Genomic DNA, 114,427 nt, shown 5'->3' with positions numbered 1-114,427 from the left:
CCAAATGCGGTTCCGAAAATAAAAACTATCGTTAAAAAGATCCGCAGATAATTTGCGGCTACTTCCCCTTGGCGTTCTAGTTCCAAATTTCTATTCATTATTCCTCGGTTAGGCGGTTTCGTTTTTGGCCTAAAATCTCTTCGAATCGACCGAGTGTCAAGCAGGGATATTATGTGGATGTAATTTAGAAGAATTAAAAGTTGATTGGGATCATTAATGCCAACTCGAGGGTGCTCATGTGGATGGTATATCCGGAATCCTTGAACAACGGTCCATGCCAACTCAGCCTAGCTTTTACGAACCCGAATTTAGGCGTTTCTACATAGATCATGTATGCAAAAACTTGTTTATCCTTAGCGTTGATGCTGGTTCTGGACAGTGCGCTCAAAGCTAATAATTCCAAAGGATTGTAATCATCCTTCAAAGATGTATAAACTAAAAGTGATAGAATATCCGTAGAAAAATTGGTGCCTTGGCTGGCAAGATACGCCCCCATTAATTCCAAATTATTACCTTGGCTTAAGTTTAATAAAAGATAATTGAATAGCGGATCTCCGCTTCTCAGATCCACTAAGCCGGAGCTCAATTGTATAAAACTTAATGTATTCAAAAAAGTATTTCTGTCACCCATTGCTCCATACAATTTTCCGATCATTTCTCCGGGATCCCTAAAGTCCACATTCCCTCTCATTCTGATGTCGGCTAATCCGAAACCGACCCCCATACGAAATCCGTCTACGTCCGGATTTCCCCAATAGAATGTAGGTATTATATAATTATAATCTACTTTGACGTTAGTTCCGAGATCCGCAGTAACCGAATTTTTATCATTCTGTCCGGAACTACTGCTACTAGACGAAGAGGAACTTGAATCGGAAGAAGAACTTGTATCCGGAGCAGGTACTGAATAGGATTGTTTGTCGAACTCTTTTCGGGCGGAATGGAACAGAAGTTGAACTCCAAAAGCCTCGTTGATCTTAAAGTCCTTACTTCTGATATCAAAAAAGAAATTAGACCTTTGAGACGTTGTAGTCATCGCAGCGGACCTTCCTCTTCCGCTGATATCCAGGTCGGAAATAAAATCGTAACTTCCGCCCGGTTGTATGGAAAAAAACCTAGCCTTAGGGACTTTAGGAATGCCTAAGTCTCTATCGAACTTGTTTGCCTTCTGTCCCGAGTCATAATGATCTCGGATCTCTTTTAAGACATCGTCATCCAAATCCGTTTTTGGGGGAGAAGCGAAATTATAGATTGGAGTTAAAAAGAAGATCAAAAATAAAAAAAATAATTTTGCCCGGATATTTCGCTTCATGTAGTATAAGAGTTTTTCCAAAAAGTCGAGGCTCACAAAGGCCGACACTTAGTTTTTATTGATAGTTTATTTTGGGACGGACTATAAAGAACATTATTTATTTATTCGATCCAATTCGAGTCAACTAACAAAACGGATTGAATAAGTAATGGTACACTTTAAGATGGAAACAATGGATTGGAGATTTAGGTCCTTACTTTTTCTAAACTTAACCGTATTCAGCATGGGTTGTATAAAAACCTTTCCTGTGCTGGAAGATCCTGTCCCTGGGGAAGAAGGTTTAGTTGCGTTTGGTCTGATCGTTGCCCAGGGAGGTATCTCGAATGGGATATTTAGAGGTTTAGAAGATTCGATTCCAAAAGAAACACATATATCTTCTCTCTCGGACAATACTTTAAGAATTAATCTAGAAGATCCAGGGCAGGAAATGGAGGGAGACGAAAATTACAGATTTTTATGGGTCAAAAAATTACAGCTAGGAAAATCGGATGGAAGTGCTCCTAAATATTTCGCAGTCACTAGACTCCCGCAAAACCAATCTTTAATATTGGACAGTGCCTCTTATTCTTATACCACAACTCATACCTACACTACCGTAAACAAATATGGGCATGTGCAAACACATACCTACACTGTTCTTCATACCGACTCCATCCGAATAGAATATGATCCATTAGAAAAATCTAAATTTTCTTTCACAAATCCGGGTGGATTAGAGATCCGATTTATAGGAAATTTTATCGCCTATCCAAAAGATACAGATCCGACTTATGGCAGGCCTTATTTGGGCACCTACGTTCTGGAAAATCTGGATACTTATCTACAGGGAAATCCGAATTTTTCTTCTAATATTAAAAGTAAATATTACGGAAAGGAAGAAATAAGTCCAAAAGGTGCAGAGATCCATTTCCTAAAAAGATTTATTAAAGAAAATCGATCTCGCTATTGGCAGGATATCGCAATTAAAAAACTTCTCCAATTAGATCCGAAGATTAGAGAAGCGGCGATCAAGGCAAAGATCCCAATCCCGACTCAAGATTTACGTGTTGAAAATTCCACCCAGGAGAACTAAGGTTTTGAGATCAGAGTATTAATCGTACCGCTAAACCCGGTATTCAAAATAGTCCAAGAAGAAGGATCCAATCCTGTTTCGGAATAAATTACGTTTCCTGCTCTTCCCGCTCCTAAAAATAATTTCACGTACGGATTATAGGCTAAGCTTAAAAAGTCCGGCTGACCGTTATCGTAGGAACAGTTGCCGATCGATTCATAACCGGTCCAATTGGCACCCGCATCGGAGGAATTCATCCAAGTACAATTGTCTCCGAGTGCAACAATCATATTTCCCTTAAAGGCCATGGAATTCAGAAGAATGTCGTAGGTCCCCAATAATTCATTCGTAACTACTTCTTCCCAATCCCCTCCTGAAAGCTTTCGATTCACGTAATTCGCACCGTCTCCTTCTCCAAAAGAAAAACGGGATTGGTTCGGCCCTTTGGAAAACCAAAACGTATTCGGATTATAGTTAGGTGGAGAAGTAGGCATATTAGAATATCCTAAATATCCGGGTTGATCTGAATCGGAAACCCAAGTAGAACTTGCAAAACTATATTTTAGGATCGCACTGGATGAAGCATAGGATCCTGTTTCTCCCAGACAATGAATTCCTGCCGAATCCGCAGAAAGATAACAGGTAGAATTTAATCCTCCGTCTACAATCGGAGTCGGTCCTAACTTTTTAAAATTCCAGCTCATCCCATCGGAACTAACCAACCCATAATAGTCCTCGTTGGCTCCAGTTCCCATCTTATGGCCGGAAGCAAAAAACATCCCATTCCCATAAACCACTGACCTAAGAGGAGTATTAGAATAACTTAATATGTTTGGACTTGGACAGGCATGTTTTACCCACTCGACACCGTCGACGCTGCTCCAAATACCGCAATTATTCGAGTTCGTTTGATATGAGGTGCTGACTGTACCGACAGCCACCCACCTTCCGTTACCTTGCGCTAGTCCATAGATCACTCCGCCGGAACAACCCGTAAAAGGAGTAGAGCCGCCTTGTCGAATGCTCCAAACAATTCCATCATTGGAAGTAAAAAGGGAACAATTATCCCCTGCAGCCATAAACTCCGGGCCTGCATCTCTACCGTTAAGTACCTCGGAAAGGGTAATATCCATGAGTAGACCAATGGGAGATTTGGCAGAGTCTATATCGATGGATTTGGCTTGGTTACAAGCCGAAATAGAAAGTAAAAATACAAAAAAACAAATCCGCTTCATGACAGGTACTCCGGACCTTTAAACCACAAATCAAAGTCAAAAAAATTGCAAAACTTTCGTTAAAATATGGGATAGAACAAGCTCTAAAATTTTTTTTCTCTACCCAAAAGTTCGGCTAATAACACACCTGTGAGCACGAAACTGCATCCGATCAAACCGGTTGCGTCCATCCGTTCATCCAAAGTAAAATAGGCAAGAATTGCGGAGAATACAGGCTCCAAAGAAAAGATCAATCCCGCTCTCGTCGGAGAGATCCCTTGCTGGTATTTTGTCTGCAAGAATGTAGTTCCCACAGAAGAGATCAAACCGTTATAGAATAAGGCAGGCATAACTCTGGAATCCATTTTGATAAACAATGGTTCGAATTCCGTCCAATGTAAGAGAAATGCTAGAAAAAAAGCGAATACACTGGTCACTAATGTTTGAGACAAAAGGAGAATATCCAAAGGGCAGGACTTACTCGCCTTATCCACATAAATAATATATAAAGAAAAGAAAAACGCGCCACCCAAAGTAAGTATATCGCCCAGGTGATAAGATATTATAAATTTATGATCTTCTCCCGTTGATTCTGCGGAAAGAAAGAATAGTCCCAACATTACCACGATCACGCCCAGTAAGTTTCCGGAACTTGGCAAACGTTTCAAAAACAAAGTCTGCAAAATAGGAGTGATAACCACCAAGGTCCCTGTCAAAAACCCGGACTTAGTAGCGGTTGTGTATTTTAAGCCGACTGTCTCGAATGCGAATCCAAGAAACATCCAAAAGCCCAATAAAAAGGCCAAGAAGTAAAGAGATTTGTTTGCCTTCCAAGTCGGATAAGATACGGGATCCTTTCGGTTCTTCAGAAGAATATAAATAATAAAAACGAACGTTGCGATCGCAAATCGGATACCGATAAATAAACAGGAAGAAATAGAGGCCAAACTCAGTTTTGTAGCGGAGAATGTCCCGCCCCAAATCAAGGTGCAAAAGATCAGCGCGGCCTCGTTTTTATATCTGTTCATTCCGATATTATTGTGCCGGGGTTTTCTTCTTTAGAACGATTTCCACTGCCTTCCAAGATTTCCAAGTGGTGCCCTGCCAGTTGACTGTCTCATATCCTTCCTTTTCCACTTTCAAATTAATACCTCTAATTCCGGGAAAGGATTGGAAAAACATTCCATCTTCTTTTCGAGAAGTCCTAACTTCCCCATGATAAAAAACGACCTTTTCATATTTGATATTTGCCGCTAAAGGATTTCCGTGTTCGTCTTTGATCTTGAAGTAAAGTTTACTTCCATCGGCAATTTCTTCCAAAAGGATCATCCATGCCGGTCTCAAAGATTCCATAATTTTCGGTACGTCCGAATATGGAGGATTCAAGTGAGAAGATTCAACTAAGTATGCGAGAGTCCCGTACTTAAAGAAATAGTAATCTTGATCCACCCCGTCCACTGCGTAGATATTTTTTTTAGCGCCGAAATTATGGTTTGGGTTTTTACTTTCTACGGCGGAAGCGATCCTCTTCGCTAAATTCCAAGTAAAGTCCGGTTCCGGATTAGAGGTTCCATCATTGGTATAAGGAACTAAGATACAATTCGCAAAAGCATGATAACTGATAGAAGCTACAAACCTTTCCTTTTCGGCTAAATTCATCATCGCTTGTGTCTCAGGCTCGGAACCGGGATACGGTCCTCTGAAAAATACGCTATTCGACATGGAAGAAGTTCGGTTCGATTTTGTTTTTCCCCAGAAGAATGGATAATTCCGATTGATATCTACTCCTGGATTTTCCTTTTCGGAGACTTGTCCCCAACCGGGATATCCGTTCTTTCTTCCCATCGACATATTCTCATGCCAGAAAACTCTGGAGCCGTCCGGATTTACGATTGGAACCACCCAGATCTTGAGTTTTGCAAACATATCCGCATACTTCTTCTTATGAGCCAAAAGTTCATAGATCACATCATAACAATGTTCCACGGAAATTACTTCGTTTGAATGATGAGCACAATTAAATAAGACGGATACTTTATTTTCATCCGGCACGGCAACGTCAGTGAGCAGAATTGCAGGAATCTCCCTACCCCTACTTGATTTTCCGATTACCTTGTGCTGCGTATGTCTCGGAAAAAGTCGATGTACCCAATATAGATAATGAGAATTTAATATATTATCCTTATAACCTTTCCTGATATCTGCTAATGCAAAAATGGATTCTGATAGGGAATTCTGGTAATTTCCGGAATAATATTTGAAAGGCATACCCTTTGCGATATTGATCCCTTCTTTAGGAAAACCGTATGTTTTTAATTTTTCCTTATGGATCACTGCATAACTATAATCTTTCTCTATAAACGTATAAGGAACTTCCCAAGAAGTTACTCTTTCGAATTCTTCCCTGGCGTTTTTATCTATTTTCAAAAGAATCGAGACGGAGCCGTCGTTTAATGGTCGAGAAGGAATAGTTTCCCTTAAAATGGAACAGGAAACTAAATAGGTACAAAAATAAAATTTGAGTAGAAAGACGCGAAGAAAGCCCGCCACAGTCGTAGTTTTTTGAAAGGGAATGGGGAAGAAAAGAAAGAATTGAGCGGAACGGTAAAATGCGAGATTATTTCCAGGGTAGAGGATCCATCTTCCCTACCCCGGAAAAAAGAAAGATGTCTACTTTTTAAGCCAGACTTGGGTTCTTCCTAATAATGAAAACCCAACGTAACCGCGGACTTCCAATTTTTTCCCACCGTCTACCGCTTTTAAAAAGCATTTGTACCAAGTCCCGTTGTTAGGATCTAAAATTTTACCACCGGACCATTTGTCTCCATCGGGAGCTAAACCACGAATGATTACCAGTCCTAAAACAGGTTTGTCTTTGTCCGTTCCGTCACATTCTGTACAAGTATGAGGTTTTCCGTTTTTATCAAGTGGATCGGTTAACTTTGCGATCTTACCGAAAATTTTACCACCCTGCTCGTAGATCTCTACGATCGACTCTTCTTTTCCTTCCTCGCTAACGGTTCTCCAACTACCAACCACCGGTGCCGGATCGGCAAACAATTCCCCTACGGAGAAAAAAATAAGGAGAGTGAGCGTACCTATAATCGTCTTCTTCATATTACTTCCTGAAATTCTAAAATTCGTTTTCAATTTCGCCTTTGCAGGCAAGATCCGCAAAGGCGATTTATTCGGCTTATCGAAACTGAAACTTAAGGTGTAAATCTAGAAGGTCCAGTCGGTAATTCATTTGCTGCATCTCCTAAAAGATACAAGGAAATTTCCGGTACAAAAGTGACGATTGCAAGACCCACTAAAAAAATCAGCAAGGTCGGCAACACCGCTTTAATAACGTTACCCAAAGGTTCTTTAAAAATCCCGGAGGCTACAAACAAGTTGATACCGACAGGAGGAGTTAAATAACCTATCTCCAAATTCACGATCATAATAATCCCGAAATGGATCGGATGGATTCCATACGTTATCGCCATTGGGGCTAATAAAGGTGCTAAGACCAAAATAGCGCTCATCACATCCATAAAACATCCTACGATCAGAAGAAGAATATTCACCCCGATCAGGAATGTTACAGGATCGGAAATCATTCCGGACATCGTCTCGACCATCGCCTGAGGGATCTGTTCGAGGGTCATAAACTTATTCAAGGCGACTGCGAATAACAGGATCAAAAATAAAGAACCCAACATTTGCGCACTTTCCACCAAAGAAGAAGGTAATGTCGACCAGGACATTTCTCTATAGATGAAAGCTTCGACTATAATCGCGTATAATACCGCAATTGCTGCCGATTCCGTCGCAGTAAACAATCCTGAGTAAATTCCACCTAGGATCACTACTGGCATAAATAAGGCTAAGATTCCCGCCTTGAATGTACGACCGATCTCCTTTGCATCCCATTTGCTAGTAGGAGTCTTCCATCCTCTAACTAAAGAATAAAAGACCAATAGTAGCATCAAAAGTAATCCAGGCCCTACTCCTGCTAAGAATAGATCGGTCACGGAAACTCCAACCATGATCGCGTAAATGATCATAGGAATACTAGGAGGAATAATGATCCCTAAGGTCCCGCCGGAGGATAATAACCCCATACTGAAACTTTTGGAATACCCGGCCTTAACGAGAGCAGGATAAACAATTCCTCCGATCGCTATCAATGTAACAGGAGAAGAACCCGAGATCGCGGCAAAAATACCGCAGGCAAATACTCCCGCAATTGCAAGTCCGGCAGGGATCGGAGCTGTCAAAGCCTTACTCAAGTCGATCAATCGACGAGCGATCGAACCATGGGTCATCAAATTTCCCGCGAGTATGAAAAGTGGGATCGCAAGCAATACCTCTTTATCCGCGGCATAATACATATCCTCTACTATACCTATAAAACTTCCTTCTCCGAGGAAATAGATACAATAAGAAGTCACCAATCCCATTATAACGAACAAAGGCTGACCGAGAAGGATAAGAACAACGATTAATGCAAGAAGTCCGACGCCTACCATTAAGCCTTTCCTCCGTTTTGAATTTCAGCTAACGCATCAGTTGCCTCGTTCTTAGTTGCAGGCCTGAGACTTGGGATAAACGAGTAAATCAAATGGCGAAATGCCATCGCCATAAAAGTATACGGAAAAATCGTTTTTACCACCCAAAGAGGTAGAAGTTCGATTACCGGATGGATATCTCCGAAATTTTTAGCCTCGGAAACGTGAACGTAAGACAGATACAGAAAAAACAAACAGAACATTCCGATCAAAAAATGTTCTAAACCCTTTTGAAAATTATGCGCTGACTTTGGCCAAAGTTTATCGGCAATCTCAGGACGCAAATGTCCTCCTTCTCCGGAAGTAAGAGCAGCTCCAAGAAATCCCCCCCAGATCATAAGAAGAATTGCAGCTTTTTGGGCCCATTCGATCCCGGAATTGAAGATCTCCCTTCCTCCCACATCGAGTCCCATTAAAATTGTAAGGCCTCCGAAACAAAGCCCAGCCAATACCTTTTCGAAATATTTCAAAAAGGTAAGAATCTTTCCCAGTACGTAAATCATTCTTATTTTTTCCCCGATTTATAGGCCTGTTTACCTTTTAAGATCAAATCGTAGATCCTTTTAGATTCTCCCCCCAACTTTCCAACCAACAATTTATCCAAACCTGCAGCGGAGTTTTTCCATTGTTGTAGCTCGGAAGCGCTTGGGGTGTAAACTTCCACACCTGTTTTTTTCAAGGTATTAAGAAGTTTAGAATCCAATGCTCTCACTCCCGCTCTGGATTCTTTTGCGATCCCATTTCCTTCTCCCATGAGGATCTTTTGTATGTCAGGACTTAATGTATCGAAGAAACTTTTAGAAATTACGACCATACCCGGCTGGTAAATATGCTGAGTATAGGTGAAGTATTTAATAGTAGTCTGCCATTCTGCAGCAAGAGTGAATAAAGGAGTATTATCGAAGGAATCAACCACACCGGTTTGTAAGGCGGGAAGAACTTCCGGAACCGCAATCGGAACAGCAGAGGCTCCTACCTTCTTCCAAAACTCCAAATGTACTTTGGATTCCTGAGATCTGATTTTTACACCCTTCAGATCTTCCGGCACTCTGATCGGTTTGGTCTTCGATCCGATATTCCTGTATCCATTTTCCGCCCAACTTACGAGTATAAATCCTTTCTTGGCTAGGATCTCCTTAACAGGTTCGTATAGAAAATTGTCCAAAATAAAATCCGCTTCCGCTAGACTATCGAATAGATAAGGTAATTCCAATACGTTAAGTTCAGGAACAGTATTCGCAAGAGCTCCGGCGGTAATACCTGCCACTTGTATCCTTCCCTTACGTACACCTGCGAGAATTTCATTTTCTCCTCCTAACTGTCCGCCAGGATATAATTTTACTTTTACCTGACCGCCGGAGTCCGCTTCGATCTTTTTCTTGATGCTCACCATAGTGTCCATCCAAGGAGTTCCGCTCGGAGCTACGGAAGCAACCTTCACCGTAACGGGGTCCGCAGAAACGGAGCCGACGACGGCAGATAGAAATGTCACCGCAATTAGAATAGGGGTTAATAACTGGTTCATTTTAATTTCCTAAATTTTCTCCTAACTTGACGGTCCCCGATAAGATCGAGGACCGCGGGCCGAATTCAAAAACATTCGGCTTTTGTTTGGGTTGATATTCTATTCGAACTCTTTAATCAGCTTTTTAGCTTTTAATTGTTCGATGATATTTTCGGATTCCACATCCGGGATCGCTTTCGCGTTTCCTTTGATCACATAGTTCAGCTGTTTAATGGCAGCTTCCTCGTTCCCTCTCAAACGGAAATCGGCGTATAGAACCCGAGTACCGAAATAATCGGGAGCGACCTTAATACATTCTTCGAAGTATTGATCCGCCAATTTTTTATTTCCGGTCGGGCTTAACGCCTCCGCGCCGGCTTTATATCGAAGGACAGCTCCGTAAAAGTAGGTTTTATTCAGTTGTTCTACTCGTAACATGGTCTTGGTAAGTTTGGATTTGTTTTCCAACAATGTCATCAAACCTTCCAGCCTGGACCATTTAGCAAGATTAGCATAACGCCAATACAACGCGTCTATGTCCGCCAAAGTGATAGTGTCCAACGAATCCTCGAACTTTGCTCCACCCTTTATTACTTTTTCGTAAAATGCTTGGTTATGGGCCAAACCGCGCTCACACCACTTGATACCTTTATCGAAATATTCGTTTTGCTGCTTTTTGATCGCTGCTTCATTCTCATCGTTCATTTCAACGTAAAGATGACCGTCAGCCAAAAGATAGTAAGCTCTACATAAAAGGACTTTGGATTCGTAGTTGCTCGGATTTTCGGAAGCCCAAGCTTCAGTTTTCTCGATGAACTTTTGTAAATCTTCCTTTACGTGTCTGCTCTTCCACAGTTTTTCCAAATCAGCGGGGATCTTGGTTGGTTTGATCTCCCTAGCTGAGTATTGGTTATCCCAAGCAGCCGTTCTAGTGGTTGCACATCCCACCGACAGTACTGTACTAAATATCGCAATCGCACCTATTAGGACTCTAATTGTGTACATTAGCGTCTCCTTATTTATCTGAAATTTGAATCGGCCTGCATTTGGAGGCCGACTTCTTTGTAAGCGGGAAAACTTTAAAAGGACCGCATCGTGTGAGAAGTATTTTTTATTTTTTCAAAACACGTGTTATAAAAAGACAAACGCGACCCAAAGAAAATCCGCTATGTTTTGCAAGTTAAGGCGTCTTAAATCTACTTTTTCAGCCAGATTTGGGTCCTACCTAACAGAGAAATCCCGATAAAACCCCTGACTTTCAGCTTAGCTCCATTCTCTATTGCCTCGATTTTGCATCGATACACCCTGCCTGACTCAGGATCCATGATGGTTCCACCCACATATTCATCCTCGCCTTTTGTTAATCCTTTCAGGAAAACTAAACCGATCACTGGTTTATCTTTATCTTCTCCCTCGCATTTTTTACAAACATGAGGCTTACCGGCTTTGTTAAGAGGATCTTTTAAGCTGACAATCTTACCGAAAATTTTCCCGTTTTCTTCGAAAATTTCCACTACAGACTTTTCCGACCCGTCAATATCGTCTACGGTCTTCCATCTTCCAATAACCGGAAGAGGTTCGGCAATTACAGACTCACCGACTAAAAACGCCGCCAAAACGACAAACAAACCGAGTGATTTTTTCATTTTTTAGGTACCCTTTAAACGTTTCTGATTGAAATCCGTTATATTTCGCCTTGTTTAGAGACGAGCAAGCAAACTATTCTTTCCATCGGTTTTTTTGCTCGAAAACCGGGATTCTGCGGGAAAGAAATCTTGTTTTACGCAAAAACACGTTGTCGTATAGGTTAAATATAAGAGGAACTTGGTTTTTTATCCGTTTTCTCAGAGTATATTTTATGTTTCCAAATCGTTTTCTCCCACGTTTACGAGTATTTCTATCCGCCCTGATTTCTATATTTTTCCTATTTTACTGTTCACAGAATGACAAAAATTCCAAAACGAACGATTTGATCGCGTTATCGTTACTCACAAATAGAGACCAAATTGCCGAGGCTTTAACCTCCGCTATGGATCCCGTATCGGGTTCTATGGAAGGTTTAAGTGGAGAAGGTACTTCGGTTGCGATTCGCGGAAATCGTATCGGTTGGCCGGAAAGGATCAGTTCATTAGGTCATAGGATTTGGAACAAAGGACCGAACTTCGGAGAATTAGAAGCTTATAATTTTTCGTTCAACTGTTGGGGAGGAGGAAATTATTCCCGCCAAGTATTCTCAACCGAAACAAACGCGTACGACTTCTTGGATTACATTCTGGATGGGAACGATCCTTCTACTTCTTTCTTAGCCTCTAAAGAATTCGGGAATTGTAGATTTTTACCATTCAGCAATTGGGTAATTGATGGTCTGACTGAAAATATTTGGACGAACCTTTCATCTTCTTCTCCTTTCGTACAAGACGGTTCAAATTTGAAAATTGGAGTGAATCGTACGATCCACAATTCTTTCCAAAATATTTCCGTAAAAGTGACCGGAACCGGCGCCCCTCTTTCTTATGCTACCGGAAGCCCAACTACCAATCAGGCATATTCTTTAACTTGGAATAATATTCTCACAGGCGCTTCTCCCGGAATTTCTTCTTATTCCCAAGATGTTTCCGTTCTAAGAGAAGGTTACTCCGGAGGGGATTTGCTCTTTTCCCATCAGGTTTCTTCCTTGAGCTCCTTGCAGTACGGTGCGGATAGAAGCGACTCTAATCCTTTATCTTGGTACCGTCTCTGGAGTGCGGGTACCCTACAAGTAGTTCATGTGGAGAAAAATTTCACGTTAACGGTTTCCGTAGTGGAACCTGTGAAATGGAAATATGTCGATTGTCTTCCTAGATCAGGACAAGTATCCTTTACATTGAGCGGAGATCTGACAGGTACCGGTTCCATCTCCTTCTCGGACGGATCCGGGTATTATATTTACACTGTGACAGACTCCGAGGGAAATAATTCGACGGAGCAAGGAAATATAGATTTTTCCTCTTGCAGCGTCCCTCTTTTTATTCTCTAATAATTTCCGGAAGATAGGTCCTCTTTTCTCGGTCAATTTTTCTCTTGCATAAGAATGCGCCGGGGCGAATCCTCTTGGGAAAGGACTCTTCCCGGTTTGATGAACTCGCTCTCCTTTCGTCCGATCCATTTTATCATTCTATTTTTATCCTTAATTTTTCTGATCGCTCCTCATGTACTCGGCTCTCCGGACCCGAGTAAACCCTGCTACGGAAAAAAGATCAAAGGAATGCAATGTATTCCGGAAGGTTATTTTATTCGGGGAAGTAATACCCACGATCCCGACGAGGCTCCTGAACAAAAAATTTATCTCAGCGACTTCTATATAGATCTCTATGAAGTTACAAATGAGGATTTCAGCAAATGTATAGAAGAAGGTTCCTGCAAGGATTGTCTTTATAACGGCAACTGCGATTATATAGGTCCTGCTTACGGTGATCTATATCTTAAGCCCAAACAACCTGTGTTAGGAGTGAGCTGGTATACGGCGAAAGAATATTGCGAGTGGGTAGGCAAAAGACTTCCGACGGAAGCGGAATGGGAGAAGGCAGCGAGAGGTCCCAAAGGAAATCTATTTCCATGGGGAAACAAACCTGCGAACTGTAAGTTAGCCGTCATTGAAGAAGACGAACGAAAAGGTTGTGTATACAAAAAGATCAATCCTCCGAATTTAATGCCGACTGCACCTGTCGGAAGTAGGCCCGCAGGAGTGTACGGACTATTTGATATGGCCGGAAATTCCTGGGAATGGGTCCATGACTGGTATTCCGAAAATTACAAAGTATGCGGGGAAGCCTGCAGTGGAAAAGATCCGAAAGGCCCTTGTGAGGGAGAAGATAACTGTCCCGGTTATAATAAAAAAACCTTAAAAGGAGGGTCCTGGTGGTGGCCCGCAAGTTACGCAAGAGGTTCCAAAAGAAGAGCTCACTTCCCTCAAAACTATCCTGAATACCATCATTTCGGGTTTCGTTGCGCAAAAGACGCAGGTTAAAAAGCTATACAACGGACAACACTTTTATAAACAAATACGTAAGAAGCCAAAAATGGTTATGCGAAATGAAAACAAAAAATACAAAGAAACCGATCGTTTCTCTCTTGTTGGTCCTCCTACTGGGACAATGCGGACCGACAGAGCCTTCTCCAATCGTGGGAATGGGGATCCCATTTACCATTTGGGAGCAGGATAAAAGTCCTTATATAATTTCTAACTGGGCTTTTTCCGAAGTATCTCCGGGAAATTTTTTCCACGGACATTTCCCGGTTCTACCGGGACAAGATTCAGAAAATCCTTCCGGCCAAGGCAACATATCCGAGACCCGGGACCTGGATGGATCTTTTTTAGCCGCACCTTCCAATATTTCTAACTACGATCCGAAACGAAAAGATTCCTCGTTCATATTCTTTCATTCCGTAAAAAGAAGCAAAAACGATCTGGATATATTACTTTCCGCTTATATACCTTTTTGTCCATCGGGCTGTTATCTAGGAGTAATATCGGAAGGAAAAGGACAGATAATCGTGCCGGGCGAATCGGAAGATTCCTCCAAACCCAGGATCGTAGTCATTCCTTTCCAAAATGAAGAAGTCACCTTAGCATTACAATTGTTTCCTTTTAACGGGCCAAGGAACATGATGGAAAATCCGGTAGTGGGTAGTTTTTCAGAGGTACAAACGGTTTATCTGGTCAAAGCCCTCAGAGTATTATTATTCAGCTCCTTGGAATTTTTCTCTTTCTTCTTTTTTGCGTTCATTTATATCAGAAGACCCCAAGACAAATTTAATCTCTCTTTTTCTCTTTTAAATCTTTCATTGGCGATCTGGTATCCCGCTTATGAAGGTTGGTTTCAATACATTGTGGATTCCCCCTGGACCTGGGTCATCTTCGGATATTCTTTGGGTGCATTTCTTCCTATCTTATTTTACGAATTTACGATAGGGATCTTCCAAGCTCCCAGAAACCTTCCCGGTAGAATATTACAATTTCTTTTTATTCTACTGACCATCTGGCCTTCTTTAGAATACGGACTCACAGGAGGCCACAAGTATTTCGGTAAGGTAGCCTTCCAAATATTCCTATTCATATTAGTATTCTTTTATATGAATACTCTGTATATTTTTTTCAAATATAGAAGGAGTAGCATTCTATCCTTTCGCTGGGTGGTCACGGGTCTTATACTTGTTGCGGTATCCTCTTTCTACACTGTGATGAGTTTCGCAGGTTTCGGTCCGGCTCAACCTTGGGTGAACGAAAGTTTTTTGGTCCTTACATTACTCTTCAGTTTAGCCCTTGCCAAAAGATACGCGGAAGTTTTTAGGGCCTTGGAGAAATCGGAAGGTAAACTGAAATCCCTAAACGAATCCTTGGAAAGTAAGGTAGAAGAAAGGACAAAAATTATCGAACTCCAAAAGGCGGAGCTAGTTCAAAAAGGAAGGATTTTGGCAAAAGACCTCTCAATCGCAGGAAAGATCCAAAATGCCCTGCTTCCAAGGGAACTGCCGGTTATTCCGAATGCCAAGATCTCTTATAGATACAAACCGATGATGGAGATTGGAGGCGATTTATTGGATGTGATTTACGATCCTTCCACAAGTTCCTTGGGAATGTTCATCGGAGACGTAACCGGCCATGGAGTTTCCGCGGCACTTTTGGCGTCCATGTTAAAAATGACTTTGGGCGATTGGTCTATTCTGCTTCAGGACCCATCATCCCTTCTATTACATATCCGTAATCAATTCGAAGGAAAGTTGGACGGTCATTTTATTACCGCCACCTTAGTAACCGTAGATCTGAGATCGGGTAAAACATTGATCGCGAATGCAGGGCATCCGGAATGCCTTGTTTTAAGAAAAGACGGAATTGTTGAATTTTACAGACCCAAAGGAGTAGCGATCTACGAGGCGATCCCAACAACTTACCAAACGGAATCGGTGGACTTATTACCGGGGGACAAAGTGGTATTGTATACGGATGGCATTCCGGATTCCAGAAATACAGAAGGGGAATTTTTCGGAGAAGACCGTTTGTCCGACCTGCTAAGGAAAAATTCTTTTAGACCTCCCGAAGAACTTTGCGATTCGGTTATACATGGAGTTCAGGCTTTCCAAGGAGAATTCCAACACCAAGACGACATGGCCTTACTAGTCGTAGAATATTTAGGCTAATTTATTGCACGACTAGGTTCCGTAAGTTTTAAAGAGAGTAAAGAATTTGCATATTTAGGCAAGTGAAGGTCTTCTGCGAGTTTTGCCGCTTCGTTCAAATACGAATTAATCAGATCGGCAATTTGTCTTTCTAATCGAATCTCTCCTAAAAGACCTAATATTTCTCCCTTTTTATTCCTTTTCCAGTCCGGTCTTTTTTCTTCCGGAAGGAAATAGATCATAGAAGAAATATCCTCATTTTCCAGATCTTCATTCAGATCCTGATAATCATCCAAAAGCCTCCAAGCCACACCGAAGAACTCGTACATTTTACGCACAAGTTCCGCTTGGTCCTTGGAAAAAAAAGATCTGGAAAGCAAATACGGCTGCAAGGACCAAATCCCCATTTGAGAACGAAATCTAGAGAGATGAGCCTCTAAACTTTCGGAAATTCCGATGTCTACGATCGATTTAAAATATCGATCGATAAATTCGTCAATGATCAGAACACCGTCATGCACTTCTCTCCCGAATAATTTAGTGGATTGAGCATATCTAGTCCATGCCTCCGTCCGAAGCTGAAGGATGATATGATTCGCTTTTAAGGACCCGTCCGTCAGATGATCGTCTAACGAATGAAGCAGTAACGCGGAAGAATGAGACTCAAGAAGTAACGTAAGCCATGGATTTTCCCAAGGTAAACCATGTGCTGATTCGTTGATCCAATATAGGATAGAATAACTGGGACTATAATATTTCCGTAAAAAATTAAAACCTCCCGTTATGCTGTTTTGGGAGTATTTATATAGGAATAAGACCGCTTCAGTCCTGAGAGAAATTGGCAATCCATAACAAATACTTAAAGCGGAACGATTCAGCAACTTGCAGAATTCTTCCGCCTCTCCGGGGTTATCCGAAAGACCGAAATCAAGCCTTTGCATGGTCACATTTTGAAGAATTTTCTTTTTTTTACCATTTATTTACTTCCATCTGGGAAATTTTTGTGATATTTAAGGTTTTTTATAAGTTCTTTCCGGAAAAAATATTCCATTTTAGCATTTTAGAATTTGATAACTTTTCCCCGAGGAAGGCAGTTCTTTTTAGAAAAAATAAATCGATTATTAGATTATGTCTCTTAATATGAAGAGAAAAATCCTAAAAACCCTGCGTTATACGCGCTGTTAAACGAATCCTTACAATCAAAAGATTACAAAATCGGAATACAGATTCCGCACTTCTTCCAATATTTTTCTTGCAGATTTAAATGATGAGAACATCTTCCTGAGATCGGAAGGAATAAGGTTGAGAACTTTTTTAGACTTCGTTCATACGGAAACAGTAAACCATCCTCAATTTATACTGAGTATACAAAAAGAAGATCCAAATTTTTTACAAAATTGGTTCCACACAATTGGTTATGATGTTTCTACTTGGGAATGTTCTAAATTGATCGAAACTTTTAAGACTACTTCAGGCCATAAAAAAAAGGATTAGGGTCCTCCGGCATACATTAAAATTTAATTATATATTACCCTAAGGCCGCACAGGCTTACGACCAAATTTTAGATCGCTATTCCGAATAGGACCTGCAATTGAGCGCCGTACGGATTCTGATGGCTTCTTGCCTCCTTTTCCGGTTCTTGCCAATCTTTTTGTAATTGTCGATAATCCCAATCGGTATTCGTGCCGTAAGCTCCTCTTTGTTCATGGGTAGTTCTCTCCGGATAGAGTAGTATATTTCCCCCTACATGTATAAAAAATCCGGAAGTGAAAATATATCTAAAGCCTGCCCCTGCAGAAACAAAAAGTTTTTGTTGGGAAATGTTCCAAGCATAGTCCCTATAATTCCCGCTAGGAACATAGGTCTCCGTTTTCCGTTGTTTTTCCGAGTATGTTTCCAGTCCTCCACCCGCGGCAAAATAATAAGGGCCCGAAAAAGGAAACCATTCTAGCTGGAGGGATAATTGTCTTTGGATCTTTTCAGAATTGGTAAGGGTGAATACTCCGGATAGATCGGATTGTACACCGTTCACATCCAAATCAAATCTTTGGATTACCCTTTGTTCCTGCCATTGGAGAGAAGCAGCCAACTTGGAAGAAAAATGGAATCCTGAACCGAACCAACTCAGACCGTTTGCCGTAAAACCTCCTATGAAAAATTTTCTGGAACTTCTTCTTTCAGCCTGCTCCAGTTCCCCCGGAACGGGAGCAAGACCGTTGCCGCCTTGCGCAAAAGCCGCCGGTGCAATCAATAAAATGAATAAGAAAAATAGAGCCTTTCCGCTCTTGAAGTCCAGAGAGCGGACTAAAAATTTTTGAACGAGGTTTTTTTTCATACGGGTCCGTCCAGCCGATCCAGAATTCCAAATTTATTTGGAAAGGTCAAGCTACTCGGAGGAGACGTAGACGGATCCGCCTTTCTTTAAAAATTCTTCCGATTTTTCTTTAAATCCCTCTTCCATTGCCTTCTCATCCGAAATCCCTTTCTCTTCCGCATATTTTCTCAGCTCCTGAGTCAAATGCATGGAACAGAAATGAGGCCCGCACATGGAACAAAAATGTGCGGTTTTCATTCTGTCTTGTGGAAGTGTTTCGTCATGAAAGGACTGTGCAGTATCCGGATCCAAAGAGAGAGCAAATTGGTCTTCCCATCTGAATTCGAATCTGGCCTTACTCAATAGGTTATCCCTTTCTTTGGCACCAGGATGTCCTTTGGCAAGATCGGCCGCATGAGCAGCAATCTTATAAGCGATCACTCCTTGTTTTACATCTTCTTTATCCGGAAGTCCCAAATGTTCTTTTGGAGTCACATAACATAACATTGCAGTACCGTGCCATCCGATCATTGCAGCACCGATCGCAGAAGTGATATGATCGTATCCGGGCGCTATATCGGTTACTAGAGGTCCTAATGTATAAAATGGAGCTTCTTTACAAATTTCCATCTGCAAGTCTACATTCTCCTTGATCTTATCCATAGGGACATGACCTGGACCTTCTATCATTACTTGGATATCTTCTTTCCAAGCAATCTGAGTTAGTTCTCCTAAAGTCCTTAATTCGGAAAATTGTGCCTCGTCGTTTGCATCGGCGATACTTCCTGGACGTAAACCGTCACCCAAAGAGAAGGACACTCCGTATTTTTTCATTACCTTACAAATCTCTTCGAAACCTGTGTAGAGGAAATTTTCCTGATGATGGGCCAAACACCATTTTGCGATAATAGAACCGCCTCGGGAAACGATGCCGGTCACCCTTTTGGAAGTCATCGGAATATATCGCAGAAGGACTCCCGAATGGATGGTGAAATAATCCACTCCTTGTTCCGCCTGCTCTTCCAAAGTTTCCAAAAATACGGAAAGACTTAAATTCTCCGCCTTACCTTTTACTTTTTCCAAAGCTTGGTAGATCGGTACTGTTCCGATCGGAACAGGAGAATTGCGTATGATCCATTCCCTGGTTTCATGGATATTTTTTCCGGTGGAAAGATCCATCACAGTATCGGCCCCCCATTTGATGGACCAGCGGAGTTTCTCCACTTCTTCTTCAATGGAAGAAGAAAGAGCTGAATTACCGATATTCGCGTTTATTTTTACCAGGAAGTTTTTGCCGATGATCATCGGCTCTAATTCAGGATGGTTCCTATTGGAAGGAATGATTGCTCTTCCCCTGGCGATCTCACTTCTCACAAATTCAGGATCCATCCCCTCACGTAAGGCAACGTATTGCATCTCTTCGGTTATCATTCCTTGTTTTGCGAAATACATTTGGGAATGATTTTGAACGATAGAAGGACCCGATGTTCTTTTACGGATCCATTCTTCCCTAAGTTTAGGGATCCCTACCTTCCAATCGGAAGGATTCCATCCGTCTTTCCAAGGACCTTCTGTAGTGTAAGCGTTATAAACGGTTCCGTCGGTTAAGCGTATCTCTTTTCGAGGCATCTCGAATGGAGGTATAGTTTGGTTGGATTCCATAAAGTTTCTCCCATGTTGGGGAAAATTCCGGAATCTGAAAGTGAGGAAAAGAAAAAGGATCCGGAAAGAAGTCCATGCGAAATTTATAATCTTTCGCGGATATAGATCTCGGATGTTCGTTTTTTTCCGTTTCCCTTCGCAGGCATTATCCTGATCAGGTTCCGGGGACTCTCTCAGAGACTCTTGGTCCCACCCCCAACGGTTCTCTCCATTGGATTCCTAAATTCTAGTCTTGCAAGGAGTTTTTCCGAAACTTCCCTCCGGAATTCGCGAGGAAAAATTCACTGATTTTTCTCAAAGTGCTAAAAATCAAAATAGGCGAACAAACGTAAAGATCCATGCAAAAGAGGAAGCACAAGATTATTTTTTACAACAAATGTTCAAAATAAAATCCTTTATAAAGGACTTTTTTATTTTATCCAGAATATCTGTTTGACACCCAAGTCCGCGTCGATATTGTCCTGTCCAATGCTTAGGCCCCACTATAGACATAAATGGCCTAAGTGAAAACCACTCTACTATACGAAAAGTTTAAGGAGCTATTTAAATGGTTCGTAACATCACGAAAGCTTTGCTAGTTTTCGCCGTACTTTGTTCTTCATTCGGCTTAAGCGCAAAGACTTACATCACTGGGGGCCTCGGCCTCCAATTTGACCTGGGATCATTGGGCGATACAATTGCAACTGACGGTTTGGATGCATCTGGAAGCTATGCAACTACCGATTCAACCGGGACTCAGAGCGGAGTTCTTCCTCGAAAAGCGATTATTGCTGAAAATCGTTTGCTAAGTTTGCAACATACCACAAACGGATTGATCAGCGCAAAAACTAACGGTGCAATGACCGGTCTTGTTCTTTCCTTAGGATATGAGCAGGATTTTGGAAAAGCTTTCTTCTGGAGAGCAAATGCACACTACACTCGTAAAGTTATGGGTGGAGAGACTACTGCTAAATTTGCAGGACAAACTTTTTACGATATTACTTGGGACTACCATGCACTTCAAGTTCCTGTAAACGTAGGAATCAAACTTTCCGTTACAGAAGACACTGCTTTCTATATCGGAGCAGGGGTTCACTATTTCAATGGTGGATGGAGCCTCGCAGGAAGTAACCGTTTGAACGACGTTCATACAGCTCTTGTTGGAGCAGGTGTTACAAATACTACCATCTTAGGACTAGTGGCTGACGGAACAGATCCTGTTGCAAACTGGGAAAAGACAACCTTCCAGGTTTCCGGAATTGCCCCAAACTGGTTACTCGGAGCTCAATCTAGAATTTCCGATAAAGGCCACGTTTATATGGAAGTGGAGACACTGTTTTCCTTCAAATATGGAGTTGCTTACCCAAGATCACAAGGTGGTATGGAAGGTTTAGCACCTTCCGTTGCTTATCCTCAAGTTCTTGGTGGAAACCAATACAGATTCGGATACAAACACGAAATCTAATTCTAAGATTTTTGTTTGGATTATGCAAAGGCTCTCCGTTCCGGAGGGCCTTTTTTATTCCCAATTCACCCTCTTAAGTCTTCGCCCATTCGTCTCCGTGCGAATTAACAAAAATTAATAAGTAAAATATAAGTCCCTCGCTACTAAAGAGATCCAGCCTTTTCCTCCTCTTTATCGAATGATAAATATAAATAAAGTCTGATCCAAAAAATACTCGCAGCGTTTCCTAACAATTCATTCCAATGTGATTGTTTACAAATAGTTAATGGAGACATTATAATGATACAAACCGCCAAAAGAATGCTTGTTACGTTTCTTCTCCTCCTTCTTCCGGGAGTCTTTTTAGAAGCAAAAACTTACGTAATGGGTAGCGCCGGATTACAGTTCGATCTAGGAAGCCTAGGGAGTACGATCTCTACGGATGGATTGGATTCTTCCAGTAATTATGCAACTACCGATAGTACGGGAAACACGAACGGAGTTCTTCCCCGTCTAGCCGTCATCCCGGAAAATCGTTTGCTTACATTGCAACATTCCTCCAACGGTCTGATCAGTGCGAAAACAAGCGGCGCTATGACCGGTCTCACATTGTCCATTGGATATGAACAAGATTTCGGGAAGGTCTTTTTCTGGAGAGCAAACGCCCATTATACTCGCAAGATTATGGGGGGAGATACGGAAGGAAAATTTGCAGGTCAGTCATTTTACCATATGACCTGGGATTATAATGCGATCCAAATCCCGTTAAATATCGGTATTAAACTTTCAGTTTCGGAAGATGCAGCTATATATCTAGGCGCCGGGATCCATTACTTCAAAGGTGGTTGGAGTTTAGCGGGCCATAATCGTTTGAACGATGTACATGAACTCTTAACCGCAGCAAATATTGATGATCCTACAGTTTTAGGCCTGGTTTCGAACGGAACGGATCCTTCTGCCAATTGGGAAAATACAAAATTTAACGTCTCCGGAATTGCTCCCAACTGGCTCATTGGAGCCCAAGCCAGAATAGCCGATAAGGGTCATATCTATATGGAAATGGAAACGTTATTTTCCTTTCAGTATGGAATCGCCCACCCTAGATCGGAAGGAGGAATTGTCGGCTTAGCCCCGAGTGTCGCGTATCCGCAAGTTCTCGGTGGAAACCAGTATAGATTCGGTTATAAACACGAGATCTAGGCTAGGTCCGTTCTCCCAAGAAGAGGTACAAATTTCACAGACAATCGATTCGTTTCTTCGAATCGATTTTGTCTTTTTCTTAATGTTAGAAGTAACTGAATATCTTCTTTCCATTCCACCGGAAGCACTGCAATCCCTTCTTCCGAGAGAGATTCGAAAAGGAAACTTCCGGGTCCAGGGATTTTTGGAAAACATGCGGAGGATACAAATTTGGAGAATTTTTCTTTAGACTGTGTAAAGAGTAACGCGTCTCCAAACAGGATTCGATTCCTTTTCGTAAATCCTGTAGACCAACTTTCTAAAACTTTTACGGTCCTTTCATAGAGTGCAGGTACAATTTCCAAAGAAAGAAGTTTTGCTCCTAACTGATCCAAAATAGCGGCTAAGTATCCGGAACCTGTGCCGATTTCTAAAATTGTATCTCCTGCTTTTACCCTAAGTTGATCCGCGATGTAAGCTACTATGTATGGCTGTGAAATCGTTTGCTCTTCCCCGATCGGAACTGCCTTGTCTTCATAAGAATGTTCTCTATATTTTTCGGGAAGGAAGATATGTCTGGGAACTTTTAGAAATGCGGAAAGTAGATTTGGGTCTTTGATCCCTCTATCCGAAATTTGTGTTCGAACCATTCTCTCTCTTGCAAGAACGGTCCCTGCATCGTCAAATTTGGAGACGAAGCCTAAATCAGGATTTTCCATTGACGTATAGACCCGACTCAGTATTTTGGTTTTGGGTTCGGCTCTGTAGCTCAGTCGGTAGAGCAGAGGACTGAAAATCCTTGTGTCGGCAGTTCGATTCTGCCCGGAGCCAAAACCCGATTATCCCTTCTTTCTTTCCTCTCCCAGTTTCCATAATTCGGTAAATACCAGATCTTCCACTTGTTTGCAAAGTTCGGGCTTATATAATTTTTTTACCGGCGGTTTGGGATACACATGGATCTCATCCGTGTCCGGTATATAAGTAAGCATCCGTAAAATCTGATCCTCCCCTTCAATTTCATACATCGTATAGGACATCCCTTTGGAAGGGATTATCTGAGAAGTTTCTAAGTATTTCATGATTCTACTGCTCTATCAAGTCTAGATCTTTTGGAAAGAGATTTATTCTAGGTTTTTGTTTGGGGTACTTTACTTCCATGAGTAAGTCTTAAAAAGCTTGTACTAAAAGGCCTTTCCGTATAATCTTTCCCAATGACTCGGTCCTCTCTTAGAACTGACGGAGCTTTTCTTGTCGGGATCACCGGGATGATCGGTGGTGGTAAATCCACTGCAACAAAAATCTTGGAAGAGTTGGGTGGAGTCAGGATCAGCGCCGACGAGATCGCCCGTAAATATACGGATCCGGAAAGCCCTATTTCGAAGGAATTAATAGATTCCTTAGGACAGGAAATTTTGGATGAGTCCGGTAAGGTAGATCGAAAAAGGATCGCTAAGTTGGTATTCGGAAACCCCGAAAAGCTGAAGATCCTAAACTCTTTGACCCATCCCAGGATACGTAAGGAGTTTTTAGAAGTATTAGGCGGATTAGAAGAAGGTAGCCTGGTCCTGTGGGAGGTCCCACTACTCTTCGAAACGGACTCTTATACTCTTTGTGATGCAACCGTTTGTGTGATCTCGGATCCGGAAGTTTCCTTGGAAAGGACCGTAAAAAGGGACGGGATCAGCAGAGAAGAAGCGGAAGCCAGAGCAAAAAGCCAGCTTTCTCTTCAGGAAAAAGCAAAGAAGGCCGACTATTCCATTAAGAACACAGGGGATTTACAAGACCTTCGTAAAGAATGCGAACATTTGTACGTTGAATTAAAAGGAAGAATGAAATGAAGGAAAAAATTTTCTACGTCATCAATCTGGACAATAAAAGGATCACTCTGCTTTCCCTGTTTTTAGTGGGACTTCTTTTTTCATTCTTCTTTTTAGGAGTTTCCGTCGGTAGAAAGAGAGGCCAAGTTCAAGACGACCTGGCCCTCAACTCCAACAGAGACGTACAATCCTTGTCTTCTTCCACTGTAAACCAAGCGATGGATGAATCTTCTACCGTCAAAAGGGAAGAAGAAGTTAAATTCAGAAATCTTCCTCCCGGTGCGGAAGTTGTGGATCTAAGATCCGAAGTTTCTCCCGCAAAAAAAGAAGAACCTTCCAAGATAGAAGTGGAAGCTCCGTCTTCTTCTCATCCTGAAAAAAGATTAGTTCGGAAAGAAAAGGAATCCAAAAAATTAATTCACACCTCCCCTCGGAAGGCGGCGGTCCACAAGTCTGATAATGATTTTTTCGTTCAAGTCGCGGCTTTCAAAACTAAAGAGAAAGCGGATGAACTCAGGTCGTCTTTAGGTGGAAAGTCTTACGTAAAAAAAACCAAAAACGGTTATTTTACGGTCCGGATGGGAAATTTTCCGTCCAAAGAAGACGCGGAAAGGTCCATGAAAAAACTTCCAGGCAACTTGAAAGAAAACGCTTTGGTCTCTAAGGAATAATCTTTTTTTTTAGATATTCTTCCGGCCGATCTTCCATATTTTTTCAATTGACCCAGGAACCGTGAAACCCCAAGTTCGTTGTTAACAGAAATGGATCTGAAAGAACTCGAACCAGTTCGTCTTGCCGTTGTCAGATCCACAATCGAAAGATTGCGTCACACATATTCGGATCTTTTAACATCGATTAAGGGATACGATGGAATCCCCTCTTTTTTCGAAAACAATCTCTACGCCCCCACCAACAAGGAGGAAAGAGATCATGCATTGGAAAGTTTGTACGAAAAATTAAAAACGGTCGCAGGCAAGGCAATGACCGATAATATCCATCAGATTATTCTACTGAACAAACTCACCGATTCTTTGGATTTTGATACTGCAAAGGTAGTGATCGAAAATAATCTGATGGAGGACGGAGAGATCCCTCAGGAAAATCTTTATGCCGCTTTGGGAGCCGTAGGCAGATTCGATGACCGAAGGGCCCAGATCGGGATGGTGGGGGAAACTCTGAAATTTTTCTTTTCCCTTTCCAAACTTCCTATGGTAAAACTGATCATGGCTCCGATCAAAGTTGCAGCATCCATGGTAGGAGCTACTTCTTTAGTGGATACTATGGAAGCCGGATACAATCTATCCACTAAGATCAAAGACTTGCAGCCGTTTATCGAATCGTTCGTAGATAGAGAGAATAGACTCTTAGGAAAGCTGATCAACGGCGAAAAACACGAACCGATCCAATTTTAATTTTCCGAAAGAACTTCACTCAGATTCCCTCTTGCCTTTTTTCAGATTTCCTAGATCCTTTGCTCCGGCCGAAGTTTCGGCCTTGAGGCAGACTGATGTTTATAGGTCATTACGGCGTTTCTTTCGCTTTTAAAAAAGCGGAACCCAAAACTCCTCTTTGGGCAAGTTTTGTGGGAGTTCAATTCGTAGATATTTTGTTTATGATCTTTATCTTGTTCGGGATCGAGGGTATCAGATTTGTTCCGGGATTTACGGAAATGAATAATTTCGATCTTTATTATATGCCGATCACCCACAGTTTAGTTGGAGGGATTTGTTGGTCTATTTTATGTTTTCTGATCTTTAAATTCGTCTTCTTAAGATCCAAACCATATTCGGATTCTTTAAAGAACAAGATTTCCGGGCTGATCGGTCTGACTGTTCTTTCTCATTACTTTTTGGATCTTCCTATGCACACTCAGGATTTGCCTATCTTATTCGATTCCGGTCCTAAAATAGGTTTCGGTCTTTGGCATAATAAAATTCTTTCCATCACGATTGAAGTGACTCTTACATTAATCGGTCTTATACTTTATTTCAGAGCGACGAAACCGGGCACTACTTTCGGTGGAAAATACGGAATGCAGATTTTCGGTGGAATACTTTTGGTCTTAGCGATCGCCACTCCATACTTTCCAACTCCACTGACTATTCCTGAATTTTCTATCCAGGCGTTGGTAGGTTATTTGGCTCTTGCTTTAGTTGCAGGTTGGCTGGACAACAAAAGGTTACCTGTAGAGTCTTGATCTTTAGTTCGCAAAAAGACTTCATCGGAAGTAAAAAAAGTTCATTACCTCTTTTCACGGATAAGAAACCGTTTTTACTTCTCTTGAAGGACTATTGAATTATTGTTATTTAAGTCCGTTTGGAAACTGAGAGCGTAAATCCTGAATAAACTCTTTATAACAATATTTCAACATATCCGAATGTTTAAAGTCGTTTGGAAAATGATAAAATCCAATACCCAATCCAGTTTCAGTCGGGGCCGAATATTTTTTAGAGAATACCGCCTTATTTGTCTTAGTATCTAATAAAGACAGTTCTACTTGCATTTCGCTGGATATATAAACGGAAGGAACGGGTAGTATCCAAAGATATATGTAAAAGATGGAAAGGCCGTAGGAAAAAATTTTCGCGTGTAACTCCGTGTTTAGGATCGACCCTTGGATCACATATCTGAAATTCCCTTTGCGTGACTCAAAGCTACTTTCCTTGAACAACCCCGCATTTTCCAATTCTGAGGCTAAAGCTTTACCAAAATCATCCACCGGTTTATAATTAACCCAAAGTCCGGATGTAATATGATTCTGTTGCCCATCTGGAATTTGATACGTTATCCAGCCGAAAGGCATGAGCGGTAGAAAAGCAAAACCGCCTCGATTTACATTTTCATTCGGTCTAGCGTCATCAAACGGTAGAACGGCGATAGATTCGTTTGTTAATTTATTGGCTGAAAAGTTTTTCGCTTCCGGGCGATAAACCCAAGATTGAGAAGTGGCGCATGCAGCAAAATAGAATATGGCAAATAAAAGTAAAATTCCTTTCCTTTTCTTCATTCAAATCTCTCTTTCATAAAATTATTCGTGAAGAATACCATTCCTTCCTCGAAGATTCGTCCCGACTCATGAATTGAGACCTTTGAAAGCAGGAAAAAAAAACTTGATAGATTGGTGTATTTCTACTGATCATTTCTGAATGAATTCCGCAACAAAGCTAGGTAAGCGGAAAATATTTCTCTTTTCCTCGATACTCTTGCTTTTGGGCATTCTATCCTGCCAAACTCGTTTACAATCGGAGTTACTTTCCGACCATGCAGAATTAAATCCCGATTTCGGTAGAATAGAACTCTCACCATACGCAAAAGTATTAATCGATCCTAGTGGTTCCCTTACCTTTTCGGAAATTAAAGAAGGACCGATTAATAACCTACATCCGAGTAGAAAAGACCAAATATCTTTCGGTCCGGAAGACGAAACTATATGGCTCTCGATCCAATTTACGACAAATTCTAAAGATTGGGTTTTCTTAATGGATTATCCTTGGATTGATGAGATAGACTTTACGATCATCGATTCTAAGGGAGCTTTGATAATCAGCGAAAAAACCGGAGACAAAAGATCGTTTTCCGCCCGAAGTTTGAAATATCGTCTTCCTGGAATTTACCCAAACCTAAAAGTCGGCGAAAAATATACCCTTTTTATCAGAGTAGCTTCGGAATCAGTTAAACCGGTCCGTATCTTTACCGAACCTTTGGAAATGTTCTTAGGGAGAGATCATTTTCTTGGGAGTATGTTTCCGATATTCGCCGTATGTTGTTTTCTATCGTTACTTTTAAACCTTTTCTTGGCTTACAGATGGAGATCTTTATTACCTGTTTATTATAGTTTTTTCCTTATTAGCACTCTATCCTACCAAGCCCTTTGCGAAGGATATGGTAGTGTTTATCTATATCCCGAAGGAGGATTTTGGGAAAATCGCGCCATTTTCCTTTTTGGATTCGTTGGCGCTTGTTCGGTGGCATATTTTTGGCAACGTTTGCTGATCTTGCCTACACTCGCTCCATTTTGGAGTCGGATCATCTGGCTTACTTCGACGGGATATGTGATAATTGGAGTTTTTTTAATATTAGGAATTATTAATTTTATTTTTTTAGAATATGTTATTAGAATAAATTTTTTAATATTTTCATTTTCACTCCTATGCTCCGGGATCATTGCTTATAAAGAAGGTTTTTCTCCCGCAGTATATTCCGTGACGGGTCAGTTGGGTGTTATTTTTCTTATAAATATTTTTCTTTTCGCCACGTTGGGACTAGTCCCGAGCACATCCTTTACTCGAAATGCTGTCTACATAGGATATATTTGGGAATTCATTTTCTTTTTCTTTACTCTTTCTTCTAGGATAAAATTTCTCGAAGAATTTAAAGTAGGAGAACGTGTGGATGAACGAGCTGCTGAAAAGTATAAAGTTTGGAAAAAGAGCAGATTAAAGGAGTCGGAAGGACAAGATGCAGCAGATCGAATTGAAAAGGCTCTTACTGTCCACAAATTATATACTGAGCAAGGTTTACAGTTGCAGGATTTTGCTGATTTCGTCCAACTACGACCTGACCAACTTTCAGAAATTTTGAACGTCCGCTACGGTAAAAGATTCAATCAACTAGTGAATGAATACAGAGTCGCTCACGCAATCGTACTACTACAATCCCAAAAAGAAGTAAACATCATCGATATCGCTTTCGAAAGCGGTTTTAATTCAAAAAACACGTTTAACAGGGAATTTAAGAAAATCGTTCGAATGTCCCCAAAGGAATTTCGTTCCGCAAAAAGGTGATATTCAGGTTCTTCAAACTTTCCGACTAGACCTTTTGGGTTTACTGACTACCTGTTTCGGTTTATCTTTTACGTTCTTTTTACTTAGAAGTCGGAACAAAAAAACATAAGCTAACAATCCGAAGGTCCATTTTTTCTATTCGGATCAAGACTGTGTAGTTTTTTCGTTTTTAGAAGTCGAAGAGTATTGGCCGAACCACCTCGGCCATTCGTATATTCGGATCACTCCGTAGAATTAGAAAAAGGCAAATAATAATGGCTGCAAACTCCATACAAACTACAAATTTTTCCGAAAAAGGAGCGATCAGTATAAATCGGATCCGAATCGGATTCTCCATAGTGATGCTTTTAGTAAACATTCTGGCTTTATTTTCCCAAGGTTCCAGCTCCCAAACCAGCACATTCATAAACTTTTTGATAGAACTCACGATTTTCGGCTACGGGATAGCTCAGATCATTTTGCTCAAAAAGGGAAAGCTCAAAAGTTCCTTCGTAACGCTTTGTGTATTCTTAGATATCTTAATGTATTCACTCATATTCATCACCGTAACCGTTTACGCGGCCAATACGGAAGCGATGGTCGGAACATTAAAGATGCCGTTTTTCATCATGTTGTATTTTTTCGTGATGATCTATTCCGGACTTCTGCTTTCCCCCAAAACCACTTTATTGGTAGGGTATCTGGCTCTGATCGGAACATTCTCCATGGATTATTTCGCATGGTTAAACGGAGTGGAATTCAAATACACTACGGAAAAGTCCACAGAGATCTCCGTATTTTTCGAGATTATAAGATTCGTATTTTTTGTTTTAGGAATTCACATCTTAACTTCCGTCGTAAAATTTTTGGTTTCCGTCTCGGATGTAGCGATAAAGTCCACAGTCGAAGCGGAAGCTAAAAGTGAAGAAGCGGAGAAAACTAAAAACAGAATTAAAGACGAGGCTACTGTCTTAAACAAAAACACATCCGAAATGAAAAACGAAATGGATACTTTGAATTCAGAGATCCAAAGCCAAGTCTCTAGTATGGAGCAGATCAGTGCCTCCCTAGAAGAATTAGCAGCCTCCACAGACAGCGCAGCCGAATTCGTAAAAGCACAGTTCGGCAAAATAGAAGAATTGAACAAAGAGAGTGATACATTAAACTCGATCTTAAAGGAAGTCCGTATTTCAACCGACTCACTATCAAGAACAACGGAAGAATCCAAAGTTTATAGCAAAGACGTATCCGGAGCCATGGAAGTTTTAGGAAATAATTTCGGAGAAGTAAGTAAATCCTTCCAGAAGGTCCAAGACGTAAACGATATCATGAGGGAGATCGCCGACAGGACCAACTTACTTGCGTTAAATGCTTCTATCGAGGCGGCAAGAGCCGGAGAACATGGAAAAGGATTCGCAGTAGTAGCGCAAGAAGTAGCAAAACTTGCCGACAGCGCTTCCGAAAACGCGGCCACAATTTCCAAAATTATAGGTGAGGCTGCAAAGTTGATCACAAACGGAAACACTGCTGCAGAGGAAACAAAACGTAAAGTTTCCGTCCAAGAAGCTGGATTTACTTCCATAGTGGATAACCTGAATCAATTGAGATCTAGAGTGGAGAACCAAGGACGAATCCACGAATCGTTCCTGAAATCTTTCCGAGAATTATTCGATCTATCTAGGCAGATAGAATCGATCGCAAGCGAGCAGAAGAATGGGACCAAAGAAGTAGTCCAGGCGCTTTCTTCCATCGAACAATCTTCGAATATTATTTCGGAAGGCTCCACCAGAATGAGAGCAAGCCTAGAAGAACTTTCGGAGCAGTCTAAAAGATTAGTGGTTCAGTAAACTCTGAGTCCCTTACATTTCTTTATCAGATTACCGGATTGTTAGTTAATTGAAGGTTTTACGAGTGGAGGGACTCGCCGTTTCGCAGTTTTGCTTCCTGCAAAACTCGGCTCCACGGCGTCTTTTTCGAGCCCTTTGCCATCCATGGCTCGGGACGAGTTTGTTTACGCTCCCTATGGGTCGCTACAAACTCTTTCGCTCAAAAGCTTCGAGTCCCTCGAAATATACTTAATAGAATGTTTGATTGTTCTAAAAGGAAAGTTTTTGCGAGTGGAGGGACTCGAACCCCCACACATTACTGCACCAGAACCTAAATCTGGCGTGTCTACCAATTTCACCACACTCGCGACGGGTTACGAAAGTCAGTTTTTCAACAGAAGACGTGACGTCAAGGAGATTTGGTAGGCCACCTTTCTGGATAGGCTCCGTTTAGACCTTCTCTATATTCCAACTTTGGAATAACGGCAAAATTGCCTCCGCTAAGGCTAAGTCGAACTTTTCCGTGATTTTCAGATTGTACGGATTGGATTCCACCAGTTTGGAACCGATGCCCTGTCCTTGTACCCAAGTGCATAGGTCGGTCGGTTCTGTTTCATACGGTTTTTCTAGGATCTTTTTTAGGAGATCTCCCCGTATTCCTTGGGGAGTTTTCATAAACCAGATCTTCTCCCGGTTTAAAAATTTAAAGCGGTCTTTTTCTTCTTCCAAAACGGTTTCGTGATTTTTAGAAGCGAGTGTGGCAACCCCGAACTCTTCCGTCGCTTTAGACAATCGGTCCAGATCATCTGCGGCAACGAACGGTCTTGCTGCATCATGAATGAGGATGATATCATTTGCCGAGAATTGGAGACTTGAAAGACCGGCTAACGTGGATCCGTGCCTGGTTTCTCCGCCTTCTACGATACGATCTCTTTCTCTAAGCAAGGAAGAACAAAGTGTCTCCGATCTTAAGATATAGTCTTTATGAGATACAAGAACGATACTTTTTGTTTTTCCCCAATCCAGAAAGATTTCCAGGCTATGGAGTAAGATGGATTTTCCGTTTAATTCTAAAAATTGTTTTGGAATATCGGACTTCATTCGGGAGCCTGTTCCTCCCGAAAGAAGTAGTACGTAAATATTACCCGAGGGAAACCAGGACTTCATTCTGAAGGACTTGTTCCAAGGTTTGTTTCTTGCGGACGAGTTTAACAGATCCGTCCAGATCGATCAGGACCTCCGGGGTTTCCGGATAAGAATTATAATTTTTTACGGACATGGAAGAACAATAAGCTCCAGCTCCTTCCATCACCACCAAATCACCGATCTCAGGAATTTCCGTGGTCCTAAGTTGAGGTCCGCCCCCTTCCTCTTGTGTGATCAAGTCCCCACTTTCGCAACAGTGTCCTACATATACAAAGTCGCCTGTCTTGCGTTCCGATTTTTCTTTCGTGGGGATCACTACCAACGGATGTTTTGCGGCATACAACGCCGGTCTTGTGTTCACATCCATCCCCATATCCAGTTTTACGAAAGTAACCCCCCCCACCCCTGTGTTGACGATATCGTCTACCTGAGCGAGGATGGCTCCATTATTCACCATTAAGAAAGAACCGGGTTCTATTTCCATTTTGAGCTGAATCCCTTTTTCTTTGGCATAATTTTCAAAGAGCTCTTTGACGGGTTTCCCGATGACCTGAGGATCGGTCGTTTTTTCACCGATCATTCTTCCAACTTTGAAACCTCCGCCCAGATTCACTGTTCTACAATCGGGGAATTGTGCCGCGATCTCTAAGGTATAATGTGCTACAGCCTTCCAAACTTCAGGATCGGAACCGGAACCTATATGTGTGTGGACTCGAACCAGTTTAAGTCCGTATTTAGAAACGATCTCTTTTACTTTTTCGATCTCTTCATGCCAGATACCGAAGGAGGATGTATTACCCCCCACATCCGTTTTTTTCGTTGCTCCGGAACCTAAACCGGGATTAAAACGAACGCTTACTTCTTTCCCAGGAAAGTTTTTTCCAAATTCTTCCAATTGCCGCAGAGAACACGCGTTGAATTGGACTCCTTGAGAAACCAAATCTTTCAAGGATCTCGCTAATTGTTGGGACGTGAGTAGAATGTCGGAAGGTTTAAATCCTGCGAGTATCGCACGTTGCACTTCGTGTTCAGAAGATGCGTCTATATGAATGCCCTTCTTCCTTAATATTTCCAGGATCGTGCGCCCCGGATTCGCTTTCATTGCAAAGCGTACGGTCAGACCGAAGGCGTTAGGGAATGCGAGTGCGTCGTCGCAACTTCTTTCGATTCCTGTACGAGAGTACACAAAAACCGGAGTCCCGTAATTTGTTGCGATTTTTCTAGCTTCTTCTGGAGTCAAAAATTTAAGATTTTCTATTGATTGCATAGGGTTAGAGGGTTTTCTAGATCCTTCTAGGCCATCTTTTAGAGCGGTCCGGGTTTTTTCAAAGGCAAAATTCCGATATGGCAGGCAAAATCACTCATCTCGAAGCTCTTTCTCAAGTCTGCAAACATTTGGATCACGGGACGGCGGAACAAAGAAAGATTGCAAAACTTTTAAGAGAAGAAGGCACCCGTAAGTTTGCCAATATAGGTGCAATCGCTCCCGATATTTTCTATTTTTATCATGTTCTTTCCCCTGTTCGGACCAAAAAGGCCCTTCCTTGGGGCGACCTAAGCCATCACGAAAACGTTTTGGAATTGGTGCTGAATTTTTTGGACGGAGTCCTCACTGTCGAAGAAGGAATCTATAGAGACCGTTTTCTCGCATTCACCCTTGGTTATATCATCCACTGCGCAGTGGACATTGTCACTCATCCTTATATCTTTTTTATCTCCGGTGATTATTATAGTCCGGATAAACAGATCAGTTCAAAAGCACAATACAATCATATGAGAGTGGAATTCGCTTTGGATTCTTGGCTCCTGGATTTCAGATGGGGAATGACCCCGAAAGCGTACGATTTCGTACAACATGTGGATGTGATCTTCAAAGGAAAAGATGGGAAGAAAAAAATGGACCCTATGCTTTGGAACTTTTGGCTGAAAGGTTTAAAAGCCACTTTCCCAAAAGATTTCAAAGAAAAGTATATAGGCTCCGAAGAAAAGATCATCCCGGGAGATATCCTTAACGAATCCTTCTTAGGTTATTTGTATTTTCATAGATACTTGGATTCCAGAAGCAAAATAATTAGGGCCGCACTTAGATTTTTAGACAATATCACTTTACATAAAGTAAATTCCTCCGTGCTGATGCTCCCTCTAAAGGAACATATAGACAAAAGGATCATGAACGAAGAAAAAAGAGAATGGTCTTATCCTGCGGACCCCAACCTGATCCGAAACGATTCTTTTGTAGAGTTGATCAATAAGGCATGCGAGTCCGCAAAGGATGCGGTGACAAATGCCTGGGGTTATGTTCACGACAAAACTTCTCGTTCTTCTTTGATCAAGGAATACCAAGGATACAATCTAGACACCGGACTTAGGTTCCACGGTATCGATAAGATGCGCCAATTTTCGCCTTTATAAAAAGCAGAAATTAAAACAAATGAAACACGAACCCGTAGATTTTTTCACAAGATATTTCGTAGTACTCTTTAGGGACAGGGTCCAATCCCGTCTAAATTCTTCCGATCCTGTGCGTAAACTGATCTATCTTGTTTTGGGACTGATCTTCTTAAACGGATTTTTATTCGTATTCTCCATCAAAGATATTTGGCAGGTCCCGAAAGCGGACCGTTACGAAAAACCTTCCCTTCTATTCGGGATCAACTCCGAAGGAAAGTACGAACCGATCGCGGAGTTTTATAGATTCTCCCGAGTAGTGATCTCGGATCAAGATCTTCCCGGCGGTTGGGAAGATAATAAAGTGATTCGCTGTTTTGTTTCCACAGAGGATAATAATTTCAGATCCCACAAAGGTCTGGATTTACGCGGAATTTTTAGAGCTACCATGGTCAACCTTCTTGCAGGAAGAGTAAAAGAGGGCGCCTCTACGATCACTCAGCAGGTCGCTAGATTAAAATTCTTAAACACGGAAAGGTCCTTCTTACGAAAGGCAAGAGAAGCTTGGCTGGCACTTCTTTTAGAATTGGTATTCGATAAGAAAACCTTAATGGAAATCTATCTAAACGAGATCCCTCTCGGACACGGTACCATAGGAGCGGGAGCGGCGGCCAAATTTTATTTCAGAAAAGATATCAAGGACTTAAGCTGGGGAGAAGCGGCACTTCTTGCAAGTTTGACCACAAGACCCAAGGAATTTTCTCCATTAGTGAATCCGAATACATCAGCCTCCAAGGTCAGAGTTGTATTCAAAAAACTTGTGGAAAACGGGATCCTGGACGTGGAAACCGCCGAGAGAGAATTCGAAACATTCTCCGAATATTATATAACCTTAAATCGTTCTCCTAATGATTCCGCATTTTCGGACCGTCTGAACAAATTCCCTTATTTTACGGAATATGTCCGTAAAAACCTAGCCCGCTATATACCTTCTCAACAGATCTACGAGGGCGGTCTGAAGATCTATACCACCTTAAATATACAGCATCAATCCCAGGCCGAAAAAGCGTTGGCTGCAGGTTTAAAACAACAGACCCAACTATCCAACCAAAGGGCTTTTACTAAGATCGATTCCTTCGAGGATACCTACGGTTCTACATTCAAACTTTTAGCGGAACTCCATGATCTTCCCGAATTCAAATTTAAGATCTCCAGGTCATACAGGACATTCAATAGAGCCTGGCAGGAAGAATTCAGAGACGATTTAGCCGTTTTAAATTTGATTTCCGGGACTGAGATGTTAGGAGAAGCAATCGACTGGAATTATAGGACTCAGGCTACAGAAGACCATTTACTTCCTGTAGAAGGTGCATTAATTTCCATTCGTCCGGACACAGGTTATATCACCGCAATGGTAGGAGGTTCGGGATTCCGCTCGGACAACCAACAGATCCGCGCATTTCAAGCGTACAGACAACCAGGTTCCGCATTCAAACCGTTAGTATACGCTTCCGCGATGGAATATTATCATGAACATCCGGACGATAAGAAAAATGTTACTGCCGCTTCTTTATTCGACGATTCTCCGTTGCAGTACGTGTTGGAAGACGGAGACGAATGGAACCCAAGCAATTATTCGGGAGAATATTCCGGATTTATCCGCTTGAGAGAAGCGCTCGAACTTTCCAGAAATAGTGTTGCCGTCCGATTATTGGAACATACCGGTCTAAATAATCTTCTGCCAAAACTGGAAAAACTCTTACAAGTGGAGAATAGAAATCTTCCTAAAGACTTTTCGATCGCATTAGGAAGTTTTGAAGTTTCTCCGTACGAACTCGCAAGGTCTTATGCCGTATTTGCTTCCGGAGGAAAACAAGTTTTTCCTCTCAGTGTTCTGTATGTAGAAGATGAACAAGGAAATCTGATCAAAGATTTCCGAAAAGAATTCGAATCCAAAGAACGAAAAAGATTACTCTCTCCTGAAACAAGCTATGTGATCACTTCGATGATGGAAGATGTGATCAAAAAAGGAACCGGAACGGGGGCCAGGTCATACGGACTCACTCGCCCTGCCGCTGGAAAAACGGGAACCACAAATAATTTTAGGGATGCTTGGTTCGCAGGTTATACTCCGGAACTTGTTGCAGTTGTTTGGGTGGGTTATGATACCGGAACACTTTCTCTCGGCAGAGGAATGTCGGGCGCAGTTGTGGCCGCTCCTATCTGGGGAAGATTTATGGCAAACGCACTAGCCAAAGAAAAATCAAGACCGTTCGATTTCGGAGACGCAAAAATTGTACGCAGGACCATCTGTTCCATCTCCGGAAAACTTCCCGGTTCCCATTGTTACCAAACGGAAGAAGAAGTTTTCGACAAAGACACAGTTCCGAAAGAAGTCTGCGAAGACCATAGAGGAATGACTGAGCCGGATCCGACCCCCACCCATACCACGGACCCAGGAACGACTAAAAAGAAAAAACCGAATCTCTTTGAAGGAGACGAGGACGTTATTCGTTAGGGATTGAGTGCAGTGTTCGCGATGCTAAGGTTGCGACGAATTTAAAATTTGACTTCGCTGCGCTTCAGTCACCGGCTCAAGCAAGCTTGGTCGTTTTCTCGCTCCCTACGGGTCGCTGCGAAAGGTGACGAGGATGTTATTCGTTAGGGACTGAGTGCAGTGTTCGCGATGCTAAGGTTGCGACGAATTTAAAATTTGACTTCGCTTCGCTTCAGTCACCGACTCAAGCAAGCTTGGTCGTTTTCTCGCTCCCTACGGGTCGCTGCGAAAGGTGACGAGGACCTAATAAGATAAATTTCGCATAGAGGACACGGAGATCACGGAGGGTTTTTAGATTTCCCCCAACTCAGTGTCCTCTGTGCGAAACCTTTCCCGATTATCTTCCGCAAAAAGAGTTGTCGATTTCGGAACCGCCCACCAAATAGATGAATCAGCAGTCAGGAGTAACAGATGGCCATCGGTAAGGATAATAATAACAGCGTAATCGGCCCGGGTTCCATTTTTGAGGGCAAATTCTATATCGCTGGTTCCCTACGTATCGACGGAAAATTCGAAGGGGAAATTAAAACCGACGACGCATTATTTATTGGAGAAACCGGTAAGGTCCGCACTAACATTTCGGCAAGAGAAGTGATCGTTGCCGGAACCTTGATCGGAAACATTAAGGCGGAAACAGAAGTCCGCTTGGAAGAAACCGGACGTCTCTTAGGGGATATTATCGCTCCCGCTCTTTCCCTGGCAAAAGGTGTGGTAGCAAAAGGAAATATCACTGTAACAGGCGGACAAAAGAAAGACGTTAAAAAGATCGTGGAAGAATCTTTTGGCGGCACAAGGACTCTGGACAACGGTAAGGAAGAATAACTCTAAGGCCTCGAGTTCTTTTTCCCACCTCTTAGATTTGTTCGAATCAAAAACTCGGGTGGTTCTCCACCCGACCGACCGATACTCATAGTATGATCTTCAAGAAGCCCAGGCAATTGACCGCAGGAAAAGAGATCCTCCGGACAGATAATTTCACCCTGATCTACCTGGGCGCATTCCATTTCCATTATTCCTTTTATTTCAGAGGGAACCTATATCACGGAAACCTGGATTTCAGAAGGCGTAAATTCCGCGTTATTCCTCTTATAGCGTCAGTCGTCTTTATGGTCTTGTTTTTAGGGATCTGGATGAGTCCTTCCAATGCCTCGATGGAATCCGCATCCACAGAAGTGACTGAAAACGATCAGGAAGATTTAAAAGCCAAAAAAGGCGACGAAAAATTCTTAGAAGAGTCCGAAAAAGCAAAGCTGACCATTTTGATGGCGAACGAGATCAAAAGCGCTTCCGACAAAAAGAAACAATTTAAAGTAGTTACCTACAAAGTTAAAAGGAACGAAACTCTTTCCGAGATTGCAACCCGTTACAAGGTTTCAATGGAATCCATAGCAGGCTCCTCCAATATCAATTTGGAAGAAACACTTTACCCGGGACAAATATTACAGATCCCGAATAAACAAGGTCTATTATATAAATTTAAAGCGGGAGACACCGTTGCAAAGGTAGCGTCTCTTTACAAAGTGAACCTGGATGAAATTTTAGAAGAGAATAAGCTGGATGATCTGGATATTCTTCGTCCCGGCCAAAAAGTTTTCCTGCCAGGCGCCGTGATCCCGGACCCTGCACCCAAATGGGTGGTTCCTGTTAGTTCGCATGTAGTCACTTCCAACTACGGATGGAGAACCTTTCCACAGCATAAATTCCACGAAGCATTAGACCTAAAAGCCAACTACGAAGCGGTGATGGCTGCTCGTAACGGTAAGGTTGTATTTTCCGGATGGATGGGCGGTTACGGTAACGCGATCGTAATCGAACATAACGACGATTTTAAGACATTATACGCTCATAACTCTAGGCTGAACGTAAAACGAGGAGATTATGTGGTAGCGGGTAAGAAGATCGCAACCTCCGGATGTACAGGTTACTGTTTCGGCCCTCACTTACATTTCGAAGTAATTCACAAAGGGAAATCGGTAAATCCCGGAAAATATCTAAAAGGCCTCAGTTATAAAAGAGGCTCTAAACCGAACCATTAAGATTTTATGATGTTTCGATCTTTCTTTTTTATTCTTTTTAGTTTTGTTCTCAGCTTAGGTTGTGGTCCGTCCGCATCCGAGTATCTGGCAAAAAGGACAAATCCGCAGTATTCTTCCACTCATGGGATCGAGGTGTTTTTTAATACTTCCAGAGCGGTCAATCCAGGTACACAGGTCGCTTGTTCTAATTCTTATTTTCTGAATTTCGGTAATATGGGAACCCAATCAGGTTCCTGTTTGGTAAACGTTCCGGCTGACAGAGAGATAGGTTCACTCCCCTTCGGTCTGGGGAATAAAGAGAAATCATTCCAGTTCTTAGAACATAGAGTTGCCATCCAAGGAAAAAGCAAGGAAGAGCAGGAAAAACTTTGGTGGAACGGAATAGAAGAAGATCCTTTCGAAGAAGTGATCGTATTCGTCCACGGATTTAATGTAAACTTTGAAGAAGCTATTTTAAGGGCGGCCCAACTCAAATACGATCTGAAATTTCCCGGTAAGGTGGCGCTCTATACTTGGCCTGCAGGAGGAGACGGTTCCATGCTTGGGACCTTCTTCCTCAAAAACACATACGAAAAAAATTTAATCTCCGCAAGAAGTAGCAGAGATTCGTTTAAAAACTTCCTGAAAAGAATGATCTCTACTAAAAAGAAGATCCATCTATTGGTACATTCTATGGGACATCAGGTGGTCTTAAATTCGGTTTCAGAACTCTCCAAAGAATGGGGAGACAAACCTTTTTTAAAAGAATTAGTATTGAATGCTCCGGACTACGATACGGGCGAATTTATTTTAATCCTAGACAGTTTGCTAAAATCTTCGGAAAGGATCACATTATATTGTTCTCCCGGTGACTCCGCATTGTTTGCCTCCGCCCAGATACACCAGACAGGAAGACTAGGCGCCTGTTCCAGATTTCCCGGTGTGGATGTGGTCAATGTAAATCCGATCGACGCTTCTTTATTGTCATTAGGTCACGGATATTATTCTTCCCGTCCTATCTTGACCGATCTGTACCAACTCTTTTTGGGTTTAGGGGCGGAAAAGAGACTGTTCATTCGAAAGTCCTACGGAAACGAAAACTACATTCTCCGAAATTAAATCATTCTAAATTGTCGACCGATCCATCCGTCCCAGGGATGGAAAAATCCTTTTCCCGCTTCACGTTAGACGATATGTCAAAAAATTTTAAATTTTAGTCCGAAAGGATTAGGGAAATTTTTATATACTTATAGTTGTTTCAAAAAAAATTACAAGATAGTAGTCGATCCTAACAAAAATCATCCTTATATTCGATTTTACTTGCAAAGATGGCTTTCGAATTCTTTTGCACATTTCCGCAGATATTTTCACCTATCAATTTACATTTATGTGGTTGAAACAATCGGTTTTATTCGTAGATTAGAAGTATGCTCACAAAACCTAAGATCCTAGTTGTCGAAGATGAGATCATAGTCGCAGTCAACTTGGGCCAAAAACTTAAAAAATTAGGTTATGATCTTGTAGGCATTACATCCTCCGGAGAGGAAGCCATCCAAAAGGCGGAGGAAAACCATCCTGACCTAGTCCTAATGGACATTAATATCGAGGGAAATTTGGACGGGATCCAAACTGCGGAACTCCTACGGAACAGATTTCAAACGCCCGTTATTTATCTCACGGCTTATGCGGATGAAAACACTCTCAACAGAGCTAAAAGGACCCAGCCCCTAGGTTATATAGTCAAACCGTTCGAGTCGGACCAACTCCGTTCTTCTATCGAAGTTGCTTTGTATAAAAACGAGCTCGAAAATAGAAACCGCAAAAACGAAGAATCCTTAAAATCCACTTTGAACCAAATGGAGTCCGGGATCATCACTACGGATGAGAACGGTTTGGTTTTATTCTGCAATCCAGTAGCAGAAAAGATCGCGGGCTTAAGTTACGCGGAGTCCATCGGACTTTCTTTAACGAAGATCTTAAAATTAGAAGATACAAACTCTTCCGCTTATATTCTTCCTGTTTCTGATGTATTAACTTCTCATCAAACAATTGAGAAAAGTGGAATATTCGCGATCGATGGGATCGGAAATAAGACAGCTGTGTCGGTCCAGATCTCCCCCATTCTAAACACTGAAGGAAAATCCAGCGGGTCGATCACCGTTCTTCGTTTGGGAGAAACCGACAATACGAATCAGTCTTACTTAAAAGAGATCCATCATAGGATCAAAAACAATCTCACCGTCATTTCTTCCTTACTCAGCATGAATGCCTCCAATCTGAAGGATCAAGAAACCTTGGATATTTTCAAGGACAGCCAGCATAGGATCCAAGCTGTAGCCCTTCTGCACGAAGTGCTTTATGAAAATCATGACCTGTCTTCCATCAGCTTCGATCTCTATGTTCGTAAACTTACGGACCTTCTATTCGAAGTATACAAGGTGGATCGTTCCAAATTCAAACTTATACTGGATATCCAAGCCCCTAAGATACCGAGCGAAATGGGAATGAACTGCGCGTTGATTATCAATGAACTTCTGACCAATTCGTTTAAACATGGATTCAAAGGTAGAGAGAGCGGTTCTATATTGATCCGTTTTAGTTTGAATGACGAACGATATTTCTTAGAGGTTAAAGACGATGGCGTGGGTCTTTCGGACACAACTCCTCAAATTCGCAATTCCGCCTCTTTGGGACTTTCCTTGGTGGATTCTTTTGTAAAACTCCTAAGGGGAAAACTTTCATTAGAGAACGAGAACGGCTGCAAAGCTACTCTAAGTTTTCCCACAAGACACGAGACCTAAAAAACGTTTTACTCGTCGGCTGAATCGGATAACTCTGATCCCGATGAAGACAAACTTTGAATTCTTTGAAATCGTCGAAAGAGAAGACGGAGTAGCCATCGTCTTCTTGAATCGCCCCGACAAAAGAAACGCGATGAACTGGAGTTTCTGGAGAGACCTTCCCGACGTAGTTCATGAAATTAATTCCAATCAAAAGATCCGTTCCTTCGTAGTTGCCGCAAGAGGTAAATCTTTCTCCACAGGTTTAGATCTGGACTCATTCTTCCAAGAATTCGGATCCGTAGTACAAGGGACTTATGGGGACGATCGTAAAAAATTCTACGAATTGATCCTCCGCATGCAGAAAGGGATCAACGCAGTTTATGATTCTCCTAAACCTTCCATCGCGGCAGTCCAAAAACATTGTATCGGAGGAGGACTTGATCTGATCTCCGCCTGCGATATCCGTTATGCGACGTACGATGCAAGTATATCCCTCAGGGAAGCAAAGGTAGCGATCGTAGCAGACATGGGTTCCATCAACAGGCTTCCTTCTATCATCGGACAAGGAAACACAAGAGAACTTGCCTATACGGGTAAGGACATAGACGGAGAAGAAGCTCTGAGAATCGGACTTGTATCCAAATTGTTCAAGGACCAGGACCAACTTTTGGATGGTGCAATCGCAACAGCTTCCGAGATCGCTGCCAATCCACGGATAGTGGTAGAAGGTACTAAAGAAGTAATGAACTACTCCGAAGGAAAACCGTTAGCTGTCGGTTTGAACTATGTCGCGGTATGGAATTCCAGTTTTATGGATTCCAGAGACTTCAGGGAAGCGATGAAGGCCTTTAAAGAAAGAAAAAGGCCGGAATATAATAAAAATTAGAATCTCACCGAGTGCGGATGTAGGAACTCCTACAAACGAACCACCGCGTTTTGTGGAATTCCGACATCCGAATCAAACGTACAGATCCAAAAGCCTGGATCTTCCCTCGGAAGCCTGGGCTTGTAATTGAGCTTCTACGTTGAGTTTCAAAAGTTTAGAATTCATATCCGACTGAGCTTGGAAGATTTCTCTAGGCAGATTTGCAATTCTTTCGATCATGAGAGATTGGCTGGTTTGGCTACCGATTTCCATTTTCTTTACCTCGATTGAAGTGGGGATTTTTCTTTCCTTTGCCCCCGTTTCAATCATCGGTTGATCTGTGGAAAACTTGATTATTTTAGGAATTTTTTTAGCCTGTCCCAGTCGTGGGTTTTAGGGAACTAATCGTAAGCGCCATCCATAGGGAAAGGCAGAGAGAATTTACTAAGGCGTTCAATCTATACAAGGAATCCCTGAATTTCACCAAAAACCCGAAAACTATCCTGAAGGTGAAAAACCGCCAGGCCTGGTGCCAATACTATATTGGAAATACCAGGGAAACCTTGAATCTTTTCCAGGAATTGCAGGATCGTTTTTCCGCTCATCCGGAAAGTAGACTGTATTATGCAAATTACTTAATCAAGGTTCACAATTACAAGTCCGCCAAAAAAATACTCACCTCCGCAATCGAACTCTTTCCGGACCAATTGGAATTATACCTTACTCTTGCAAGTTTATTGAAAGATACCGATAGGTCCAATGAGGCGATCCAAGTCTTAAAACAAGCACTGTCTCAGGAAAAACTTTCCAGAGGAAGAGGGATTAAACGAAAAGATATCTGGTCCGAACTTGGATATTTGTACTACCAAAGGGGAGATTATAATTCAGCTTTAGCTTCTTTAAAAACAGCCATGAGAATGGACGAAGAAGAAACTTTCCTACATTACGATATGATCGCTCAATGTTATCTGAAAGTCTCCGATCATAAGAATGCTCTTAAGTTTATAGATCTGTATATCAAATATTTCGGAGAATCCGACGCGGATATTCTCGTGGTAAAAGCAAGGGCTCATGCCCAATTACAGGAAAGTCACTTGGCCTGCGCTTCTTTGTTACAAGCATACTCCTTAGAAAATGGGCTTAAACTTTCCGCAGAAGATATGGTCGACTTCGGTCCGCTATTACAGACCGGTTTTTTTGACACATTAGAGAATGTTGAAATAGACGAAGCTTGATCATTTCCCCGCTAATTTTTTCTTAGCAAGATCTTGGATCTTTAGGAAATCTTCCAACTTCATATTTGTTTTCGCTCCCACAGGAGAATTGTTTACTTCGCTATGATCGTGTACGTAAGGGATCCCGATCTTTGATAGATCGTCTTTATCGATCACAATCGTTTTTGTTCCTTTCGTAACCGTAAGATAATCTGATTCAGGGATCAGCCTAGAATGGTCCACACTATTTTCAAGTTCCACCTTACCTTGGCAATGGCAGATAAAAGTCATATCCTCTACTACGGAAGTATAAAATTTAGTTCCTCTAACACCCGCAGTCGTCGTCGGAGTTCCTAAACTTACGCCTTCACCTTTCACAAGTTTATTGGAGAGGAGCCAAGATCTTCCTTTCTCTTGGAAAAACTTTTTGTCCGATTTGATATCGTCGAAGCGAAATTTAGAACCGGACTGGATCTCTAGTAAGGAAACATTTTCTCCAAAGGCGATCATTGCTGTAGCGCCTTCGTCCGTAACCAATACGTCGCCGTTTTGGATCTCTTTGTTTACTTCTGCTTTGGATTTTTCGGAACCTCTTTCCAAGGTTACGTTCCCAACAATGAATGTGATCACTCCTCTGTTTGTATCCGCCTCCTTTTTAACGCAAGAAAACAAAACACTTATTAAACCTAAAAGAAATAGAACTGAGAATATTTTCATAGCGGTCTATCTTGGAGGTTCCGTTAAGGGAAGTAAATCGATTTTTAGGATAGAAGATATCGTTATTCTTCTTTATTTTATATGATAAAGAAAAAATTTCTTAAACGTATAAAAAGAAGGTGAAATTTAGTCCTTAGATCTTAGAGTAAATTCTTTTCAAACTTTATTACAACCGAACTTATTTGGAAATTTTTTTCATAGTACCGATGGTGGCATCGCTTGCCAACCTAAGCTGTTTGATCGAGAATATCGGAAGAGACCATCCATTCCATAGGCTCATGACCGTATTTTATCTTGCTGTGGGAGTCCAAAATGGAGCTACCGCCGCAATGTGCCTATCCTCTTCCGACGAACTAGGTTTGGCATGGTGGATCTTCCAATGTCATTCTTTTTTCAGTTTGGCTCCTATTCTTGCGGGTATGGCAGGTTTTTGTACGGGTCGAAAAATCTTAAATCCGCTTACAGTTCTTGTATTAGTCGCGGCGGTCCTCGCAGATTTTTTATGTTCTTCTATACCGCATTACTTCGTGGTCGGATTTAATCCCTTCCCTTTCGGTTATGGCCCTCTTCTTTCTTTATCTGGCGGTTTGATCGGAGCCGGAGTTCATGTGCTTGGAATGTGCATTTGTATTTACTTCTTCTTAAACCCTGTAAAATGGAATGTCTTCTTTGAGAAAAAATTCTTTATTACGATTTTCTTACTCTGGTGGATGGCGTTATTTTCTAACTTTTTGCCTCTTTACGGTATAGATCTTCCTCCTCTTCATCCGGTAGCGGACGCTGCGCTTTCAGTTACACTCTCCGTTTATTTGAACCGATACAACCAAGGAAGTCCCGGATTATTCAGGATAGCGGCGAATATATTGATCTCTATTGCAGTAGGCATTTTGGTAGGAATGTTATTCTGGCCGATTTTTAAATCTTTACAATTTAAAGAGATCTACATCACCGCGATCTCCGCTTTGGCAGCTTGTAGCTTCTTATCCTTCTTAGTGTTTCATTTATATAAAACCGCAAATGTAATACCTAAAACCGAATTCAACTTAGAAGAATACGGATTGTCCAAACAGGAACTCCGTATCTGCGAATTATTGAACGAAGGACATAGCAGATCCTTTATACAACTCGTATTGAATGTTTCTAATGGGACTCTTAGAAATCATTTGAAAAATATATATGCAAAGGTACTTCCGGGATCTAAATCAAGCTCTAAAGACCAACTCCAAAGACTTACGGTATTTTTGGCTAAAAGAAAGATTGAGAAGAATTAACCTTCGCCCGTGTTATACGAACGAAGGTTATTTTTTTATGATTTTGTACAGCGTGCTCGAAAGGACATCATCTTCTTATTCGGGCCGCCTCCGAATTGGTCCGCGATTTGACAATTTAATACCTGAAGATCGTAGATCGTAAGTGTATTTTCCATCACGAAGGCAGGACAATCGTTTACCACTCCATACGTGTTTCCGTCGTTATGATCTAAATCCATATGAGATCCGGTTGAGAGAGCCCCAGCTTCCAAAAATATTCCCGAGTTCTTGGACATATCGATCATGTGGATATTCAAGATAGGCAGTGTAGGTCCAGTATCCTTACTAATAATGACTCCTATATTTCCATCCTGGCATTCTTCCTGGTTTAATAAATTGAAACTATCCGAATCCAACACCAAAGTCGCAGTACCTAAAGCCGGTTCTGCAAGTCCGCCGATTAAACCACCAGGCCCTGCTTGCAGGGCTGCAATTGCGAATAAGGATTGATCATTCTTCTTTTCTTCCGAGCAGTTTACCAAAACAAAAGTAAAGATAAACAAAATCGAAAAGTGAATCTTATATATTCTAAACATATTTTCTCCGTAAGATATATAGGAGAAAGATTACACTTTTTGGAATGAGTTGGTCAATTTCCCAGATGTAATGGATCCGTATCTGCTCTATTACATATGTAATGTTTTTAGATCTTTATGGACTTATCAATCCGGAACGCTGGCAAGCTGGTTGACATCCTCTCCCGGAACGAGAATAAATTCTCCATTGGAGCCTTTTAGCCTACTTTCCAGAAACGGTTTGTATTCTTCGGAATGATAGAAATTTTGGACCGCTTCTTTGGACGGCCATTCAATTATTAAGAAGAGCTGAGGCAGTTTTCGATCGCCTTCCATCTTCTCCATATTTGTGGTCCGAGAAAGATATCTACCCCCGAATTTTTCCACCATCTTGGTTACATTACGAACATAAGCTGGGATCCAACGAGGGCTGGTGATATTCAATTCTGCTACGGAATAATACTTCATGACCTTCTCCCATCTTAGATCTTGAAACGGTTGCAAGCGTTTTCGGAATTGATTTGAAATGTAAACTAGTAATACCGGTAGGAATCCGAACGCCGTTTTATTCCCGAAAAATTAATAAATCCGGTGTATTCTTATCATCCCGAACGAATTTTTGAGAGCGATATTATAAGATCAGTCGAATCCTGCTCGGTTTTGGTGCAAAATCTTTTCCGAAACAGCGGGAGATAATCGGCCTTTTCCATAAGACCGATAGAATGAATCCGCCGAGGAAAAAATGAACAAAGAACATTTCGACGTGATCACCGTAGGTGCGGGTCTATCAGGGATTAGCGCAGGTTATCATCTGCAAAAACTTTGCCCGGGCAAAAAATACACCATCTTAGAAAGTAGACCCGATATAGGCGGGACTTGGAGTCTCTTTCGTTATCCGGGAATTCGTTCGGATTCGGACATGTTTACCTTGGGATATTCTTTCCGACCTTGGAAAGAAGCGAAAGCGATCGCCGACGGACCTTCTATCCTAAATTACGTGAGAGAGACAGCATCCGAATTCGGAATAGATCGTAATATCAGATTCGAACATAGAGTAACGTCCACTTCCTGGTCCAGTAAAGAAAACCTCTGGACTGTAGAAGTAGAAGTGGGACCTAAAAAAGATAAACGCACATATACTACGGACTTTCTTTATATCTGTAGCGGTTATTATAATTACGAAAAAGGATTTACTCCGAACTTTCCAGGAGTAAAAAACTTTAAAGGTCAGATCATCCATCCGCAACATTGGCCCGAAAATTTAAACTATACTGGTAAAAAAGTCGTAGTGATCGGAAGTGGAGCAACCGCCGTCACCTTGGTCCCATCCATGGCGGACAATGCTTCTCATGTGACAATGTTGCAAAGGTCACCGACTTATATCACAAGTCTTCCATCCAAGGATATAATTGCCGATTTTTTAAGGTTTCTTTTGCCTGCAAAGTTGGCTCATCATATCACTCGTATCAAAAACATTCTCATCCAGATTTGGTTCTATCAGGTTTGTAAAAGATCTCCTAACTTTGCGAAGTGGCTAATCAGGGCAAGATTAAAGGTTTCGCTTCCGAAAGGTTATGATATAGATACTCATTTCAAACCGAACTATCAACCTTGGGACCAAAGAGTTTGTTTGGTTCCCGATTCGGATCTATTCAAGGCGATCTCTAAAGGAAAGGCCTCCATAGTTACGGACTATATCGAAACTTTTACTTCGAATGGAATCAAACTAAGATCCGGAAAAGAATTGGAAGCGGATATTATAGTCACCGCGACCGGATTGGAATTACTAGCGATCGGCGGGATCCGACTCAAGGTAGACGGTTCGGAAGTGGATATTTCTAAACTATTCACATTCAAAGGATTAATGTTAAGCGGAGTCCCGAATTTTGCGTTCTGTGTCGGGTATACGAACGCATCTTGGACATTAAGAGCGGATCTAACATCTACCTATGTCGCAAGATTACTAAATCATATGCAATCGAAAGGTTACAAACAATGTATGCCTATTTGCGATCCGGAAAAAATGGAGAAGGAGCCGATACTCGATCTAAATTCTGGATATATCCAGAGAGCAATAGATCAATTCCCTCAAAGAGGGGCAAACCGCCCTTGGAGATTCCATCAAAATTATCTAATGGATCTATTCGATATCAATTTTGCCAATGTGAACGATTCTAATTTATCCTTCGGATAAACGACAAAAATAGGAAGAAGAAAAACCAAATGAAAAGTTTTAAAAATAAAGTAGCAGCCATCACCGGGGCCGGATCAGGAATGGGAAGAGAACTTGCGATCCAGCTTGCAGAACAGGATTGTAACCTTGCGTTGTCGGACGTAAACGAGGCGGGACTTGCGGAAACGGTCCAATTGGTAAACAAGAAGAATCCGAATGTTTCCGTTACAAGTCAAAAGCTGGACGTTTCCGACCGATCTGCGGTCTTTAATTGGGCCTCTAAAGTAGCCAAAGATCATCATAAGGTAAATCTAATATTCAATAATGCAGGGATCGCATTCGGCTCCACAATCGAAGGATTCGAATCCAATGATTTTCAAAGAGTAATGGATATCAATTTCGGCGGAGTGGTAAACGGTACTCAGGCGTTTTTACCTTACTTAAAAGAAAGTGGAGAAGGTCATATTATCAATACTTCCAGCGTGTTCGGGATCATCGCCGTTCCGGGGACTTCCGCATACAACGCTTCCAAATTCGCGGTCAGAGGATTTACGGAAACCTTAAGACAAGAATTGGATTTTACCAAAGCGGGAGTTTCCGCCACAAGCGTTCATCCAGGCGGCATCAAAACTGCGATCGCAAAAAGTTCTAAGACCAACGACAGTGTAAAGGCACTTGGCTTGGATCCGAATACTGCAGGTGAAAAAATGTCCGCTCAATTTATCACGAGCGCAGAGAAGGCGGCAAGGGTAATCTTAAAAGCAGTAAAGAAAAATTCCCCAAGAGTCCTGATCGGACCGGATGCCGTGTTCTTGGACTTAATGCAGAGAATTTTTCCAAGCTCTTATCCTAAGATCATTACCAAGGCACTTATGGGAAGAATGGCAAAATAAGAAGGTCGGCGAAGAGCATAATTTTTATTTTGCATTACAATAGATATTATGCTCTTCGAACTCTTTTTATTCAAAAAATATAACTCTACTCTTCTTCAACAGAGGCGCCAGGTGCGTTTTTCTTAACGGATTCGATCCCGTTTTCGCAGGCCTGTTTAGATTTATACCCTTCGCTTACGGCAATAATTTCTCCGTTTGCAGCCTTTAATCTAAATCTATATTCTCCTTTAGCGTCCTTATAAATTACGAATTTTGCGGACATTTGAACCTCCTGTGGGTGGAAGGAATATAGCTTAATACAAAAGAGATAGTCAATTTATTTTTTGCTTAAACATTAGCCGGATAGGTTAAATGTATTTTTCGCATTCAGATTGTTCTTACTCCGAGCGATAAACCTTATCCAATTCGAGAACTGAGTCTTTCGAAAGAAGTTGTTGTAAGTGAAAGCGATCTACGGCGGATCTTCTATTATTAGAATTTTTCTTCCCCAGTTCTTATTGCACCCCTTCATGTGCCGGTCATGTATCACAATCGAACAATTTTTGAGACTTGAGATCGATCGAAATTATTACGCGGATTTACTACTTTTGGAAGTGATTGATACTATTAATATGAATTCAAAGTAATACGCCAAAAGTGTATTACTTTGCTCATAAACATTATGCATTTATCCCTAAAAACACGGATTAAAACTGACAAATGTCAATTTTTTCATCTTTTCAAATGAAAATAGTTTTTAATGAATCCCAACAATCAACAAAAGAATTCCAGCCATTAAGGATTGTGATGGAGACATTCGACATTTTTCGTCAAAAAAATTGTTAGAAAGCGAAGAGGATCCGATCCAAAAACATGGATATAAGAGAAACACATAAGAGGTCTTGGGATATTTTATCCGATCCCACTGCAATTTCCAGAATTGCAGGATCCTTTCTTTATTCAGAAGAACTTACAGTGAAAGGCCGGCAATCCGATAACAAAGCGATAATTATAGAAACTTTCGGAGATTCCGGACAGATCTCCGTTCGTTTTCAGCAAAGATCAAGAATATCATCGGATGAAAAGATCATTCTACAAAGGACTTTGAAAAATCTTTTAGAGCTGAATTGCAGAACTATCAGGCGTCTCAATGATTTCGAATTTTTGATGCAAGCTGAATCGGTTTGTATCGCTAAAACGAATCGAAAGGAAGAAAGGCTTAGAATTAAGAATGATTCTGTGTTCGCGACGAATATTGTTTATCATCCTGAACGTTTCGAATTAAATCGGCATATCTCTCCGAACGTTATACGCGACATTTTGGAAACTTTCAAGGATGAATTAAAACATCCGAAATTTGGAGAGATATACGTCGGACTTTTCCAATCAGGCCAAGAATCCAAATTCGAGATCGTTAGAAAGACCAAAAAGATCTTCTACATCCAAAACACCAACAATCCAGGCTCTTACACCGAGGTCTTGCCTCAATTCGTGAATTACATAACTTATTTCGGTAAAAATATTCTTTCTGCAATCAGACGGTATAAAAACGAATCCATAATATCGGAATTAATACTTCCTTTACTATATGATAAAAACGACAAAGACTCGTTTCCTAAGGCTTATCTTTGGATAAGAAGTGCTCAAGAACCGATCCTAGCCGAAGATCTCTCCGAACTCTACGCATTATCGGAAAAGATCATCACTACAATCCAAAACTCGGATTCTATCAAGTCGACCGATCGATTTGACGTAATTGATATTTCCGAATCGGGCGTAAAAATAAGGATACGTCAAAAGGATATATTGTACAACGTCTACCGAAACGAAAGTCTTAAATTCGACCTTGTATTCAAAGGAAGGCCACCGATTCACATGAATGCAAAGATCTGTTGGCGCTCCATAGACAGGAATGGAAAACTTTTTTTAGGATTAAAATTCATATCTGATCAAGACCAGCTAACCAGCTTAAGAAAATTGGAATATAATCTTCAATCATTACGCAATCGTATAAACTCCGAAAAAAGTAATGCTGCAGTCGTTAAAATTTACCGCACTTCGGTCCCGAGAAGAAAGAAAACTTAACTGAGGCTTACAAGGATTACTCAACGAAGCAAAATTAATTATTCAATGCGAGTCTAATACCCACTCCAAATTGTAGGTAAAAAGTATTTAATATTCTCCCAGTAAATTGGTCCCCGATTGGATTAACTTCTTATCAAAAGATTAATTGAGCATGGTCTGCTTCTCTACAGGCAAAAGACGATTCTAAACAAAATTAACGACATTTGCCGTAAGGCGGACGACTGTCTTTATAGAGTTCGATATTAAACAGACCTTCTCGGATTTTTCCATTACTTTCAAAGCCTTGGCCCGGTCCGATTCGTTCGATATTCGGATCTTTGCATCCAAAACAATCTCAGTGATCGAATAACGTCCTTCGACCATCTCAAGTTTACCGTTAGCGGAACTTTCAAAATCGGAGAATTCAAGTTTTGAATTTTTAGCGATCGCAAGAAATGTTGTCATATAACAACTGTTAACGGAAGCAACAAACAGATGTTCAGGCGACCAAATCCCGGGATGACCGCCGGGAAATTCCGGCGGTGTAGCTACTTGTATGGAAGAAAGACCGGGTGCGGAAGCGATCCCGATCCTATCCTTCTCCCATTTTACATTTACTTGATAGAAATGTATTTCCTCCATTAACGCCTTCTTCCTTTCCCAGGTCTACCTCCACCTCCTCGTCCCCACAGTGGAGCACCTGTAGTGGTCCTTAGGGTAAGCTTTTGCCCATCCTTAGTAACTTCGCGAGCAACGATGATATTTCCGACCTTTGAACCTACGATCGTTATCATATCGTCTTTGGCTATCTTCACGGTTTGTTTATCTATGTAAAAGGAAGGTCCTAACATAATCGTAAACGTTTCATTTTCGGCTTGAAAGGTTAAATGAATTCCTTCCCCTCTTCCACCATGAGGAACCTTTATAATTTCGGTAACCTTCCCGCTTAACGTAACTTCCGTTGTGGGATCGTATTTCATTCCCATTCCTTGGCCCATATTACCGCCGCCTTGGGCAAAAACATTCGTAACGATCAGCATACCGCAGATCATTAATAATAATCGATTCATCGGATCCTCCAATTTAACAAATAGATAAAACATAACTTATATTTCCTTTCAACGAAATATAGCCTGTATCTACATGATATATATCACGACTCGGACGCGGTCCAACAAAACAAGGCGCATGAATGAAGTAGCATAAGAAAAGGAACCCAAAGACGAAATTCCATTAAGGTATAAAAAACAAATAGTTTGGGTATGGATCCCTTACGACAAAAGTATATATTTATTATTAAATAAGATGAATATTAAAGCTTGGATAGATCTCTACAATCTATTTCGAATTCCTGAATAGATTGTGAATTGAAAAGGTCCTGCGAAATTCGCAATCCTGTCTCGCCGAATTTTCCTTTTTCTATTTTCTGATAGCCGATGGTAACATGGAAGGTATCGATCCAATTTATGTTCTCGAAGTCTTCTCCAATCTTAAGTTTAAGAGATTTCCCCGGTTGTACTAAAGCAATTGATTTGGATTGATCCTCCGAATTTTTGTGCTCTTTATTTGAGCCGAAAAAATATCCAAGCCTTGCTTCCGAATAGTTTCTCTCAATCGAGGGAGAAGCCGTATTCAATAAAATTACAGGATCTGAGTCCTGGTTTTTGATCGTTATTTCATTCAAGATCTGATCGCAACGAATACTATCGACAGTTAGAGAATTAGGAATTTGTTTGAAATCTACAGATTCTTTACACGCGAAGGTTGTAAGCGAGCAAAGTAGTAATAAGGAAGATTTCGCACCCATTTCAAATAACTCCTTTACGTTTATATTCTATTTCTTGTGAGAATCAATTAAAAGACGAAAAATCCGACTCAGATACAAGAACATTTCTTTAAAATGTAACGAATTATTTTCCGAAGCCGTCGCGAAAGATTTTTATTTAAAAAAATACGAGCCAGAACGGCAAAGCTCATTCAATTTGTATCTCATTGAAGAATCAAGGGAAAAGGACCGTTTATGATAGAAAAACTGGTAGATTTATCCATTCGTAAGAAAGGAGCAGTATTGATCATCTGCGCCATATTCTCCCTTATCGGTCTATTTAACGCTTTAAAACTCCCAATTGACGCAGTTCCCGACGTAACAAATGTCCAAGTAACTGCCGTTACTTCCTCGCCGGGTTTGACCCCGTTCGAAGTGGAGCAATTCATTACGTATCCGATAGAATTAGAGTTGAATGGAATTCCCGGAGCAAAAGAGATCCGCTCCATCTCACGCGCGGGAGTAAGCTCCGTATCGGTTATTTTCGAAGATGGGACAGACATTTGGTTTGCAAGACAACTTGTGAATGAACGCCTAAAGATTGTCGATGCCCAAATCCCTCCGGAATACGGATCGCCTGAATTAGCTCCCGTTGCCACGGCCTTAGGGGATATATACGAATTCGTTCTTTCTTCCGATAGACATTCTCCGACAGAACTTAGGAGTTATGTAGATTGGGATCTATCCAAAAAAATAAAAGCGGTTCCCGGCGTAATTGAAGTAAACACGTTAGGCGGAACTTTAAAGCAATATCAAGTATTGATCGATCCCAAAAGATTAGCCGCGCACAATCTTACCGTGACCGAGATCTTGGATGATATTAAGGCTGCTAACTTCAACACCGGCGGAGGTTATGTTCAAAAAGGAGAAGAACAATTAGTTATCCGCGGAGAAGGACAGTTCGGAGGAATAGAAGAACTGAGGAGAGTTGCAGTTAGAACTTCTGCCGACGGAATTCCACTTTTATTAGGCCAAATCGCTAAAGTAGAAGAAGGACCCGCACTTCGTTTCGGTATTGCCACTCAAAAAGGCAAAGAAGTGGTTGCTGCGACAGTCATCATGCTGCTTGGTCAAAATTCCAGGGATGTCGTGGATCGAGTGCGCGAAAAAGTAGAAGAAGTTCGACCGACTCTTCCTGAAGGAATGAAGTTAGAGCCGTTTTACGATCGTTCTGAATTTATTAACCGTGCTTTAAAGACTGTCTTTATGAATTTAAGTGAAGGGGCTCTACTTGTATTCCTTGCTCTTATCCTAACTTTAGGGACAGCAAAAGGCGGAGCGTTAGTTGCCGCGGCAATTCCCGTTTCAATGCTGGTTGCGGTTATCTTTATGCGACAACTGGGCGTTGTAGGGAACTTGATGTCTTTAGGCGCACTCGATTTCGGCTTACTTGTGGACGGCTCCATCGTAATGTTAGAGTCCGTTTTGGCCGGATTTTATATAGGTAGAAAAAGCTTCGATCGCCCCATGAATGAAGAAGAGCTTCGTGTCGCTACTGAAAACATTATTTCGGATCGATGCAAGAGAGTAGCGAAAGCGGCAGCATTCTCCGTTGCGATCATTATGCTTGTCTATCTTCCTCTCATGGTCCTTGAAGGAGTGGAAGGAAGAATGTTCCGCCCCATGGCGATAACCGTTGCCCTCGCTCTAGCAAGCGCACTTGTTTTTTCCGTTACGGTCTTTCCGGCAAGTCTTGCTTACGCATATAAACGACCTTTTATCCATAAAGCACACGCTTGGGAAAAAATAGAGGAATACTATATTAAACTTTTGGATTGGGGATGGATGCGAAAAAAAAAGATCATTCTCTTTTCAGTCGGAGTTATCATTTTTTCATTTTTATCCGGAAGTTTCTTAGGTTCCGAATTCTTACCTCGAATCGATGAAGGAGAATTGGAAATCGATGCAAAAAGATTACCCTCTACCGCTATCGATTATTCCCGAGATTTAAATATGGAGATCGAAGAGGTTCTCTCCGGATTTCCGGAAATTGTTAGCGTTGTCTCCCGTGTGGGGCGGGGAGAATCAGCGGCGGAACCCTTAGGTACGGAGGAAACTTCCGTCATGGTTAAATTGAAACCTAAAGAAGATTGGGTAAATGCGGATACTCGTGAAGAACTGATGGACAAGATCAAAAGTAAGCTGATCGCAGAAGTCCCTTCCACTTACTTCAGTATGTCCCAACCGATCGAAAACAGGGTAAATTCACTTCTTACAGGTTCTAAAGCGGACGTAGTCGTGAAGATATACGGAGACGATCTTAAAACTATTAAAAATATCGGAGATAAGATCGCATCTACAATGCAGAAGGTGCCAGGAACCGGAGACTTACGTGTGCAAAGAGTTCTCGGACTTCCTATGCTTCAGATCAATACCAACTACGATAAGATGGCTCGCTATGGAGTATCCGCTTCTGAAATTCTCCGCACGGTGGAGATGATGAGAGTCGGAACTAAGGCCGGAAAAATATTTGAAGGAATGAGAAGATACGATTTAGTTCTCAGACTTGATTTGGAAGCCGACGATCTTCCGGAAGTAGCCAATATTCCAATTATGACAGCAACCGGAAATACGATCCCTCTTGGACAAGTAGCGGATATAGAAATTCTAGATTCCGCGGCAGCCATTTATAGAGAAGCGCTTAAACGAAGGATCTTCGTCGAAGTAAATATTCGAGGAAGAGACCTAGTCGGATATATCAATGAAGCAAAGGAGAAAGTAAAACCTATCGCAGCTAGTCTTCCCGCCGGATATGAAATAGAATGGGGAGGACAATTCGATAACTTCGTGAGAGCAAGAAACAGATTACTCTTAGTCGTTCCTGTCGCCTTAGCGATCATATTTTTTATGCTTATGGCTGCATTCAATAGTATTTACTATGCATTAGGAGTATTTGCCGTAGTTCCGTTGGCAACTGCAGGAGGTATTTTAGGTTTAGTCTTGCGTGGTTTGCCATTTAGTATCCCGGCTGCAGTCGGATTTATTGCTGTAAGCGGGATCGCCGTTTTGAACGGCGTGGTGTACGCATCAACATTGAAGGAAGAGATCCAATCCGGAAAACGTATAGCAGATGCGGTTATTTCCGCCGGGATACTTTCGTTACGGCCCGTTCTTACGACTGAATTTATCGCCGCTATCGGATTTCTTCCAATGGCACTTTCCAATATGGCAGGAGCAGAAGTGCAAAGACCTTTGGCTACCGTAGTGATAGCAGGAGTATTGGTCGCAACCGCATTATCTCGTCTTGTTCTTCCTATCGTGATGGAAACTCTTTTAGGTTGGGACGAAGCAAGGATAAAAAGAAAGGAAGAGATCCGAAGAAAAAAAGAAAGCACTTATATTCGGATCGATATCGGAGAAGATCATACTCCAGCTTTTGCAGAACATCATAGTGAAGTTTTGTATGAAGAAAACAGTCATAAATCTGAACCAATTAAGAAAAAAAATGTTAGAAAAAAGACGAAATGAAACGGAAGCGGCGGAACGATTCGAAGGAAAGGATAGTTATTCGAACAGTATCCGCATCTTCTTACTGAAGATATAATGTTGTAAAAAGACCATATCATCCGGATTAGAATCGAAAAAATTCACTCCGAGTTGGAATTTTCCGTCAGCGACCTCCAAGAATCGCACAACCTCTCCCCTTAGGACCAGGTTCCTTTCGGAAATCGGAATAAACATTTTAATAATATTATGTTTTTTTAAATAATTGAAAGTCCTTTCATCCTCTATCTCGAACAAGAGACCGTTCATACTGATATCCAAGATACGGGTAACTGCCTCTTCATTTCTAAAGTTCTCTTGGCGAATATAAACTTTCGTAAGAGCGTAAGTGAGAATATCCCCTAGTTCCTCGATATATAATGCCTGCTGCTGCACGATGGAAAATTTATCCATGGCCGTGGAGAACACTTTCACATAACCGATCGGATCATTGAATAGACGGATAGGAGTAACTATATAAGAAATCAAAAAATTTCGGACTTCTTCTTTCTGAAGCTCTCTGAAAAATTCATCCGCCTTTGCCTGCCCCCTGGTTTGGATCAAACGTAAGTATTCGTCCCGGAAATTATCCAGATACGGATCCTTCTCCTCCCCTATATAACTTTTAATTAAAGAACAATCCGGAACATAAATTGAACGGTTGTATTGTCTGATAAAATCCCCGAAAAGTCCCCCATCTTTCCCAGGTCCGAAAAACACGAGCTCATAGTCTTTGGAAATTCCAAGAATATATTCGGTAACCATTAAATTGATCAATTTCAGACTTGGATTATCCTTTTTGATCTCCTTCATGAGATGGAAAAATCTTTGCTCTACGCTTAGATTTTTTCCGAGCTCTCTTTCTCCACCGCTCAAGGAACGATAAAGGATCACGTAGTTCATAAAAAGATCGTCCACTGCCACCCTGAGATTTTTACGGAATGCGGCTGCTTGCAGTTCGGAAGGGATCTTCACCCGGACATGGTCTTCCCAAAAATCCAAAAGAACCACTTCGAATTGATATAATATATTCAAGATTTCGAAACTGATTTTTGCTCTGAGTATTCCTTTTGGCTGAAGATAAGGAACATATAGAACGAGAGTGTCTTCGCCCACCTCTTCGACAACGGAGGTAAGCTTTTCTCCTTCGTAATCGAAAGGGAATTCCCTTTGGTCCGCTTTTAGACTATAGAATAGGTGTTTAACTAAATTGATATCGGAACCGATGATTGTTTCTCCAAACATCGTTTCTAAAATCGTAATCAGTTCCTGGAGTGTATCCGATCGTCCTACAGCCATAACGGTATGGGTAAAATTTTCCCTTATCTTTATTTTCGACTTCGGGACTTTAGGAATCCAGTACTACCGATAGGAATTCGCCACGTTCTTCTTTTTTTCGAAAATGAGACATAGGCGAGTATTTTCCGGAAGGAAATTGTGCGGGGGATTTTTATACTTTTGCCGAAAAATAAAGCATGGCAGAGAACAAGTCCGAACTGAATCCAGAACTTTTCGATATGATGCGTCGTGGACAACTTTCCGCGAATAAGATCCTTAACTTGATTTCCCTTAGAGAACTGGTGGATAAATTCGCTTCCAAACCTTTTTTAGAAGAGGAAAAACTCCAAGAGATCAAAACACGCACGGGAGTGGAACCGGACATTCTTACCTGGGGTGATTATTTCCAGACCGAGATAGCTTCCCGTTATTTCGATAAATCTGATTCCGAATTTTCTAAAATAGTGGATACTATTCGATTCGATCTGATCTCCGCTCATCTGATCTTCTCCAATAAACCGGATTATTTCGTGGACTCCGTCAGAGGCCAGGCGCTTGTTTCTAAATCCATCGATAGTTCTTTCTGGACTTTAGAAGATGAGGAAAATGTTCATTTAGAAATTCTATTGGATTATTACGATCAAATGGGTATCGGAGAAAAACCTCTTTCCGTATCCGATAGAGTCTGGTACGAAAGTTTTGAACTAAAGCAGGAAGCTGTTTAATGGCATTGGTTGATTCAGAAACAGTAGAACTTTCTTCCGAATCAAGAATTGAAATTCTCTATCTGAATAATCCGGAAACTAAAAACTCCATGACCGTCTCAATGGGTCTGGAGTTCCAAGCTCACATCGAAAAGCTGAAAAAGAACCCGCCTAGAGCGGTTGTCATTACCGGAAAGAACGATATTTTCTCTGCCGGTGGTAATTTCGAATTATTAAAATCTTTTGCCGAAAAGTCCTTCGAAACGAACAAAAAAGAAATGTTCGAATTTTATAATCTATTCCTAAGCGTTAGGGATCTGAACGTTCCGGTGATCTGTGCCGCTAATGGTCATGCGATCGGCGCGGGACTTTCCATCACTCTGGCTTGCGATCTACGGGTTTTTGCGAATGAAGGAAAATACCAATTCAATTTCGTAAAATTGGGAATTCATCCGGGAATGGGATCCAGCTATCTGACGAAAGAATTATTCGGAATGGAAATCGCAAATAGGCTTTTATTCTTAGCGGAAACAGTAAGCGGCAAAGAAGCTCATTCATTAGGAATTTGTTATGATTCCGTTCCAAAAGCGGAAGTTTTACAAAGAGCTACCGAGATCGCAATCTCGCTGAGCGAGAGCGCTCCTATGGCGCTTAGCGAATTAAAGAAGAATATTTACGATCGTGAAAAACTGAATGCAGCTCTACGAAAAGAAGCGGAGTCGCAGGCTCTGAACTTTCTTTCTCAAGACTTTCGAGAAACCATTCGTTCGATTGAAGAAAAGAGAAAGCCGGTTTTTAAAGGACGATAAGAGCCTAGCGGCTCTTGAAGCCCGGAACATCATACTTGTCGCAATGACATTGCATTTATAGCCGGACGACTATAAGTTCTTTAATAACGGTTTTAATTCTAAAAGGATCTGTTCTTCCGGAATGGTAAGATCCAACTTATCCACTTTTTTAGGGATCCTTCCGGAGGAAACATCGTCTCCCAAAGCTTTGATCTTAGCTAAGATCGCCTGATCCGTACAATTTGAGATAGAAATGATATTGGGGACTTCCTTCCCCCAGGAGAATTTTAGGCCGGGCGAATCTACAAAGAAAGATTCGGTGATCCCGTCCCCTTCCTTATCTATCATAGTATAAACCGTAGAATCTCCGGTAACTACTGTGACTTTCTTTCCTTTTAAAAAACGGTCTACCTTAATCCGGGTATTCGTCATATCCCGGTTCCAAATATAATAATATAGTTTATCAATTTGAGAATCGATCAATCGGTCCACTGCGGTTTTGAAAAGTTGTCCGTATTTTTTTCCGACCTCTTCCTCTCCTTTCATAAGACCGTCCACTTCTCTTGGAGTGGTAGAATGTAGATAAAAATCCGGTACTCCGTTGGAATGATTCGTATAGAAGACTTGTTCTTTTCGATCCCCCGGATAAGGATTCGAATCCGCGGAAGTATTATGCAAAAAACCTAATAGGAATTTTTTCCTTTCTTGGGTTTTGGATCGAACTTCTTCGAATCTTGCTCTAAGCGAACTTGTTTTGGGGGAATCTTTTCCGTAAATACGTTCGGTCCTTACGTATTCGGCATAGGCGGCCTTCTCCGCCGCGTAAGACTTTAGGAGTTCATCATCATATTTTAATAGAAGATCGAATTCCTTATTCTTCTCTTCCGGCTCGGAAGATGTAGCTGCACTCACGTTCGGCTTGTTTGTTTCAGCCTGGTTTGGTTCCGTTTTAGAAGAAGGTTTGGTTCTTTCCGATTCCGGTAGTTTATAATATTCCTGTTCCAAATCTTTTAATCTGGTGAATTTATAAATTTTATTTAAATAATCCTTTTCCTTCTCCTTTATCTGGACTGGATCGTCGAATCCATCCTTCAAAAGTGTAAGTTGTCCTCTATCAATAATGAGTAATGTGGATTCAGAAGTATCTCGATTCAGGTTTCTTTCCGGAAGGGCCTTTCCTTCCTTGTCCACTAATTGGATATAATGGAATGCGACACGATCCGTGCGGAAATCATTGATATTCATTACATCCGGAGAATTTTGGAGATCCGGAGCTGCTGACAATATAGCACCGCATACGATCATAAGTATAAAAACGATTAAGATTGTTCGTTTGGACCCGGACATGTCTTTAATACTATCGGCTTCGAAAAGGGTCAAAACAACCCTTTGATCCAGTTAATTTCCGCGGGAAAACCCCGAATATAGGGGAAAATCTTACTGTCTTGTATGCGAAGTGGAAAGTAAATAGCTTAAACCGGGCAGATCTCCCGCTTCTCCACCTAACCTGTATTCGATCCGATGTAGATCGGGATAATTTTCGAATAAGGTCTTTTCCACAGCCAAGAACGCGGAAGACAATAAGACTAATTTTTTACGCTCTATCTCCGCGGACTTTTGTTCTTCCGTCATTTGACTTGCATACGTATAATCGATACGGAATTTCATATCGGAAAGTAGATTTTCCAATGTGGACTTTCTCAGATCCAAGATCAATACATCTCCTCTTTTCCAGATAGAGATCACGGAGTCCTGTAGGTTCGGAAGTTTTTTCAAATTCCTAAATTGTGCGGAAGCATTCGGAACGGTAGGGTCGAAATAACTGGATTCCCCAGCCTCTCCTACTAAGGTTATAACATCGTGCCGGAAATCCTCACCTGTTAAGAGAACTTTTCTTTTTACGGGAAAAACCTCGCCTTCTCCATCCGAACCGTATATTACGATTTCCTTTCTATGATCTAGATTAGGTAGATCGTATAAGGTAAATGGAACGAGCAATTTTAACGGGTTTTTTCCGGCGAGAATGAAACCGGTAAGGAATAATAATACGATGATCCAAGAATAAGTTAAGAATAAGATCCTTTTGGATTCTTTAGAATCGGCGGCTCTGGTAGCTAACTCGAAAACCCAAACATAGAAGGTCTCCAAATGAGTAAGAAAGCGATCCCAAATTTCCCTAATCTTTTGCCAGTTCATACGCTCTCACACCTTCTAATATACTTTTGGCCAATTTCACTTGGTAGGATTTATCGGCCAATACCTCGGACTCTTTGTTATGGGTGAGGTAACCCATTTCGACTAGGATGGCAGGCATCAAACTTCCCCTGAGTACGGAAAAGTCCGCTTTCTTCACTCCTCTAGACAATATCTTTGGACCAAGGTTTTTTTTCATCTCGGATTCGACACTTCTGGCAAGAAGGCGGCTTCTTCTTTGGATCATAGACGACATCATTCCGGCCTGGATCTTCCCGTAGGCGGCCCCACCCTTTTTGCCGGAAATCCCGTTTTCGAATAAGGAAACTTCTCTTGCGGTTTCCGTGCTGGGGGTTTGGGACAAATAATAGACTTCGAATCCGTTCACATCCGAAGAAATAGAAGCATTACAATGCAAACTTACGAATAAAACCGATCCGCCCTTTTGGATCTCTCGATTTGCGATCTCCGACCTTCTCTCTAATTCGATAAAAGAATCGTTAGACCTGGTTAAGATCACTCGAACTTCCGGATAAACCTTGTTGAGGAATTTTTTCAGAAACCGGGCCACTTGTAAAGAGACGAACTTCTCCTGGGTCCCTTTATCGGAAGAAGTTCCCGGGTCTTTTCCCCCATGACCCGCATCCACTATGATCGCGGAAAGTTTTAATCTTTCCGCTTTGGGCAATAGATCGAAAACAAGTTCGCCTTCTTTAAATTCGTAACTCACATCCCCGGGCAATAATCGCACAAAAATCGCTTCCACAATATCGGGAGGAAGCAAAAAATCCTTCTCTCTATAAACTACGGGTAAATTCGTTTTTTCTAAACTACCATTGATCGCATAGAAGGAGGCTCCTATCCGAAAACGGATTTCGCCTGAAGCATGTGAAATTGAACCTACTAACGTAGCCGATTCGAATTTGGATTGTAGTCCAGGGATCTTTTTACGGATCTCTTCGAAGGGAACGTATCCGTTCTTGCCGATTGTCTGTATCCTGGACTCGGCAAAAACGGGTGCGCTAAAAAATAAAAAGAATCCTAACCCCCAAAGAAGGATTTGATCCTTGTCCAAATTGATCCCTTCTTCTTATTTGAGGATTTTTTAGAATCGTTTATATCGAATAGGTTACGTTTGCTCTTATCGTAATTCGATTTTTGTTTTTTATTCTCGTTACTTGTATGATTCGGAGAATGTTGTTTTTGGAATTCGGGACGTTGTTTTCCTTTTTTAGGATTTTTCCGGTTTTTGTCCTTACGATCGCCGTTAGCTCCGAATACACTGTCCGCTTTTTGTAAGAATTCCTGAGCCTCTTGGATCGCAGCTTCCGGTCTTTTTTTATGTCCGCCGCCTTGTCTGCCCGGTTTGGAGTCTCTGTTGAAATCCTTTTTGCGATTTCCAGAGTCTTGGTTCCAGGTCTTCTCCCCTCTTTGGTTCCCGTTGCGTTGAAATTCCCCTCTTTGTTTTTTAGGGCCTCTATCTTTACCATGGTTTCGATTCCCGTTTCTTTCGACAGGAGCATTATCAAAGGCGTCTCCTCCGACAAATACTTGGAATTCTCCCACGGGGAACGTGAGCGCTTCTTCATGGACCGGTAGAACTTCTATTTTTTGTTTCAGATATTTTTCTATCTTCTCCAATTCTACGTAATCGGATTCGGAGCAGAAGCTGATAGACTTACCCATTCTCCCCGCTCTAGCGGTTCTTCCGATCCTATGAACGTAATTCTCCGTATCTTGAGGGAGATCAAAATTGAAAACAACTTCGATATTTTCCACATCGATACCGCGGCTTGCAACGTCCGTTGCCACCATAAACTTGAACTTTCCGGATTTAAAATCCCTCATCAGCCTCAGTCTTTTTTTCTGATCCAAGTCGGAAGATATCCCAGTGATAGGTATCCCGAATTTTCTGAGAGAATGTACTATTTTAGGAATATTCACTTTAAAATTTGTGAATATAATTCCTTGCCCTTCCAATTCTTCGGCAAGAATGGAGTTTACCATATAAGGCAACTTCTCCTCTCTTCCCAAGTGAACCAGTTTCTGATCGATCCTTTCGGTGATCAATTTATCGGGATTGATCTGGATCTCCACAGGCTCGTTCATAAAACGATATGCGAGGCGCATAACTTCGACGGAAAGTGTAGCCGAGAATAGTAAGGTTTGTTTTCTATTCTTACATTTATGAAGAAGCCAACGTATATCGTAAATGAAACCCATATCCAACATACGATCCGCTTCATCTAAAACGAAAAACTCGACTTTTTCGAGGTCTGCGCTTCCACTTCTCGCTAGATCGATCAATCTTCCGGGAGTCGCAACGATCAAACCGTTGAGTCCGTTCAGATCCCTGTTCTGGGCTTTATAATCGGTCCCACCGATAATAGGGACCACTCGGTAGTCCGTATATTTCAGTAACTTTTCGGCTTCTTCCGAAATTTGGATCACTAACTCTCTAGTTGGAGCAAGGATCAAGGTGCTGATCCCTTGTATTCCTCTTGTCAAAATGGAGTGAATGGTAGGAACCAAGAATGCTACCGTCTTTCCGGTGCCTGTTTGGGCTAAACCGGTTACGTCCCTGCCTTCCATTCCTGGAGGGATTGCTTTTTCTTGTATTGGAGTGAGCTCGGTAAAACCTGCTTCTTGGATTGCTTTTTGCAGGTTAGGCTCAAGATTTAATTCTTCGAATTTCATATTTTTTTAATCGCGATTGAGTGGAATGTGTCGGCGTAGCAGGAGAGGTTTGCGTAACGAACAAAGAGCCGATGCGTCAGGTATTTGCCTTTCCATCCCTTATCTCTAGTAGGGTGGTATGACATAGGTTTCCTATATACCGTGACGAGACCGTACATTTTCAACATTTTTTTCAGAGAATCGGGTGAGTAATCCCAAAAATGGTCCGACGGATGAGTGCGAAACCATTCTTCCGGATTGGTTTGAAAAGAAGGTCCGTTCAAAGAAGGAAGACCTAAAAATAAGAGGCCACCTGGCTTTAACAATTTATTGATCCTCTCGAAAACAAGCTCCGCATTCGGGAAATGTTCTATTACAAAAAACGCACAGACTGCATCGAATGTCTTTTCTGGAAAAATTGAATCGTCCAGGAACGAGCCGCAGATCACATCCAAACCTAATTTGTATTTGGAGTATTTCGCTTCACTTTCCGAAAGTTCCATGCCTGAAACCTTATATCCTTTCTTCTCCGCTTCGGATAAAAAGAAACCGGCAGCAGATCCGATTTCGAAAAGAGTTTTTCCTTTCGGGTCTTGGAATGCGCTCATCATTTCTAGACGCACCTTTGCTAAATTTCTAAGCTGAGGTTCGTCCTCGTAATAGGTCTTTTTGTACTGATTCTTGTATTCTTCCTGAAAGTAGGAATCTTCGTAATCCCTTTCCTTTGCCAATTTATAGAAATGGACCCCCGTGCGACGGCATACCATATAGGCTTCCGGATATTCTGGGTGAGGTTCCAATTCGAGTATTGAGGACATGCTTGCCTACATGAAGCTTGTCATAAAGTCTCCCTCACGTAAAGGAAAATCCCCCGGCCCGGAACGAAATACGTGCTTGAAAAAACGAGAAACCATCCAGGAATAGAAGAGAATGAGCATACTCGAAAAAATCAAATCCCTAGGGCTGGAATTCCCACCTGCACCTAAGGCGATTGCCGCCTATATACCTGCCATACAAACAGGAAATCTGGTATTCACTTCCGGCCAATTGCCTCTAAAAGACGGCAAACTCATGCTTACCGGAACACTCGGGGCCGGTCTTTCCGTAGAAGATGTGAAAGCAGCTACCGAACAAGCTGCATTAAACGGACTAGCTGCCATTGCTGGAGTGATCGGAGATCCGGATAAGATCAAGAGTATCGTAAAGATCGGGGTATTCGTTGCTTCCAGTCCCGATTTTACGGAACAACATCTAGTTGCAAATCATGCATCCAATCTGCTCTTAAGTATTTTTGGAGAAGCAGGACGTCATGCGCGCTTTGCAGTCGGAAATTCCGCTCTTCCGTTAGGAGCTCCCGTAGAAGTCGAAATGACGGTTTCTTTAGGATGATCAAAAATCTTCTCAGAGATCTAAGTCTCGCTTTTCCCGCCACACCCGTCGTGTTGAACGGATGGAAAAGATTTCTTTCCCAACTTTTAGGAAGATTTATAGAATTCTATTCCGAAAAAACCGGAAAGGAAAAGTTGATATTCGTTTTGGCATTACTGCAATTATTCTTTAGTTTAGGAAGCTGGATCAATTACTCCATCAACTTAGGGGTAGAGTCCCAACAAGATCTACTTTCCAAACTAGGCAGTTTTTTCGGAATAGAACCTAGCAGAAGTGGTATAGAAGAAGTTAATGTGCGAACCGCTTCCAATATATTTTTTATCATCCCATGCTTCTTGACATTCTTTTTCGGCGGCTTTTGGAGAAGTGAATGGGTAGGTAAAACAATCGTGATCCTCCAAGGATTTTCCGGGATATTACTGCTGCTTGGGATCTTATTACCGGACGTATTTTTCGTAAGTTTTATAAGAGATCAGGATTATTATTATAATTTCAACTTCTATGCATTCTGTTTTTTTTGGGCATTAACTACCGGCTCTTCCCTAACATTATGGAATTCTAAACTTTAAATCAGCCTGATGGATACTTTTAATTGGGACTCCATCAGATATCCTCTGCTTCTGACACTTAAGGTAACCCTTTTTTCAACATTTTTCGCCGCCTTACTCGGGATATTTTTTGCCTATTGGATGTCCAAGCTCCGATTTTTCGGAAGAACATTCGCCGATGCAGTTTTGACCCTGCCGATGGTGCTGCCGCCTACGGTGCTTGGATATTACCTATTGATCTTATTCGGTAAAAAAGGGATAATAGGTCATTTTCTTCTGGAACAATTCCAATATTCTATATTATTTAATTTACATGGAGCAGTTCTGGCATCCACAATCGTATCCTTTCCTTTAGTTTATAGATCCGTAAAAGCTTCTTTCGAAGATCTGGATCCCGAATATGAAGAGATCGCACTCACTTTAGGAAAATCCAAATGGGAAACTTTCTTAATGGTAATTCTTCCGCTTTCCTGGAGAGGGATTTTGGCAGGCTCCATGATGGCCTATGCAAGAGGAATGGGAGAATTCGGGGCAACACTCATGATCGCAGGAAATATTCCGGAAAGAACACAAACAATAGCACTTGCGATTTATGATTCCGTTCAATCCGGAAAAGACGAATTCTCTTTGATCTTAGTATTCGTAGCATCGATCACTTGTGTATTGGTATTGACAGTTTCCGGGATCTTACTGAAAAAATCCCATTGGTAAGGAATTTATTAAACGAAATGTTTAAAAAATTACATAAATTACTCCCTGCTCTACTTTTATTTATCCAATCCACTTCTTATCCTCAAGAAAAGGAAAAAGAGATCACTGTTTCGGCTGCATCCAGTTTAACCGATGTGCTCAAAGAACTCGGACCCGCATTCAAACAAAAAACGGGAGTCAAAGCGGTATTTAATTTCGGATCTTCCGGAAGTTTATACCAACAGATAGAAAAAGGAGCTCCTGTGGATGTATTCATTTCAGCGGACCGAGACTTCGTAGATAGAGGGATCAATACGGAAGTTTTAGAATCTTCTACCAAAACGATTTTACTAAAAAATACGTTAGTCCTGATCCAACCAAAAGACGGCGGGTTCAAGATCAAAAAGTTGGAAGATCTACAACTACCGGAGATCAAAAAAATCGCCATCGGAAACCCAAGCTCTGTTCCGGCGGGAAAATATACAGAGGAAGTCCTAACTAAGAACAATATGAATATTTCCTTAAAGGAAAAATTCATACCAGCGGAAAATGTAAGACAGGTATTGGATTATGTCGGAAGAGAAGAAGTCGAAGCCGGTTTCGTTTACCTCACGGATGCAGCAATTGCGGAATCTAAGGTCAGGGTCGCGCTGACATTAAGCGGGCACAAACCGATCGTATATCCGGGGATCGTAGTAACCGGGACCAAAAATCCGGAAGAGGCAAAAACCTTTCTGGAGTTCTTAAAAAAATCTCCCGAATCGAAAGAAACTTTTCTAAAATATAAGTTTATACTTCCTTAATGTCACTTATCGTAGATATCCGAAAAAAACTTTCCGATGGAAAGCGAAAATTCGAGTTGGATGTACAATTCGAATTTTCGGGAGAATTCCAGGTAATATACGGTCCTTCCGGAGCGGGAAAAAGTCTCACCTTACGGGCATTAGCCGGACTTTTAAAACCGGATTCGGGAAAGATCTCGTTTGCAAATAGTGTTTATTTTGATTCTTCTTCCAAAAAGTATATCCCGCCTCAAAAAAGAAATATAGGTTACGTTCCCCAAAGTTACGGACTATTCCCTCATCTCACAGTGCGAAAAAACATAGAATTCGGATTGAATAAATTCTTTCGAACTTTGAATGAAAAAGATAAAAAAACGGTTTCTTATCTTATGAATTTATTCGGGATAGAAGAGACTTCTGAAAGTTATCCGAAACATCTCTCGGGCGGACAAAAACAAAGAGTTTCGATTGCAAGGGCGCTTGTTCGAGATCCTAAAATTTTACTTTTGGATGAACCGTTTGCAGCGCTTCACTCGGATCTAAGACAAAAGATGAGAGAAGAATTAAAAAGTTTAAGAAAGAAGATCAGTATGCCCATTCTTCTTATCTCTCACGACCCAATAGATCTGGAGTATTTCGGGACTTCCGCTCTTTATATGGAAAATGGAAGGATCTTGCATAAAAACCTATAGATCCTATCTTAAAAACCTATCTCAAAATATTCTAAAATTTCCTTTTAGTGAGGTCTTTGCCTGAGAGCGAAGCCAGGATGGCGAAGCGGCCCGGAGGTTTACGCAGGACGTGTAAGCGAAGGGGAAGGCAAAGACCTCACTAAAAGAAATTGTTTTGTATAGGACTTTAAGATAGATTCTTAATAATCGAAGATCCCAAGATCCATTTTAGCTTCTTCCGAAGCCATTGCTCTCGGATCCCATTTTGGAGTCCAAACCACTTCCACTTCTACAGAATTGATACCTTCTACTCTCAGCGCGTTGTCTTGGATCTCTTGTTTCATTTGAGGGCCGGCAGGACAAGCCATAGAAGTATAAGTCATTTCGATCTTTGCCTTATCACCTTCTACCTGGATCTTATAGATCAGACCCAACTCCGCGACGGAGATACCGATCTCGGGATCTTCTACCCTATGGATCTCTGCGTAGACCCTTTTTTCGATCTCTTGAGTTGGTTGTTCTAATAATTGCATCTAACACAGTCTATCGGAAGAATAACTTAGTGTAAAGAATTTTAAGGACTATTATCGTTTTCCATCAGAACGGATTTAAAAACGGGGCGCTTATTCCTAAGATCAATATCAACCAGTTCGGGACTTTTAGAAAAACCATCATGGCAAATAAAACAACGAATACGAAAAGATCATAAGCGGAATATACGGAAGAAGTGAAGACAGGAGTGCAAAATGCGGACAATAAAATTCCGAGAGCGGAAAACTGGATGGCGTCTATGACTGTTCTCATTTTGGAATAATTTCGTATCTTCTCCCAAAGGGGAAAAAATCCAAAGACCAAAAGAAAAGAAGGAAGAAATACGAAAACGGTAGAGAGGATCGCCCCGCTTAACCCAAAGATCATAAAACCTAAATAAGAAGCGAACGTAAACAAAGGACCAGGCATCGCTTGAGCGGCCCCATATCCTGCTAGGAATTCTTCTTTTCCGATCCAACCTTGTCTTACTACTTCGTTTTCCAATAAAGGAAGGACCACATGTCCTCCGCCGAAAACTAGGGCGCCCGATCTATAAAATGAATCAGAGATCGTAAAAGGAAACGAACCGAAGAATGACCTTAATAATGGTAATAAGAAAAGAAGAAGAAAGAAAATTCCCAGGGACCAAAATGCGACCCGTTTCGGAATGGAGAAGGAGACAGAAATCTGAGGAAGATCCGATTCTTCTTTAAATAGAAAAAATCCGATCAATCCACCGATCAAAATTACGATCAGTTGGATAAATGCATTTGAAAATACCAATGTCAGTATCGCGGAACCGACGACCAAATAGATCTTGTAAGGATGACTTTTGGAATTTTTCCACATGGTCAAGATCGCATGAGCTACAACCGCAGTGGCGACCAATTTCAGACCATGGACCCATTTCAGATCAGGAACTATATTCGATTTTAATAAAATTCCAAAACCGACCATCAATAAGACAGAAGGTAAGGTAAATCCGACCCAAGCCGCGCATCCCGCTTTCCAACCGGAACGAAGAGTACCGATACAGATCCCCAATTGGCTGCTTGCGGGGCCGGGAAGGAATTGGCAAACCGCTAATAATTCCTTATAAACCTCTTCCGAAACCCATTTTTTTCGTATTACGAATTCTTGATAGAAATAAGCTAAGTGGGCGGTAGGTCCACCGAAGGATACTAAGCCCAATTTTAAAAAAATGAAAAATACTTCTTTCATTCGAAAATGATAGTTTCGAATTTCAGGAGGAAACTTTCAAATCCTTTCCGATCTCTTTCAAAGCGGAACGAAGGACCAGGATCGCGTTCTTGCCGATCCCGTGGAATTCCAACAATTCTTCTTCCGAATATTTCGCAAGTTGAGATAAGGAATGGATCCCGTTATTTGCCAAAGCCCTGCGAGCAGGAGCCGCAAGGCCTTTAGGAAGGTTCAATCCTCCACCGGGATCCAAATTTCTATTCCTCCCATTCCTGTAACAGGATTAAATTCTTTACCATACCTTTCCAGGTTTGCACCCTCAAAAGGTTTTGCACCGGAATCCGGAAACCATTTGCCTGCAGCGGCAAATGTTGCTCTGATCCCGGCAATATGACCCTTATGAGTAAACACTGCGTACCTCTGCGCAGGGATCTTAAGTATCTGAAATTCTTTAGGTAATCCGGAAGAAGAAGAAACTTCTACTCCGCACATATAATCAAAGTTACCTTCTGCATCGAAATTATAACAAACTCCGTAAGCAGCATCTCCGACTTGAGAAGGAATATTTCCAAGGTATGCTCCGAAACTTTGCCATTGATTTGGAATACCTGCAGGCATTTGACAATCGTAACGTTCTACAATACCCGCAAATAGTCTAGGCGGGACGGTTTCGAATCTGGGCGGATCGATTTTAGGAATTGGTTCTGAGTTCAAGGTAATTGCCTCCACTAAGTTCACATTACCAAGATGCCCCTGGGACTTTACCTGTTCTGGAGTGATAGAGAATTGATCCTTAAAAGCTCTAGTAAATGCTTCGTGAGATCCGTAGCCGACATCCAAAGCGAGATCTAAAATATTGGATCCATTTTCCACCAATATTTTTGCGGCTTCGCTCAAACGTCGTCCTCTCAGATATTTCATCAAAGAAACTCCCATGGTCAAAGAAAAAGAGCGGGTCAAATGAAAGGGAGAAACCCCTGCATTCTTTGCAACATCTTCTAGAGAAATATTTTCTTTAGAATGACCTTCTATAAACCAGAGAGCCTTTTGAACGAAATCCATTACAGTCCTTGGTACTGTTTCCAGTATCCTAAGCTTAAACTTTTACTCTTGCTTGATAGTTCTTGCGATCTGAAGAAATTTTTATTTTTTTGGATACAATTTAAAACCCAATTTTTTGGCCACGGATCTGAATTTTTCGTCCATGGAGCAAAGGATCAATTCGTCGGAGATAGACTTTCGTATATGCAATGCGGTGGCTAAATGAGCTGCATCCAATGATTTTAATTCCAGGACATCCTTATTCTTTCGGATTTCAGTCCAAACATCGTCATCCAGATTTTTTAAATTGATCTGAGAAATGAACTCGCCCAGGAATCCTTCCGCGTCTTTAAACCAATTTTTAGGTAAATGTTTGGATTCTTTAGAATACGTGAAATGTAAACTTCTGAAACTTTCTATCTCAAGTAGGATAGAACCGAACTTGAGATCCGATCTGTTGAAATAATCCAAATGGTCTTCGTAACCGGCTTCTGCATAAAGAATATTTAATAGAAGACTAGTATCTATATATAAGACCATTTAATCCCTGTCTGCCCGGTAAGCTTCCCTCCAAGCTGTAGAGACTCTATATTTGATTCCAGCTTTTAACAGAATGGATTTCGGAATATTGATTCCTTTCTGATTTTTCGCGGGAATAATAGAATTAGAAGCGATTGCTTCTTCTAAATATTGTTTGGTGAGATCCGATTTCTGGTCGAATTTTTTGATCTCTGCAATAGGCTGATTTCTGTCCAAGATAAGGATAGTCTCTCCTCCTCGTACAAAATCCAGAAAGCTACTTAGATTATTTTTAAGATCTTTGATCCCAACCGCTCTCATGTCAAAATTGTAGCCACCGGGGCCACCTAAGTCAAGCTCTTTTGGCCAAATTTTTTTTACTTTCCGATCGCTTTTTCCAAAGTATTCCAGGCAAGCGTGGCACATTTGATTCGCGCCGGAATCTTCTTTACCGCTTCCATGGATTCGAGGTCTTCATATTCTTCCGAAAAATTTGGGACCTTATCCTCTAAAAGCATTCCTTTAAATTCGTGGAGAAGTGTTTTTGCTTCGGTGATTGTTTTACCGTAAAGACTGTCCGTAAGCATAGAAGCGGAGGCTTGGGAGATAGAACAACCTTTCCCCACAAAACTGATCTCGGAGATTATATCTCCTTTCAGTTTCAGGAATAGTTCCACCTCATCACCGCAGAGAGGATTGACACCTTCTTCATGAAGATCGGAGTGTTCCATCTTTCCGTGATGTCTCGGGTTTTGGTAATGATCGAGTAGTACTTCTTGGTAAAGACTATCGCTTAAGGACACGGCCGAAAATCTCCTTCACTTTCTTTAGACCTACCAAAAGAGAATCTACATCTTCTTTGGTATTATAAAGATAGAAAGAAGCGCGGCAAGTGCCGGCGATCCCCTTGAAATCCATAAACGGCTGAGCGCAATGATGTCCCACACGGATTGCAATCCCTTCTTCATCCAAAATGGAACCTACGTCGTGAGGATGAACTCCTGGGAAATTGAAGGAAATTACTCCTCCTCTTTTGCTTAGATCGTTTGTTCCGTACAGTTCCAAACCGCCGAAATCTTCCAATCGATCCAAGGCATATTGTAGGAGTTCCAACTCGTGATCTCTGATCTCCTGCATTCCTACAGATTCCAAATATTCGATAGCAGCTCCAAATCCGATCACTCCCGAAATATTCGGAGTCCCGGCCTCCAATCTTGCAGGAAGATCCGCATAGGTGGACTTTTCCTTCCAAACCTTGGAGATCATATCTCCTCCTCCCATCCAAGGAGGCATGGTTTCTAAGATCTCTTCCTTAGCGTAAAGAACTCCTACGCCTGTCGGTCCGAGCATCTTATGAGCGGAGAATGCATAAAAATCAAAATCTTCTTTTTGGACATTTGTGGGAAGATGACAGATCCCCTGGGCACCGTCTATCAATACCTTTGCTCCTACTTCTCTGGCCCTGCGAATGATCGCAGATAGATCGTGAATAGTGCCGGTCACATTGGACATTTGAGCAAGAGCGACTAACTTTACTCTTTCAGTGATGACCTCGTCCAAATTGCTAAGATCCAAGGTGGAATCTTGGTTGAGAGGAATAAATTTTAAGACGGCTTGTTTTTCCTGGGCCAACATCTGCCAAGGAACCAAATTAGAATGGTGCTCTAATTCGGTGAGTACGATCTCGTCACCTTCATGGATATTAGTGCGTCCCCAAGACTGAGCCACTAAATTGATGGATTCGGTAGTATTACGAGTGAATATAACAACCTTAGCGCAGGCAGCTCCGATGAATCTGGAAGTTTTGATCCGGGCCATCTCGTATTTTTCGGTGGCCTTTTGGGAAAGAGAATACACTCCGCGGTGGATGTTCGCATTCTCCGCTTCGTAATATTTACGAATGGTATCAATGACGGACTTAGGCTTTTGAGAACTGGCGGCGCTGTCCAGAAACACCAAGGGCTTGCCGCCTATCTGAGTAGATAGAATCGGAAAATCTCTTCGTATCTTTTCGAGATCAAAACTCAAAGTTTCTCTTCTCCTCGGTTCCCCATGTCAATCCTCTAATTCCACTTCGACTTCGTCACCCACGATTCTAGTCTTATAGACTGGCAAATCTTCCACTGCAGGCATACAAAGTACCTTACCGGTACGGATATTAAACTTCGCGGAATGCCTTGGACAAACGATTACGTCCCCTTCCAATTCACCGGTTGAAATATCCTCGCCATCATGGGTGCAAAGATCCGCAAATGCACAGACTTCGTTCCCCAGTCTAGTTAATCCTACCCTATGGTAACGGGTTTCAGCTACGAATATCTCTCCTTCTTTCAGATCGGAAAGTTTAGCCAGTCTCTGAAAGTCACCCATTACTCGCCCAACATCCTAGATTCTATCATGGAAGATAATTCTTCGCGAACCGTTTCGGATGGAAATTCTCGGACTACTTCGTTCAAGAACCCTTCTACGATCATTTTACGGGCTTCTTCTTCCGAGATTCCTCGGGAAGCTAAGTAGAATAATTGCTCTTCGTCTATTTCTCCGACAGTGGCACCGTGTTCGCATTTTACACTATCAGCAAATACTTCCAATTTAGGAATGGATTCGGCTCTTGCGGTCCTGTCTAACAGAAGGTTATTATTGATTTGGATCGCACCCACATCTTTGCAGTGAGAAGGTATATGTAGGTTCCCTGTAAATACATGGTGAGCCTTCTCTCTTACGACGGTGCGGTATAAAATAGAACTTTGTGCATGGCTTTCGGAATGAAGAATACGGACTTCAGTGTCTTGGAATTCTCTCGCTTTTAAAGGAGAAAGACCCACATAACGTGTCCAACATCCTTTCCCGGCAACATTCGTATCATAGAATGATTTTCCCTTATATCCGCCCCAAGAAGCAAGACTCGCATGGAACTTGGAATCTTTTTCCTGGATCCCGTACGTAGCTCTAAAATGAAAAGTGGAATCTCCCAAATTTTCCAAACTAGAATACTGGAAATCTCCGTTAGGAGGTGTAAGAAGAATGGTGACTCCGCTCATAAGAACCAGATCTTTCTGAGACGGAGATTCCCATCTTTCCAGAAAATTGGACTTGGCTCCCGGAAAAGCATCCACGATCAAAAGTGGAAGAATGATATTTCCATCCTTACATTCAACCTTGATCTCAGGTAAAGAAGAAGGATCCGAACCCAGCTGTACATAATACGCATGAGTGAACCTGGAAAATACAAAAAGTGGAAACCATTCTTTGGAATAAAAGGAAATAGCAGGTGCCGTTTTTTTCAGGACTTCCGAAAGTTTTTCAGGAGGAAGATCCTGTAATTTGGTGACCTTCGCGTTTCCGGAAACCGTTACGGAAGAATCCGGACAAACTTTAGTATATTCAGAAATTTTAAAATTAGAAAGACTAATCTTTCTCCAAGATTCGAGAGAAGAATCGGGAAATGTTGCGGAGTTCAGAAGTTTTTCGGCGTTCGTACGGAATTCGGTAAGAATGGAAGGTTCCTTCTTCTCCTTGATGTATTCCGAAATGGATTCCGCCAAAAGCATTCCTTTAGTTCGCTCCGTTTAGGATCCAATCGTATCCTTTTTCTTCCAATTCAAGGGCAAGTTCTCTTCCGCCTGTTTTAAGGATCTTGCCTTGTGCAAAAACGTGAACGAAATCAGGGGTAACGTAATTTAACATTCTTTGGTAATGTGTGATGAGGAGTATGGATCTATCTGCGGATTTGTTTTTAGTGATCCCTTCGCTGATAATTCTAAGTGCGTCGATGTCCAAACCGGAATCGGTTTCATCCAAAACGGAAAGTTTCGGTTTGAGAAGGGTCATCTGAAGGATCTCGTTCCTTTTTTTCTCCCCGCCGGAAAAACCGTCGTTCACGTATCTTCCGATCCAAGTATCAGGAACTTCTAATAAAGCGGTGGCTTCCTTTAATTCTTTGCGGAATTCTTTTACCGGTAAGTCTTTGCCTCGGACGGATTTTAAGATGGTGCGTAAAAAATTTCCGATCGTTACACCGGGAATGCTTGTGGGGTATTGAAAACAGAGAAAAATACCCGCCCTGGCTCTTTCGTCGGTCGGCTTTTCGAGAAGGGATTCCCCTTGGAAAAGTATATCCCCGGAGATCACCTTATATTTTGGGTGACCCATGATGACATTTGATAATGTACTTTTTCCGGATCCGTTTGGACCCATGATGGCATGGACTTCGCCCTCGCCGATAGTAAGGTCTACCCCTTTTAGGATTTCCTGTACTTCACCGGATTCGGTTTCCACTCCGGCGCGAAGATTTAAAATTTTGAGTAGTTCCGCCACGTATAGGACCCCTGCCTAGGACTATGTTTTTATTCCTGAGGCGGAGATCAATAGGAAAGATGTTTGGAAGTCGGGACTTCAGTACGATTCCCAGTCCAAGCGGAGAATGAGAACGTGATCCTCGCCCAGATTCAGGGTGAATAAGACATATTGACGTTTGGTCTCTATATCATGAAAAGGTTCGGTAAATCCGGAAACTCGGCTGGAATGATAGGTTTCCGCCTTATGACGGATGAAGAACGGTTTCCAAGCGTAATTATTCCCTACCTCGGTGAGTAACCTTGTCCAAGGTAGATCGTAAGCTTCTCTCTTAAATGTAGGAGTTATCTGATATCCGTGCATATCACAGACCAAAACGGAAGTGGTTTCCAGCGGAAGTCTGTCCAAAACACCGCTCAATGCCTCTGCCATCGACTCTTCGGAAGAAGTTTCCAGATCCTTGAATAAGTCCACAAATTGATCCAAGAAAGACTGCTCTTTTCTGAGATTTTCTAGGATCTCCAAGAACCTAAGTCCGGAGAATTTTTCGAGCGATGTTTTGAGCGTCTTATTAAAACGTTTTTTGTCCTGAAAATCGAGAGTAGGACGAGAGAAATAAAAACCCTGTAAAAGATTGGCTCCCATGGAAAGAGCAAGATACAGCTCATCTTCGTTCTCTACTCCTTCGAATAAAAGTTGAGAACCCAGCCTTTGGGACATTTCCGAGATCGCGGAGAGAACATTTTTGAAAGAACGTCTATTCAAACTTTCTCTCATAATTTTTATGTCCACTTTCATAATATCCGGATGGATATAACCGATCCTTTCCAAATTGGAAAAACCGACCCCAAGATCGTCGACCGCGATCTTGATCCCTCTTTCTCTAAATAGGCTGACGATATATAAAAGTTTTTCGATATTTCCTTCGAACTTATCTTCCGTGATCTCCAAAACTAGATCGTTCGGGTTAATATCGTATTTATCTATCAGATGAAGAATATGAAGACGTTTGATATCCAACACTTCTCCCGTGTAGACCATGGAGAGAAAATTGGGCATCATGTTCAGGAAAATTTTAGTCTTGAGACCGGTTTCCTTCACATGTTTGATCGCTTTTTCACGAATGATTCGATCTATATGGACTAAACGTACGGTATCCGTATCCGGATTATGAAAATGATAACCTAAGGAATGGTATTCGTTGGACTCGGGAGAAAATACTCTGCCCAAAACCTCGTAACCTATAATATTACGATTTCCGACGTCTAAGATCGGCTGGTAATGAGGGGTATAATAACCTTCGCCCAGAGATAGAATTTGTTGGGACTCGTATTCGGCGAGCATGCAGATTCCTTCACTACTAGAATCCGGTTGAAGTTTACACACAAGCATATTTCCCTGAAACAGTGTTAGGAATGAAGAGGAAAGCTTGGAAAATTCCCTTTTTTTCTTACCCTTTTTCCGGATAATGGCAAATTATTTGTTTTCTTTTGTTACAAAGCCCCGTCTCAAACGAGTTTTTATGCGAGAGAAAATAACCGACTAATCGTCATTAAATGAACCATCCATGAAAGAACATTTAAGCTCCATTCTTCATCCTTCCACATTAGAACCTTTGTTTGGAAAATATTTCGGTCCTGTACAAATCGATAATTCCAAAGAATACAACGCAGGACTTTTTGCCAGATTCAGATCCGTAGATTCAGTGCTCGTAGATATTTTAAGCGAAAAAATCTTTTTAGAACTCAGGATCTATGCGAGCAAATTTAGATCGGGAGCAAATCTTTTACTCTGGAATAGAGAGACCGGGAACCTGCAGGAGATCTCTCTTTTAGAGAATGGCGCTTCTTCTTTTATCCACCAGGGAAGTTTTAAGAACGGTTATTGGAGTTTCACTAAATCCGACAAAAGATTCAATTTCAGGCTGGATGATAATATTCGCCAAGGTTATACACATTCCGCGATTTGGGAAAAAAATCTGAACTTTCAATTGGATGCTTTGGCTTATACGGGAGAGAAGAATAAGGGCAGCTGGTTCACTCAAATTTCTCCTTCCGGCAAAGATTGGGTCTTTAAAAATCATTCTCCCGATCTAAGGGTAGAAGGACAACTCTCTTGGAACGATCTATCCGTTTCTTTGGAGAATGGACTTTTGTCTTATACTGTCGGAAAAGGGTACGGGCCGGAAGTATTCCCATTGGAAAATAGGATCTATCTGAACGTTTCTACGAAGAAGAAGGTCCATCTTTATTTAGAAGATGAGATCCTAGTTTGGACCAATGGAGAAGTTTCGGATCTTGGGAGTGCAGTCTGGACCGGGAACGGAAAACGTAAGATTGTCCGAGATCAAAATTCGAAATTAGAGCTGGAGCTAGAACCTGAGATAGAGGCAAGCTTCTCCCGTCCCAAAAACCTGGGAACCGAAAAGTTTATAAAAACATTATATACGGTTTCCGGATGGATCAAGACTAAATCCAAAAAGGAAAAAATCTCGGACGGGATCGCAATTTTAGAAAAGACCGAAAGAACTTAGGATTTCCACGCCAAGGCGAAAAGTTAAGAAGCGATTAGAAGATCTAAAACGGTTTTACCGTCCATTTCGCCTGTGATCGGGTTCATCGCTCTTTCGGGGTGAGGCATCATACCTGCCACTTTAAAATCGGGAGAACAGATCCCTGCGATATCGTCCAAACTTCCGTTCGGGTTGTCTCCCGCATACAGAAATAAAATCCGACCTTCGTCCTTTAATTGTTTGCGGATCTCTTCGGAAGCGAAGTAACATCCGTCTCCATGAGCCACCGGAACTCTGAGGATCTTATCATCGGGCAGACTACCGCTTATCTTATTCGCGTTAGACGCTTTTTTAAGACCGATCGTCCTACATACATACTTTAAATTTCTATTACGTATTAACGCACCGGGAAGATAACCCGCTTCCGCTAATATTTGGAATCCGTTGCAGATCCCGAATAATTTTCCTCCGCGATCGGTATGTTCTTTTACCGATTTCATGACGGGAGAAAACGGAGCCATTGCTCCGGATCTCAAATAATCTCCGTAAGAAAATCCCCCAGGGAGAATGACCAGATCGTATTTTTCGGAGAATTGGTCCTTATGCCAGATCTTATCTACTTTCGCGGAATAAAACTCGGAAAGGACTCTTACGATATCATTATCACAATTAGAACCGGGAAAAGTGACTACAGCCGCTTTCATTCCGTTACGATCTCCGAACGATACGTTTCAATCACATGATTTACTAAAAGTTTTTCGCAGAGATTGGCTACCGTCTTCTTTGCTGTTTCCAGATCCGGAGAATCCAATTTGACCTCGATATATTTTCCGACTCTTACGTCTTGGACCGATTTTTCACCCAGTTCCTGGAGTGTGGACTTCACAGTGTTCCCTTGAGGATCGAGAACGGATTCTTTTAGAGTTACGTTGATTCTTGCGATAAACATTTTAATAGTCGGTCCTGTATTTCCTTATATGCCTCTTGCAATTCCATAATCAGACTTTCCGGAAGATCCGGAGGAGGAGGAACCTTGTTCCAGCCCGATTTTTCCAGATAATTCCTTAAGATCTGTTTGTCCATGCTGGGCGGAGTAGTCCCGATAACATAGGCACTTTCAGCCCAATACCGAGAAGAATCCGGAGTCAAAATTTCGTCGATCAGGATGACTTTATCGTCCAAAATCCCGAATTCAAATTTGGTATCGCAGAGCAAAATCCCAGCCCTAGCTACCAGTTCAGCGGCCCTGGTATAGATGGAAATCGATTTTTCCTTCAAAATTGAGAAGAGTTCGGATCCGATCTCGTTTTTCATTCTCTCTTCGGAGATATTCTCGTCATGGCCCGTATCGTTTTTGATCGCAGGAGTAAAACAAGGCTCCGGCAGTTTTTGGGACTCTTGCAGACCGGGAGGAAGTTTTTTAAAAGCCAGTGTTCCGTCCTGTTTGTATTCTTTCCAACCGGAACCGGAAAGATAACCGCGGACCACACATTCGAAATCGATCCGTTTGCATTTTTTTACAAGCACAGACCGATCCTTTAGATCAGGATGATCTTTAAAAGGAGGTGGAAACTTAGAAACATCGGTCTCAATAATATGATTCGGAATATCCTTAAAGTAGGAAAACCATTCTGCGGAGATCTTATTTAAAACTTTTCCCTTGCCGGGAACGATCTGGCGAAAAACCACATCGAATGCGGAAATCCTATCCGTAGAAGATAATATCAGGGAATTTCCTAAATCGTATACGTCTCTAACTTTGCCTATATAAGAAGGCTTGGGGAGTTCACTCATCCTTGGATAACCATGAGAGCGATATCATCGTCGTGGGTCATATTTCCCGAATGTGCTAGTATTTTTTCCAAAGAAAAATTTAATATGTCTTCCTTGGATTCCACGGCTTCTTTCAGGATCTTTTTCAGACTTTCTTCGCCCAAAATATTATAGTTCTCATCCGTTATTTCAGTGGCCCCATCCGTGTAAAGTAATAGAGAAGTGCCTTTTTCCAGGACCACGGACCTGAACTCATCCTCCGTTCCAAGCTCAATCGGAATAATAAGAGGTCCCATGCCTGGCAATTCTTCTACATTGCCGTTATTGTACAATAACGGAGGTGGATGACCTCCATTGGCATATTCGAAATTGCCTTTTTTATCTAAGATACCGTAAAAGAATGTGATGGAAAAATCCTCCGGCAGGATCTTTTCCAATTGTTGTCGAAGAGTTTTAACTTTTTCCACAAGAGTATTACTTCTTCCTAAATTAGAAACCTGCATCTTTACCATTGCGGAAAGAAGGGCGGCCGATGGACCATGGCCGGAACAATCCGCGATAAACACATGAAGTTTATCTTCTTCTATCCATGCGTCGATGAAATCGCCACCGATCTGCATCAAAGGATGAAAGACTGAATTTACACTAAAGCCGTTCCACTCTAATTGTTTTTCGGGTACGAGTTCTTGCTGCACCCTTCTCGCCATGACCAGTTCCTTTTCGTACTTCTTCTTTTGGTGCAAAAGTTCGTCCTGAAGATTTTTGATCCGGATAAACGCTCTGATCTTTGCGACTAATTCTTTCGGTTGAAAAGGTTTATGAAGAAAGTCGTCTCCACCGTGGGTGATCGCCTCGTCGAATCCCAATTCTCTGTTATAAGCTGTGATGAATAATATAGGAAGAAGATTGAATCTATCTATCTCTCGGAGCTCTTTACAGAAAGAAAATCCGTCCTGGCCGGGCATACTCACGTCCAGAAGAAGTATGTCCACCTGATTGGTTGCGAGAAGTGTGCGAGCTTCTTCCGTATTCATCGCAGTTAAAACTTGGAAGCCCAGAGGTTTTAAAGTATGAACCAGAAGTTTAAGATTAATATCCGAATCATCGACCGCAAGGATGGAATAGTCGGAATAATTCAATTGGCTCTCTTGCTTCTCTCTATCCACGATCCTTTCCTATCATTACAAAATTCGTATTTTATTAAATTGAGCAAATTTTTCAATCAGACAATTCTTCTCGGACCGCTTTGATCTTATCCAAACGGTAGACTAACCTGTATAAGATCAGAAAAAGTAGGTGATAGGCCAAAATCCCTAACCAAAAAGAGATCCTCATATCGGGATCCATTCCCTTCTTTCCCAATACGGAAGAAGGGTGATTTCCAGGATTATCCATCCAACGAATGGCTCCCCAGGTTAAGATTGCGTTCACACTGCAGAACAAACTTAAAAAAGCGGAGAAGATATACTTTTTCGTTTGGTCCAGGACCAAAAACCGTAATAGAAAATACGCCACAAGGCTGAGCACTAAAACGAAAAAAGAATTTAAACGAGCGTCAGTCGTATCCCAAGGAGTTCCCCAAGCCAAGTATGCCCAGATCGGTCCGGAGAATAGAACACCGATCGCAAACAAAAGGGAGATCTTATTTGCGGAAAGGGAAAGTGTATCCCAGGTTCGATTTTTGGTCACCAAATAAGCGACCGCACAAATGGAAGAAATTCCGGGACCATACAACGCAACCCAAGCGACTGGCACATGAAAATAAAAAATCCTGTGAGAAATTCCCTGCTCTAAGATCACATTGGGATAATATAAACCCAGAAGCACCGCAAACGGAAAAATCGATAAAAACAAAAGAGAGAGTATCCAGTCCCAGGCGGGATGCAGGAGGCGAATATTCATACGCTTGGAAGTGTGCAGGTATCCGCAAATTGTATCAAGAATAATCCTATTCGTCGGAAGTCATTTCTACCAGAAGTGCACCCATAGATCCGTAAAAAACTGCGAACGCCAAAATTAGAGAAAAAGAACCGACCAAGGCGGAAAAAGGTTGGGAGATAAATTTTCTCTCCGCTTCCATTCCATACAAAAATACCGGAATTGAAAGAGGTACGAGCAGCAACGGTAGAAGGATCTCTTTCAAACGGGAAGATAAACTGATATGGGAAAGACAAACTCCCAAGAAAGAAAGGCATAATAGACCGGGAAAGAAAAATACGATCTGTCTTCCGAATTCGTTTATATCCGCGGGAAACGAGGAAAACATCAATGCGAAAAGCCCCATCAAATAGATCGCGGCTGCAGCCAATGCGATGAACACTAAGATCGATTTAGAAAAATATAAAACCCAAGGAGAAATGAATAGTCTACTTGCGGTTCCCCCACCCGCTTCTCTTTCTTCCCAGGTGAATTGCCCGACTAATACGAATGAGGCGACAAATAGTATTGCCCATTTTAATCCGATGAGCGCGATCAGATCTATTTTTCCGTTCCTTTCCAATGCATAATGGAATAAAAACACCATCGCGGAAACTAAAACGAGTAATGATAAGATCCCATTACTTGCTTTTCCCAATAGACGGAACTCTTTTCTGATCAGAGCTAAGATCGCTTTCATTTGGAATTTTCTCCCAATTCCAAAAGTCTAAATTTTGCATTTAAACTAAAATTAGGATCGTGGGTCACCATGATAATGGAAGAAGTATCCAACACATTCTCTAAAACGGCTCTTGCCTTGGATTCTCCCTCGCTGTCCAAAGCGGTCAACGGTTCGTCCAAAAGATAGAGATCCACGTTAGGCAAAAGAGCACGGACAAGTGCCGCTTTCTGTTTCATTCCCCGCGAAAAAGAAGAAACAGGGTCCTTTCTTCTTTGCCAAAGACGAAAATCTTTCAGCCAGGAAACGATCTGGTCTTCGGGACGGCAATCTCCCGCGATACCTCTGAAATATTCCAGATTTTCTTCCAGACTTAAGGTAGTATATAAACCCAGATCATGCCCCAGGTAAGAAAGTTTAGGCGAAAAAGAAGGGAATTTGATCCGGTCCTTGAATTTATCGTGTTGCAAAATGGACTTGAGAAGCGTGGTCTTTCCGGAGCCGTTCATTCCTCTCACAAATAAAACCTCGTTCGGAAAAACGGAGAAGGAAACGTTCTTTAAAACCGATTTTCGTCCGATACTGTACGATAGGCCGGAACATTCCAATACTGGGATCGATGTTTGCGATGAGACCAATGAGGACAATTTCCCTTTTAAAAGAGTATTTACAAGGCTTAAATTTTGCCAAGCCACTCTGCATATTGCTGTTCTTGATCTTTCCCAATATCGCTTACGCACAATTCAAGATCGGAGACTCGGAGTACGCAGGGATACTCTGGGGAGAGAATGATTTTTTAGATCCTGAGTTTTACCAAGACGGGAGCCTGGCCCGCTCCGAACAGGACTTTATAGTGGCAGCCGGCAGACATTGGAAAGGAGCCCCCCCTCCTTCCAAAGCAAGTTTTGAATACGAAGGCAAACAGATCACAAATTGCGGGATCTTTAACAATGAAGCAGTTGGGTTATTACAGTCCGCAGATCCTAAAAAAAGAGAGAAGGCGATCTCCATGTTGGAAGCCGGGATGAGATTCGATCCTTCCTTCTTCGCCTTCAGATACAATTTAGGAAGAGCCTATCATATAGAAAAAAAATACCAAAAAGCGATATTCCAATACGAGTACGCGATCGCGGAAGTCCCTAAATATTACAGAACTTATTTACATTTGGGAGTCCTTTACGAACTTCTAAACGAACAGATCCAAGCAGTCATATATTATAAAAAAGCGGTGGAGCTGAACCAGTTCCAAACGGAGGCCTTGGTGCTTCTTGCGGAACATTATATCAAAACCGATCTGAAAAATAGGGCCCAGATTTATATTAAAAAAGCGTTATCCATAGACCAGAATAGCCCCGATGCTAAGCTCGGTTTAGCCCGCCTGGAGATTATGGGAGGAAGAGATTACTACGCGTATAAGATCTTCCGGAACACGGATCTTTACGACGACCAAGGGAAGAAGCGACCTTATAATAAAAAATTCCATTTCTACTTCGCGGAAACAGCAAGTAAGATAGGCGATTATGTCACGGCCGCAAAAGAATATGAAGAGTTGCTAAAATACCCAAACGACCCTTTTTTTACGGAATTCTCCCTGAAAATTATAGAAAGAAGAAGGGACCTGGCAAAAAGGTTCGCGGAAATCAAGGCCGCAGACGAGGAAGCGGAGAAGGAAGAAGGGCAATAACCTAAACCCGAAAAAGACTTGGCAAACCGAAAGAATTCGTCCAATCTTACGGACGGAGGATCCAATGAAAAACCAAACCAGGCTTTTCGCTTTGGCGACCCTCTTCTTCTTCGTTCCGTTATTGGCCCAACAAAAACAAAAGGTCAACGAGGCGGACGTATTTCAGGACGAAACCAGCGAGTACACCAAGTCCCTGAAAAAGATCATCGTAGGTCTGGAAACAACGATCAGCGAGAGATTAAAAGACTTGGAGCGCAAACACGATATCCTCGTGGTCCTGATGCCGAAGTATGAGAAACGCCAAACCATTGTCACGGAAGACATTCCTTTCCAAGTTGAAGACGGTTACGAGAGTAATTTGCTCAAGTACATCACATTCCAATTCAACGGTGGGAAGGTATCCGATATCACTCTAGCATCCGAAAGTAAGAGGATCTACTACGAGGTGATGTTCGAGAATAAGAAAATCGTCTTCAAACCGGCAGATTTAAAATCGAGCGAGGTCACCCACGAAGTTTTCGAAGCAACCGAAGTGACTAGACTCAACGAGATGTCTCTCGAAAACCAGATCAAAGCTCTCAGATTGTTAGAAGCAAGTCTTCGTTCTTCCATTTATCGGATAGACATTCTGTTAGCTTTGTATAAGGACAAAAAAGACCGCAAAAACTTGTATCATATCGAGTTCTAAAAAACTCTTCGATCTAGTTTTGTTGGAACCCCGAGGCGATATCAGCCTTGGGGTTTTTTATTTGAGATACTCTTTATTATAAAACTAAGATCCAATGGACCGTAGAGTAAAAGATCCCGCCGATTATCGCAGAAGATGCCGAGAATCGGAGTAAACCCGGAATGAATCCATCTGCAGTCTGGAATCGATCCCATAACCCGAGTCTCCTTTGCAATTTTCTTTCCTTACCGGGAGTCAGTTTAGGATAATCTTTCACCGGTACGGATGCTTTCGGAGCGGGCTCCACTTTTGCTTTTTTGTCCAAAGTCCAATTCAGGATCTTAGCTTCCACATTAAGTAACTCTTCCAAGGAAGTATAACGTAATTGCGACAAAGAGTTATACGTGAGATCTATCCAAGAGTCCACGACTTTTAACCATTCGTTCATATTTTCCCGTGTTGGAGGTACAAAGCCGAATTTCCCCAGTCCGGAGGCCCAAGAATCCACTCCCAAACGTTCTAAAAGTACAGAATCCAATTCTATTTTTTCCGCGTTTCTGAAAACGATCTCTAAAGCATTAAAAAGTTCGGTACCTGCTTTAACTAATCGATCCAATTCTCTGGAACTCACATCTCTATCCGCAGTCACAACTGCATACACGTTGTTCAACAATCCTCGAGCATCGTCCACATCCGTTCTAGAATGATCCGCATAATGTAATACTTCCAATAGTCCGGATAAATATTCCGGCCAACCTTTTCCGATTTCCTTTGCTGCCTGAAAAAATGCCGAATGGCAAAGTTTATCGTGTTCAGAAACTTTTCCCAAAACCTGTTCGTATTCTTCCCGAATCGATTCGATTACCTTAGGCAATTCTCTCTTTCTAATTTCGTTCCCTCGAAATCGAATGATCCCATCCGGCGGCACTAAAAATCCGTCTTTTAATGCGGAGAGTAACCCAAGTTCTCTTTCCAAATTCCTTAACTTTTCCAAATCTTCGGATAAGCTAGGAGGATATAATTCTCCCAAAGTTTTGGAAAGGGACTCGATCTTGTGATCCAAAAAATTTTCCGGCTTCTCCGCATAAAGGGTAAAGGAACGTCCTAGATACGCTCCTCGGTATTTACTATTCAAATATTCTTGTTGGTATTCCTCATCCAGCTTTCCAAGCAACCCTTCGTCGTTGGATACTTCTTCCGGAAAATTTAGAAGAAGTTTTTTCATAAAATTTGCCTTCAATTCTTCCGGATTGTCGAAGATCACCCAGCTTTCCCTATCATCCAGTTTCGCAGGGATATATCTTCTTTTAGCGTTATTCTCCCGCTCATGATTATAAGGATGTGTTGCCCACATCTTGGGAGGTTGTGCAATATCTGTTGTAAAAACCCGATGTTCGCTCGGATTTGTGTCCGGAAGAATAGCCACTCTGCAAAAACCCGGATCGTTCAAAATTCTACCCATATGATCTATAGTACGTAAATGAACGTTGAAAATATTCGCAGTGGCCTTATACTCTTGCGCTTGTCTGTAAAAAAAGTTCTGAGCGCTATCCCAAGTAGAATCTGCTGCTTGCAATTTATGTAATGCATGGATCAAGGCATCGCTCCCGGTTACGGAGACGGCAACCAAATCCGCCTGGAACTCCATTTCTCTGGAAAGTGCATGCTGAGCGATGAGTACCAAATTGAAAATAGATTCCAAAGAGGCTCTCAAAGACCAAATTGCCAAACGCAAAATCCAAAAGATCCAGGCTAGCCTAGGATCCGTATAAGACCAACTTTTCAGGAAATCGTCTAAAGCATCCCGTCTTGCAATGATATGAGCGGCAATTTGCTGAGCGATATAAACCCAATTTCCTACCGCCATACTTTTTTGAGCAAAATGTCCGAATTCGTGGGCCAGCACCGCTTTGAGTTCACTGATCGTAAGCACATTCACAAGCCCGAGACCGATCTCCAAATTTTTTTTGGATGGGAAGAAAAAATTCAAAATGGATAGATCATAGAATACGCAAGCATTGACCCTTGAGGAAAGAAACACTCTATGAGGCCTAGGCGCCCCAGTTTCATCCGCTAATCTATAAAGGAATCGAAATAGTTTAGGTTCACTTTCTTCCTTTACCTCATATTCTTGGGAAATTTCTCCTTTCTTTACAAAGAACAATGCCTTAATCATAAAAAAAGCGATCATACCGGAAGCCAAGGCGGAAATAAAAGTAAATAGATTCGAATTTCGAGAATGGAGACCTTCCGAAACCAAATAAAAAGTGGCCCATGTAAACCAAGTAGCGATCGCAATATACACGATTGCGAATCCGACAAGACCGGCTACGGACAACCATAGATTTCTTTTCTGATTTTTAGTAGGGATCGTCAGATCATTCGGAACATTAAGCGGGTTTTCGGGATATACAAAATCCATAAATTCTCTTCCTGCCATTCATGTGATAGTATAACAAATAAAGCTCGGATTAACAAATTCCCGACAAAAGAATCGATTTTTTTTAGGATCAAAAATACTTTTTATTGAGAGTCTATCGGAATACGACTTAACTTCTCCAATTCTAAAACCCTAGAACAGAATTTTCCCGCCGATTTTACATTATGGGTCACCCAAAGAATGGTCACCCCCTCTTTCTTATTCAGCTCGGAGAGAGCTTGTAAAACCTGATGATTCAAGATAGGATCTAAGGCGGAAGTAGCCTCATCCAAACATAAAATTTTAGGACGACAAAGTAACGCGCGAAGAAGTGAAAATCTTTGTAATTCCCCTCCCGAAAAAAAAGAAGGAAGACGATTTCGATCCTTAGCTTCCAAGCCTAAGAGCGGAAGCCATTTTTCCAACAAAGACACGTATAGGTTTTCTTCTTTGAATAATTGTAAAGGTTCTCTTAAACTTTTTTCCAAGGTCCAAATGGGATTAAAACCCAAAACAGGATCTTGGAAGACCGGTTGTATCCATTTGGCAGGAACTTCTTGTTTGGATTTTCCGAATATCCGAATGCGGCCTGTTTTTTTCCAGGAGGATGGGAGCGGAAGGTCTAATATAAGTCGTAAGAGTGTGGACTTTCCGGAACCGGAACGGCCCAAAATTCCGAGAAATTCTCCTGCCTCAACTTGAAGGTTCACCCCCGACAAGTAGGTCCTTTCGGAAGAAGTGAGGGAAACTTCTTCCAGAACGATGATCGGTTCTTTTTTCTCGGACACGGATACCGGTTTAGTGCTTGCTTAGAATTCTGACAACCAATCCCTTAAAGACATGAGTTTGAAAATTACGGAAGTAGGACCAAGAGATGGACTCCAAAATGAAAAGTCGGAGGTCCCCACAAAAGATAAACTAGTTTATATTCAAAAACTGGTTGCAGCCGGCCTAAAACATATAGAGGCCACTTCTTTCGTAAAAAAAGAAAATATTCCACAATTGGGAGACGCAAAAGAACTCTCCGCCTCTTTGGATCTGAAAGGAGATGTTCACTTTAGCGCGCTCACTCCGAATCTTAAAGGTTACCAAGCTGCAACCTCTTCCGGATTTAAAGAAGTAGCGGTATTCACAGCCGCCTCGGAATCATTCACTAAAAAAAATATCAATCGTAGCATCCAAGAGTCCATAGATGGATTTAAGGAAATTTTTGCGGAAGCAAAAAAAGACGGGGTATTAGTAAGAGGTTATGTTTCTACAGTAATCGATTGTCCTTACGAAGGAAAAATCGATCCGAAAAAGGTTTTAGAAGTTTCTAAAATACTTTTGGACCAAGGAGCGTACGAGATCTCGCTGGGAGAAACAATCGGCACGGCAGTCCCCGCAGAAGTGGAAAATTTACTCAACATTCTTCTGAAAGAAATCCCTGCGAATAAATTGGCAGGACATTTTCATGATACCTATGGAATGGCGATCTCGAACGTCCAAAAATCCTATGAGTTAGGAATTCGATCCTTCGATTCTTCTTCCGGAGGACTCGGAGGTTGTCCGTATGCGAAAGGCGCATCCGGAAACTTGGCTACAGAGGATTTGGTTTACTTCTTCCATAAGTCGGGAATCCAAACCGGAATAGATCTCTCAAAATTATTAGAGGCTTCCGCATTTATGGAAGGGATCTTACAAAGAAAACTAGCTTCTCGTTCCTATATCGCATTAAGAGCAAAAGTGGCTTCTTAAAAAGAAGTCGCTCGGAACTAAACATGCCTCCTTCTACCCTGCCAAAAGAGAAAAACCTCAAAAAAAGTTTCGATCTTTTGTACAGAAATTATACCAAACCTGAATTCTTAGACTCCGATCCGTTATTTTTATGTTATCTTTACGAATCACAGGAAGACAGGGAATTCGTAGGACTGTTATCCGCGTTATTCGCCTATGGGAATGTGACCGCGATCCGGGGTTTTCTTTCAAGACTTTTGGAACCGATGGGTAAACGACCCAAAGAATATCTATTAAATCATGGAACCAAGATCTGGAAAAACAAATTAGGACCTTATCGTTTCCAAAAAGAGAAGGATATTCTTCTATTCTTACAAGCGATCCGATTGGCTTACTTGGAAATAGAAAGATCGGGGGAAAAATTTTTAGAATCCTGGTTTAGTCCGATCCATCCTAAAGATACAGGTTTAGAAAAAAGGATCTCCGGTTTTCAATCCAGGCTTTCCGAAATTTTACGTTCATTGGATCCGGGTTGGAAGTCCTACGGTTTGGGCTTTTTGATCGGGCTCGGAAATCCTAAATCGGCACATAAACGTTATTGTATGTTCTTACGATGGATGGTCCGTAAAGAAGAACCGGACCTGGGTTTGTACAAGAACATACAGGCATTCGAATTATTATTTCCTTTAGATACTCATATCAATCGTCTTTCTAATATTTTGGGAATTACGGAAAGAAGGACTTCCGATCTCAAAAAATCCAGAGAGGTCACCGATTATTTCCAAAAGTTTTATCCGGAAGATCCGTTGAGAATGGACTTTGCTCTTTGTAGGCTTGGGATCTTACGTAAATGTAAAAGTGTTTATATCGCCGAGCTATGTGAGTCTTGCGATTTGAAAAAAGTCTGTAGGATTTATGGGAAGAAAAAGAAGAGAGTTGGTACCGCCACGGAGAATTGAACTCCGGTTACCAGGATGAAAACCTGGTGTCCTAACCACTAGACGATGGCGGCGTTTAATTTAGCTCAAGCCTTGAGTCGTTTGGGATTCGAACCCAAGACCCTCTCATTAAAAGTGAGATGCTCTACCGACTGAGCTAACGACTCGAACGTAAGAACACGATATTTTTCGGCCCTCGCTGGTCAAACGAATTTCCAATAGTTTTTTACCAGTTTGGAGAAGTTTCTAAACGAAAAAAATATAGTCGCTTCTCTCCTGAAGCCCGCTTGCGAAGGCGAACTAGATGAAAATTTTTGTCCAATTTTAGAATCCGGAAGCGATCGTATCCTTTCTGTCCGGTCCGGTGGAGATCAAATCGATACGAACTCCTATCAATTTTTCCAAGGCACGGATATAGTCCTTACAAGTGGAAGGAAGTTTATCGAACTCTCCGATCCCGGTGATATCGGTTTTCCAACCGGGAAATTCTTCGTAAATCACCTTTACTTGATCTAGTCCTTGAGAAGGGAAACAATCCAGTTTTTTACCGTTCCTTTCGTAAGCAACTGCCACAGGAATTTTATCGTAAGCGGAAAGAACATCTATCTTAGTAAGTGCAATGGATGTAAGTCCGTTGATACGGACGGCATGTCTGAGTACTTCCGTATCGAACCAACCGCAGCGTCTAGGTCTTCCGGTAGTAGCGCCGTATTCCGCACCGAGAGTTCTGAGTTTTTCTCCTTCTTCTCCGTGAAGTTCCGTAGGAAAAGGACCTTCTCCCACTCTGGTGGTATAGGCTTTCGTAATTCCGATCACGTTTTTCAGATGATGGAATGCGATTCCGGATCCGATGAACGCTCCACCCGTTGTCGGATTGGAACTAGTCACATACGGATATGTACCAAAGTCCACATCCAATCCGGTTCCTTGTGCACCTTCCAAGAGAACTTTTTTACCGGCCTTCAATTGGGATTCCAAATAATACGGAGTATTTATAATATTCTTTTGGATCTTAGAATAAAATCTTTTTATATTCTCTAAAATTTCTTTGGTGGAGATCTCTTCTACATCATAGAGTTTAACGAGCTCTTTATTTTTTTCATCCACCAGATGTTGTAGTCTGGTCTCGAAATCGTTTTCGAGAAGATCCCCTACCCTAAGGCCGATCCTCATCATCTTATCTGCATAACAGATACCGATCCCTTTTTTAGTGGTACCGATCTTACGATCCGGAGCACAGGAACTTTCTCTAGCGGAATCAATGAGTCCATGGAATGGAAAAAGTAAGTGGCAAGCATCGCTGATCAAAAGTTTTTCATACACTGGAAAACCTTCCGCCTGAAGTTTGTCACATTCTTCTATAAAGAACATAGGATCTAAGACCACGCCGTTTCCGATCACACAGATGGTTTGGTCGTAGATGACTCCGGAAGGGACCAAATGAAAAACGTATTTTTTACCGTGAACCACCACTGTATGTCCAGCGTTGGCTCCGCCCTGGTAACGTACTATGATATCCGTATCTTTGGAAAGGTAATCGATTACTTTTGCTTTCCCTTCGTCCCCCCATTGGGTTCCGACCACTAATGTTGCGGGCATTGGATTATTCCTTCATTCCTGTTTCTTTTGTATATAATTTCAATTTTTGCATATAATTACAGTCGGTCCAATCGATTGACATGTCTCTTATTTGGATCTCCGCCAAAATTGCCTTTTACCGATTGGTCCAACACCGCTTCCAATGCATCTACATTGATCGCATATCCGCAGGCGTCTTTTTGGGTTCCGGAGAATAATTCGTACAAATGGTCGTAAGCTCCTCCGGTTAGAACAGGTTCCGAACTTCCGGAAACATACCCTTGGAAAACGAATCCGGTATAATATTCCAAATCCGGAATAAGAGTATAATCGGAACAGAATTCCACACCTGGAGTTTCGCCGAGTGAACCTATAATTTCCGCCGTTTCAGCGATAATCTTTTGGAAAGAATTAGAAAGTCCTAAAGAAGCGAATTTTTTGCTTAGATCTTCCTTATGAGAAACAAATCCCAAACACAAAGATTCTAAAACCGGAAATATCCTGGAAGCGTTTCGGCTTTCCAGAAAACGACTGATCTCCGGAAGATTCTTCCTATATAATAAAAACGACAATTGCCTTTTTTCAGCTCTGGAAAGTTCCAAAGACTCCAGAACGGAATGAAAAACCCCGACGTTACCGAGCACTACGGTTAATGGCGAACGCAGTTTAATTCCGGAGAATAATCCGGAAATCTCTTTCAAAATTCCTAAAATAGCCGGAGCACCGGAACCGCCTATATGTTCCGCGCCCACTTGTAGGATCTCCTTTCTAGAACCGCTTTTACGTCCGTAGTCCCTGAAAATTTTTCCCTGATAAAAAATACGTTGGTTTTCTTTGCGGTGCGCAAAACCTGCCATACCTTTTACAGCTTGGACGGTTAGATCAGCGCTGGGAGAGATCTCATTTCCATCGGAATCCCTGAATCGATATAGAGCAGAGGAGTCTTCCGCCGACATGGTAAGCAAAAAAGAAGATGAATAATCAAAAGAAGGTAAAAATACCTCAGAGTACTTGAATTCTTGGAGCTTGGAACTCAGGGAATTTAGAAGTTCCCTTCTTTCCGAACTCTCGTTCGGTCCGAAAAAATGAAATCCGTCCGGGATCCATTTTTTCTCACTAAACTCTGGAGGATTATGTGTCATCTGTTCTTTACGAAAAGCCCCAAAGAACAGTTCCTTTTGGCTAGGGTAGAATTCAAATCGTTTTTCCCAAAAAATAGAATGACAATAAGCCTTCCAAGGATAGAAAGTATTCTCCGGAAATCGTGTATCGAACCTTAAAGTTCGAGCTCTAAGCACCGAAACCAGATTAACCGCAAGACCTAAAGACAGAGACGTATCATGGCAGAAAAAGAACAATCCGTCGGAAGATGGCAGAAGGAATTCTTCGAGAACATTCACCTATTCAAAAGATCAGGGATGAGCGAAGAAGAGGCGAAAAAGATACTTCAGAAATTTCTTTATCTTTGTTCCGTTACTCCGATGCCTCCGGTCATGGATGTTTTTAAGGATCCGTCCTCTTTGGAAAGAATAGGTGTGTACACCCCGCCTGAAAAGAAAGCCAGAGAGTTCATGATCGAATTTCTTTCTCCCATCATGAAATTTTTTACGGTAGAAGGCATCGAAAACTTAAGCGCAGTAAAACCTTTGATCGGAAAATACCCGGTTACCTTGATTTCCAACCACCTCAGCCATTTGGACGCTCCTGCAATCTTCCAACTATTATATCATGCTTCGCCGGAAGGTAGAGAAGTCGCGGAACAATTGGTGTTTATCGCGGGACGATTGGCTTACGAACCTGATTTTACTAGGCTCGGACTCTATATGTTCGGAACTCTTTTGGTCTGCTCCAAAAGAGACATGGCGGATAACCCGAGTCTTTCCGATGTGATGACCAAAATTAATATGAGGGCCTTTAGACATTCTCAAAAACTGCAACAGGAAGGAAAGATCGCTGCCATCTTCCCGGAAGGAACCCGATCCAGGGACGGAAGACTGATGCCTTTTGTGGACACTGTCTATCACTATGTTGCGAATAAGGTTATTCTTCCCATTTCTTTGGAGAAGACGGACAAGATCCTTCCTACCACAAGTTTACTCTTCAACCAAGTAGCGGGTAAACTTACCATCGGCAAACCGGTATTAGTCGGGGAATTATCCAAAAAGGAAATGGCCCATTTCCCTAAAGATATAGAACATCTTCCTTTCCCGGAACATGGAGACAAAAAACAATTCCTGATCGATAATTTAGCTCTGCTTGTAGGACAAAATCTGAACAAACACCAACATGGTATTTATAGGAACTTGTATAGTGCGGATGCCAGGGACCAAAACAAACTGATCAAAGTCCCGAAAGAACCGAAAGAAAAAGTGGTAGTGATCGGAAACAGCAGTATGGGAATTGCGATAGCAACCGTATTGGCGAATAAAGATATCAGCGTTCTAGTCTATCATCCGGACCAAGAATACACATCTCAGTCCAATGCGGAAAGAAGGGATCTCAGAACGTATTCCCTTTATAAACTTCCTCCGAACCTGACATTCACCTCCGATCCGGAAGAATTAAAAACCGCAACCTTGTTTATCCAAGGGACCAATCCTTGGGAATTGCATACGATTTATCCGGATCTGCAACCTTATCTTTCTAAGAACAAGGCTCCATTTTTCAATATTATCAAAGGATTTACGAGTGCAGGTTTAATCCTGGACGATCTACAACACGGTTTAGGTATAGAAGACGACAGGATCGGAGTGATTTCCGGGGCTTCTTATCCGGATCAGATCATGGAAAGAAAAATTTCAGGATTCGAGATCGCGGCAGTGAACGAAAGTCTGATCCCTCGTATTCAAAAATTATTAACTACAGGTTATATTTTTCCGAGACCTGCGATCATTCCTACGGACGTAAAGGGAGTCCAGCTTGGCGGGGCGCTCAAAACAATTTACGCTTTGGTAATGGGAATTGTAGAAGGTTATTTCCAACAGACTCTGGGTGGGAATGTGGACAATTCACTCTTCCATCTTTCCAATCGTTTCTTTAACGAGATGGTAAAAGTGGGAGTGCAGATGGGAGGAAAACCGGAAACATTCCAAGGTCTATCCGGTTTGACCGACTTTATGTTATCTTGTTTCGGAACGGATGCAAAAGACAGAAAGACCGGATACGATATAGCAAACGGTCATCCTTCCGAAAAGATGTCTAACGGATTCTATGGATTGAAGGTAATGCCGAACCTAATGAAAATCGATCCAAACGAGGTCCCTATCATGTATGCCGCTTACGAGGTGGTCATCAATAAAAAAGACGTTCGTAAGGTGGCGGAAGGAATGGAAGAAAGACTTTCGAGAGTTTAATCTCTCGTCAGTCTTGCATTTTATCGTCCGTTTACGAAAATTTGTAGTAGTCCTTCTGCAAGCGCTTCTATCTCGGAGGCTCTTTCTTTCAGAAGTCGGAACGTTTTTTGTAATGCGATTTCCATTTCTTCTTTGGGAACTCCGAATGTAGTCAGGCCCAATTGTATGACCGTAGCCATCATTCTGAGTCTGTCAATTTTTCCGGAATACACCATTTCTTCCAAAAGGCTTTGAAATACTCCTCTGAAAGCCAAAGTACGGATCAAGTATTCTTGTTCGTCGAATTCAGGATTATATTTTTCGAATAAAGCTTTGCTTCTATGAGAACCGCGGTTCCCGATCATATCGGTAACACCTTGGGTCTTATACGCCGCCAAGTAAGTTTCCGCGATGGTAATTTTTTTCTGGCAAAGATAAAATTGTAATCCGACTTCCATTGCAAAAACCAAAGGAGGATCCATTTCGCCGACCAGACGTTCTGCGGTCTCACCCGCTTCGTTGAATACTTCGCTTGCGATCGCGAGGAGTATCTCTTCCTTATTCTTGAAAAAATGATATAAGCTTCCCGTAGTGATCTCTGCTTCCTCGATGATCCTACGAATGGTTGCCTTTTCATATCCTTCGCTTACGAAAAGTTTTCGGGATACTTCTAAAATTTTCCCCCGAACTCGATTGGACTGTTCTATTCTCTTCATTTGTTGACACCCTGCCTGAACCGAGTTCGCGAATAATATTTTTGAATCTCAAAAATATCCATACACTATTGTTCATTTCACAAAGAATCCCTTATGGGATACACTCGGTCCTTTTTATTTATATTCCTTCTCTAAACGTACACTATCGATAAGCATCTAATTTTAGGCTTCAATATCCTCCCCCCTTTTATGGCAGGATATTATATGTATTTAAGATTGCGTAATGCGCTTTATTAGCCTCGTATAATTTTTTGAACACGGAAAAATTCCGATCATAAACCGGTTTGTTCGCCGGATTCGGGATCCATCTTTGCTTACTAGGTATTAAATTTTTGATCTCTTCGAAAGAATGAATTTTACCTAATCCTAATGCAGCGATCGCTGCCGCTCCCGTTGCTCCTGCATTTTGAGGATGGTCGATAGTTTCTATCGTTTTGCCCGTAATATCCGCCAAGATCTGGCAAATGATAGGAGAACGTGCCACCCCGCCCACAAATCGGACGGTGGAAGAAGCAGGGACTTTAGCCTGAGATAATTCTAAGATCCAGCGTTTATGAAAGGAAATCCCTTCGATCACGGACCGGATCAGTTTTCTTTTTCCCGTATCCAGACCTATATTAAAAAACATTCCTCTTGCTGCAGGGTCTTCGAACGGACAACGGTTTCCATGCAGCCAAGGAGTGAAGATCACCCCGTCGCTTCCAGCGGGAGTATCCTTGATAGATTCGAATAAGAATGCGAAAAGGCTTTCGTGAACCGCATCCTCTCCTTCCGTTACATTCTTTTTTTCTAAATAAACATCTATCTCGTCCAGGGCAAGATGGTCCTTAACCCATTGCAGACATTTACCCGAGGTTTCCTGTTCTCCGAAATAATTATAATAACCCGCTCTAGCACCTACGATAGACGCTATCCTCGCATTGATATCCACAGTCCTTTTTTTAGTTACCGTAGAGACCCAACCGGAAGTTCCCGCATAAATATGAGTGTCACCTTCTTCTACCGCGCCGGCTCCGATACCGATCAGAGTGGCATCCCCTCCTCCGCCGAAAACCGCAGTTCCTTCTTTGAGCCCTAGTTCTTTTGCAGAAATCTCGGTCAGTCCGCCGATTAGGTCCGTGGATTGGATGAGATCGGGAAGATGTTCCGGACGGACTCCGAACATTTTACAGAGTCCCTTATGCCAACGGCTTTTTCCAGGACGAGAATCATATAAGAAAGTTGCAAACGCGGAATCCAAGGTCATGGTAGCTCTGCCGGTACATCTGGTAGTCAGATAATCTTTCACATCCAACCACTTATGGACTCTCGCAAATTTTTCGGCTTCTTTTGCCTCGACCCATTTATATTTCCATAATGGATCTTTTACACTTCCGGCAACCGCTCCGGTGATCTGTAAGGAACGAAGAAGTTTATAAGCATTTAAACCTTCTATCTTGATCCCATGCTCTATCCCTTTTTTCATTTCTTCGCCGGCTCTTTGGTCCATATAACTCATTGCCGGACGGACCGGTTTTAGATCCTTATCCACTAAAACGAGACCTTGCATTTGGGAACAAAAAGAGATCCCACGAATTTCAGCCGGATCGAGTTTGGATTCTTTTAAGACTTGGGCAGTGGTATCTCTCATAGAATTCCACCAATCTTGAGGGTCTTGTTCCACTCCTCCTCCCTCTAAAAGAGTGAGTCCGTATTCTTGGCTAGCGGAATGTACAAGAGTCAGTCTATTACCAATTTCAAATAGGCAAGTTTTGGTCCCGGTAGTTCCTATATCGTAAGCCAAAACATAGACTTTTGATTTCATGCAGTAGATCCTCCGAGGCCCAGCAGTGGCAATATGCCAGATGAGTGAGCGCTCACTCATCTGGAGAATGAAAAGGCCTCCCAAAAGGGCAATCCTTTTTTCTAGAATGTTTTCTAGAATAAGGAGGCGGTTATATACGATTGTCCTTTCGTGTCAACAGAATCGCGTCAGACGACCGCGACAGCGATGCGCAGGACTTTAGTCCGGGCTTTGCCCGGATGAGCGCGAATGCGCGAATCCGAAGCAGCGCGATCTCTCGCGAAGCGAGAGAGTCGCACTAACTCATCCAATAAAGAAATTATCTACCTATGATCCCTTCCGCTTCCGGTTTGAATCTATAGATATAGTAAGGTCCTCTACTTAAGATCGTACTATCTAATTGTAAAAAGACTTCGTTTAATGCACTACAAGTTAGATACATATATCCGTCCGGGGCATAGCTGAATCCATCGGGCCAACGAAAACTTGGATCCTTAAATAATGTGGTAATCTTCTTATCCGGATCAATCAGGTTCACCGCAGAATGCTCCGCATCGGTCACATAAATATTCCCACCTGTATCGATGCTGATACCGTCGCTCATTGTTTTTAAAGAATATTCTTCCACCTGCGCCGCTAATTGGGCTGCGGTTAGTGTAGAATCCCGTAAAACGGTGGTTTTAGCACGGTATAGTTCTCCAGAAGTGAAAGGAGCGAAATATAACCATTCTCTATTTTGGTCCAATGCTATGGAGTCCGCATTGAATATAATAGAAACCCCCGCCACTTGAAAGGGAGCTCCGTTCACAACAATCTCGTTTCTTTCCCCTACTACGGAAACATGGTCTTTTAGAAGCCTTCTTGCTTTTTTGGTTGCGATATCATAAACCACTAAACCAGGATCGGGGATCAAAGGACTTGTATCCGTAATAAAGATAGTCTCAGTTACCGTATCGATCTGCATATCATTGAGCAAAGAATCCTTAGGTGCGATCGAAACGGGGAATTCATACTCGTGGATCGTAGCTCCCGTTTCTATATCGAATGCGTAAACTTTCGGTCTTGTTAATCCTAAATTGCCGTAATCCAGGGTCCAGAGCCGATTCTTATCATCCACTCTCACCGATAGGACAGTGTTAAAATTTTTCTGGAAGTTCTGGTTCGGGAAAGGAAGAACCTGACCGTTCTTTAACTCCGCTACTTTGATCGGGGGAGATCCTTGAGGAAAGAAGGAGAAGAAGATCCTTCCGGAAGCGGAAGCGCTAATATTGCCGGGAGGACGATCCAATTGGATCACTTTTTCCAGGGAAGTATTCGGATATTTTGGTAACGTTGTCCTATCTTCTAAATTTCCTGTTTCACATTTTATAATGGTAGAAACCAATACAAAGACCAAAGCCCATTTTTTTAACATAAATTTTCTCCACTACCTCATATCATAAGGCAAAAAAGAAAACGGTCGTCCGCATTGTTTAAGTCGAACGTCCGAATTTAAGAAGTCGGTCCTTCTTTTAAAATCGAAACTTACAACTTTCTTATTTCTTAAAGTACTATCTCACACATACAACCTGTAGTAATGTAAAAAAGAACGGAATTATAGGACCGAATTACCTCGCACTTATATGCGTCTTACATTTCACGAAATCACTTATTCGCATAATATTTAAGTCGTTATAATTAGGAATGAAAATAGCGGGTACTTCTTATTCCAAAATTATAATTTGCTTGGAACTAGAACATACACCTCTTATACTGTCATTGTTACTTCCGAGCAAATATTGATGATTCCCTCGGACCTAAGTGATGCGAATTATTATCTTTCACTATTTAAATAAAAACGGGGCTTTCTATGCGTGAAAACCAGGTAAAAGTATACGGCTACAGATGGGTGATTCTTGGTCTATACGCGTTAATTACTGCGATTATCCAGATCCAATGGCTGACTTTTGCGCCGATTGCCAGAGAGGCTAAAGTATTTTACGATGTATCAAGCCTTCAGATAGATCTTCTCTCGCTAATATTCATGGGAGTATTCGTGTTAATGGCAATCCCCGCTTCTTATATCATAGATACTTACGGAATTCGGATCGGAGTAGGAGTGGGCGCGGCCCTTACCGGAATTTTCTCCTTAAGCAAAGGAGTATATGCAGATAATTTCAGCATAGTCATCGCATCTCAGATCGGTTTAGCGATTGCACAACCCTTCATATTAAACGCGGTCACAAAAGTAAGCGTACAATGGTTCCCGATTACGGAAAGAGCAACTGCAGTGGCGATCGGAACCTTGGCGCAATTTGTAGGTATTATTTTAGTAATGGCAATCACTCCTAGAATGTTGGGAGAAATAAATCCGAATCCTCAGGAGATCCCAGGTATACTTTTGAATTACGGAATGATAGCTTTGGTAGGAGCGATATTGTTTTTAGCATTTTTCAAGGAGAAGCCTCCTACGGCTCCGGATAGGGCAAATCTGCAGGATTCCAAATTTAAAGTATTCGAAGGTTTAAAACATATCTTAAGCCAAAAAGATATGAGAAAATCCCTTCTCCTATTCCTGATCGGTTTAGGAATATTTAATGCAGTCAGCACTTGTATAGATCAGATCTGCGAAACAAAACAACTGAACATGACTCAATCGGGAGAAATAGCCGGAATGATGCTTATGTCCGGAATTATCGCAGGCATTTTTGTTCCGTTAATTTCCGATAAAGTAGGCAAAAGGCAGCCCTTCCTTGTGATCTCTATGGCCGGATTTTTACCCGGAATGTTATTATTTTCCTTAGCCAATGATTACACCTTAGTGTTAACCGGAGCATTTTTAATCGGATTTTTTTTACTTGGGATCGGAGCGCCGATCGGATTCCAATACTGTGCGGAGATCACTTCTCCCGCTCCTGAATCTTCTTCGCAAGGGCTTTTACTCTGGATCGGTCAGATTTCAGGGATCTTCTTTATTTTAGGGCTGAACTTTTTAGGAATCGATCTATTCTTAAAAATATTCATAGGTCTTGGTGTGTTGAACCTAGCTTTGTCTTTTTTATTAAAAGAATCTCCTTTGATGTTAGGAGCAAAAATACAAGAGAATTCTCTCTCCAGAAAATAAACAAAAAAAGGTCCGTCGGAATTTCTCCGACGGACAGTTTAAGGTTTGCTATTCAATGGATCAAGTCGTCATTTAGATACGATCCGCTTTAAAGAATTTCGTTCCAAAAATTTTCGATAGTCTGCTACGCAGGCTTCAAGAGTCTACGAAGCAGTCTTTTATAATTTTTAGCGTTACGTCTTCCTCTAATCTGATCGGCGATCATATTCCAAATCAAAGAACCAGGAAGCCTAGGTTCTTTTCCTTCTCCCATCCTTCTGAACTGAAGACGGATCGCGGACATCTTAGAAAGTGAATTTAATGCAGGATTGGAAAGTTTCGGTATTTCAACGGAAACATTTTCTATTTTCCCGGAAAGTAATCCTTTTACGAACGTAGGATGGAATGCAAAAGGTGCTGCGATCCCTACTAGGTCCGCTTCTTTTGAAAGCACAGCTTCTTCCATTATCGATCTGCTTCTGAAACCACCTGTAACTAATAGCGGGGTCTTAGTGATCTCTTTCGCTTTTTTGGCAAATTCCAAGAAGTACGCTTCTCTTTTGTTTGTGCCAGTTCCTTGCATTGCAGGCGACTCATAATTCCCTCCGGAAATTTCCAGAAGATCCAAACCGATCGGCTCCAGCATTCTGATAACTTGGATGGAGTCTTCTTCCTGAAAACCCCCTCCTTGGAAGTCTGCGGAATTCAGTTTAACTCCGATTCCGAAATCGGATCGAACCGAAGATTTGATACCTTTTAATACTTCCAAAAGGAATCTGGCCCGATTCTCCAAAGAGCCGCCCCATTCATCTTTTCTAATATTACTGATAGGAGAAAGGAACTGATTCAATAAATATCCGTGAGCCGAATGGACTTCTACTCCGTTAAATCCCGCTTTTTCGGCTAGGACAGCGGCATCTACGAACTTTTGGATGAGGATTTCGATCTCTTCTCCTCTTAAGGCTCTGGGTACACCGAAAACTTTAGAGAACATTCTTCCCGGTATATGTACTTTTACGGGAGAAGGAGCGACGGGTGTTTCCGTAATAAAACCGAATGTTTGTCTGCCGGGATGATTGATCTGCATCCAAATTTTGGAACCGCCGGATTGTCCGATCTCCGCCCATCGTTTGATAGCAGAAAGATCCATATCTTTTCTTAAGATCACGTTGCCTGGACCGGTAAGTCCATTCACGTCCACCATTACGTTTCCGGTAAGAAGAAGTCCCGCACCTGATTGGGACCATCTTTCATAAAGTTTGAATAATTTTGGGCTAGGTAGAAATTCCTTATCCGAAAGACCTTCTTCCATAGAAGCCTTTACAATTCTGTTTTTGAGTATTTGGCCATTGGGAAGTTTCAGTTCGGAGGATATTCCTTCCTTAGATAATGCCTGGATCATAAAATTCTCACTCAAGTTATTTCCTACCATTCGGTATTTATTGGACGGACCCGGTCAATTAAAATTCCTACCGGTTGGTATTTATTTTTAGGAAATTTGGAGAATTCGTTTGACGAGCGAAGGAAAAATACGGAAACAGAGGGCAGGAATGAAACTGAGCAAAGCAAAACCTGGCTGGAAAAAAATGCCGGAGGAAGTCCGAAAGGAATCCATCCTTCAGGCGGCTATGCACTGTTTCTTTAGTAAGGGTTTCGAAAGGACCTCCGTTCAGGATATTGCGGATGCGGCAGGATTGACCAAAGGTGGGATCTATTTCCATTTCGAGAGCAAAGAGGAGATCAGAGACACTCTGATCCAAAATTTTCTATCTTGGGAAAGATTCGGGTTCGAAGATCCGGAAGTAATGGCCCTCCCTCCCCACCTCAGGCTGGTGGAATACTTAGAAAGACTCGCGAATCGTTTGGCGGTAGAAGGGAATTGTAGTCCACGTTTATTTGCGGAAGCCACCGCTTGCGGAGCGATGGAAAAAGAAATATTAAGTTTTTATGATTCTTTGGAAAAACTTTTCGCTAAGACAATTAGGGAATCACAGGAAATCGGCAAGATCCGAGTCGATCTTTCTCCCGAACTTTCTGCCAGGACATTACTTGCTCTTTTTGACGGACTACAGATCCAATCCGATATTTCCAATAAGAGGGCTCTGCAAACCGTAGGTAGAGAAATCCTGAAAGTATTCTTTAAATCTATGTTATTTCTTCCTCAGGAAAACTGCGAAATTTAAGGTTCGTTTTGAATCGAGGTCTTTCGAAAGGTTCAAACCTTGATCGGAAGATAAATGCTGACAAGTAAGAATGCTAAAGAGATCAAGATAGCCATCAGCGGTCTGATGATCCGATAGAATTTCCAAAGTCTTAATCTGAATTTTTGATTCTTCATCTCTATTTATTAGATAACAAATGAAGAATGCAGGACGGTCAATTTTCGGATTTTTTTTAGAGTCCCTCAAGTAAGGGATCTATACTCAAGGATTAGATTATTTTAATTCTTTATGTCTTTTTTTGATCCAGAGTCCGTAGATGATCCCGACGATAAATCCGGATACGATCACTATGATTAGAATTGGGTCCATACACTTCCCAGATTTATTTTGGATCTAGGTTTTGCAAGAGCTTACTTGGATTTGCTTGTGATGGAAGTGATTTGCAGGGAAACTCCTGCAACTTTTAAGTAAGTCCAATCAGTTGCTAAAGTAGGGGAAATATTTGTAGTCCCGATGGAACCTCCATCTCCAACAACTACCATTCTATTCAATTTAGTGCTGTAAGTTGCAGACATCCAGTCTTGATAAGGACTTGTGGTCCCACAGGCATCCAATGTATTTACTGTTGTCCAAGAAGTTCCTTGATTGGAAGAGTATGCCCATTTACAAGAATTTCCGAAACTATATATGTTTCCGGTCTCGTCACTTGCAAATCCATTAGGTCGATTATTTGCTCCAAAGCCAATGGCAACTGATGCAGGCCATACCCCACTCACGCTCATTCTAGAACTTACTGCAATGGAATCGGACTCTCTCATTCCAAAAACCAAAAGTGAATTTGCTCTAGATACAAAGAACTGGAATGAATATTGATCATATACTAAAGTATTAGGCGGAGCATATGTCAAAGATTCCAAAGCATTACCACCTCCGAATGGAGGGAAACCAGGCATATCGGAAGTAGAAGTACTCGGATTATATTCTAAGATTGCTGAATAAGACCCACCTTCTTGCGGGCAGTACAATGTATTATTATGAAACATCACTAAACATGATCCATTCGCTGTTCCATGTTCCGTTTCGGGGATGTCTTCCATTGCAGTCCAAGTTTTTCCATTCGTACTTTGGATCATATACAATTGGTCCGCACTACTATCGGAACCGAACTTAGGACCTGCCGCTATAAATTTTTTTACTCCACCTACCTTACCGTAAGAAATAGATCGTAGAGGTAAGTTTCCTTGAGATGGATAGCCACTATTATTCGGGCAGGGGATCCTCGTCCAAGTAGCACCGTCAGGACTGGTCCAAAGCCCGCAATTATTAGTCCGAGAGTCGAACTTTCCGGAAAGTGTTCCTACTGCCACAAACAATCCATTGCCGTACGTTACCGAGTATAAATTTCCCCCGGAACAATCCGGAAAAACGGAAGCGCTTGCAGTCCATTGGACTCCATCTTCACTTGCCCATAAGGAACAAAAAAGTCCTACTGCTAAAAACTCAGGACCGATATCGGATGTAGGTGAAAGCTGCTCGGATAATGTCAGGTCCAAGGAAAGGCCCACTAAGGACTGAGAAGCGTCTATATTCACTTCCTTTGCTTGGTTGCAATATAAGATCTGTAAGATACTGAGTAAGAGAACGAACCTTTTCATGTCTTGGGCCTTTTACTTAATAACAAATTGCCTAGAGATCTTTCCCTTCTTTTTTTGGGATATGGATCGTTCGATTATGTCGAATTTTTTAGGCTTTGTGTCAGATAGTTTAGGGTTCCAACTTATAATCAGGCTCGAGAATGCGAGGACAATGGCTGAATATTGTCCCTAAATAATGCCTTGCTAAGGAATGAAATAGCCATTCTCCCGCTGTATTTTGTACCTCTGCTGAGCCCACCTCTGAAAAACCTTTTTTCTGAAAAAGAGAATCGAGGCTCCAATCTTCTTCCCCAGGAATGACCTGCACTTTTAACATAGCATAGAAGGAACCTGAATCAGGATCGAATCTAAATACTAGAGATCTACCACCCAACGGATTTCGAATGGAAAAGGTCGCCCAATTTGCCTTGGGCCCGGATCCTACCGACTTTAAATCGTATAATTCGTACTGTAAATCTTTCTCATCTCCGAAAAATTCATGAAAAGCGGAACGGAATGCCTCTCCGAATTCTAATTGGGTCGGGAAATAAGAATCTTCCGAAGGATCCATAGAACTGATTCTTAGAAAGACGGAAACACCATCAAGTTTTTAGAGAAATAGATCCCTGGAAAAAAAAGGAGATAGTAGTTATTTTTGAAGATCTGACCGAAATAAAAAACATGAGCCGGAAAAAGATCCAAACTCATTTTTTGCGATTTTTTTCCCTGTTTATATGGACCGGAATTTTTATCTTATCCGGCTCGATCTTATCCAAGGATCTTTCCGGAATTTATAAAGAATCCGTGGTCCAAGATTTCGAAACAGAGATCTTCGGAGAAGATAACGTAAAAGCAAAACTAGGTCCTGATTTTAGTCCTGAAGTAAGGATCTCAACCGTGTTTAGGACTCCCGAAAGGGAATCCGAAAAATCTTTGTATGTGGAACTCAGCGCGGAAAAAAACCAATCTTTCCAGATCTTATTCAAGAAGGCATGGTCCTCTCAAGAATTCGTAAAAGAGTTCAAGTTCCATGTGTATGCAAACGACGGCGGAGGTTCTCTTTTTATTTTAGTCAGGGATTCCAGTTTGGATCAGAAAAAGATCCTGCTTACACACTTTAATTTTTCAGGTTGGAAGGTCCTTACTTTGGACATCACACGTAAAGTAAGGCAAGATGATCTTGTTACTCATAAAAATTCGGAGCTTGTATTTTTAGGATTTTTATACGAGGCTCCCTTTGAAAGAAAAAGAGGAACACGAGAAGTTTTCGTGATAGATGATATTTTAGCTAAGACAAGACCTAAATACCTTTTGTTCCCCGGCGAAAAAGCTTTGGTAAAATAATAGATCCCCCTCCGAAGCCCGCGGGTTAAATTTTAGAATTATCTAATATAGATCCGCAAGTCCCAAATCTTTTCTAGCCGGGTAAGAATTTCTTCTTCTTTCAAAATACTCCCAGTCCTGATTTTTCCAGGATTCTCGCAAATTCCGGTCCTCTTCTTTTAAAAAAGTTTCCGTAGAGATCGGTTGATTCGGTTGTAAAAATTCGGAAAGTGGGGGAAGAGGATTCTCTTTATATAAAATACATAATTTCTCCGCAAGCCTATATGTCCCGAGTAATCTTCCCAATTGGCTGTACCCTGCGATATGAGGAGTAAAGATCGAATTTTCCAAATCCACCATTTGTTCCGCAATTTTTCCTTTAGGAGGCTCCGGAGAAAACACATCCATCACTTTGTATAGGTCTTTTCTGTCCAAAATAGTTTGGAAGGTTTTCTCGGACAAGACTTCTCCTCTACTCGTGTTTAGAAGAAGTGTACCTTCTTTCAATTTGGAAACTTTATCTTTATCCAGCAAGTTCACAGTTGGATAAGGACCATCGAAAGTAAGAGGAACATGAAGACTAACTATTTGGCATTTTAATATCTCATCTATAGGTTGGGAACGATCCTTAATGAATGGATCGTTATAGATATGGGGGACTCTCTTTTCTTCTAAAATTTTTGCGAACTTCTTCCCTGTATTTCCGAAGCCGATGATACCTACATTTTTCTTTCTCAATTTTTCTTCCGAAAAAAAATGAAGTAGTGAGACCCAACAATATTCCGCAACGGAACCCGCGTTACTTCCCGGAGAATTGATGAAGACACGGGATTCTTTTTTCAGATCCGAAAAATTCACATGGTCCGTTCCGGAACTCACTGTCGCAAAAATTTTGACACTAGGGAACTTGAGGCAAGTTTCTCGATTTACCTTGAGCCTAGTGTTTGCGATCAAAATTGTAGGTTTAAATATTTCGATCTCTTCCGGAGATTTGGCAGGATACGATCTTATATCTAAGTTCCGGAAATAGGAGAAAATTTCCGAAGCACCAACGGTTCCTTCCGGATAAAAAAGAATAGGAAGAGACATGAAGGAATCATTTAAAAAAGGACCTGAATCGCCAATTTATTTTCCGTAAAAACTCTTGCCTTCTCGCACCCGATCAATAGCTTCAATGCTTTCCAACCGGTAAATATTTCAAATGTTAGAACGTTTAAAAGAAATCCCCCCCAAAATCTGGCTTTTTGCCTCTGGTTTTTTATTCCTTATCGTATTGATCGTATTCCTTCTCTGGGAACCCGGTTCAGTGGGTAGAGACTTCGGCTTTGACGGAGACGATTCTCCAGGTTTTACTGTGACCCAAAACGAGAACGGAGAATGGATCATCAATCCGGAGATCATGGCGACCTCTCGCGAATTGTATAAGGACGGAGAATGGTTAAGTTATGATGAGATCTTAAAATACGCCGCGAATGGAGAATTAGATCTGGTATCTTCTCTTTGGGAATTGAGAAGAAAATGTCCTACAGATTATACTCCGGAACAATGTAATGAAATAGTAAAAGCGTTTATCTTGGAACAATATCCGGGAGCGGATGGAGAAAGACTCGTCGGTTTGTTCAGAAAGTATCTTTCCTATGAGATCGTCTTAAGAGAGTTCGAGCAGCCTCGGGGAAAAAGCCAGGAAGAAATTTACGAAATCATAAAGAAAAAAAGAAGAGAGATCTTTTCCGACCAGGATGCAAAATTGATCTTCGGATTGGAAGAAGCGGAAAAGGATTTCCAATTCGGATATGACCAATTTTTAAACGAGGTCAAAAATCTTCCGGGAGACAAAAAACTTGCGAGATACGAAGAATATCGTAAGAGCGTTTACGGAAATTATTATAATACAATCAACAAAAGAGAGCCTAAGTTCAATAAATACGAAACCGAACTTTATTTTAAAGAAGCTGACCTCAACAAATTATCCGCCGCGGAAAAAGATCCTCAAGTGCGTGCAATTCGGGAAAAATATTTCGGAAAGGACGGAGCAGATCGGATTGAAAAAGTCCTAAAAGAAATTGAAACGGAAAAGAAGAAGGAAGAGCAAACCGCTCAAGAAGAACAAGCCTGGATAAAATCTCATCCAACAGCGAGACCGGAAGAGAAGGAAAAGGCCCTGAACGAGATCAGAGTTAAGATCCTAGGCCAAGAAGAAGCAGAGGCTTACGCGAGAAGAAAAGCCTTGGAAGAAGACCAACGACGATTGCAAGGTAAATGATCCGGTTTTCCAGAAATCCGATCCGCCCCTTTTTGTGCCTGATCGGGATTGCGTCCGGAATTCTTTTCGGAATGGAGCCCTTCGAGTTTTTTCCCGCAGGAGGGCTCTCGGCGTTCTGCACCTATATTCTATTTTTGGAATTAAGAAAATGGGAACTTAAGTCGGCGATCTTCTGGCTTTTGGGTCTTTCCCAGATCATTAATTTGATCGTATTTTATTGGATCCCATCCTCTATTTCCGCAATTTCTGGAGCGGGTGCTATAGTTTCTTGGACATTGTTTTTAGTGTATGGGATCTTCTCCCATTGCAAACTGATCGTTTTTTATTTGGGATGGAATTTTAGTTTATTCTTATATAATAAACACATTAACTCCCCGGACAAGACTACACTATTCGGCTGGGCGATTTTTCCTGTTTGGGGAGTTTTATCCGATCTAGCCATTCCTCAACTGTTTCCTTGGTACTGGGGAAATTTAGCGGAAGGGAATCTATCTTTTTCCCAAATCGCATCTTGGACAGGTATATTCGGAGTGGGATTTTTTCTACTCTTAGGAAGTTCTTCCTTAACATTGTTTAGGAACAATTCTTTAAAACAGTACGGGATCGTAGGCATTCTCATTTTTGGAATTGTTTGGACCTTGGGAAGTTTTCGACTCTATTCCGCTCCGGATTATAGTGTTCCGAATTCCACTCCTGCGATCGAGAACGATGTCCTAAAACTTTCGGGAGTCTTAATACAACCGAATACATCGCCGGGCAAAAGGGAACTGGCCGAAAATCCTGAATTCGTAGGACAGACAATCAGTACTAGCCTAGAGTTAGGCCTTCGCTCTTCTTTGGGAACCTCTCCTCCTCCCGATCTTTTATTTTTGCCGGAGTCCGCAGTCCCGTTTCATGGAACCATACCGAACGAAAATTCGGTACAAGGAGTATATTCGTCCACATTCCACGGGGCCCTAATGTATCTAACGTACAAAACCGGCGCCGATATTTTATACAATGAGCTGAATCGATTCCCGGAAGGTTTAAAAAACCAGGTTACACTTCTTTCGTCTTCCAATGGAGAAGTGATCCGTTATGACAAACGAAGATTACTCGCTTTCGGGGAATATATTCCTTTCGAATCGACGTTTCCATTTTTAAGAAAGCTGTTTAAGGAAACATCCTTTTATATCACAGGAGGAGATCCTAGACCATTGATCGGAAATCGCTCCTTAAAAAGAGAAAGAGTTCCCTCCTTTCCAACGGAAGAAGAAACTCCTTTGATCCAAAATCCCGATCATTTCCGTCCAATTTTAACAGGCTCCGGCAAAGTGGAGAAAGTTTCCTACCAGATCCTACCTTTGATCTGTTACGAAGCGATGTTTTCTTATCTTGTCAGAGACTCCCTAAAATTCGCATCCAAGGATACATTTACGTTTTTTGTAAATCCGACAAATGATTCCTGGTTCTCTTCCGAGGTAGAAGCTTGGCAACATGGAGGAGCTGTCCGATTTAGAGCGATAGAATTCGGACTTACTCTGGTGCGTCCAGCGGTCACAGGAATTTCATTCGCAGTGGATCCGTATGGCAGAAGTTTAAACCATCCGACCAGATACGGAGAAAAGGATACAAGGTCCTTTTTACTTCCCGCAACAAAATTGAAAGAAGGTGGAAATACCTTCTATTCGGAATGGGGAAATCTTCCATTTTATCTATATACTATTTTATTATTCACGTTATTCTTCTTTGTCGGAAAGAAGGTATCTTTCAAAATTAGCGGTTAACTTCCAGGGGGATCATTGTTAGAACACACATTCTGCCATCTCCCCGGAATCGACGTGATCGAAGAAGGAAAACTCTGGGACCAAGGAATTCTTTATTGGGAACAATTCAGAGAAATACTTAAAGAAAAAGTAAAGTCCCCTTCAGACATGCATTCCAGATTACTTTTGGACTCTCTGGATTTTTCCAGAAAGGAAATGGACAGAAAGAACTGGGACTATTTTTTCTTTGCCCTACCCAACCAACAAAAATGGAGATTATTCCCGATTATTCGAGATAATCTTCTCTACTTGGACATTGAAACCTCCGGATTAGGCAGTGGGGATTTTGTTACCGTTGTGGGGACCTACGACGGTAACAATTTCAAAACATATTTACGAGGAAGGAATATGGATGATTTTCCGGAAGAACTTTCTTCGTCCCAGGTTTTTGTGACTTATAACGGAGCTGCATTCGATGTCCCTTTTTTAGAAAAAGAATTCGGAAGAAAATTTAGGAACCGCCATTTGGATATAATGTACATCCTTCGCAGCCTCGGGATCAAAGGTGGTCTGAAAGGATGTGAAAAAGCTTTAGGGATCAAAAGAGATCTTCCTTACGAAGTAAACGGTGCGGATGCAGTACGATTATGGTGGCAGTATGTTCAGTACGACGACCAAGACGCGTTAGACCTTCTTTTGAAATATAATAGAGAAGATGTGATCAATCTGGAACTTTTGTTTATCAAGGCTTACAACTTGAAGATCAAAGAAACACGCTTTTTCGGAGAAGTGATCCCCGAGGTTTGAGACACAAAGGCTAAGAGAGACATAGAGATGGTTCACACAGAGGCACTAAGACACGGAGTATAGTTAAGAGTAATTTATTGAAGAACCTCTCTGTGCGAAAAAACACTGCGACTCCTCTAACTCTGTGACTCTTGACCAGCAATCCAGCGGTATGTCTCGTAAGGCGGTTCGGTTTCTATAATTTCCACCCAGCCCTTATCTATAAACTTACGGACCATAGAATGTAAGATCGCCATCGCAGTATTATAATATCCTGAATTAGCCACCTTCTCTCCCATCGCTTCTAAAGTTAAAGCGGAAAGATCGTATTCTTTCTCCTTAAGTCTGCGGATCACACCTCTTTCCAAGATCTGTAACGTTTTATGTAGAAGTTTAATTGCCTTTTGAGGGGACTGCGGTTCCGGTCCATGGGCCGGCAATAACCTGCGAATGCTCATCTTAGAGATCCTCTCTAAAGAACGATAGTATTCTTCCAGATTCCCGTCTATCTCCGCGTAAATAGAGGAGATATTTTGTAAGACCAAATCTCCTGTGAAAAATATATTCTCTTCCAGGATATAAGGAGTGAGGTGCCAAAGATTATGACCCGGAGTATGTAGGAATCCGATATCTCTCCCGCCTGCATGGATCACGTCCCCTTCGACTAATTCTATATCGAATTTTAAGATAGGATCGATACGAGTTCCTCTGCTTAATGTATTTCTTAAGTTTAGGTTCCCTTCTTCTATCCTTGCTAGTTCTCTTTTACGATCTTCCGGAACCCTATGTCCTTTGTAGACCAATCGTTTGGATGCTCTGTTGAACATTTCCACATGTTCCAGATAATTTCCGATACCTGAGGCCATTCCTTTCATTGCGTATAATTTCGCGTCCGTATAATAACGGATCGTGAGAACCGCGCTGAGATGATCCAAATGATTATGAGTATAGAAGATATGTTTGATTTTATTCAGACTGAGCCCGATCTTTCTGAGAGCTCTTTGGAGCATCCCCAAATTGGCAAGATAGCCTGAATCTATAAGTGCAGGTTCGCCATCCGGAAGAATATAAATATTATTGGGCGCATAAAACGGTTGAGGGATCTCCGTTTTAAAAATTCCGTCTCCAATCTCCTTTACATCCGGAATTGAGTCATAGTGATGGATTTTCAAACTCGAATTCTCCCCTAACTAAATCGATTAGTTTAGTCCGTCTTCTAGGAAAATAATCGACTCCTTTCTCTGCAAGCTTCTAAATTTCCTTTTCGGATGTACTCGGAAAGAATTCGAATAGAGTCCAAATTCTCTTTTGCTTCTTCTTTCAATATTCGTTTGATATGTTTTGTTTCGAAAGAAGACAGTTTTCCGTCGAAGGAACACGCGATACATAATAATCTTAAGCAAGCTTTCCTTTCTTCTTTAGATAATTGGGAGACCAAACTTCCGAATGTATCCAGATCATCCAATGATCCGTTCTGAGAATTCAAACCGAATCCTTTGTGCATTTTGATCAGCATATATTCCAAGTTGGGATGAAATCTTTGTGTGAATACGACCGAATTCCCGACTGCAGCCAAAAATGCGACCTTTGCTTCTTTACTGAGTCTATCCGTATTCTTTAATATTTCGTCCGTAACTTCTTTTGCTATGATTCGAGAGAGTAGCCTAATCCTGAGTTCTTTTAAGATTAGATACATGACTACTCCGTCCCAGATCGCAGTGATAGGGGCCGCAATATAGTCCGCGTAGACTCTCAGAGAGTTTCTTGCTAAAATTTTTCTGAGTACGATCTTTGCGATCAGGTTGGAAAGTAATACCTTCGTCTTATAAAAGAACGTTCTTATAAGTAAACTTCTTTTGTCCGTGAGTCGTAACGGATCTATTCCTAATAGTTTTAGATCCGGGTCCGGGATTTCCAGGGCCATTCTGGAAAGTAAATTTGCGTTTCCGGTAACAAGATCCGGATCTTCTTCCAGTGGGATCCCGGAAAGTTTTGTGAGTTTATATGCGGCCCATAATCCTAATTTATAGAGTAGATAAAATTCTATTATGGTCCCGATGGCAAGCGCTGCTCCGGCATAACTCCACTTTTCTATAAACTCGGGAGAGAATGTTTCGGGAGACTCCGGAAAAAGTTTCTCCACTAAGATAATAAAATAAGTGGTCCAAAATCCGATCTGCAATCCCAAGAAGGAAGCCCAGTAAATAATCCGAGTACTTTTAGGAAAGAAGTCGGGACTTGGTCCCAGTGTTCTTTCCTCTTCTTTTTCTCCATTGACATAATTCCGGAGAACTTGGATGCCCCATTTTTCTAAAACACCCGGTTTATAATCGGAATAAGATTCGGCCCTTACATTCATCAGAAGGACGATCGAAAACCAAAATTAGAGCTACGTCAACTCAATGGCGGAACCTTTAGGAGGGTTTTCCGGTCTTATGGACCAACAGGTCGAGTTTTCGTTCCCAAGATTTCATTCTTGACCATGATTTTCCGAAGATAGATATTAGAATTATGGCGTTCTCCAAAACTTATATTTCCAAAATGTTCCCTGTATTAGTCGGCCTAATCGCCACGGTCGCAGTGCTCGTATCTTGTAATACGGGCGATACGAATAAAGTAGATCTTACGGTTACCGGAACAGACGGTTCCACATTCCCAATCCAGGGAGAGATCGATAAGGACAAAACATCCAATTGTGGAACAGCAACTCCTTATTCCAGTTCCGGCAGCGGAACGACAACCGGAACTACTACAAGCACAGGTTCCACTACGAACTTATTCACGATCAACTCCAGGATGTATTTTACTACGGGAGCATTCGTAACCTTGAAATTCGTTTATGATGCGACCCAAAACCAAGGAACAGTGGACGCTCAACAAGGTTTCTCTTTCTCCGGTCTTCCTGCTTTGGGAGTAGCGCCTGTGGTAGCAAACTACGGAAAAATTTTCTGGGGAGGAAGCGGAGTGCCTGTGGATACGGGAACTTCCAGCACCCAGGCTCTTTCCTATCTGACGGTTACTTTGGACCTAGTCGGTAATAAAGTAACAACCGGATCCGCAGGTCTTGCTTTGACTCAATGTTATACTACGGACTTTATCAATTGTACCTCTGCGACTTCTTCCAGTATGTGTTATACCCAAGACGGTTTAAAATGTTATAATACGAATACCGCAAGCGGTCCTACCGTTTCTATCAAAGGTGATATTAACTGTACAAGTAACGCTATCCCGTCCGGTTCATCTTCCACTACCGGTCAGTAATCGAAAGTTAAACGTAAGATAAAAAAAGCCGCAGACCAATGCGGCTTTTTTTGAGAAAGTTAAGAAGAACGATATCTGCTTCTTTCTGAAAGATTACACTTCCATCAATTTGCGGAATTGTTCTTCAACCAAAGCGCCTTCGCTGGACTCGGGATAGGATTTTAAGAAGTTTAACAGGCCTTCGACATCGGCAACAAATTCTTCATTTAAACTTTTTCGAATATTATATCTATTCAATAAGGATAGAATGACCAGATCGTCGTCCGAATTCCTTTCCTCCTTAGCAAACAAGGAATGAGCCAGTTTTTTGTCGTTTTTGTCCGCAATTTCCAATAGTTTTAGGATCGGATAAGTATATAAACCGTTTCGAAAATCTTTTAAAGGGATTTTTCCGGTTTGATCTCCGGCTTGGAAATAATCGATCGCATCATCCTGTTTTTGGAACAAAG

General features: G+C 41.7%; 113 protein-coding genes, 4 tRNA genes and 1 riboswitch (2 of these 118 only partly in view). Of the genes, 47 read left to right on the top strand and 70 right to left on the bottom strand.

Going from position 1 to position 114,427, the window contains the following annotated elements; translation table 11 throughout:
• Positions 1-98 carry the beginning of a methyl-accepting chemotaxis protein gene (locus tag AB3N61_RS03495; protein ID WP_367898490.1) on the bottom strand. It extends 1,477 nt beyond the left edge of the window, so the window shows 98 of its 1,575 coding nt (coding positions 1-98); its start codon is at positions 96-98; its stop codon lies beyond the left edge, outside the window.
• Between the two features lie 95 nt (positions 99-193).
• Positions 194-1,312, bottom strand: coding sequence for a hypothetical protein (locus AB3N61_RS03490; protein ID WP_020771424.1), 1,119 nt, complete (start codon positions 1,310-1,312; stop codon positions 194-196).
• A gap of 148 nt (positions 1,313-1,460) precedes the next feature.
• On the opposite strand from AB3N61_RS03490, the gene AB3N61_RS03485 reads away from it, so the two are divergent.
• Positions 1,461-2,384: a hypothetical protein gene (locus AB3N61_RS03485; protein ID WP_367898489.1), complete on the top strand. Its 924-nt coding sequence runs from the start codon at positions 1,461-1,463 to the stop codon at positions 2,382-2,384.
• Here the strand turns inward: AB3N61_RS03485 and AB3N61_RS03480 are convergent.
• The 9 genes from AB3N61_RS03480 to AB3N61_RS03440 all read right to left on the bottom strand — a co-directional run bounded on the left by AB3N61_RS03480 (position 2,381) and on the right by AB3N61_RS03440 (position 11,280).
• Entirely contained in the window at positions 2,381-3,598 is a 1,218-nt protein-coding gene (locus AB3N61_RS03480; RefSeq protein ID WP_367898488.1) for a hypothetical protein, read from the bottom strand. The two genes, AB3N61_RS03485 and AB3N61_RS03480, sit on opposite strands and share 4 nt — an antisense overlap.
• An 83-nt stretch (positions 3,599-3,681) precedes the next feature.
• Positions 3,682-4,605, bottom strand: a complete 924-nt coding sequence (locus AB3N61_RS03475; RefSeq protein WP_020771506.1) for a DMT family transporter — start codon at positions 4,603-4,605, stop codon at positions 3,682-3,684.
• Between the two features lie 7 nt (positions 4,606-4,612).
• A complete protein-coding gene (locus AB3N61_RS03470; protein ID WP_367898487.1) occupies positions 4,613-6,127 on the bottom strand; it encodes a M14 family zinc carboxypeptidase in 1,515 nt (504 codons plus the stop codon).
• Between the two features lie 120 nt (positions 6,128-6,247).
• Positions 6,248-6,694 carry a DUF2147 domain-containing protein gene (locus tag AB3N61_RS03465; RefSeq protein ID WP_036090975.1) on the bottom strand — a complete coding sequence of 149 codons (447 nt, stop codon included), beginning with the start codon at positions 6,692-6,694 and terminating at the stop codon, positions 6,248-6,250.
• A gap of 92 nt (positions 6,695-6,786) precedes the next feature.
• The gene (locus tag AB3N61_RS03460; RefSeq protein ID WP_367898486.1) at positions 6,787-8,091 is read right to left on the bottom strand and encodes a TRAP transporter large permease; all 1,305 of its coding nucleotides are present in this window, start codon (positions 8,089-8,091) and stop codon (positions 6,787-6,789) included.
• Entirely contained in the window at positions 8,091-8,633 is a 543-nt protein-coding gene (locus tag AB3N61_RS03455) for a TRAP transporter small permease (RefSeq protein ID WP_367898485.1), read from the bottom strand. The genes AB3N61_RS03460 and AB3N61_RS03455 overlap by 1 nt, the downstream gene beginning before the upstream one ends.
• Before the next feature lie 2 nt (positions 8,634-8,635).
• Positions 8,636-9,655, bottom strand: a complete 1,020-nt coding sequence (locus AB3N61_RS03450) for a TRAP transporter substrate-binding protein (protein WP_020771180.1) — start codon at positions 9,653-9,655, stop codon at positions 8,636-8,638.
• Between the two features lie 99 nt (positions 9,656-9,754).
• Positions 9,755-10,639, bottom strand: a complete 885-nt coding sequence (locus AB3N61_RS03445) for a TRAP transporter TatT component family protein (RefSeq protein ID WP_367898484.1) — start codon at positions 10,637-10,639, stop codon at positions 9,755-9,757.
• A 191-nt stretch (positions 10,640-10,830) separates the two neighbouring features.
• A complete protein-coding gene (locus AB3N61_RS03440) occupies positions 10,831-11,280 on the bottom strand; it encodes a DUF2147 domain-containing protein (protein ID WP_020771332.1) in 450 nt (149 codons plus the stop codon).
• Between the two features lie 383 nt (positions 11,281-11,663).
• On the opposite strand from AB3N61_RS03440, the gene AB3N61_RS03435 reads away from it, so the two are divergent.
• The 3 genes from AB3N61_RS03435 (at position 11,664) to AB3N61_RS03425 (ending at position 15,811) form a co-directional block, all read left to right on the top strand.
• The gene (locus AB3N61_RS03435) at positions 11,664-12,650 is read left to right on the top strand and encodes a hypothetical protein (protein ID WP_367898483.1); all 987 of its coding nucleotides are present in this window, start codon (positions 11,664-11,666) and stop codon (positions 12,648-12,650) included.
• A gap of 99 nt (positions 12,651-12,749) precedes the next feature.
• Positions 12,750-13,640 carry a formylglycine-generating enzyme family protein gene (locus tag AB3N61_RS03430; RefSeq protein WP_020771295.1) on the top strand — a complete coding sequence of 297 codons (891 nt, stop codon included), beginning with the start codon at positions 12,750-12,752 and terminating at the stop codon, positions 13,638-13,640.
• Positions 13,641-13,705: 65 nt separating this feature from the next.
• A complete protein-coding gene (locus AB3N61_RS03425) occupies positions 13,706-15,811 on the top strand; it encodes a PP2C family protein-serine/threonine phosphatase (protein WP_020771431.1) in 2,106 nt (701 codons plus the stop codon).
• Here AB3N61_RS03425 and AB3N61_RS03420 read toward each other — a convergent pair.
• Positions 15,808-16,731 (bottom strand): hypothetical protein, encoded by a 924-nt coding sequence (locus AB3N61_RS03420; protein WP_367898482.1) that lies wholly within the window; start codon positions 16,729-16,731, stop codon positions 15,808-15,810. The two genes, AB3N61_RS03425 and AB3N61_RS03420, sit on opposite strands and share 4 nt — an antisense overlap.
• Before the next feature lie 361 nt (positions 16,732-17,092).
• Between AB3N61_RS03420 and AB3N61_RS03415 the strand changes: the two genes are divergently transcribed.
• Positions 17,093-17,284, top strand: a complete 192-nt coding sequence (locus AB3N61_RS03415) for a hypothetical protein (protein ID WP_367898481.1) — start codon at positions 17,093-17,095, stop codon at positions 17,282-17,284.
• Positions 17,285-17,352: 68 nt separating this feature from the next.
• Here the strand turns inward: AB3N61_RS03415 and AB3N61_RS03410 are convergent, their stop codons facing one another.
• Positions 17,353-18,126: a hypothetical protein gene (locus AB3N61_RS03410; RefSeq protein WP_367898480.1), complete on the bottom strand. Its 774-nt coding sequence runs from the start codon at positions 18,124-18,126 to the stop codon at positions 17,353-17,355.
• Positions 18,127-18,177: 51 nt separating this feature from the next.
• Positions 18,178-19,767, bottom strand: a complete 1,590-nt coding sequence (gene thiC, locus AB3N61_RS03405) for a phosphomethylpyrimidine synthase ThiC (RefSeq protein ID WP_020771346.1) — start codon at positions 19,765-19,767, stop codon at positions 18,178-18,180.
• 114 nt (positions 19,768-19,881) lie between these two features.
• Positions 19,882-19,974, bottom strand: a riboswitch (TPP riboswitch).
• A gap of 340 nt (positions 19,975-20,314) precedes the next feature.
• Here thiC and AB3N61_RS03400 point away from each other — a divergent pair.
• Positions 20,315-21,211, top strand: coding sequence for a porin OmpL1 (locus AB3N61_RS03400; protein WP_257588113.1), 897 nt, complete (start codon positions 20,315-20,317; stop codon positions 21,209-21,211).
• Between the two features lie 279 nt (positions 21,212-21,490).
• Positions 21,491-22,390 carry a porin OmpL1 gene (locus AB3N61_RS03395; RefSeq protein WP_367898479.1) on the top strand — a complete coding sequence of 300 codons (900 nt, stop codon included), beginning with the start codon at positions 21,491-21,493 and terminating at the stop codon, positions 22,388-22,390.
• Here the strand turns inward: AB3N61_RS03395 and AB3N61_RS03390 are convergent.
• Positions 22,387-23,088, bottom strand: coding sequence for a protein-L-isoaspartate O-methyltransferase family protein (locus AB3N61_RS03390; protein WP_020771170.1), 702 nt, complete (start codon positions 23,086-23,088; stop codon positions 22,387-22,389). The two genes, AB3N61_RS03395 and AB3N61_RS03390, sit on opposite strands and share 4 nt — an antisense overlap.
• Positions 23,089-23,127: 39 nt before the next feature.
• Here AB3N61_RS03390 and AB3N61_RS03385 point away from each other — a divergent pair.
• A tRNA-Phe gene (locus AB3N61_RS03385) sits at positions 23,128-23,200 on the top strand.
• Between the two features lie 8 nt (positions 23,201-23,208).
• Here AB3N61_RS03385 and AB3N61_RS03380 read toward each other — a convergent pair.
• On the bottom strand, positions 23,209-23,448 hold the full coding sequence (locus AB3N61_RS03380; RefSeq protein WP_036090732.1) for a hypothetical protein: 240 nt from the start codon (positions 23,446-23,448) through the stop codon (positions 23,209-23,211).
• A 132-nt stretch (positions 23,449-23,580) separates the two neighbouring features.
• Between AB3N61_RS03380 and coaE the strand changes: the two genes are divergently transcribed.
• From coaE to AB3N61_RS03360, 4 genes are all read left to right on the top strand, one after another.
• Positions 23,581-24,207 (top strand): dephospho-CoA kinase, encoded by a 627-nt coding sequence (coaE, locus tag AB3N61_RS03375; RefSeq protein ID WP_036090729.1) that lies wholly within the window; start codon positions 23,581-23,583, stop codon positions 24,205-24,207.
• On the top strand, positions 24,204-24,857 hold the full coding sequence (locus tag AB3N61_RS03370; protein ID WP_020771217.1) for an SPOR domain-containing protein: 654 nt from the start codon (positions 24,204-24,206) through the stop codon (positions 24,855-24,857). Before coaE ends, AB3N61_RS03370 begins: the two co-directional genes overlap by 4 nt.
• Positions 24,858-24,947: 90 nt before the next feature.
• The gene (locus tag AB3N61_RS03365; protein WP_367898478.1) at positions 24,948-25,598 is read left to right on the top strand and encodes an FFLEELY motif protein; all 651 of its coding nucleotides are present in this window, start codon (positions 24,948-24,950) and stop codon (positions 25,596-25,598) included.
• A gap of 95 nt (positions 25,599-25,693) precedes the next feature.
• Positions 25,694-26,383 (top strand): hypothetical protein, encoded by a 690-nt coding sequence (locus tag AB3N61_RS03360; RefSeq protein ID WP_367898477.1) that lies wholly within the window; start codon positions 25,694-25,696, stop codon positions 26,381-26,383.
• A 105-nt stretch (positions 26,384-26,488) separates the two neighbouring features.
• On the opposite strand, the gene AB3N61_RS03355 is transcribed toward AB3N61_RS03360, so the two are convergent.
• Complete coding sequence (locus AB3N61_RS03355) at positions 26,489-27,193, bottom strand: hypothetical protein (RefSeq protein ID WP_367898476.1); 705 nt, start codon at positions 27,191-27,193, stop codon at positions 26,489-26,491.
• A gap of 202 nt (positions 27,194-27,395) precedes the next feature.
• Here AB3N61_RS03355 and AB3N61_RS03350 point away from each other — a divergent pair, with 202 nt between their 5' ends.
• Complete coding sequence (locus AB3N61_RS03350; RefSeq protein WP_367898475.1) at positions 27,396-28,970, top strand: 7TM-DISM domain-containing protein; 1,575 nt, start codon at positions 27,396-27,398, stop codon at positions 28,968-28,970.
• A gap of 254 nt (positions 28,971-29,224) precedes the next feature.
• Positions 29,225-30,796 (top strand): methyl-accepting chemotaxis protein, encoded by a 1,572-nt coding sequence (locus tag AB3N61_RS03345; RefSeq protein WP_020771414.1) that lies wholly within the window; start codon positions 29,225-29,227, stop codon positions 30,794-30,796.
• A 265-nt stretch (positions 30,797-31,061) separates the two neighbouring features.
• Here AB3N61_RS03345 and AB3N61_RS03340 read toward each other — a convergent pair.
• The 3 genes from AB3N61_RS03340 to AB3N61_RS03330 all read right to left on the bottom strand — a co-directional run bounded on the left by AB3N61_RS03340 (position 31,062) and on the right by AB3N61_RS03330 (position 33,188).
• Positions 31,062-31,143, bottom strand: a tRNA-Leu gene (locus AB3N61_RS03340).
• A gap of 82 nt (positions 31,144-31,225) precedes the next feature.
• Positions 31,226-31,942: an IspD/TarI family cytidylyltransferase gene (locus tag AB3N61_RS03335; protein WP_367898474.1), complete on the bottom strand. Its 717-nt coding sequence runs from the start codon at positions 31,940-31,942 to the stop codon at positions 31,226-31,228.
• Complete coding sequence (locus tag AB3N61_RS03330; protein ID WP_367898473.1) at positions 31,917-33,188, bottom strand: diaminopimelate decarboxylase; 1,272 nt, start codon at positions 33,186-33,188, stop codon at positions 31,917-31,919. Before AB3N61_RS03330 ends, AB3N61_RS03335 begins: the two co-directional genes overlap by 26 nt.
• 77 nt (positions 33,189-33,265) lie before the next feature.
• Here AB3N61_RS03330 and AB3N61_RS03325 point away from each other — a divergent pair, with 77 nt between their 5' ends.
• From AB3N61_RS03325 to AB3N61_RS03295, 7 genes are all read left to right on the top strand, one after another.
• On the top strand, positions 33,266-34,333 hold the full coding sequence (locus tag AB3N61_RS03325; RefSeq protein ID WP_367898472.1) for a zinc dependent phospholipase C family protein: 1,068 nt from the start codon (positions 33,266-33,268) through the stop codon (positions 34,331-34,333).
• A 19-nt stretch (positions 34,334-34,352) separates the two neighbouring features.
• Positions 34,353-36,827: a penicillin-binding protein 1A gene (locus AB3N61_RS03320; protein ID WP_020771141.1), complete on the top strand. Its 2,475-nt coding sequence runs from the start codon at positions 34,353-34,355 to the stop codon at positions 36,825-36,827.
• 450 nt (positions 36,828-37,277) lie between these two features.
• Positions 37,278-37,688 carry a bactofilin family protein gene (locus AB3N61_RS03315; protein WP_008593196.1) on the top strand — a complete coding sequence of 137 codons (411 nt, stop codon included), beginning with the start codon at positions 37,278-37,280 and terminating at the stop codon, positions 37,686-37,688.
• Between the two features lie 92 nt (positions 37,689-37,780).
• Positions 37,781-38,902: a peptidoglycan DD-metalloendopeptidase family protein gene (locus AB3N61_RS03310; RefSeq protein WP_020771222.1), complete on the top strand. Its 1,122-nt coding sequence runs from the start codon at positions 37,781-37,783 to the stop codon at positions 38,900-38,902.
• Between the two features lie 9 nt (positions 38,903-38,911).
• Positions 38,912-40,000: an alpha/beta hydrolase gene (locus AB3N61_RS03305; protein ID WP_020771355.1), complete on the top strand. Its 1,089-nt coding sequence runs from the start codon at positions 38,912-38,914 to the stop codon at positions 39,998-40,000.
• Positions 40,001-40,308: 308 nt separating this feature from the next.
• Positions 40,309-41,682 (top strand): histidine kinase dimerization/phosphoacceptor domain -containing protein, encoded by a 1,374-nt coding sequence (locus AB3N61_RS03300; protein WP_367898471.1) that lies wholly within the window; start codon positions 40,309-40,311, stop codon positions 41,680-41,682.
• Positions 41,683-41,725: 43 nt separating this feature from the next.
• Entirely contained in the window at positions 41,726-42,550 is an 825-nt protein-coding gene (locus tag AB3N61_RS03295) for a crotonase/enoyl-CoA hydratase family protein (protein WP_367898470.1), read from the top strand.
• 72 nt (positions 42,551-42,622) lie between these two features.
• On the opposite strand, the gene AB3N61_RS03290 is transcribed toward AB3N61_RS03295, so the two are convergent.
• A complete protein-coding gene (locus AB3N61_RS03290) occupies positions 42,623-42,802 on the bottom strand; it encodes a hypothetical protein (protein ID WP_036090960.1) in 180 nt (59 codons plus the stop codon).
• 113 nt (positions 42,803-42,915) lie between these two features.
• Between AB3N61_RS03290 and AB3N61_RS03285 the strand changes: the two genes are divergently transcribed.
• Positions 42,916-43,764, top strand: coding sequence for a tetratricopeptide repeat protein (locus tag AB3N61_RS03285; protein WP_020771176.1), 849 nt, complete (start codon positions 42,916-42,918; stop codon positions 43,762-43,764).
• Here AB3N61_RS03285 and AB3N61_RS03280 read toward each other — a convergent pair whose 3' ends face one another.
• A complete protein-coding gene (locus AB3N61_RS03280; protein ID WP_367898469.1) occupies positions 43,765-44,460 on the bottom strand; it encodes a FecR domain-containing protein in 696 nt (231 codons plus the stop codon).
• Positions 44,461-44,642: 182 nt separating this feature from the next.
• On the opposite strand from AB3N61_RS03280, the gene AB3N61_RS03275 reads away from it, so the two are divergent.
• Positions 44,643-45,731, top strand: coding sequence for a helix-turn-helix transcriptional regulator (locus tag AB3N61_RS03275; protein ID WP_020771199.1), 1,089 nt, complete (start codon positions 44,643-44,645; stop codon positions 45,729-45,731).
• A gap of 35 nt (positions 45,732-45,766) precedes the next feature.
• On the opposite strand, the gene AB3N61_RS03270 is transcribed toward AB3N61_RS03275, so the two are convergent.
• The gene (locus AB3N61_RS03270; protein ID WP_367898468.1) at positions 45,767-46,306 is read right to left on the bottom strand and encodes a hypothetical protein; all 540 of its coding nucleotides are present in this window, start codon (positions 46,304-46,306) and stop codon (positions 45,767-45,769) included.
• Between the two features lie 126 nt (positions 46,307-46,432).
• The gene (locus AB3N61_RS03265; RefSeq protein ID WP_367898467.1) at positions 46,433-46,753 is read right to left on the bottom strand and encodes a DUF1330 domain-containing protein; all 321 of its coding nucleotides are present in this window, start codon (positions 46,751-46,753) and stop codon (positions 46,433-46,435) included.
• Between the two features lie 274 nt (positions 46,754-47,027).
• On the opposite strand from AB3N61_RS03265, the gene AB3N61_RS03260 reads away from it, so the two are divergent.
• Together AB3N61_RS03260 and AB3N61_RS03255 are read left to right on the top strand one after the other, a co-directional pair.
• Complete coding sequence (locus AB3N61_RS03260) at positions 47,028-48,479, top strand: flavin-containing monooxygenase (protein WP_367898466.1); 1,452 nt, start codon at positions 47,028-47,030, stop codon at positions 48,477-48,479.
• Positions 48,480-48,508: 29 nt separating this feature from the next.
• Positions 48,509-49,351, top strand: coding sequence for an SDR family NAD(P)-dependent oxidoreductase (locus AB3N61_RS03255; protein WP_367898465.1), 843 nt, complete (start codon positions 48,509-48,511; stop codon positions 49,349-49,351).
• An 85-nt stretch (positions 49,352-49,436) separates the two neighbouring features.
• Here the strand turns inward: AB3N61_RS03255 and AB3N61_RS03250 are convergent, their stop codons facing one another.
• Positions 49,437-49,613, bottom strand: a complete 177-nt coding sequence (locus AB3N61_RS03250; RefSeq protein WP_020771328.1) for a YegP family protein — start codon at positions 49,611-49,613, stop codon at positions 49,437-49,439.
• 590 nt (positions 49,614-50,203) lie between these two features.
• Between AB3N61_RS03250 and AB3N61_RS03245 the strand changes: the two genes are divergently transcribed.
• Entirely contained in the window at positions 50,204-51,415 is a 1,212-nt protein-coding gene (locus AB3N61_RS03245) for a PilZ domain-containing protein (RefSeq protein ID WP_367898464.1), read from the top strand.
• Between the two features lie 183 nt (positions 51,416-51,598).
• Here AB3N61_RS03245 and AB3N61_RS03240 read toward each other — a convergent pair whose 3' ends face one another.
• The 3 genes from AB3N61_RS03240 to AB3N61_RS03230 all read right to left on the bottom strand — a co-directional run bounded on the left by AB3N61_RS03240 (position 51,599) and on the right by AB3N61_RS03230 (position 53,201).
• Entirely contained in the window at positions 51,599-52,036 is a 438-nt protein-coding gene (locus tag AB3N61_RS03240; RefSeq protein WP_020771341.1) for an OsmC family protein, read from the bottom strand.
• Entirely contained in the window at positions 52,036-52,464 is a 429-nt protein-coding gene (locus AB3N61_RS03235) for a hypothetical protein (protein ID WP_367898463.1), read from the bottom strand. Before AB3N61_RS03235 ends, AB3N61_RS03240 begins: the two co-directional genes overlap by 1 nt.
• 242 nt (positions 52,465-52,706) lie before the next feature.
• Positions 52,707-53,201 carry a hypothetical protein gene (locus AB3N61_RS03230; protein ID WP_020771182.1) on the bottom strand — a complete coding sequence of 165 codons (495 nt, stop codon included), beginning with the start codon at positions 53,199-53,201 and terminating at the stop codon, positions 52,707-52,709.
• A gap of 213 nt (positions 53,202-53,414) precedes the next feature.
• On the opposite strand from AB3N61_RS03230, the gene AB3N61_RS03225 reads away from it, so the two are divergent.
• Complete coding sequence (locus AB3N61_RS03225; protein ID WP_367898462.1) at positions 53,415-56,687, top strand: efflux RND transporter permease subunit; 3,273 nt, start codon at positions 53,415-53,417, stop codon at positions 56,685-56,687.
• A 36-nt stretch (positions 56,688-56,723) separates the two neighbouring features.
• On the opposite strand, the gene AB3N61_RS03220 is transcribed toward AB3N61_RS03225, so the two are convergent.
• Positions 56,724-58,001: a PilZ domain-containing protein gene (locus AB3N61_RS03220; protein ID WP_036088913.1), complete on the bottom strand. Its 1,278-nt coding sequence runs from the start codon at positions 57,999-58,001 to the stop codon at positions 56,724-56,726.
• Between the two features lie 176 nt (positions 58,002-58,177).
• Between AB3N61_RS03220 and AB3N61_RS03215 the strand changes: the two genes are divergently transcribed.
• Both AB3N61_RS03215 and AB3N61_RS03210 read left to right on the top strand, forming a co-directional pair.
• Positions 58,178-58,705, top strand: coding sequence for a hypothetical protein (locus AB3N61_RS03215; protein ID WP_020768607.1), 528 nt, complete (start codon positions 58,178-58,180; stop codon positions 58,703-58,705).
• On the top strand, positions 58,705-59,493 hold the full coding sequence (locus AB3N61_RS03210; protein ID WP_020768548.1) for an enoyl-CoA hydratase/isomerase family protein: 789 nt from the start codon (positions 58,705-58,707) through the stop codon (positions 59,491-59,493). The genes AB3N61_RS03215 and AB3N61_RS03210 overlap by 1 nt, the downstream gene beginning before the upstream one ends.
• Positions 59,494-59,562: 69 nt before the next feature.
• Here the strand turns inward: AB3N61_RS03210 and AB3N61_RS03205 are convergent, their stop codons facing one another.
• The 5 genes from AB3N61_RS03205 to AB3N61_RS03185 all read right to left on the bottom strand — a co-directional run bounded on the left by AB3N61_RS03205 (position 59,563) and on the right by AB3N61_RS03185 (position 65,159).
• Positions 59,563-60,819, bottom strand: coding sequence for a hypothetical protein (locus AB3N61_RS03205; RefSeq protein WP_367899053.1), 1,257 nt, complete (start codon positions 60,817-60,819; stop codon positions 59,563-59,565).
• Positions 60,820-60,909: 90 nt separating this feature from the next.
• Positions 60,910-61,668, bottom strand: a complete 759-nt coding sequence (locus tag AB3N61_RS03200; RefSeq protein ID WP_367898461.1) for an LIC_10740 family protein — start codon at positions 61,666-61,668, stop codon at positions 60,910-60,912.
• Positions 61,649-62,740, bottom strand: a complete 1,092-nt coding sequence (locus AB3N61_RS03195) for an N-acetylmuramoyl-L-alanine amidase family protein (protein WP_367898460.1) — start codon at positions 62,738-62,740, stop codon at positions 61,649-61,651. Before AB3N61_RS03195 ends, AB3N61_RS03200 begins: the two co-directional genes overlap by 20 nt.
• A complete protein-coding gene (locus AB3N61_RS03190; protein WP_020768561.1) occupies positions 62,707-64,362 on the bottom strand; it encodes a DEAD/DEAH box helicase in 1,656 nt (551 codons plus the stop codon). Before AB3N61_RS03190 ends, AB3N61_RS03195 begins: the two co-directional genes overlap by 34 nt.
• Entirely contained in the window at positions 64,359-65,159 is an 801-nt protein-coding gene (locus AB3N61_RS03185) for a class I SAM-dependent methyltransferase (protein ID WP_020768623.1), read from the bottom strand. The genes AB3N61_RS03190 and AB3N61_RS03185 overlap by 4 nt, the downstream gene beginning before the upstream one ends.
• 112 nt (positions 65,160-65,271) lie before the next feature.
• On the opposite strand from AB3N61_RS03185, the gene AB3N61_RS03180 reads away from it, so the two are divergent.
• Genes AB3N61_RS03180 through AB3N61_RS03160 form a run of 5 tightly spaced genes read left to right on the top strand, consistent with a single transcriptional unit; the run spans position 65,272 to position 68,442 of the window.
• Positions 65,272-65,730: a RidA family protein gene (locus tag AB3N61_RS03180; RefSeq protein ID WP_020768599.1), complete on the top strand. Its 459-nt coding sequence runs from the start codon at positions 65,272-65,274 to the stop codon at positions 65,728-65,730.
• Positions 65,727-66,299: a hypothetical protein gene (locus tag AB3N61_RS03175; RefSeq protein WP_367898459.1), complete on the top strand. Its 573-nt coding sequence runs from the start codon at positions 65,727-65,729 to the stop codon at positions 66,297-66,299. The genes AB3N61_RS03180 and AB3N61_RS03175 overlap by 4 nt, the downstream gene beginning before the upstream one ends.
• Positions 66,300-66,308: 9 nt before the next feature.
• A complete protein-coding gene (gene modB, locus AB3N61_RS03170; protein ID WP_020768593.1) occupies positions 66,309-66,989 on the top strand; it encodes a molybdate ABC transporter permease subunit in 681 nt (226 codons plus the stop codon).
• 17 nt (positions 66,990-67,006) lie between these two features.
• Complete coding sequence (gene modA, locus AB3N61_RS03165; RefSeq protein WP_367898458.1) at positions 67,007-67,771, top strand: molybdate ABC transporter substrate-binding protein; 765 nt, start codon at positions 67,007-67,009, stop codon at positions 67,769-67,771.
• Positions 67,771-68,442 (top strand): ATP-binding cassette domain-containing protein, encoded by a 672-nt coding sequence (locus tag AB3N61_RS03160; RefSeq protein WP_367898457.1) that lies wholly within the window; start codon positions 67,771-67,773, stop codon positions 68,440-68,442. Before modA ends, AB3N61_RS03160 begins: the two co-directional genes overlap by 1 nt.
• Positions 68,443-68,621: 179 nt before the next feature.
• On the opposite strand, the gene AB3N61_RS03155 is transcribed toward AB3N61_RS03160, so the two are convergent.
• The 12 genes from AB3N61_RS03155 to AB3N61_RS03100 all read right to left on the bottom strand — a co-directional run bounded on the left by AB3N61_RS03155 (position 68,622) and on the right by AB3N61_RS03100 (position 77,352).
• Positions 68,622-68,954, bottom strand: coding sequence for a metal-sulfur cluster assembly factor (locus tag AB3N61_RS03155; protein WP_008593331.1), 333 nt, complete (start codon positions 68,952-68,954; stop codon positions 68,622-68,624).
• A gap of 64 nt (positions 68,955-69,018) precedes the next feature.
• Positions 69,019-70,173 (bottom strand): chromate efflux transporter, encoded by a 1,155-nt coding sequence (chrA, locus tag AB3N61_RS03150; RefSeq protein ID WP_367898456.1) that lies wholly within the window; start codon positions 70,171-70,173, stop codon positions 69,019-69,021.
• A gap of 22 nt (positions 70,174-70,195) precedes the next feature.
• Entirely contained in the window at positions 70,196-70,387 is a 192-nt protein-coding gene (locus AB3N61_RS03145; protein ID WP_232420947.1) for a DNA-directed RNA polymerase subunit alpha C-terminal domain-containing protein, read from the bottom strand.
• Positions 70,384-71,214, bottom strand: coding sequence for an AraC family transcriptional regulator (locus AB3N61_RS03140; protein ID WP_020768671.1), 831 nt, complete (start codon positions 71,212-71,214; stop codon positions 70,384-70,386). The genes AB3N61_RS03145 and AB3N61_RS03140 overlap by 4 nt, the downstream gene beginning before the upstream one ends.
• An 81-nt stretch (positions 71,215-71,295) precedes the next feature.
• Entirely contained in the window at positions 71,296-71,733 is a 438-nt protein-coding gene (locus tag AB3N61_RS03135) for a PIN domain-containing protein (protein WP_367898455.1), read from the bottom strand.
• On the bottom strand, positions 71,734-72,033 hold the full coding sequence (locus AB3N61_RS03130; protein WP_367898454.1) for a type II toxin-antitoxin system Phd/YefM family antitoxin: 300 nt from the start codon (positions 72,031-72,033) through the stop codon (positions 71,734-71,736).
• 56 nt (positions 72,034-72,089) lie between these two features.
• A complete protein-coding gene (sufU, locus tag AB3N61_RS03125) occupies positions 72,090-72,515 on the bottom strand; it encodes a Fe-S cluster assembly sulfur transfer protein SufU (RefSeq protein WP_020768644.1) in 426 nt (141 codons plus the stop codon).
• The gene (locus tag AB3N61_RS03120; protein WP_020768616.1) at positions 72,499-73,740 is read right to left on the bottom strand and encodes a cysteine desulfurase; all 1,242 of its coding nucleotides are present in this window, start codon (positions 73,738-73,740) and stop codon (positions 72,499-72,501) included. Before AB3N61_RS03120 ends, sufU begins: the two co-directional genes overlap by 17 nt.
• A 27-nt stretch (positions 73,741-73,767) precedes the next feature.
• Positions 73,768-74,082: a non-heme iron oxygenase ferredoxin subunit gene (locus AB3N61_RS03115; protein ID WP_020768670.1), complete on the bottom strand. Its 315-nt coding sequence runs from the start codon at positions 74,080-74,082 to the stop codon at positions 73,768-73,770.
• Positions 74,082-75,263 carry a SufB/SufD family protein gene (locus tag AB3N61_RS03110; protein ID WP_367898453.1) on the bottom strand — a complete coding sequence of 394 codons (1,182 nt, stop codon included), beginning with the start codon at positions 75,261-75,263 and terminating at the stop codon, positions 74,082-74,084. Before AB3N61_RS03110 ends, AB3N61_RS03115 begins: the two co-directional genes overlap by 1 nt.
• Positions 75,264-75,267: 4 nt before the next feature.
• Entirely contained in the window at positions 75,268-76,029 is a 762-nt protein-coding gene (gene sufC / locus AB3N61_RS03105; protein WP_020768608.1) for a Fe-S cluster assembly ATPase SufC, read from the bottom strand.
• Positions 76,030-76,107: 78 nt separating this feature from the next.
• Positions 76,108-77,352, bottom strand: coding sequence for an EAL domain-containing protein (locus tag AB3N61_RS03100; protein ID WP_020768646.1), 1,245 nt, complete (start codon positions 77,350-77,352; stop codon positions 76,108-76,110).
• 223 nt (positions 77,353-77,575) lie between these two features.
• Between AB3N61_RS03100 and AB3N61_RS03095 the strand changes: the two genes are divergently transcribed.
• Positions 77,576-78,541, top strand: a complete 966-nt coding sequence (locus tag AB3N61_RS03095; protein WP_367898452.1) for a DUF2804 domain-containing protein — start codon at positions 77,576-77,578, stop codon at positions 78,539-78,541.
• A gap of 23 nt (positions 78,542-78,564) precedes the next feature.
• Here AB3N61_RS03095 and purQ read toward each other — a convergent pair whose 3' ends face one another.
• From purQ to AB3N61_RS03060, 7 genes are read right to left on the bottom strand one after another with little or no spacing between them, the layout of a single operon-like run.
• Entirely contained in the window at positions 78,565-79,224 is a 660-nt protein-coding gene (gene purQ, locus AB3N61_RS03090; protein ID WP_020768622.1) for a phosphoribosylformylglycinamidine synthase subunit PurQ, read from the bottom strand.
• Positions 79,221-79,469, bottom strand: a complete 249-nt coding sequence (gene purS, locus AB3N61_RS03085; RefSeq protein WP_008593368.1) for a phosphoribosylformylglycinamidine synthase subunit PurS — start codon at positions 79,467-79,469, stop codon at positions 79,221-79,223. The genes purQ and purS overlap by 4 nt, the downstream gene beginning before the upstream one ends.
• Positions 79,445-80,314, bottom strand: a complete 870-nt coding sequence (locus AB3N61_RS03080; protein ID WP_020768698.1) for a phosphoribosylaminoimidazolesuccinocarboxamide synthase — start codon at positions 80,312-80,314, stop codon at positions 79,445-79,447. Before AB3N61_RS03080 ends, purS begins: the two co-directional genes overlap by 25 nt.
• Positions 80,311-81,459 carry a PP2C family protein-serine/threonine phosphatase gene (locus tag AB3N61_RS03075; protein WP_020768614.1) on the bottom strand — a complete coding sequence of 383 codons (1,149 nt, stop codon included), beginning with the start codon at positions 81,457-81,459 and terminating at the stop codon, positions 80,311-80,313. Before AB3N61_RS03075 ends, AB3N61_RS03080 begins: the two co-directional genes overlap by 4 nt.
• 52 nt (positions 81,460-81,511) lie before the next feature.
• Positions 81,512-82,195 (bottom strand): cytochrome c biogenesis protein CcsA, encoded by a 684-nt coding sequence (gene ccsA, locus AB3N61_RS03070; protein ID WP_020768542.1) that lies wholly within the window; start codon positions 82,193-82,195, stop codon positions 81,512-81,514.
• Between the two features lie 46 nt (positions 82,196-82,241).
• Entirely contained in the window at positions 82,242-82,910 is a 669-nt protein-coding gene (locus AB3N61_RS03065; RefSeq protein WP_367898451.1) for a heme exporter protein CcmB, read from the bottom strand.
• The gene (locus AB3N61_RS03060) at positions 82,907-83,527 is read right to left on the bottom strand and encodes an ABC transporter ATP-binding protein (protein ID WP_036088924.1); all 621 of its coding nucleotides are present in this window, start codon (positions 83,525-83,527) and stop codon (positions 82,907-82,909) included. The genes AB3N61_RS03065 and AB3N61_RS03060 overlap by 4 nt, the downstream gene beginning before the upstream one ends.
• On the opposite strand from AB3N61_RS03060, the gene AB3N61_RS03055 reads away from it, so the two are divergent.
• Together AB3N61_RS03055 and AB3N61_RS03050 are read left to right on the top strand one after the other, a co-directional pair.
• Positions 83,527-84,573 carry a tetratricopeptide repeat protein gene (locus AB3N61_RS03055; protein WP_367898450.1) on the top strand — a complete coding sequence of 349 codons (1,047 nt, stop codon included), beginning with the start codon at positions 83,527-83,529 and terminating at the stop codon, positions 84,571-84,573. The genes AB3N61_RS03060 and AB3N61_RS03055 overlap by 1 nt on opposite strands.
• 64 nt (positions 84,574-84,637) lie before the next feature.
• On the top strand, positions 84,638-85,261 hold the full coding sequence (locus tag AB3N61_RS03050; protein WP_020768682.1) for a hypothetical protein: 624 nt from the start codon (positions 84,638-84,640) through the stop codon (positions 85,259-85,261).
• A gap of 76 nt (positions 85,262-85,337) precedes the next feature.
• Here the strand turns inward: AB3N61_RS03050 and AB3N61_RS03045 are convergent, their stop codons facing one another.
• Both AB3N61_RS03045 and AB3N61_RS03040 read right to left on the bottom strand, forming a co-directional pair.
• Positions 85,338-87,662 (bottom strand): M48 family metallopeptidase, encoded by a 2,325-nt coding sequence (locus AB3N61_RS03045; protein WP_367898449.1) that lies wholly within the window; start codon positions 87,660-87,662, stop codon positions 85,338-85,340.
• A gap of 101 nt (positions 87,663-87,763) precedes the next feature.
• The gene (locus tag AB3N61_RS03040; protein WP_367898448.1) at positions 87,764-88,447 is read right to left on the bottom strand and encodes an ATP-binding cassette domain-containing protein; all 684 of its coding nucleotides are present in this window, start codon (positions 88,445-88,447) and stop codon (positions 87,764-87,766) included.
• A 52-nt stretch (positions 88,448-88,499) separates the two neighbouring features.
• Here AB3N61_RS03040 and AB3N61_RS03035 point away from each other — a divergent pair, with 52 nt between their 5' ends.
• Together AB3N61_RS03035 and AB3N61_RS03030 are read left to right on the top strand one after the other, a co-directional pair.
• Positions 88,500-89,396, top strand: a complete 897-nt coding sequence (locus tag AB3N61_RS03035; RefSeq protein ID WP_020768579.1) for a hydroxymethylglutaryl-CoA lyase — start codon at positions 88,500-88,502, stop codon at positions 89,394-89,396.
• A gap of 23 nt (positions 89,397-89,419) precedes the next feature.
• Positions 89,420-90,334 (top strand): TIGR02757 family protein, encoded by a 915-nt coding sequence (locus AB3N61_RS03030; RefSeq protein ID WP_367898447.1) that lies wholly within the window; start codon positions 89,420-89,422, stop codon positions 90,332-90,334.
• Here the strand turns inward: AB3N61_RS03030 and AB3N61_RS03025 are convergent.
• The 4 genes from AB3N61_RS03025 to AB3N61_RS03010 form a co-directional block, all read right to left on the bottom strand.
• Positions 90,313-90,387 (bottom strand) — tRNA-Glu (locus AB3N61_RS03025). The genes AB3N61_RS03030 and AB3N61_RS03025 overlap by 22 nt on opposite strands.
• Positions 90,388-90,407: 20 nt before the next feature.
• Positions 90,408-90,480: transfer RNA gene (locus AB3N61_RS03020), tRNA-Lys, on the bottom strand.
• Positions 90,481-90,637: 157 nt separating this feature from the next.
• The gene (locus tag AB3N61_RS03015) at positions 90,638-91,912 is read right to left on the bottom strand and encodes an adenylosuccinate synthase (protein WP_020768624.1); all 1,275 of its coding nucleotides are present in this window, start codon (positions 91,910-91,912) and stop codon (positions 90,638-90,640) included.
• 56 nt (positions 91,913-91,968) lie between these two features.
• Entirely contained in the window at positions 91,969-93,033 is a 1,065-nt protein-coding gene (locus AB3N61_RS03010; protein ID WP_367898446.1) for an ATP phosphoribosyltransferase regulatory subunit, read from the bottom strand.
• Between the two features lie 198 nt (positions 93,034-93,231).
• Between AB3N61_RS03010 and AB3N61_RS03005 the strand changes: the two genes are divergently transcribed.
• On the top strand, positions 93,232-95,244 hold the full coding sequence (locus AB3N61_RS03005; RefSeq protein WP_020768626.1) for a 1-acyl-sn-glycerol-3-phosphate acyltransferase: 2,013 nt from the start codon (positions 93,232-93,234) through the stop codon (positions 95,242-95,244).
• Between the two features lie 20 nt (positions 95,245-95,264).
• Here AB3N61_RS03005 and AB3N61_RS03000 read toward each other — a convergent pair whose 3' ends face one another.
• From AB3N61_RS03000 to AB3N61_RS02990, 3 genes are all read right to left on the bottom strand, one after another.
• Positions 95,265-95,939: a TetR/AcrR family transcriptional regulator gene (locus tag AB3N61_RS03000; protein ID WP_020768617.1), complete on the bottom strand. Its 675-nt coding sequence runs from the start codon at positions 95,937-95,939 to the stop codon at positions 95,265-95,267.
• Between the two features lie 187 nt (positions 95,940-96,126).
• Positions 96,127-97,743: a xylulokinase gene (locus AB3N61_RS02995; protein WP_020768672.1), complete on the bottom strand. Its 1,617-nt coding sequence runs from the start codon at positions 97,741-97,743 to the stop codon at positions 96,127-96,129.
• A 298-nt stretch (positions 97,744-98,041) separates the two neighbouring features.
• Entirely contained in the window at positions 98,042-99,136 is a 1,095-nt protein-coding gene (locus AB3N61_RS02990; protein ID WP_020768569.1) for an L-dopachrome tautomerase-related protein, read from the bottom strand.
• Between the two features lie 435 nt (positions 99,137-99,571).
• Here AB3N61_RS02990 and AB3N61_RS02985 point away from each other — a divergent pair, with 435 nt between their 5' ends.
• The gene (locus tag AB3N61_RS02985; RefSeq protein WP_367898445.1) at positions 99,572-100,825 is read left to right on the top strand and encodes an MFS transporter; all 1,254 of its coding nucleotides are present in this window, start codon (positions 99,572-99,574) and stop codon (positions 100,823-100,825) included.
• Positions 100,826-100,949: 124 nt separating this feature from the next.
• Here the strand turns inward: AB3N61_RS02985 and AB3N61_RS02980 are convergent, their stop codons facing one another.
• The gene (locus AB3N61_RS02980; protein ID WP_020768564.1) at positions 100,950-102,221 is read right to left on the bottom strand and encodes an NADH:flavin oxidoreductase/NADH oxidase family protein; all 1,272 of its coding nucleotides are present in this window, start codon (positions 102,219-102,221) and stop codon (positions 100,950-100,952) included.
• A gap of 133 nt (positions 102,222-102,354) precedes the next feature.
• Here AB3N61_RS02980 and AB3N61_RS02975 point away from each other — a divergent pair, with 133 nt between their 5' ends.
• Positions 102,355-102,987: a TetR/AcrR family transcriptional regulator gene (locus AB3N61_RS02975; RefSeq protein WP_020768654.1), complete on the top strand. Its 633-nt coding sequence runs from the start codon at positions 102,355-102,357 to the stop codon at positions 102,985-102,987.
• 32 nt (positions 102,988-103,019) lie between these two features.
• On the opposite strand, the gene AB3N61_RS02970 is transcribed toward AB3N61_RS02975, so the two are convergent.
• The 3 genes from AB3N61_RS02970 to AB3N61_RS02960 all read right to left on the bottom strand — a co-directional run bounded on the left by AB3N61_RS02970 (position 103,020) and on the right by AB3N61_RS02960 (position 105,171).
• On the bottom strand, positions 103,020-103,142 hold the full coding sequence (locus tag AB3N61_RS02970) for a hypothetical protein (RefSeq protein WP_255349068.1): 123 nt from the start codon (positions 103,140-103,142) through the stop codon (positions 103,020-103,022).
• A 234-nt stretch (positions 103,143-103,376) separates the two neighbouring features.
• Positions 103,377-104,621, bottom strand: a complete 1,245-nt coding sequence (locus AB3N61_RS02965) for a hypothetical protein (RefSeq protein ID WP_367898444.1) — start codon at positions 104,619-104,621, stop codon at positions 103,377-103,379.
• Positions 104,622-104,730: 109 nt separating this feature from the next.
• Positions 104,731-105,171 (bottom strand): hypothetical protein, encoded by a 441-nt coding sequence (locus AB3N61_RS02960; RefSeq protein WP_020768643.1) that lies wholly within the window; start codon positions 105,169-105,171, stop codon positions 104,731-104,733.
• 110 nt (positions 105,172-105,281) lie between these two features.
• Between AB3N61_RS02960 and AB3N61_RS02955 the strand changes: the two genes are divergently transcribed.
• Positions 105,282-105,944: a flagellar assembly protein FlaA gene (locus tag AB3N61_RS02955; protein WP_412758385.1), complete on the top strand. Its 663-nt coding sequence runs from the start codon at positions 105,282-105,284 to the stop codon at positions 105,942-105,944.
• Positions 105,945-105,986: 42 nt separating this feature from the next.
• Here the strand turns inward: AB3N61_RS02955 and AB3N61_RS02950 are convergent, their stop codons facing one another.
• On the bottom strand, positions 105,987-107,012 hold the full coding sequence (locus AB3N61_RS02950) for an NAD(P)-dependent oxidoreductase (protein WP_367898443.1): 1,026 nt from the start codon (positions 107,010-107,012) through the stop codon (positions 105,987-105,989).
• 112 nt (positions 107,013-107,124) lie between these two features.
• Between AB3N61_RS02950 and AB3N61_RS02945 the strand changes: the two genes are divergently transcribed.
• The 3 genes from AB3N61_RS02945 to AB3N61_RS02935 are packed head-to-tail and all read left to right on the top strand — an operon-like array spanning position 107,125 to position 110,738.
• Positions 107,125-108,186, top strand: coding sequence for a lipase secretion chaperone (locus AB3N61_RS02945; protein WP_020768637.1), 1,062 nt, complete (start codon positions 107,125-107,127; stop codon positions 108,184-108,186).
• Positions 108,183-109,952 (top strand): apolipoprotein N-acyltransferase, encoded by a 1,770-nt coding sequence (locus AB3N61_RS02940; RefSeq protein ID WP_367898442.1) that lies wholly within the window; start codon positions 108,183-108,185, stop codon positions 109,950-109,952. Before AB3N61_RS02945 ends, AB3N61_RS02940 begins: the two co-directional genes overlap by 4 nt.
• A gap of 15 nt (positions 109,953-109,967) precedes the next feature.
• Complete coding sequence (locus tag AB3N61_RS02935; protein WP_036088933.1) at positions 109,968-110,738, top strand: ribonuclease H-like domain-containing protein; 771 nt, start codon at positions 109,968-109,970, stop codon at positions 110,736-110,738.
• A gap of 116 nt (positions 110,739-110,854) precedes the next feature.
• On the opposite strand, the gene AB3N61_RS02930 is transcribed toward AB3N61_RS02935, so the two are convergent.
• Positions 110,855-111,889: an MBL fold metallo-hydrolase gene (locus AB3N61_RS02930; protein WP_367898441.1), complete on the bottom strand. Its 1,035-nt coding sequence runs from the start codon at positions 111,887-111,889 to the stop codon at positions 110,855-110,857.
• A 44-nt stretch (positions 111,890-111,933) separates the two neighbouring features.
• Positions 111,934-113,076: an LBF_2804 family protein gene (locus AB3N61_RS02925; RefSeq protein ID WP_367898440.1), complete on the bottom strand. Its 1,143-nt coding sequence runs from the start codon at positions 113,074-113,076 to the stop codon at positions 111,934-111,936.
• A gap of 152 nt (positions 113,077-113,228) precedes the next feature.
• Between AB3N61_RS02925 and AB3N61_RS02920 the strand changes: the two genes are divergently transcribed.
• Positions 113,229-113,978 (top strand): LIC10920 family plasminogen-binding lipoprotein, encoded by a 750-nt coding sequence (locus tag AB3N61_RS02920; RefSeq protein ID WP_020768565.1) that lies wholly within the window; start codon positions 113,229-113,231, stop codon positions 113,976-113,978.
• Positions 113,979-114,071: 93 nt separating this feature from the next.
• Here AB3N61_RS02920 and AB3N61_RS02915 read toward each other — a convergent pair whose 3' ends face one another.
• Positions 114,072-114,427, bottom strand: the end of a protein-coding gene (locus tag AB3N61_RS02915; protein ID WP_367898439.1) for a polyprenyl synthetase family protein. 604 nt of this gene lie beyond the right edge of the window; the window shows 356 of its 960 coding nt (coding positions 605-960); its start codon lies beyond the right edge, outside the window; its stop codon occupies positions 114,072-114,074.

This window comes from Leptospira sp. WS58.C1, from assembly GCF_040833995.1.
GTDB lineage: Bacteria > Spirochaetota > Leptospiria > Leptospirales > Leptospiraceae > Leptospira_B > Leptospira_B cinconiae.
This window is presented reverse-complemented; position numbering and strand designations above follow the sequence as displayed.

Excerpts from the sequence above, each read along its gene's own strand:
- AB3N61_RS03490 (WP_020771424.1), bottom strand. The coding sequence starts at position 1,312 with ATGAAGCGAAATATCCGGGCAAAATTATTTTTTTTATTTTTGATCTTC.
- AB3N61_RS03485 (WP_367898489.1), top strand. The coding sequence starts at position 1,461 with ATGGTACACTTTAAGATGGAAACAATGGATTGGAGATTTAGGTCCTTA.
- AB3N61_RS03480 (WP_367898488.1), bottom strand. The coding sequence starts at position 3,598 with ATGAAGCGGATTTGTTTTTTTGTATTTTTACTTTCTATTTCGGCTTGT.
- AB3N61_RS03475 (WP_020771506.1), bottom strand. The coding sequence starts at position 4,605 with ATGAACAGATATAAAAACGAGGCCGCGCTGATCTTTTGCACCTTGATT.
- AB3N61_RS03465 (WP_036090975.1), bottom strand. The coding sequence starts at position 6,694 with ATGAAGAAGACGATTATAGGTACGCTCACTCTCCTTATTTTTTTCTCC.
- AB3N61_RS03460 (WP_367898486.1), bottom strand. The coding sequence starts at position 8,091 with ATGGTAGGCGTCGGACTTCTTGCATTAATCGTTGTTCTTATCCTTCTC.
- AB3N61_RS03455 (WP_367898485.1), bottom strand. The coding sequence starts at position 8,633 with ATGATTTACGTACTGGGAAAGATTCTTACCTTTTTGAAATATTTCGAA.
- AB3N61_RS03450 (WP_020771180.1), bottom strand. The coding sequence starts at position 9,655 with ATGAACCAGTTATTAACCCCTATTCTAATTGCGGTGACATTTCTATCT.
- AB3N61_RS03445 (WP_367898484.1), bottom strand. The coding sequence starts at position 10,639 with ATGTACACAATTAGAGTCCTAATAGGTGCGATTGCGATATTTAGTACA.
- AB3N61_RS03440 (WP_020771332.1), bottom strand. The coding sequence starts at position 11,280 with ATGAAAAAATCACTCGGTTTGTTTGTCGTTTTGGCGGCGTTTTTAGTC.
- AB3N61_RS03435 (WP_367898483.1), top strand. The coding sequence starts at position 11,664 with ATGGATCCCGTATCGGGTTCTATGGAAGGTTTAAGTGGAGAAGGTACT.
- AB3N61_RS03430 (WP_020771295.1), top strand. The coding sequence starts at position 12,750 with ATGAACTCGCTCTCCTTTCGTCCGATCCATTTTATCATTCTATTTTTA.
- AB3N61_RS03425 (WP_020771431.1), top strand. The coding sequence starts at position 13,706 with ATGAAAACAAAAAATACAAAGAAACCGATCGTTTCTCTCTTGTTGGTC.
- AB3N61_RS03420 (WP_367898482.1), bottom strand. The coding sequence starts at position 16,731 with ATGCAAAGGCTTGATTTCGGTCTTTCGGATAACCCCGGAGAGGCGGAA.
- AB3N61_RS03410 (WP_367898480.1), bottom strand. The coding sequence starts at position 18,126 with ATGAAAAAAAACCTCGTTCAAAAATTTTTAGTCCGCTCTCTGGACTTC.
- thiC (WP_020771346.1), bottom strand. The coding sequence starts at position 19,767 with ATGGAATCCAACCAAACTATACCTCCATTCGAGATGCCTCGAAAAGAG.
- AB3N61_RS03400 (WP_257588113.1), top strand. The coding sequence starts at position 20,315 with ATGGTTCGTAACATCACGAAAGCTTTGCTAGTTTTCGCCGTACTTTGT.
- AB3N61_RS03395 (WP_367898479.1), top strand. The coding sequence starts at position 21,491 with ATGATACAAACCGCCAAAAGAATGCTTGTTACGTTTCTTCTCCTCCTT.
- AB3N61_RS03390 (WP_020771170.1), bottom strand. The coding sequence starts at position 23,088 with ATGGAAAATCCTGATTTAGGCTTCGTCTCCAAATTTGACGATGCAGGG.
- AB3N61_RS03380 (WP_036090732.1), bottom strand. The coding sequence starts at position 23,448 with ATGAAATACTTAGAAACTTCTCAGATAATCCCTTCCAAAGGGATGTCC.
- coaE (WP_036090729.1), top strand. The coding sequence starts at position 23,581 with ATGACTCGGTCCTCTCTTAGAACTGACGGAGCTTTTCTTGTCGGGATC.
- AB3N61_RS03370 (WP_020771217.1), top strand. The coding sequence starts at position 24,204 with ATGAAGGAAAAAATTTTCTACGTCATCAATCTGGACAATAAAAGGATC.
- AB3N61_RS03365 (WP_367898478.1), top strand. The coding sequence starts at position 24,948 with ATGGATCTGAAAGAACTCGAACCAGTTCGTCTTGCCGTTGTCAGATCC.
- AB3N61_RS03360 (WP_367898477.1), top strand. The coding sequence starts at position 25,694 with ATGTTTATAGGTCATTACGGCGTTTCTTTCGCTTTTAAAAAAGCGGAA.
- AB3N61_RS03355 (WP_367898476.1), bottom strand. The coding sequence starts at position 27,193 with ATGAAGAAAAGGAAAGGAATTTTACTTTTATTTGCCATATTCTATTTT.
- AB3N61_RS03345 (WP_020771414.1), top strand. The coding sequence starts at position 29,225 with ATGGCTGCAAACTCCATACAAACTACAAATTTTTCCGAAAAAGGAGCG.
- AB3N61_RS03335 (WP_367898474.1), bottom strand. The coding sequence starts at position 31,942 with ATGAAGTCCTGGTTTCCCTCGGGTAATATTTACGTACTACTTCTTTCG.
- AB3N61_RS03330 (WP_367898473.1), bottom strand. The coding sequence starts at position 33,188 with ATGCAATCAATAGAAAATCTTAAATTTTTGACTCCAGAAGAAGCTAGA.
- AB3N61_RS03325 (WP_367898472.1), top strand. The coding sequence starts at position 33,266 with ATGGCAGGCAAAATCACTCATCTCGAAGCTCTTTCTCAAGTCTGCAAA.
- AB3N61_RS03320 (WP_020771141.1), top strand. The coding sequence starts at position 34,353 with ATGAAACACGAACCCGTAGATTTTTTCACAAGATATTTCGTAGTACTC.
- AB3N61_RS03315 (WP_008593196.1), top strand. The coding sequence starts at position 37,278 with ATGGCCATCGGTAAGGATAATAATAACAGCGTAATCGGCCCGGGTTCC.
- AB3N61_RS03310 (WP_020771222.1), top strand. The coding sequence starts at position 37,781 with ATGATCTTCAAGAAGCCCAGGCAATTGACCGCAGGAAAAGAGATCCTC.
- AB3N61_RS03305 (WP_020771355.1), top strand. The coding sequence starts at position 38,912 with ATGTTTCGATCTTTCTTTTTTATTCTTTTTAGTTTTGTTCTCAGCTTA.
- AB3N61_RS03300 (WP_367898471.1), top strand. The coding sequence starts at position 40,309 with ATGCTCACAAAACCTAAGATCCTAGTTGTCGAAGATGAGATCATAGTC.
- AB3N61_RS03295 (WP_367898470.1), top strand. The coding sequence starts at position 41,726 with ATGAAGACAAACTTTGAATTCTTTGAAATCGTCGAAAGAGAAGACGGA.
- AB3N61_RS03290 (WP_036090960.1), bottom strand. The coding sequence starts at position 42,802 with ATGGAAATCGGTAGCCAAACCAGCCAATCTCTCATGATCGAAAGAATT.
- AB3N61_RS03280 (WP_367898469.1), bottom strand. The coding sequence starts at position 44,460 with ATGAAAATATTCTCAGTTCTATTTCTTTTAGGTTTAATAAGTGTTTTG.
- AB3N61_RS03270 (WP_367898468.1), bottom strand. The coding sequence starts at position 46,306 with ATGTTTAGAATATATAAGATTCACTTTTCGATTTTGTTTATCTTTACT.
- AB3N61_RS03265 (WP_367898467.1), bottom strand. The coding sequence starts at position 46,753 with ATGAAGTATTATTCCGTAGCAGAATTGAATATCACCAGCCCTCGTTGG.
- AB3N61_RS03260 (WP_367898466.1), top strand. The coding sequence starts at position 47,028 with ATGAACAAAGAACATTTCGACGTGATCACCGTAGGTGCGGGTCTATCA.
- AB3N61_RS03255 (WP_367898465.1), top strand. The coding sequence starts at position 48,509 with ATGAAAAGTTTTAAAAATAAAGTAGCAGCCATCACCGGGGCCGGATCA.
- AB3N61_RS03250 (WP_020771328.1), bottom strand. The coding sequence starts at position 49,613 with ATGTCCGCAAAATTCGTAATTTATAAGGACGCTAAAGGAGAATATAGA.
- AB3N61_RS03245 (WP_367898464.1), top strand. The coding sequence starts at position 50,204 with ATGGATATAAGAGAAACACATAAGAGGTCTTGGGATATTTTATCCGAT.
- AB3N61_RS03240 (WP_020771341.1), bottom strand. The coding sequence starts at position 52,036 with ATGGAGGAAATACATTTCTATCAAGTAAATGTAAAATGGGAGAAGGAT.
- AB3N61_RS03235 (WP_367898463.1), bottom strand. The coding sequence starts at position 52,464 with ATGAATCGATTATTATTAATGATCTGCGGTATGCTGATCGTTACGAAT.
- AB3N61_RS03230 (WP_020771182.1), bottom strand. The coding sequence starts at position 53,201 with ATGGGTGCGAAATCTTCCTTATTACTACTTTGCTCGCTTACAACCTTC.
- AB3N61_RS03225 (WP_367898462.1), top strand. The coding sequence starts at position 53,415 with ATGATAGAAAAACTGGTAGATTTATCCATTCGTAAGAAAGGAGCAGTA.
- AB3N61_RS03220 (WP_036088913.1), bottom strand. The coding sequence starts at position 58,001 with ATGGCTGTAGGACGATCGGATACACTCCAGGAACTGATTACGATTTTA.
- AB3N61_RS03215 (WP_020768607.1), top strand. The coding sequence starts at position 58,178 with ATGGCAGAGAACAAGTCCGAACTGAATCCAGAACTTTTCGATATGATG.
- AB3N61_RS03210 (WP_020768548.1), top strand. The coding sequence starts at position 58,705 with ATGGCATTGGTTGATTCAGAAACAGTAGAACTTTCTTCCGAATCAAGA.
- AB3N61_RS03205 (WP_367899053.1), bottom strand. The coding sequence starts at position 60,819 with ATGTCCGGGTCCAAACGAACAATCTTAATCGTTTTTATACTTATGATC.
- AB3N61_RS03200 (WP_367898461.1), bottom strand. The coding sequence starts at position 61,668 with ATGAACTGGCAAAAGATTAGGGAAATTTGGGATCGCTTTCTTACTCAT.
- AB3N61_RS03190 (WP_020768561.1), bottom strand. The coding sequence starts at position 64,362 with ATGAAATTCGAAGAATTAAATCTTGAGCCTAACCTGCAAAAAGCAATC.
- AB3N61_RS03185 (WP_020768623.1), bottom strand. The coding sequence starts at position 65,159 with ATGTCCTCAATACTCGAATTGGAACCTCACCCAGAATATCCGGAAGCC.
- AB3N61_RS03180 (WP_020768599.1), top strand. The coding sequence starts at position 65,272 with ATGAGCATACTCGAAAAAATCAAATCCCTAGGGCTGGAATTCCCACCT.
- AB3N61_RS03175 (WP_367898459.1), top strand. The coding sequence starts at position 65,727 with ATGATCAAAAATCTTCTCAGAGATCTAAGTCTCGCTTTTCCCGCCACA.
- modB (WP_020768593.1), top strand. The coding sequence starts at position 66,309 with ATGGATACTTTTAATTGGGACTCCATCAGATATCCTCTGCTTCTGACA.
- modA (WP_367898458.1), top strand. The coding sequence starts at position 67,007 with ATGTTTAAAAAATTACATAAATTACTCCCTGCTCTACTTTTATTTATC.
- AB3N61_RS03160 (WP_367898457.1), top strand. The coding sequence starts at position 67,771 with ATGTCACTTATCGTAGATATCCGAAAAAAACTTTCCGATGGAAAGCGA.
- AB3N61_RS03155 (WP_008593331.1), bottom strand. The coding sequence starts at position 68,954 with ATGCAATTATTAGAACAACCAACTCAAGAGATCGAAAAAAGGGTCTAC.
- chrA (WP_367898456.1), bottom strand. The coding sequence starts at position 70,173 with ATGAAAGAAGTATTTTTCATTTTTTTAAAATTGGGCTTAGTATCCTTC.
- AB3N61_RS03140 (WP_020768671.1), bottom strand. The coding sequence starts at position 71,214 with ATGGATTTCGTTCAAAAGGCTCTCTGGTTTATAGAAGGTCATTCTAAA.
- AB3N61_RS03135 (WP_367898455.1), bottom strand. The coding sequence starts at position 71,733 with ATGGTCTTATATATAGATACTAGTCTTCTATTAAATATTCTTTATGCA.
- AB3N61_RS03130 (WP_367898454.1), bottom strand. The coding sequence starts at position 72,033 with ATGAGAGCGGTTGGGATCAAAGATCTTAAAAATAATCTAAGTAGCTTT.
- AB3N61_RS03115 (WP_020768670.1), bottom strand. The coding sequence starts at position 74,082 with ATGGGTGACTTTCAGAGACTGGCTAAACTTTCCGATCTGAAAGAAGGA.
- AB3N61_RS03110 (WP_367898453.1), bottom strand. The coding sequence starts at position 75,263 with ATGCTTTTGGCGGAATCCATTTCGGAATACATCAAGGAGAAGAAGGAA.
- AB3N61_RS03100 (WP_020768646.1), bottom strand. The coding sequence starts at position 77,352 with ATGCTCGCCGAATACGAGTCCCAACAAATTCTATCTCTGGGCGAAGGT.
- AB3N61_RS03095 (WP_367898452.1), top strand. The coding sequence starts at position 77,576 with ATGAAAGAACATTTAAGCTCCATTCTTCATCCTTCCACATTAGAACCT.
- purQ (WP_020768622.1), bottom strand. The coding sequence starts at position 79,224 with ATGAAAGCGGCTGTAGTCACTTTTCCCGGTTCTAATTGTGATAATGAT.
- purS (WP_008593368.1), bottom strand. The coding sequence starts at position 79,469 with ATGTTTATCGCAAGAATCAACGTAACTCTAAAAGAATCCGTTCTCGAT.
- AB3N61_RS03080 (WP_020768698.1), bottom strand. The coding sequence starts at position 80,314 with ATGAGTGAACTCCCCAAGCCTTCTTATATAGGCAAAGTTAGAGACGTA.
- ccsA (WP_020768542.1), bottom strand. The coding sequence starts at position 82,195 with ATGAATATTCGCCTCCTGCATCCCGCCTGGGACTGGATACTCTCTCTT.
- AB3N61_RS03065 (WP_367898451.1), bottom strand. The coding sequence starts at position 82,910 with ATGAAAGCGATCTTAGCTCTGATCAGAAAAGAGTTCCGTCTATTGGGA.
- AB3N61_RS03055 (WP_367898450.1), top strand. The coding sequence starts at position 83,527 with ATGAGGACAATTTCCCTTTTAAAAGAGTATTTACAAGGCTTAAATTTT.
- AB3N61_RS03050 (WP_020768682.1), top strand. The coding sequence starts at position 84,638 with ATGAAAAACCAAACCAGGCTTTTCGCTTTGGCGACCCTCTTCTTCTTC.
- AB3N61_RS03045 (WP_367898449.1), bottom strand. The coding sequence starts at position 87,662 with ATGGATTTTGTATATCCCGAAAACCCGCTTAATGTTCCGAATGATCTG.
- AB3N61_RS03035 (WP_020768579.1), top strand. The coding sequence starts at position 88,500 with ATGAGTTTGAAAATTACGGAAGTAGGACCAAGAGATGGACTCCAAAAT.
- AB3N61_RS03030 (WP_367898447.1), top strand. The coding sequence starts at position 89,420 with ATGCCTCCTTCTACCCTGCCAAAAGAGAAAAACCTCAAAAAAAGTTTC.
- AB3N61_RS03015 (WP_020768624.1), bottom strand. The coding sequence starts at position 91,912 with ATGCCCGCAACATTAGTGGTCGGAACCCAATGGGGGGACGAAGGGAAA.
- AB3N61_RS03010 (WP_367898446.1), bottom strand. The coding sequence starts at position 93,033 with ATGACACATAATCCTCCAGAGTTTAGTGAGAAAAAATGGATCCCGGAC.
- AB3N61_RS03005 (WP_020768626.1), top strand. The coding sequence starts at position 93,232 with ATGGCAGAAAAAGAACAATCCGTCGGAAGATGGCAGAAGGAATTCTTC.
- AB3N61_RS03000 (WP_020768617.1), bottom strand. The coding sequence starts at position 95,939 with ATGAAGAGAATAGAACAGTCCAATCGAGTTCGGGGGAAAATTTTAGAA.
- AB3N61_RS02995 (WP_020768672.1), bottom strand. The coding sequence starts at position 97,743 with ATGAAATCAAAAGTCTATGTTTTGGCTTACGATATAGGAACTACCGGG.
- AB3N61_RS02990 (WP_020768569.1), bottom strand. The coding sequence starts at position 99,136 with ATGTTAAAAAAATGGGCTTTGGTCTTTGTATTGGTTTCTACCATTATA.
- AB3N61_RS02985 (WP_367898445.1), top strand. The coding sequence starts at position 99,572 with ATGCGTGAAAACCAGGTAAAAGTATACGGCTACAGATGGGTGATTCTT.
- AB3N61_RS02975 (WP_020768654.1), top strand. The coding sequence starts at position 102,355 with ATGAAACTGAGCAAAGCAAAACCTGGCTGGAAAAAAATGCCGGAGGAA.
- AB3N61_RS02970 (WP_255349068.1), bottom strand. The coding sequence starts at position 103,142 with ATGAAGAATCAAAAATTCAGATTAAGACTTTGGAAATTCTATCGGATC.
- AB3N61_RS02965 (WP_367898444.1), bottom strand. The coding sequence starts at position 104,621 with ATGAAAAGGTTCGTTCTCTTACTCAGTATCTTACAGATCTTATATTGC.
- AB3N61_RS02960 (WP_020768643.1), bottom strand. The coding sequence starts at position 105,171 with ATGGATCCTTCGGAAGATTCTTATTTCCCGACCCAATTAGAATTCGGA.
- AB3N61_RS02955 (WP_412758385.1), top strand. The coding sequence starts at position 105,282 with ATGAGCCGGAAAAAGATCCAAACTCATTTTTTGCGATTTTTTTCCCTG.
- AB3N61_RS02950 (WP_367898443.1), bottom strand. The coding sequence starts at position 107,012 with ATGTCTCTTCCTATTCTTTTTTATCCGGAAGGAACCGTTGGTGCTTCG.
- AB3N61_RS02945 (WP_020768637.1), top strand. The coding sequence starts at position 107,125 with ATGTTAGAACGTTTAAAAGAAATCCCCCCCAAAATCTGGCTTTTTGCC.
- AB3N61_RS02940 (WP_367898442.1), top strand. The coding sequence starts at position 108,183 with ATGATCCGGTTTTCCAGAAATCCGATCCGCCCCTTTTTGTGCCTGATC.
- AB3N61_RS02925 (WP_367898440.1), bottom strand. The coding sequence starts at position 113,076 with ATGAATGTAAGGGCCGAATCTTATTCCGATTATAAACCGGGTGTTTTA.
- AB3N61_RS02920 (WP_020768565.1), top strand. The coding sequence starts at position 113,229 with ATGGCGTTCTCCAAAACTTATATTTCCAAAATGTTCCCTGTATTAGTC.